Source organism: Defluviimonas sp. D31, from assembly GCF_033436765.1.
Classification (GTDB): domain Bacteria; phylum Pseudomonadota; class Alphaproteobacteria; order Rhodobacterales; family Rhodobacteraceae; genus Albidovulum.
The window spans coordinates 114195-225475 of the sequence record NZ_JAWQFN010000001.1 but is presented as its reverse complement, the minus strand read 5'-3'; the positions used below and the strand labels follow the sequence as shown (position 1 = coordinate 225475).

Here is a 111281-nt window from a genome sequence, read left to right as displayed (position 1 = left end):
CCCGGCTCAGGCGTTCCCGGTTGCGGACCGGTTCAGGCCTCGTCCTCGCCGGTGTCGATCAGCCAGCCGCCGGGGCCGGCGATGTGGTCGGGAAGCCCGACAATCATCAGTTCCCGCAGGATCAGGCACGCGAGGATGCTCGCGACGATCTCATCGAACGAAATCTGGCTCAGAAAACCCATGTCACTCTCTCCCTCCACATGGGATGACTGTCGCGGTCAATCCGGGCGCGAATTGGGCGGGCGAGAGGCATTTCGCCGCCATTGTCGGGGCCGGATCGCCGCTGTGGCCGGCGCGCGACGGTTACCGGGGCCGCCGCGGCGCGGGATCGGCGCCGCACTTGTCCTTTCGCCTCCGCGTCCCTATGTCGCCCCCGTCGACACTATTGCCGCCCGGGCCTCTCCCCGCGCCGCGGCCGGAGCGCATGATGACCACAGCCCTTCACTATTTCCGCTGGGCCTTTCTCGCCACGCTGGCGGGCCTCGCGGGAGCGTTCTGGCTTGGATGGGGCTACAGCCACAACCTCAGCGGCGCGATGAGCTTCCTGCTGATCGGCTCCGTTCTCGCGGTGCTGGAGATCTCGCTGTCGTTCGACAACGCGATCGTCAACGCCAACAAGCTCAAGGAAATGACGCCCGAATGGCAGCGCCGGTTCCTGACCTGGGGCATCCTGATCGCGGTGTTCGGGATGCGGATCGTCTTCCCGCTCCTGATCGTGGTCGTCGCGGCCGGAATCGGACCCTGGGAGGCGGTCCATCTCGCGGCCGCGCGCCCGGACGAATACGCCCGCATCATCGGCGGCGCGCATCTGTCGATCGCAGCCTTCGGCGGTACCTTTCTGATGATGGTCGCGCTCAACTACTTCATCGACGAGGGCAAGGAGGTCGACTGGATCCGCACGCTCGAATGCCAGCTCCGGCGCTGCGCCTCGATCCGGGGGCTGGAGATCGCGCTGGTTCTGGCGGTGGTGATGGTGTTCTCGGCGGTCATGCCGTCCGATGACCGCGCGCGGTTCCTATTTGCGGCGATCGGCGGACTGCTGGCCTTTCTCGGCGTCGAGGTGCTGGGCCATGTGCTCGATTCGCGGCAGCGGGCGCTGAGTGCCGCCGCGCATGGCGGGCTCGGGGCGTTCCTCTATCTCGAGGTGCTCGACGCATCGTTCAGCTTCGACGGCGTGATCGGTGCCTTCGCGCTGACCCAGAATCTGTTCCTGATCGCGATCGGCCTCGGCATCGGGGCCATGTACGTGCGCTCGATGACGATCATGCTGGTGGAGCGGCAGACGCTGGCGCAGTTCCGCTTCCTCGAGCATGGCGCGTTCTACTCGATCCTCGTGCTCAGCGTGATCATGTTCGGCCAGACGCTGTGGCATATCCCCGAGCTGGTGACCGGGGTGCTCGGCTCCAGTTTCATCGGCGTCGCGCTTGTGTCCTCGATCCTCTACAACCGCCGCCAAAACGAGGCCTGAGCCCCGTCGGGGTGCCGCCTCGGGGGGCATCGAGCCCCCGCTCGGCGGCCCGGCGCCCGGACCGGCAGGCGGTGCGTCAGGCGCGGAAGGCGCCGGCGAGCGCATCCGCGGCCCGAACCAGCAGGCGCATGTCGATCCCGGTGGCGACGAAGCGGGCGCCGCGGTCGAGGCAGATGCGCGTGAAGGCGGCGTCCTGCGACAGAAGCCCGGCTGGCACGCCGATCGCGCCGAGGCGGTCGATGGCGGCGAGGATCGCGTCCCTAACCTCGGGGTGGCCCGATTGGCCCGGATGGCCCATCGAGGCGGCGAGATCGGCAGGGCCGATGAAGACCGCATCCACCCCCTCGGTGCCGGCGATTGCCTCGAGCCGGTCGAGCGCGGCGGCGGTCTCCACCTGCAGGACCAGGCAGATCTCGGCATCGGCCCGCGCCGCGTAGTCGGGCACCCGGCCGTAGCGGGCGGCGCGAGTCGTCGTCGCGACCCCCCGCAGCCCGAGCGGCGGGTAGCGCACCGCGGCGACGGCAGCCTCGGCCTCCTCGCGGCTCTGGATGTAGGGCAGGAGCAGGGTCTGCGCGCCCTGGTCGAGATGGCGCTTGATCAGCGCGGTGTCGTTGACCACCGGGCGGACGATGCAGTCAGTTGGGTAGGGGGCCGCCGCCTGAAGAAGCGGCAGCACCTCGGCGACCTCGACCGAACTGTGCTCGGTGTCGATCACCATCCAGTCGAAGCCCGCCCCGGCGAGAGCCTCCACGGCCATCGGGTCGGGAATCGTCGACCAGATCCCGAAGAGCGGATCGCTCCCGCGCAGGCGGCGCTTGAAGCGATTCTGCGGCAGGTCCACCGGCTCAGCCCTTCGCCAGCCGCGCCGCGCGCTCGACGGCGAAGGCGTAGCCCTGGACGCCCGCGCCCACGATCACGGCGTCGGCGCGGCGCGATACATAGGAATGGTGGCGAAACGTCTCGCGGCGATGGATGTTGGAGATGTGGATCTCGATCACCGGCCCCGTATAGGCATTGAGCGCGTCGAGAATGGCGATCGAACTGTGCGTGAAGGCGCCGGGGTTGATCACGATGGCCGCGGCGGTCTCCCGGGCTTCGTGGATCCAGTCGATGATCTCGTATTCGCGGTTCGACTGGTGGCAGACGACCTCGATCCCGTATGGTTTCGCCGTCGCTGCGCAAAGCGCCTCGACATCGGCCAGCGTCTCGCGGCCATAGACCTCCGGCTCGCGGGTGCCGAGAAGGTTCAGGTTGGGTCCGTTCAGGACGAGGATGGGCTTCATCGGTCCGGGTCTTTCACTCAGGGCAAGTTTGCGGCGATGATGGGCGAAAGCCCGCCGGCCCGCAACCGGGAGCGCGCCGCGCCGGGAGCGGTGATACCGAACGGTTTCAGTGTGTCGGGAGCAGTATTCCAGGCCGCCCTTCCGGTGTGATCACGCGGCCGTGAGCGGTGTCACGAGATACTTGCGGCAATGAACGGGACAGGTCAAATAATCGCAAGCGGTTCTCGAACCGCCGATTCCAGGGCAACTGCCCTTATCTGGAGAACAGACATAATGAAGATGTTCGCTTTGGCTCTCGGTGCGATGACCGTTTTCGCCGCGGCCGCCAACGCCCAGACCGTCGTGACGGATACCGACGGCAATGGCTCGTTCTCGATCGAAGAACTGACCGCTGCCTATCCGGACATGACCGCCGAAGTCTTCGCCTCGATCGACGCCAACGGCGACGGCGCGGTCGACGCGGACGAACTGGCCGCCGCCCGGGAATCGGGAATCATCGCCCCGTAACGCGCCGAGACTCTCATGTTCGGGACTGGCCCCGGGTTTTCCCGGGGTCTTTGCGTTTTCGGGTAGCGGATGCGCCGCCGGTAGCGCGCATATCGCGGCGAGAGGCGGCTGTCCGTCAGCGCGTCGCGGTGACCGCGACTCCTGTTTCGGCCAAAGCTCCGCCCGCGAAGCTGGTCATGTGCCGTCGGATCCGCGGTCTGGCGCACATCCAGCCGGCGCTTCCGGCCAACAACAGAGCCCCGCGATCCCCATCCCGGCGACGGTGGTGTAGAGCCGCGGCGATCTCTGCGGGCGCTGCTCCGGGCCCGCGCCCCGGTCAAGCCGCGTCCTCTCCCGGCAGCAGCGCCGCCGCCGCCGGTCCGCGCTTCGGCAAGCCGCAGTCAGCCCTGAGCCGCGCCCGGCCGCGGGCGAGCCGCGACATTACCGTGCCGATTGGCAGCGCCTCGGCCGCAGCGATCTCGGCGTAGCTTTCCCCAGCCGTCGCGTGGCGCAGGATCAGCCGGAGCTCCGCTTGCGGCAGGCGCGACAGGGCCGCCGCGACCTCGCGCAGGGCGAGCCGGCGCGGCGCCTCGGGAGGTGCGGAGGGCTCGGGCGCCTCGGTCAGCGCCACGGGCGGCGGCCGCATGCGCCGCGCGAGATTGCGGGCCGCGGTCATCAGGTAGGGTTTCAACTCCTCGATCCCGTCGCCCGAGGCCATCCGGCTCCAGACCCGGAGCAGTGCTTCCTGGGCGAGATCCTCCGCCCCGGCCGGATCGCGGACCAGGCGGCGCGTAAGACGGCGAAGTTCCGGGATGAGCGCCTCAAGCGCCGGGGCAGGCCCGCGCTCCGGGTGTCGGGAGTGTGACATGACGATCTCCTTTCCCCATCGAGATTGGCGTCGCCCGCGACCTCTGCAAGCCGGGGGATTCCGCCGAACCGGGCCGCGCCGCCGGTTCGGCGGATGTTCAGGCGGCTTCCCGCGCGTGCGGACGATCCGGATGGGCGGTCCTCCGCGCGTTTCCGATTGCAGGCGCCCGCAGCGGGAATAAACGCGCCGCTCCGGCGTCCTGTTATACGAGGGCGGCGAAATGCCCCTCTCGCAACGGACGAGCAAGGAGATGATCCGATGAAGAAACTGGCTTTCACCCTCGCGCTGGGTCTGGCTTCCACCGGAATGGCGCTGGCGCAGGGCCTGACCGACATGGACGCCGACGGCAGTGGCATGCTGTCGCTCGAGGAACTCCAGTCTGCTTATCCGGACCTGACCGAAGAGGGGTTCGCCGGGATCGACGCGAATGCCGACGGCTCCGTCGATGAGGCAGAACTGACCGCCGCAACAGAGGCGGGCACGCTCATGTCTGGAGGCTAAGCCGTCCGGTACGGGGTCCTGGCCGATCCCTATCCCCAGCCGCTCGTGCCGGGGCCCCGTTTGCCGCCGATCCCGTCTCAGACACCGCGCGCCAATGCCGCCACTCCGGTCCGCGCCACGTCGACCAGCCCGAGCGGGCGCATCAGTTCGGCGAAGGCGTCGATCTTCTCCGGCGTTCCGGTGATCTCGAAGACGAAGCTCTCAAGTGTCGAATCGACGACATTCGCGCGGAAGATGTCAGCGAGGCGCAGCGCCTCGACCCGCTTCTCGCCCGAGCCCGAGACCTTGAAGAGCGCCAGCTCGCGCTCCACGCTCGGCCCCTCCACGGTCAGGTCATGGACATCGTGGACTGGCACGAGCCGGCCGAGCTGCGCCTTGATCTGATCGATCACGGGCGCCGTCCCTGTGGTCACGACGGTGATCCGGCTGCGGTGACCCTCGTGGTCGACCTCGGCCACGGTGAGGCTCTCGATGTTGTAGCCGCGGCCCGAAAAGAGCCCGATCACCCGCGCCAGAACGCCGGCCTCGTTGTCCACGAGCACCGCGAGCGTGTGGGTCTCCAGCACCTCGGCGAAGGGATCGCGCAGGTCGTAGGCGGAATGGCTCGACGAGCCTTTCTTGATCTTCAGTGCGGACATGCTGCCCTCTGCTTCTTCATTGTCCAAATACCCTGGGGGTCCGGGGGCAAGGCCCCCGGCCTCCCGTCACACCAGAACGGCGCCGCCGGCCTGGATCGCGCCTTCGGTCGAGGCGTCGCCCAGGAGCATCTCGTTGTGCGGCTTGCCCGACGGGATCATCGGGAAGCAGTTCTCGTGCTTCTCGACAAGGCAGTCGAAGAGAACCGGCCCATCGTACTCGATCATCGCCATGATCGCGTCGTCGAGATCCTTGGGATCCTTGCACTGGATGCCCTTCCAGCCGAAAGCCTCGGCGAGCTTGACGAAGTCGGGCAGGCTCTCCGACCACGAATGCGAATAGCGCTCGCCGTGCAGAAGCTGCTGCCACTGGCGCACCATGCCAAGCCGCTCGTTGTTCAGGATGAACTGCTTCACCGGGGTGCGGAACTGGGTCGCGGTGCCCATCTCCTGCATGTTCATCAGCCACGAGGCCTCGCCGGCGACGTTGATCACCAGCGCATCCGGATGCGCGATCTGCACCCCGATCGAGGCCGGGAAGCCGTAGCCCATCGTGCCAAGACCGCCGGAGGTCATCCAGCGGTTCGGCGCCTCGAAGCCGAGGTATTGCGCCGCCCACATCTGGTGCTGGCCGACCTCGGTCGTGATGTAGCGGTCACGCCCCTTGGTCAGCGCCTCGAGCCGCTCGAGCGCGTATTGCGGTTTTATGACCTTGTCGGAGTTCTTGTAGGTCAGGCATCGCTTCAGCTTCCACTGCTCGATCTGCCCCCACCACTTCGCGAGGCCCTCCTTGTTGACCTTGCGCCCGCGCGATTTCCAGACCTTGAGCAGGTCCTCCAGCACATGGCCGACATCGCCGGTGATCGCCAGATCGACATGGATCACCTTGTTGATCGAGGAGGGGTCGATATCGACATGCGCTTTCTTCGACTTGGGCGAGAAGTCCGCGATGCGCCCGGTGATCCGGTCGTCGAACCGGGCGCCGAGGTTGATCATCAGGTCGCAGTCATGCATCGCGAGGTTAGCCTCGTAGAGCCCGTGCATCCCGAGCATCCCGATCCAGCCCTTGCCGGAGGCCGGGTAGGCGCCAAGTCCCATCAGCGTCGAGGTGACCGGGAAGCCGGTGGCATCGGCAAGCTCGCGCAGGAGCTGGCTCGCGCCGGGGCCGGAGTTGACCACGCCGCCGCCGGTATAGAATATCGGCCGCTCGGCGGTCTCGATCAGCTCGACGAGTTCGGTGATCTTCGCCAGATCCCCTTTCACCTTGGGCTGGTAGTGGCTGGCCACGGCCTCGCGCGGCCCGCGATAGGTGCCGGTCGCGAACTGGACGTCCTTCGGGATGTCGATCAGCACCGGGCCGGGCCGGCCCCTGGTGGCGACATGGAAGGCCTGGTGGATCGTGTCGGCGAGCTTGTCGGTATCCTTCACCAGCCAGTTGTGCTTGGTGCAGGGACGGGTGATGCCGACCGTGTCGGCCTCCTGGAAGCCGTCGGTGCCTATCATGAAGGTGGGCACCTGGCCCGTGAGCACGACGAGCGGGATCGAGTCCAGAAGCGCGTCCGTCATCCCGGTGACCGCGTTCGTGGCACCGGGGCCCGAGGTCACCAGAACAACGCCCGGCTTGCCGGTCGAGCGGGCATAGCCCTCGGCCATGTGGACCGCGCCCTGTTCGTGGCGCACAAGGATGTGGCGAATGTCGTTCTGCTGGAAGATCTCGTCATAGATCGGTAGCACCGCGCCACCGGGATAGCCGAAGACCACATCGACGCCCTGGTCCTTGAGCGCCTGAACCACCATCTTCGCACCGGTCATCTGCCGAGCCATCGTCCGCATCTCCATCATCATCATCAACGTCGTCCGCGCGTCCCCCGGGCGCGGAACCGGTTCCCACTTCCGCTGGGGACGCGTCGGCAACAAAAAGCCCCCGAGTGTCTTCGGGGGCGCATGGGAACCGTTATGGTCAACCGTTACCGGCCCATGCACCCTGTCCTGATAAGTACGAGGATCGACATCATGTCCCCCGAGGCCCCATGCTGCTGCGCGGCGGACATTAGGCAGGCTTCATCGGGCCGTCAACCGGCAAAATTGGCAATAAAGTGTCGCAACGTGACATTGTTTGCTTATTTTATTTCGCGTAAAGCCCTTCGAGGCGAAAGAAACGCGAATCCTTCGGGCTAGCCCAGGCCGAGGAACCCGACATATCCCGCATATCCCGCCAGAAGCGCCCCGCCGCCGAGCCGCCCAACCCGTCCCGGGAGCGCGGCGAAGCCGAGCATCGCCAGCGCCGCGGCGAGCGCAAGCGCCATGTCGAGCCCGGCGAACCGCGCCGCGACCGGGATCGGCGTGACCACGGCCGTCACGCCGAGAATGCCGAGGATGTTGAAGACGTTCGAGCCGAGAATATTGCCGACCGCGATCTCTGGATGGCGCCGGATCGCGGCGATGATCGCGGTCGCGAGCTCGGGCAGCGAGGTGCCGATCGCGACGATGGTGAGGCCGATCACCGCCTCGCTGACGCCGAAGGTTCGCGCGATCTCGGTCGAGCTGTCGACGAGGAACCGCGCGCCGATCATCAGTACGATCAACCCGCCAAGCGCGAAGGCGAGGCTCTTCCACAGCGGCCGCACGATGATCCCGTCCGCGGGTGCGGAGGTTCCCGCGGCCCCGTTCAGGCACGCCCACAGGTAGCCGGCCAGTGCCGCCACCAGAACGAGTCCCTCCCAGCGCGCGACCGTGTCCCCGGCCAGCATCAGCCACAGCACCAGCGTCGCCCCGATCATCACCGCGAAGTCGCGCCGCATCTCCGAAAGCCGCATCGGCACCGCGGTGATCATCGCCGAGAGGCCGAGGATCAGGAGGACGTTGGCGATGTTCGAGCCGATGACATTGCCGAGCGCCAGCGACGGCGCACCCGAGAGCGCAGCCTGAAGCGAGACCAGGAGCTCGGGCGTCGAGGTGCCGAAGCCGACGATCGTGAGGCCGATGACCAGGGGCGGGATGTGCAGCCGTTGCGCGACGCCGACAGCCCCACGGACCAGGAACTCGCCGCCAACGAAAAGGCCAACGAGACCTGCAACGAACATCAGATAGGTCAAGATCTTCCCCCGTTCCGGTTCCGCTCTAGATCGGATCGACCGGGGAAATTGCAAGGGGGCGGCTCCGATCCCGGCGAGCGCGTCGCACCGGTTGCGCGCCGTTTCCGGTGGCCGGCGGCCAGCCCGCCGCCGGCGCCCGCCCGGCCCTGAGGATCAGCCGGGCACCGCCACATGCGATCGCGCGAAGTTCGGTCCCGGAGAAGGACGCTGTGCGGGGCAACTTGCGCGGCAAGCTCAAATGGCCCAAGGAGCGGCTTTCCGATGGGCGTGATCTTCAATCCGGAGCCGTGGGCGCGATTTCGGTTGCCAATGCGTTGGTGGTGACGAACCGGACCGTTCTTCCCGGCATTGCACATGATCGCTGGTCGAACCTGAAGGCGTTCTCCGCCTGCGTGGCCAGGCGTCCTCCGCGGGACGCGGCGATGCGGGCGGAAGCTCTGTCCTGACCCTGCTCCGTGCCCGCGCCTCGGGGGGCTCAGGCGCGGGCCTACGACAGTGGACAACAAAGGCGGCCCCACTCAGTATCGGCCGCGACCAGCAGCGGAAAGGACGGCGGCGATGATTGTGGAGACCCTGCGCTACGCGGCGATCATGCTTCTGGCCGGGATCGGGATCCCGGTCCTCGCGGCGCTCAACGCGCAACTCGGCACCCGTATCGGCTCGCCCGCGGCGGCAGCGACGGTGCTCTTCGCCGTGGCCTTTGCCGGCACCCTGGTCGTGCTGGCGGCGACCTCCGGCGTGGCGGCGCTGGCGGTGGCTCCGGCCCAGCCGAAGCATCTCTTCCTCGCCGGGCTCCTCGTGGCCTTCTACGTCCTGTCGATCACCTGGGTCGCCCCGCGCTTCGGGCTCGGCAACGCGATCACCTGCGTGCTTCTCGGCCAGCTTGCGGCGGCCGCGGTCATCGACCAGTTCGGACTGATGGGGGCAATCGTGCGCGAGGTGACACCGATGCGGGCGGCGGGCCTGTGCCTCATGGCGGCGGGTGTCTTCCTGACCCAGCGCGGGTGAGGCCGCTTGTGGGGAAAGGGGGCTTTCTGCCCCCACTTGGCCTCGCGGCCAATTCACCTCCGAGGATACTTGGAAAAAGGTGACATGGCAGGTTTCCACCTGGTCTGAACAGTTCCGCCAGAACCCTGGCCGCGGAACGCGGCCCCCGTCCGAGGGGGGCTCGATGCCCCCCGAGGCGGGGCCGGTCAGAACCCCTTGCCGGTGCCCTGAAGCACGCCATGCTCCATCGCGTAGCGGGTGAGGCCCGCGGTCGTCGCTATGCCGAGCTTGCGCTTGATGTTCTTGCGATGGGTCTCGACCGTGCGGACCGAGATCTCGAGTTCGGCCGCGACATCGCGGTTCGACTTGCCCTGTGCCAGTTCGAGAAGGATCGTCTGCTCGCGGTGGGTGAGCGGCTCGCGCCCGTCGGCGGTGCCAGGCTCCAGGCTCGCGCTGGCGCCGGTGCAGAGGTAACGCGTCCCCGCCATCAGCCGGTCGATCGCGGTCTTGATCTCCTCGACCGGCACGTCCTTCAGGAGATAGCCCATCGCTCCGTGGCGGAGCGCGGTGGAGATGTATTCGGGGCTGTCGTGCATCGACAGGATCAGGATCCGCGTGTCCGGATCGCGTTCGAGGAGGATCTCGGTTGCCGAGAGGCCGTTCACCTGCGGCATGTTGAGGTCGAGAAGGATCACGTCCGGCGCGAGCTCCGCGGCGCGGTCGATCACCTCCTGTCCGTTGCCGAGCGTGCCGACGACCACGATATCCTCGTAGGTCTCGAGGATCGCGCGGATGCCCTCGGCCACCATCGGGTGGTCGTCGACGATGAGAACGCGGATCGCTTCGGTCATGCGCTGTCCTTCCGTTTGGCCGCCTGCCCGGCAGGCGGCAGCATGTGAGAGAGCGGCACCTGGGCCTCGATCACGGTGCCGCCGCGCGAGGACAGGATGCGCAGCGTGCCGTCGAGCTGCTCCATCCGCTCGGCCATGTTGCGCAGGCCGAGCCCTCCGGCCTCGTCCTCGCGCACGGAGGCCATGCCGCGCCCGTTGTCCTCGATCCGCATCATCGCGCCGCGCTTGTGGCCGCGCACGACGAGCTTCACCTTCGTCGCGCCGGCATGTTTCTCGACATTGGTCAGCGCCTCCTGGGCGATCCGGTAGAGCGCGATCTTCGCGTCCTGGTCGAGGCGGTTGCGGAACACCACCGTCTCGAACTCGGTCGCGATCCCGGTGCGCTTGCCGAACTCTTCCATGAGTACCTGCAGCGCCGGGCCGAGGCCCAGATCGTCGAGCACGCCGGGGCGCAGGTCGCGGCTGATCCGCCGGACCTCGGCGATCGCGCCGCTGAGGTGCTCGATCCCAGTCGAGAGGCTCTCGGCGGCGCGGGCGTCGCCGAGGCTGAGCCGCCGCCGCGCGAGTTCCAGCGCGTAGCGCACGCCGACAAGGAGCTGGGAGATCGAATCGTGCAGCTCGCGCGCGACCCGGCCGCGTTCCTCCTCCTGAGTGTCGACGATGCGCTGGGTGAGCCGCTTGAGTTTCACGTCGGCCAGCCGGCGCTCGCGCACCGTGATCGCGGTGCCCGAGGCGAAGACGAAGAGCACCGCGCCGAGCGCGATGGCTGCGATCCAGCCGAACGTGCGGGATATCCGCGCCTCGGTCTCGGCCCGTGCGGCGGCGACCGATTCCAGGACGTCATCGAGAAAGACCCCGGTGCCGATCGCCCAGCGCCAGTCCTGCAGCCCGACGACATAGGAAACCATCTGCGCCTCCTCGCCGGTCGAGGGCTTGGGCCAGACATAGTCGTGATAGCCGCCGCCCTGGCGGGCAATGCGGATCAGCTCGTCGACGACCGGCTTGCCCTCGGCGTCGCCGAGCCCGGCCCAGTTGCGGTTGATGAGCCAGGTCTGGCGGGGTGCCACGAGGTTGGTGCCGTCGTAGTCGTAGACGAAGAAATAGCCGTCCTGGCCGTAGAGCATCGCTGCGAGGATCTGCGCGACCTCGGTCTTGGCGGCCTCGTCGTCGGGCAGAGCGTTGCCGTAGATGACGCCGAAGGCGGTGCGGGCGATGCTGATGTAGTTCCTGAGTTCTTCCTTCTTGGCGGCGATGAGCTGGTTTTCCAGAACCGCGATCTCGCGTTCGGCGAGCGCGCGGGACTGGTTGGCGACGAGGAACGCGATGGCGGTGGCCGCGACCACAAGGGGCAGGGTGGCCAGAAGGTAGACCTTCTGGCCGTAGTTGAGGCTCAACGCCCGCCGTATCGCGGTCCATCCGCCGCGCATCAGTTCTCGCCCCTTCGGTGTCTCGTCCGAATCTGGCGGCAGGATGGGCCGCGTAGGGTCGGGGCGTCAATTCACTGTGCCAAAGGCCGCCGACGGACCGTTGAAACTTTCTGTCACAATGTGTCTGTTTCTACGCAGTAATCGGTATTCCCATAACGAAAAGCGCGATCTAGTCTCCCCTCAGTTTCAATGATCCGCCCGGTTCCAGGGCGGACGCCAGACAGAGAGGATTGACCCCGCATGGATCGTCGTTCGTTCCTGACAAAGGCCGCTGTCGGAGGTACTGCCGCCGCTGCCGCAACCACCCTTGCCGCGCCGCTTTACGCGCAGGGCAACCGCACGCTGACGCTGGTCACGACCTGGCCGCGCGGCTTCGCGGGCGTGCATGACGCGGCCCAGCGCTGCGCCGACACCATCACAGCGATGACCGACGGCCAGCTCACCGTCGACCTCAAGGCCGCGGGCGAGCTCGTCGGTGCCTTCGAGGTCTTCGACGCGGTGACCTCGGGCCAGGCCGACATGTACCATGGCGCAGACTACTACTTCGTGGGCCAGCATCCGGGCTATGCCTATTTCACGGGCGTGCCGATGGGGATGGTCTCGCAGGAACTGGCGAACTGGTACTACCACGGCGGCGGCCAGGAACTGCATGACGAACTCGGCCAGATCTTCGGCCTGAAGTCGTTCCTCGCCGGCAACACCGGCGCCCAGTGCGGCGGTTGGTTCAGGCAGGAGATCAAGGGGCCGGAGGACTTCAACGGGCTCAAGTTCCGCATGCCGGGCCTCGGCGGCGAGGCGCTCGGCAAGCTCGGCGCGAGCGTCCAGAACCTGCCGGGCGGCGAGATCTACCAGGCGCTCGCCTCGGGCGCGCTCGACGGCACCGAGTGGATCGGGCCCTGGGCCGACGAGAAGGCGGGCTTCCAGGAAATCACCAAGTTCTACTACACCGCGGGCTTCCACGAGCCGACCGCCGGGCTTTCGCTCGCGATGAACCGAGAGGTCTTCGACAGCCTCACGCCGGGCCAGCAGAAGATCTACGAGATCGCCTGCGGCGAGGCGCATCAGTGGAACCTGGCGCAGTTCCTCGCCAACAACTCGGCCGCGCTCGCGCGTCTCCAGGCGGCCGGGGTGAAGGCGCTGACCTTCCCGGATTCGGTCTGGGACGCCTTCGGCAAGGCCTCGAACGAGGTTCTGACCGATCCGACCCGGATGAGCGACGAGCTCTACAAGAAGATCTACGACAGCTACATGGCCTCGATGCGGGCGTCCTCGGCATGGGACAAGCTGTCGGACGGCGCCTATACCGCGCAGCGTGACCGCGTGCTCGGCTGACGCCGGCCCGGTTCACCGCCTGAAAACGTCTCCCGGCCGCGCGGCCGGGGGATTCGCCCCGTGAAGGCGCGAGAACGCGCGCGGGGGGTCCATCGAGGGGGGAGGGGATGGTCGACGCCATCATTTGGGTCTTCGCCAGCATCCTGGGCGCGTTTCGGGATGTCGCCTACGCGGTCAGCCACCCTCAGGAATGGCTGGCCTGGCTGCCCTACATCAACCAGCAGATGCCGACGCCGGAGGTGAAGGAATCGCTGATGCGCTTCATCTATTACGGCGCGTCCAGAGAGTTCTTCTTCGTCCTTCTCACGCTATTCCTGATCCTGACCGCGGTCGGGCTCTGGCGGCGGCCGGTGATGTGGGCGTATGTCCGCGGGCTAGAGTTCTTCGCCAACGGTATTGGCCGGATCACCGCCTGGGTCGGGCTGGTCATGGTGGTCCAGCAGATCGTGATCGTCTTTCTCCAGCGCATCTTCCGGGTCGCCTCGATCGAGTTCGGCGCCTTCGGTATCGGCTTCGAGAGGGACCTGTCCTGGTGGTCCGAGGAGCTGAAGCTCTACAACGCGATGATCGTGGCGCTCTGCGTCACCTATACCTTCGTGCAGGGCGGCCATGTCCGGGTCGACCTGATCTATTCCGGGGTGTCGTACCGAACCAAGAAGGCGATCGACATGTTCGGCTCGCTGTTCTTCATGATCCCGGTCGCGTCGCTCACCTGGCTCTTCGCCTGGTTCTTCTTCTGGCGGGTCATGGTCGTGCCAAACACCTCGGCGTCGGACAGTCTCGACAAGCTCCTCCTGAAGGCGCGCGCGGTACGCTGGAACATCGAGACGATCGGCTTCAGCCCAAACGGGTTCGACGCCTACTTCCTCTTCAAGATCCTGATCCTCAGTTTCGTTGCGCTGACTTTCCTGCACGCCATGGCCTTCTTCTGGCGGTCGCTGCTTGAATTCATCGAAGGACCGGAGGCGGAAGGCCGCCATCTCGACAGGGACACGCTCGGGCAGGGCGAAGAAGCCTATGAAGGCACGCATTAAGGGGCAGGTGACTATCCATGTTTCTCGGATTTGACGGCGTCGAGATCGGCCTGATCATCGTCTTTCTCTGCCTGTTCGCGGGGATCCTCTCGGGCTTTCCGGTGGCCTTCGCGCTCGGCGGGTCGGGGGTCATCGCCTTCGGCATCCTCGCGGCGCTCGACAGTTCGGGCCTTCTCGTCCACGAATTCGTCGACCGCGGTTCGGACGGCTACCGGGCGCTGCTGGCGCAGGGCGTGGCCGAGATCGAGATATCGAAATTCTCCCATCCCGACCTGCCAAGACTGACGGAGCCCCTCTTCGTCGGAGGCTGGGAACTGGCGATGGACCGCAACATCGCCTTCATCGTCAACCGCATGAACGAACGCGTCTTCGCCGGACAGTCGATCGAGACGCTGCTCGCGGTCCTCATGTTCGTGATGATGGGCATCACGCTCGAACGCTCGAAGATCGCCAACGAGCTCCTGACCACGATGGCACGGGTCTTCGGCCCCCTGCCGGGCGGGCTTGCCGTCTCGGTGGTCGTCGTCGGCGCATTCCTCGCCGCATCGACCGGGATCGTCGGCGCGACCGTGGTCACGATGGGGCTCCTGTCGCTTCCGACGATGCTTCGCAACAAGTATTCCCCCGAACTGGCGACCGGCGTCATCGCCGCCTCGGGCACACTGGGCCAGATCATCCCGCCCTCGATCGTCATCGTGCTTCTCGGCACGCTCGCGGGAGATCTCTACGCCGCCGGGCAGGAGATCCGCGCCCGCGCGGTCGGCTGTTCGGATGCGCTGACCTATCTCGGCGAGGCGGCGGTGCTGTCGGTCGGCACGCTCTTTCAGGCGGCACTTCTGCCCGGGATCCTGCTCGCCGTGCTCTACGGGCTCTATGCCTTCGGCTACGCACTCCTCAATCCCGAGAAGGCGCCGCCGGTGTCGCTCGAACCGGTCGGCGGGGAGATCGTCACCCGCTCCGACGCGCTGCGCTGGTTCGTCCTGGCGCCAACCGCGCTGATCGGCGGCGCACTTCTCGCCGCGCAGATCGGGCTCGTCGGCAACCAGAGCCTGATCGTGGACTCCTTTACCGATGCCGGTCAGGCGGCGTCGCTGCGCACCAACGTCTCCGAACAGTGCAAGGCGGGCATGATCGCACTGCACGGCCAGGAGAAATGGGACGCCGCCATCGCCCAGCAATCCGAGATCGACGCCGCGGGCGGCGTCGCGGGAAGCCACCGCCGCTCTGCCGAGGAACTCGAGACGGCGCTCGCCGCGAAGATCGAGGGCGCGGCGCCGATCGGCACCGGGGTGGCGACGCTCTTCGTGCTTCTCGGGCTGGTTCTGGCCATCGCCCGCGGCGTCTCTCCCACGGCCGATCCGCGGCCGCTCCTCATCGGGGCGGGCGGGATCGCGCTCGGGCTTCTCGCCGATATCGTCCTCATCCCGGTGACGATGGGGCCGGGGCCGACCTTCCTGATCCTCGCGCTGCCGTTCGCACTGGCGATCTTCGGCTGCGCGGCCGCGGCCAGAAGCATGGCGCACAACGACCTGATCCGGGTCGTCTTCCCGCCGCTGGTGCTGATCGTCGCGGTGCTCGGCTCGATCCTCGGCGGCATCACCAACCCGACGCCGGCGGCGGCACTTGGCGCGGGCGGGGCGCTCCTGCTCGCGGCCTACCGCAAGCTCCATGACCAGCAAAAGAGCGGCGCGATCATCCTCGGCGCCGCCTTCTCGGTCATCATCATGATCCTGATCGGCGTCAACTTCGACCTGCGCATCAACCGCGCGGTCGTGCCGACGGCCGACTTCATCGCCTTCTATGCCGCCCGCGCGACCTACTTCTTCGCACTCTTCGGCATCCTCTATGCCTGCTGGGTGCTATTGCGCAGTTCGGTCCTCGGCCCGGTGGTGCGCGAGACGGCGAAGGTGACCTCGATGGTCTTCACCATCCTGATCGGCTCGCAGATACTCAACCTCGTGCTGATCTCCTTCGGCGGCGAGCACTACATCCAATCGTTCCTGCGCTCGTTCGAACAGGAATGGACCGCGTTCCTGATCGTGATGCTCGTGCTCTTCATCCTCGGGTTCGTGCTCGACTTCCTAGAGATCATCTACATCGTCGTGCCGATCGTCGGTCCGGTGATCTACGGCGGCACCTATGATCCGAGCTGGGTCACGATCATGATCACGGTGAACCTGCAGACCTCGTTCCTGACCCCGCCCTTCGGCTTCGCGCTCTTCTATCTGCGCGGGGTGGCGCCGGCGAGTGTCACGACCGGCATGATCTATCGCGGCATCATACCCTTCGTGCTGATCCAGGTCGTCGGGCTCGCCATTCTCTGGGCGTTCCCGGGCATCGTCACGATCGTGCCGGACCTCCTGCCGAACAACTGACAGGGGCGCGAACGCAGCCAGCGGTGAGGAAACGGAGCCGGTGCCGCCACCCGTGCGCCTCGGGCGAATTGATCGGGAACATTGCGCGCGCGCCACGACATGAGAAGACTTCCGGCAGGCCGGACGAGGATGGCGCCCTGAACTCGGCGCCGGTGCCGGCGGGTGGATCCTTGGCATGACCGTCGAAATTCTTGTCGTCCTCGCAATTCTCGCCGCCGCGATGCTGCTCCTCGCGACCGAGTGGCTTTCGGTCGATGTCGTCACGCTCGGCATCGTCGCGACGCTGACCATTACCGGCATCCTCAGCCCGGCCGAGGCTTTCGCGGGCTTCGGAAGCGAAGTCATCGTCATCCTCGCCTCGATCATGGTGCTTGCCGGGGCGGTCGTGAAGGCGGGGGCGATGGACCGGCTCGCGGAGGCGGTGCACGGCCTCGCGCGCGGGCGCAAGACGCCGACGCTTCTGACGCTCCTTTCCGCCTCGGCGGCCAGTTCGGCCTTTCTCAGCAACACCAACGTCACCGCGATCATGACGCCCGTCGCGCTCGGCGCCGCGAAGCGGGCCGGGCTCGGCCCGGGCCGTGTGCTCATGCCGGTGGCCTATGCGTCGATCCTCGGCGGAACCTGCACGATCATCGGCACGTCGACGAACCTCGCCGGCAGCGCCATGGCCGAGCGGCTGGGGTTGGCGCCGTTCACGCTGTTCGAGTTCTTCGGCATCGGCGCGATCATCGCCGTTGTGGGCATACTCTGGCTGGCCTTCGGCGCCAGGTGGCTTCTGCCGGCACAGGCCGCGGCGGCGGTCGAGGACCGGCCCGAGCCGCGCCGCTTCTTCACGACGCTCTGCCTGACCGAGGGCTCGCCCTCGGTCGGACGGCCCCTGCGCGATGTAAAGCTCGATGACTTCGACACGGACGTGCTGGCGATCGCGCGGGGCGGAGAGCGGCTTGGGCCCCATCATTCGCGCAAGCTCAAGGCGGGCGACGAACTGATCGTGCGGGCATCGCGGGAGGGGCTTTTGAAGCTCAAGAAATCGCCGCACTTCACCCTGGAGCCCGACGAGCACTTTTCCGAACGCTATCTCGAGAAGACAGAGTTCGCGCTGGTCGAGGCGCTGATCGCGCCGCAGTCCCGGCTCGTGGGCCGGACGTTGAAGCAGCTCGGTTTCTTCGATGCGTTCCGGGGCATCGTCCTGGCGATCTACCGCCGCAACCTGAGCCGCCCCGCCCGGATCGAGAACATGCGTCTGAGGGCCGGTGACGTTCTGCTCCTGCAGGGGCCCGAGGAGGCGCTCGGCCAGCTTCGCGGCGGCAAGGATCTCCGGGTCCTGATGGAGGTCGACCAGACCGCCATGACCCCGCGCGAAGGGCTTCTGACGCTCGGCGCCATGACCCTTGCGGTCGGTGCGGGCGCGCTCGGCCTCGTCCCGTTTTCGGTCGCGATCCTGCTCGCCGTGCTTGCGGTTGTCCTGTCGGGCGGGATCACGATGGAGCAGGCTTACCGCTCCATCGACTGGCGCCTGCTGATCCTGATCGGCGGCATGACAAGCCTCGGGGTCGCGATGGAGAAAAGCGGCGCCGCGCTCTACCTGGCCCAGCATATCGTGGGCGTCGGTCGCATCTTCGGCCCCTGGGCCGCGATGGCTGCCTTCGCCTTTTTGGCCATCGTCCTGACCCAGCCGATGTCCAACGCCGCCGCCGCGCTGACGGTGATGCCGGTGGCCGTCGCCGCCGCCCCGGGGCTGGGGGTGGATCCGCGCACGCTTGCCATCCTTGTGACGCTGTCGGCATCGCTGTCGTTCATCTCGCCGCTCGAGCCGTCCTGCCTTCTGGTCTACGATCTCGGCCGCTACAGGTTCATGGACTATGTCCGCGCGGGCACGCCGCTGACGCTTATCTCGGTGACGCTGCTGCTGCTTCTTGTACCCGTCTTCTGGCCGTGACCGATCCGGGCGGTCATCTGCGTCGATCCCGGCCATCGGGTGGCGGACCGCGCCTTCGGGCGGGCGATTGACCGCCGTCAGGGCGCGCGCCGCGCGGAAACCTAGCATCGGCAAGGGAAACACCGGCTTCAACCGGCCCGCTGGACGGGCGTGAAGGGAAGGTCCGCCTTGGCTGACGGCACGCGCATCGGCCATATCGCCGCGATCGAGGGCAGCATCGTCGACGTGCGCTACGAGGCGGCGTTGCCGGCGATCGGGACCCGGCTGGTGACGCTTTCCGATCCCGCCATGACGATCGAGGTCGCGAGCCTGCCGGACCGCGAGACCGCGCGCGGGCTGGTGCTGAACCCGAGTTCCGAGCTTCGGCTCGGACTGCCGGTCCGAGACACCGGCCAGGGCCTGAGCGTTCCGGTGGGCGAGGCGCTTCTCGGTCGCATGGTCAACCTTTTCGGCGAGGCGATTGACGGCAAGCCGCCGCCCGGGGACATGCCGCGCCGGCCGATCCGGGGGCGGCCGGTGCCGCTCGCCCGGCGGCGCGCCGAGGGCGAGATCTTCGAGACCGGTATCAAGGCCATCGACCTCCTCAGCCCCCTGGAGCGTGGCGGCAAGGCCGGACTGTTCGGCGGCGCGGGGGTCGGCAAGACCGTGCTCGTGACCGAGATGATCCATAATATGGTCGCCGAATACCATGGGGTCAGCCTGTTCTGCGGCATCGGGGAGCGTTGCCGCGAGGCTGAGGAACTCTACCGAGAGATGCAGGACGCTGGCGTTCTCGACCGCACCGTGATGGTCTTCGGGCAGATGAACGAGACGCCGGGCGTCCGGTTTCGCGTCGGGCACGCGGCGCTCACCATCGCCGAGTATTTCCGCGATGACCTGCGGCGTGACGTGCTGGTTCTCATCGACAACATCTATCGCTTCGTGCAGGCGGGGGCCGAGGTGTCGGGCCTGCTCGGCCGTATTCCGTCGCGCGTGGGCTACCAGCCGACGCTGGGGACGGAACTGGCGGAACTGGAGGAGCGGATCTGTTCGACGGACCGGGGGGGCATGACCTCGATCCAAGCGGTCTATGTGCCCGCCGACGATTTCACCGATCCGGCGGCGACCCACACCTTTGCTCATCTTTCCGCCTCGGTCGTGCTGTCGCGCAAGAAGGCGTCGGAGGGGCTCTACCCGGCGATCGACCCTTTGAAGTCCTTCTCGAAGATGCTGACGCCGGGCGCGGTCAGCGCGCGGCACTACCGGATCGCGCGCGCCGTCCGCAACACGCTCGCCGAATACGAGGACCTCAAGGACATCATTGCCATGCTCGGGCTGGAAGAACTGTCGGAGAAGGATCGCGCAACCGTCCGGCGGGCGCGGCAGATCGAGCGGTTCCTCACCCAGCCCTTCTTCTCGACCGAAAGGATGACCGGCATGAAGGGAAGGTTCGTGCCCCTCGAAGACACGCTCGGGTCCTGTGAGCGGATCCTCGGGGACGCCTTCCGGGACCGGCCGGAGAGCGCGTTCTACATGATCGGCACGGTGGACGAACTGGCCGGAAGGAAAGCGGAGGGCGATGCGGCTTAGGATCATCCTGCCCGACCGGCTCCGCCTCGATACGGAGGTGCGCCGGATCGTCGCCGAGGCTCCCGACGGCGCCTTCGGGATGCTGCCCAATCACATCGACTTCGTCTCCCAGCTCGTTCCCGGCATCCTCGTCTACGACGATGCCGAGGGCCGCGAGCACTATGCCGGCATCCATGCCGGAACTCTCGTCAAGGTCGGTGCCGAGGTGCTGGTCTCCACCTCGGATGCCGTGCTCGGCGACGATCTGGAAACCGTGCGCCGCCGCGCGGGCGAGGTTTTCCGCAAGGCCGAGGAAAGCGAGCGCGCCGCACGCTCCGCCCTTGCCCGGCTCGAGGCGGAGATGGTCCGGCGCTTCCTCGAACTGGAGCAGAGGCCATGACCGGCAACGACAGCCGCCGCGAGGCGGACGAGATCGCGCGCAAGGCCCGGCTGAAGCAGGAGGCGCAGGATCGGCCGCAGCGCAGCGCATGGTACGGGCTCGGGCTTTTCGGGCTCGTCGGCTGGGCGGTGGCTGTGCCGACGATCGCGGGCGTCGCGCTTGGTCTGTGGATCGACGCGCGGACGACGTCCGGGCCGTCCTGGACGCTCGTTCTTCTTCTGGCGGGCGCGGCGCTCGGTTGCCTCAACGCCTGGTACTGGATCCAGCGCGAGGGGCGCGACGAATGAAGTGGAGGGGATACGGATGACGGCGACACTTGCCCTTGCCGCGGTCGCGGGCGCGGCGCTCGGCGCGCTCTATTTCGCGCTGTTGTGGCGCGCGACGCGAAGGCTCGTCGCGACGGGCGGAGGCCGCGACTTCGCGCTTGCGGCCCTCGCCCGGATGGGTTTGGTCCTTGGCGGGGTCGTGCTCTTCTTCTCGCTTGGCGGCGCGCCATCCGGGCTTGCCGCCGCAGCCCTCGGCTTTCTCGCGGCGCGTGAAGCCCTCGCGCGCAGGATATCGCCGGGCAGACCGGAGGGGTACGAATGCAGATAAGTCCCGACCAATGGACACTGGCGGAATGGCGGGGCGTTGCGCTCAACGCGACGATCGCCTTCACCTGGCTCGTAATGCTCATCCTCGCCTTCGGCTCCTGGCTCATAACCTCGCGGCTGTCGACGGGCGAGACGGTGTCGCGCTGGCAGGTGATGCTGGAGGTTATCGTCACCGGCATCCGCGACCAGATCGCCGAGATCGGCGCGGAGGAGGGCGACCGCTACCTGCCGTTCATCGGCACACTCTTCCTGTTCATTGCTACCTCGAACCTCCTGTCGGTCGTTCCGGGCTACCAGCCGCCTACCGGATCCCTGTCCACGACGGCGGCGCTCGCGGTCGCCGTCCTGATCGCGGTGCCCGCCTTCTCCATCGCGCGGCGGGGGATCGGCGGCTACCTGCGGACCTATATCCGCCCCACACCCCTGATGCTGCCGTTCAACCTAGTGGCCGAGGTCTCGCGCAGCGTGGCGCTCGCGGTCCGGCTCTACGGCAACGTGATGAGCGGCACGGTCATCGTCGGCATCATCATCAGCGTGGCACCCTTCTTCTTCCCTGTGATGATGCAGGTGCTTGGCCTGCTGACCGGCTTCATCCAGGCCTACATCTTCGCGGTTCTCGCGATGGTCTACATCGCCTCGGCCGCCCGGACACAGCCGCATTCCATGAATGACCCAACTCGAAAGGAACCCTGATCATGGACGCCTCAGTCTGGATCGCCATCGCCTCCATCGTCACGGCGGGGCTGACCATCACGATCGGCGCCATCGCGCCCGCGCTCGCCGAGGGGCGCGCCGCCGCGCAGGCGCTGATGGCGATCGCCCAGCAACCGGACGCCGCGAACACGATCACGCGGACGCTGTTCGTCAGTCTCGCAATGATCGAATCCACCGCCATCTACTGTTTCGTGGTCGCGATGATCCTCCTTTTCGCCAATCCGTTCGTCGATGCCGCGGCCAGGTCCGCCGGAGGATAGGGCCGTGCAGATCGACTGGCTGACCGTCGCGGCCCAACTCGTCAATTTCCTGGTCCTGATTTGGCTCTTACGGCGCTTCCTTTATGGCCCGATCACTGCCGCGATGGCGCGGCGCGAACAGAGGATCGCGGACCGTCTGGCGGATGCGCGGCACGCCCACGACGATGCGGAAGCCGAAGCCAGGGCGCTGCGCGAAAGGCAGCGCGCGCTTGAAGAGAGCCGCGAGGCTGTCCTCGCGCAGGCGCGGGCGGATGCTGACGCGCTTCGCGCCAGGCTGGAACGGGATCTGCGCGAGGAGGCCGAGCAGAAGCGCGCCGCCTGGCTCGATCACCTCCGGGCGGACCGGGCCGAGATCGTCCTGCTGATGCAAAAGCGCATGGCGGGCCATGTCCGCGAGGTCGTGCGCCGGATCCTTGCGGATTTCGCCGACACCGACCTTGCCGCGCAGATCGCGACGGAATTCGCGCTTCGGATCGAGACGCTGGAGGAAGAGGATCGCCAGCGTCTCTTGGCGGCCGCGCTGAAGGCGCGTGAGCCCGCGCTCGTCGAGAGCGGCGTCGCGCTGCCATCGGCCGCGCGTGCGCGTATCACGCGGGCGATCCACGACCACATCGCCGACCGGATCGAGGTCGAGTACCGAACCGGCGCGGACCTGCTGCTCGGCATCCGCCTGACGCTTGGGCATCAGGTGCTGGAATGGTCGGCGGGCCGGTATCTCGACCGGATTGAGACGCTGTTCGGAGAAAGCCTCGATTCCGCGGCAAGCGAGGCGGCCGATGCGGCCTGACAGCCCCAGCTTGCCTGAAAGGCTCTGCCGCAGCCTCTTCGACCGGATGGACCGGATCCTCGCGGAAACCGAGCCGTCGGTGGAGATCGCCGATGTTGCCCGCGTGCTGTCGGTCGGCAACGGCATTGCCCGGATCGCGGGCTTTCCCGATCTCTACGCCGATGAGTTGGTCACCTTCTCGGGCGGCCAGACCGGCATCGCCTCCAGTCTCGCCGCGGACCGGATCGGCGTGATCGTCCTTGGTGACACCGGGGGCATCCGGCCCGGGGACAGCGTGCGCCGCACCCGGCGCGTCGCCGATGTGCCTGTGGGCGAGGGATTGCTCGGCCGCGTTGTCGATGCGCTCGGCCGGCCGCTCGACGGCGCGGGGCCGCTTCGCACGAGCGAACGGGCGCCCGTCGAACGGCCCGCGCCGCCGATCATGCACCGCGCGCCGGTCAGCGTGCCGCTCCAGACCGGCATCAAGGCCATCGACGCCGCGATTCCGATCGGCCGCGGCCAACGCGAGCTGATCATCGGCGACCGGCAGTCCGGCAAGACCGCCATCGCCGTCGATGCGATCCTGAACCAGAGGGATAGCGGCGTGATTTCGGTCTACTGCGCCATCGGCCAGCGCGCCTCCGCCGTCGCCCGCGTGATCGACATCCTGCGCAAGGAGGGCGCGCTCGCCCGCACCATCGTCGTTGTCGCGGGCGGCGAGGACGCGGCGGGGTTGCAGTTCATCGCGCCCTATGCCGCCACAGCGATGGCCGAACACGTCATGGCCGATGGGCGCGACGTCCTGATCGTGTACGACGACCTCACCCGCCACGCCCGGGCCTACCGCGAGCTGTCGCTACTGCTCCGCCGTCCGCCGGGGCGCGAAGCCTATCCGGGCGACATTTTCTACATCCACTCCCGGCTACTGGAACGCTCCACGCGGCTGCGCGAGGAATATGGCGGCGGCTCGCTGACGGCGTTGCCGGTGATCGAGACGCAAGGCCAGAACATCTCCGCCTTCATTCCGACCAACCTCATCTCCATCACCGACGGTCAGATCTACCTTTCGCCCAAACTGTTCGAGAAGGGCCAGCTTCCCGCGATCGACATTGGCACATCGGTCAGCCGCGTCGGCGGCAAGGCACAGCTTCCCGCATTCCGGGCGGTTGCGGGCGATCTCCGGCTCTACTATGCGCAGTTCGAGGAACTGGAGACCTTCGCCCGCTTCGGAACCCAGATCGACGCCGAGACCCGGGCCCGGCTCGACCGCGGGCTCAGGGTGCGCGTAGTGCTCAAGCAGCTGGAGCACGAGCTTCTCGATGTGCCGGCCCAGATCGCGGAGCTTCTGGCCGCGACCGAGGGGCTGTTCGACGCGATCGACCCCGACCGAGTGCTCGAGGCGGGCCGCCGAGCGGCGCGGGCGGCGCGCGACGCATGTCCGGCTCTCTGCGCCGAAATCGCAAGCGGGTCCAAGCTCGACCAAAACGGGCGCGCGGCATTGATCGACGCCATGGATGCCGCCCTTGCGGGCATGCGTGTGGACACGGAGACCGGTCATGCAGTCGCTTGAGGCCCTCTCGGCGCGGCTCGAGACGACCGCCGAGATTCAGTCCATCGTCCGAACGATGAAATCGCTCTCCTCGGCGAGCATCCGGCAGTACGAACGCGCCGTGGCGGCGATGGCAGACTATGAACGCACCGTCACGCTCGGCCTGCGGATCGTCCTGCGCGACGGGGGCGTGGCGTCCCGGCCGGGCTTGGCGGGCGACGTGCCGCGCGGTTCCGGACTGATCGTCATCGGCTCCGACCGGGGCCTGTGCGGACGGTTCAACGACCGGATCGGCCAGGTCGCGCGCGACCGGCTGGACGCGGGCAGCGGGAGCGACTGCGACCACCTGTGCGTGCTCGGCCAGCGCGTCGCGGCGGGGCTGGAGGCGGCCGGCCATCCGGCCCGCAGGCTCTTTTCTCTGCCGGGCTCGGTCGGCGGGCTGAGCGCCACGGTCCATGCCGTGGCGGTCGAGATAGACCGCTGGACCTCTGCCGGCGTCGGTACGGTGTCGATCCTTTTCAACCGCCGCGTTGGCGCGGCGCTGGCCGAGCCCACATGCTGGCCGCTCTTGCCGCTGCCGCAAGCCTTTCTCGACGACCTCGCCCGCGCGCCCTGGCCGTCGCGGTGCCTGCCGATCCACCGGATGGAACGCCCCCCGCTGCTTTCATGGCTCGTCGGCCAGCGGATCTTCGTCCTGCTCTACCGCGCGCTCGCGGAATCCCTGGCAAGCGAACACGCTGCGCGCCTTGCCGCCATGCAGCGGGCCGAGCGCAATATCGCCGAGCATCGCGAGACCCTCGCGGGGGCGTTCCGGCAGAAGCGTCAGGAGGCGATCACGCGCGAACTGCTCGACATCCTCGCGGGCTTCGAAGCCGTCCGCGAGGACCACGCGGACTGACGGGCCGTGAAGGGGTGCCCTCACAGGCGGAGGGCGCAAGACCGCGGCTCGGCTTGCAGGGTGTGAAGCCGTCGATCTCATCCGGCACGCCGCCCGGTCGGCGTTTCGATCCGGTCGGCCAGAAGGATCGCCAGCGGCCGGGTCGCATCGAACCCGGCAAGGACGATGGTCAGGATCGAGGTCATCGGCACGGCGAGAATAGCTCCGGGGATTCCCCAGAGCGCGGCCCAGATCGACAGGGATACAAGGACAACGAACGGGCTGAGGTTCAGCTGGCGCCCGATCAGGCGCGGCTCGAGGAAGTTACCCACATAGACCTGCACCGCGACCAGCAGGACCGTCAGCAGGGCCGTCCGTCCGATATCGCCGTACTGCGCCATCGACAGAAGGACGGGGAAGGTTACGGCGATGTAGGAGCCGACATAAGGAACGTAGTTCAAGATTCCGATGAGCATGGCCCAGAACAGGGCGAAGTCGATTCCGAGCGCCCAGAGAATGACATAGGAGACCATGGCGAGGACGATGTTGATGAGCGTCTTGACCGTGATGTAGTCGCGGATCTGTTCGTTGATCCGCGAAACCAGCCTGCGGATGCTCTCGGTCCGGGCGTCGCCGGGAAAGGCCGCGGCGATCTTGCGGTCGAAGCCGCCGCGTTCGCCAAGAAGGAAGGCGGCGTAGACGACAGCGAGAAAGAACGCCGCTCCGAGCGAGGTGAAGCCGCCGAGCATTCCGAGCGCCAGTTTCTGAACGTCGATCTGCCCGATCGTCACGGCCTCGATCTGCTCCCAGAGCACATGGGATTCGAGATTGAAGCGATCGGCCAGCCGGTTCAGCAAGGTGTCGACATTGGCTTCGTAGAGAGGGGCGACGACCAGGATCTCGCGGACCGTGGCGCTGAAAACCACCGCGATCGCGAGGACCACCGCCGTGAACCCGGCCAGAACGGCGAAGCGCAATGCCACCAGGGGAAGCCTGCCCACGACCGGCAGTCGGCGCAGGGCCTCGGTCGCCGAGACCATCACATAGACCGAGATCACCGCCGCGACGATCGGAAGCAGGATCGCCCGTCCCACCACCAGGAGCCAACCGACCATGATGACGAGCAGGACCGCCAAAACGAGGTTCAGAAGCGGGGCGTTTTTCATCACTCGTTCTCCGGTCCGCGTTTCTGGTTCGGGCATGAACCCCGGCACATGCAGCAGATGCCGGATCCGGACCGGAAGCGAAGGGCTGCTGCCCGGCTCGGTCGCCTGCGCGCCGATTGCTCTGTGCCTTTCCCTTGCCGGGCGTTCCTGTCGAATGGCGCCAGCTTCATGCCCCGTCGGTCGCGGTTTCAGCGATCTTCGGGAACTGTTAGCATGGTTTATCAAGATCATGAAACTCGCATGCATGTCCCCGGGTTGTGTAGCGGCAGATGGGGGATCAGGGAATGGCCAGGGAAACCTGTGGATGCGCCTGCTGTGGCGGAGCGTTCGGGCAATTGTTCGCGCACAATCGATCGGTTACAAGGCTGGCCCAGACGGACCCGGCGAAGTCTCCGCTTTCGGTTCCCGGCAGTGTGAGCCGGCGGGGCATTCTGAAGGGCGGCATCGCCGCCGTCGGCGCGGCGCATCTCCTGCCCGCGGCCGCGCAGGCGCAGGACACCGCCGCCACGGTTTTCACCGGCGGGACCATCCTGACGGTCGATGCGGATTTCTCCGAAGCCGAGGCGATTGCGATCCGCGGCAACACGATCCTTGCGGTGGGCTCCGACGCTGATGCGCGCAATGCGGCCGGAGAGGATGCCCGGATCATCGATCTCGCCGGCAGGACGATGCTGCCGGGCTTTATCGACCCGCATACGCATGTCATCTCGGGTGCCATGATCGACGCCATCGCGGAATACGTCGGCATGGCGCGCTTCGGCACTGTCGCCGAGGTTCTCGACCGGATCGCCGAGAGGGCGACCGAGACCCCGGCGGGCGAGTGGCTCGTCTTTCGCAACTTCGACCCTGCCGTGCAGGAGGGACCCGATGCGCTCACCTTTGCGGAGCTCGATGCCGTCTCGACCGATCATCCGGTGTTTCTCCTGAACGCCTCGGGGCACGTCGCCTACGCCAATTCCAAGGCCTTCGAGGCGGCCGGGATCGGCGAGGACGTCGAAAACCCGCCGGGAGCCGAGTTCGTGCGCGACGCGGACGGCAACCTGACCGGTGTCATGAAGAACAACGTGGCCTTCCTCAAGGTGTTGAGCGCCTATCCCCTGCTGACCTCGACCGAGCCCGTCGAGGCGCTGATCGGGCATCTGTCGGGATGGAGCCGGTTCGGCCTTACTACAGTCAGCGAGTTGAGTCTTGGCGGCGTGACACAGTCGCCCGCCGACCTGCAAATCATGTCCGCCGCGTCGGGGTCCGGACGCCTGAACGCGCGCCTCCGCGCCTATCCGTTCTACACGATCGGCGCGGAGGCCTGGGACGCCGCGGGTGTGAAGCAGGGAGACGGCGACGCATTGGCACGCGTTGCCGGTTACAAGCTGATCGCCGACGGATCGAACCAGGGCTTCACCGGCCTGCAGCGCGAGCCCTATCTCAATTCCGACGACCGGGGGCTCGCCTACATGTCGCCTGAGGAGTTAAAGAGCGTGGCGCTCGACCGGGCCGGCAAGGGCTGGCATCTCGCGATCCACGGCAACGGCGATGCGGCGATCGACAACATCCTCGATGCCTGCGAGGCGCTGCGGGACGCGGGCATCGACATGTCGATGATCCGCGCGCGGATCGAGCACTGCTCGATCCTGCATGACGAGCAGATCGCGCGCATGAAGGAACTCGGCGTCTCGGCCAGCTTCCTCATCGGCCACGTCCACTACTGGGGCGTGGCGATGCGGGACGAGGTGTTCGGCGAGGACAAGGCGCGGCTCCTCGACCGCTGCAAGAGCTGCGAGGAGGCGGGAGTGAGGTTCACACTCCAATCCGATTTTTTCGTCACCGACCCGGATCCCTTGCACATGATCGAGATGGCCGTGACCCGGAAGACCTGGAAGGAGCCGGACTACGTTCTGGCGCCGGAGGAGCGGATCTCGGTCGAATCCGCGATCCGGGCGCTGACGTCCGAGGCGGCCTGGCAGCTTTATTCCGAACACGAGATCGGCAGCCTCGAGCCCGGCAAATTCGCCGATATGGTGATCCTCGATCAGGACCCGCGCCAGGTCGACCCGGACAGGATCAAGGACATTGAGGTGCTGGAGACCTGGATGGACGGCCGGCAGGTGTTCAAGGCCTAGTCCCGGAGTGGCGACCGCGAAGGATCGGGCGGCAGGTGACCTTTTCTGGAAAAATTGCCTCGGGCCGTTCTAGTTGCTACATCGTGCGGCAGTTCGCCGGAGTTCGAGCCCGGACAGGACGAAGCCAGCTAGAGTGCAAACCGGACCCATGATGGAAGGCCACGCAAAATCAACGATTTCCGAGGTGCGCCGCGCGGCTCGGTTGAGCGTTGCGCCGATGATGGACTGGACCGACCGGCATTGCCGGCACTTTCACCGCCAGATCAGCGCCCAGGCGCTGCTCTATACCGAGATGGTCACGGCGCCGGCGGTGATCCATGGCGACCGCGAGCGGCTCCTCGGCTTCGACGAGACCGAGCGGCCGGTGGCGTTGCAGCTGGGGGGCTCCGAGCCGGAGGAGCTGGCCGAGGCCACCCGGATCGCCGCCGATTTCGGTTATGACGAGATCAACCTCAACGTCGGATGCCCGTCGGACCGGGTGCAGTCGGGCTGTTTCGGCGCGGTGCTGATGGAGCGGCCGGGGCTCGTGGCCGACTGCGTCGCCGCGATGATCGCGGCAAGCCCGGTGGAGGTCACGGTAAAATGCCGGATCGGCGTTGACGAACAGGTGCCGGAGGAGGTGCTTCCCGCCTTTCTCGAAACCGTGTCGGCAGCCGGCGTCGGCCGCTTCGCGATCCATGCCCGCAAGGCCTGGCTGAAGGGGCTGAGCCCGAAGGAGAACCGCGACATCCCGCCGCTCGACTATCCGCTCGTCGCCGAGATGAAGCGCGCGTTCCCGCATCTTCATGTATCGGTCAACGGCGGCATCACCTCGCTGGATCAGGCAGAGGCATTCCTGGCCGAGGGGCTCGACGGGGTGATGATCGGGCGAGCGGCCTATCAAGAACCTTACGAGGTGCTCGGCGCAGCCGATGCGCGGATCTTCGGCGCGGGTCCCGGCCCCGAGCGCCGGGAGGTGGTCGAGCGGATGCGGCCCTATATCGCGCGCCATCTGGAAGGCGGAGGCCGGATGCACCAGATCACCCGGCACATGCTCGGGCTCTTTCACGGCCAGCCAGGGGCGAGGGCCTGGCGCAGGATCCTTTCGGAGCGCGCCAATGCACCCGGAGCGGGGCTCGAGGTTCTTGACGCGGCGCTGGCGCCGATGATTGATCTCGCGGCATGAAGCCGGCGCTTTCCACCGGCGGCTGACGCTGGCTTTCGCGGTTGTCCCGCGCTATCCCGCTAAGTGTGTGATGGGGAAGGGTAGCCGATGCCGCTCATGTCAGATCTCATGCCGATGCTGGCGCTACTGCTGGCGATCGGTGCCTTTGCCGGTGTGATCGCCGGGCTTCTCGGCGTCGGTGGCGGCATCGTGCTGGTGCCGGCGTTCTACTACGCCTTCACCGGGCTCGGCTATGGCGGGCCGGACGTGATGCAGGTCTGCCTTGCGACTTCGCTCGCGACGATCATCGTGACCTCGATCCGCTCGGTGCTGGCGCATAACCGCAAGGGCGCCGTCGACTGGGCGATCCTGAAGGGCTGGGCGCCCGGGATCGCCATTGGCGCGGTGGTTGGCATGCTTGCCGTGGCCCAGCTCAGGACGCCGACTTTGCAGGCGATCTTCGGAGCGCTGGCGCTCCTGGTCGCCTTCTATCTCGGTTTCGGTCGGACGGACTGGCGACTCGCGCCGGAGATGCCGAAGGGCGGGCGTCGCGCGGTCTTGTCGCCTTCGGTCGGCTTCCTGTCCGTGCTGATGGGGATCGGCGGCGGGTCGTTCGGAGTGCCGCTGATGAGCCTGCACGGGGTGCCGATTCATCGCGCCGTGGCGACGGCGGCGGGTTTCGGCGTGGTGATCGCCGTGCCCTCCGTGGCCGGGTTCCTGCTGACCGAAGTTACCGGCGCGCCACCCTACACGGTGGGCGCGGTCAATCTGCCGGCCTTCGTCGTGATCATCGCGATGACGCTGATCACGACGCCCTGGGGCGTGAAGCTCGCCCATGCGATGGACCCGAAGCCCCTGCGGCGCGTCTTTGCGGTCTTTCTCGCGCTCGTCGCGCTCAACATGCTGCGGAAGGCGGCAGGATGGTAGCGGTCTTCGCGGCACGCGGCTGGGCGCGGTTTCCGGCCGATCCCGCACTGGCCCGCTGGACCGCCGCAGCCCTGCCGGCAGCGCTCCTGGCCCTCGCCGCGGGCGCGGAGCCATTGAGATGCGGCGGCACCTGGGACGTTGGGCTGGATGCGCTGCCGAACGACGCGGCAGGCGCGGTCGGGGGCGTGCCGCTGGCGGGCGCCGCCATCGACGCGGTCGAGACCCTGACGGGACGGCTACCACTTCACCGCGCGCAGCTCTCGACGGTCTATCCGGGCTATCCGCGTCCCTGGGCCGAGGAAAGCGACGCCGCGTTCCGGTACCGGCTGACGCGAGACTCCGCGCATGTGGACGGACTGCTGCCGGTCGGGCCGGACCGGCGCCGGATGATCCGCGAGCCGCATGCCTGGATTCTCGGCCTGCCGTTGACCCGAACCGGGCCGGGTGCGAGTCCCCCGGCCGTCTGGGAGGGCAGTCACCGGATCATGGCGCGGGCCTTCTCGGAGGCGCTCGCCGGGCATCCGACAGCCTGCTGGGCCGAGGTCGACGTCACCGACGCCTACCACGCCGCCCGGCGCGAGGCCTTCGCCACGTGCGAGCGGGTTGTCCTTGATGCCGGACCGGGCGAGGCGGTGCTGATCCATCGCCTGGCGTTGCATGGCATCAGCCCCTGGGCCGAGGGCGCCGAAGCCCCTCCGGAGGGCCGCATCATCGCCTATTTCCGCCCCGAACTGCCCGGCGGCATCGCCGACTGGCTGAAGGTCTGACCGAGGCCGCGCGGGCTCAGTCCCTGCCGCCCGTCCGCGCCGCCCGGCCGCCGCGTCTTTGCCGCAGCCGCGGTTGGCGCGCAGGCAGATCGGCCATGACCGCGCGCCGTTCCTCGGGGGTCATCCGCCCCCACCGCCCGATCTCGTCGATCGAGCGCAGGCAGCCGACGCAGAGCCGTTCCACGGGGTGGATCGTGCAGATCTTCACGCAGGGGCTGTCGATCTCCTGCCGCTTCCAGACCTCGTCCGTCATCCCTGCCGCCTCATATGCCCGATCCTGTCCAACGCTCCTTGCAGGATATACCCCGCCGCGACGTGGTCGATCACCTCCGAGCGACGCTTGCGCGTCGTATCTGCCTCAAGAAGCGCCCGCTCCGCAGCCACAGTCGACAGCCGCTCGTCCCAAAAGCCGATCGCGAGGTCGGTGAGACGGCTGAGGTTGCGCGCGAAGGCGCGGGTCGACTGGCAGCGCGGACCCTCGCTGCCGTCCATGTTGAAGGGCAGGCCAAGCACGATCCCGCCGATCTCGCGCTTCTCGCAGATCGCCAGCAGTGCTGCCGCGTCGAGCGTGAACTTCTTGCGCCGGATCGTCTCCAGCGGCGTCGCGACCGAAAGCCGCCGGTCCGAGACGGCGACGCCGATGGTCTTCTCGCCGAGGTCGAGGCCCGCGAGCGCGCGATCGCGCGGAAGGGCCGCGACGAAGCTGTCCAAAGCGTCGTGGATCACTTTGCCGCCCCCGCCTGACGTGCGGCGGCCCGCACGGTTTCCAGATCCGCCTCGTGGCCGGCAAAGACCGCCTGCGCCTCGGTCCAGACCGCCTTCGCGCGCTCGGTTTCTCCCAGGACCCCGAGCGAGGTGATGAGCCGCGCCCAGTCCTCGGCCGGTCCGCCCTCGCCGGAGAGCCGCTCGGCAAGGCCGTCGACCATGCCGCGGATCATGCCGAGGCGCTCCTCCTGGCTCATCTCGGCCGCTGCCGCGATGTCGCCGGCGTCCGGACCGGACGCTGCCGGGGCAGGGGGCGTGTAGCGGACACCCGCCGCGGCGGCCAGCATCTCAATCTGCGCCCGGATCGGCGCGATCCAGGGCGCGTCCTCTGGACCCTCTTCGAGCAGGGCCTTCCAGACCTGGAAGGCCCGGTCGGGACGCCCTGTCTGCGCCCACATCAGCCCGGTATAGAACCGGGCGGTCGGGTTTCCCGGATCGAGTCGCAACGCCTCGGTCAGCGCGGCCTCCGCCTCGGGCGACACATAGCCGCCGGCCGCGAGCACGTAGCTGTCGGCCAGCGTCGCGTGATCGTTGGCCGTCGCCGCGTCGCCCGCAAGCGCAATGACGCGCGCCTGCGCCTCGGCGGCGGCCATGTGGTTGCCGAGCGCGGCCTCGTTGCGGGCGAGCAGCCGCTGACCGGTGATGTCGTCCGGATTCTCCGCCACCGCGGTCCTGAGCCGCTCCATCAATCCGGCATAGGCCACATCGGGTGCGGGCGGGGCAGGGAGCTTCGCGGAGGCGACCGCCTCGGCCTGCGAGGGACGTTCGTCATGGAGGACCGCCGCCCGCTCGATCCTTTGGCCGATCGGCAGGTCAGGATACCCGGGAGCGCCGATCGTGAGGTAGAGCGCGAAGGCGCCCGCCAGCGCGACAACGATGCCGGCGACCGGCATCGTGACCGATCCGCGCGCCGTGCCCGCCGGGCCGCCGGTCCGGTCGGCATCCAGAAGCCGCCGCGACACCTCGAGTCGGGTGCGTTCCGCCTCGGCCGGTTCAATGACGCCGCGGGCGAGATCGCGGTCCACCTCGGCCAGCTGGTCGCGGTAGACACCGATGTCGGCATTGGCGGCGACCTGCCGGCCACCTTGGGCCAGCGAGCGCAGAAGCGCCGCGCCGGCGGCGGCGGCTAGGGCGAGCGACACGATCCAGAAGAGCATTTTGCCTCCGAAGTTCCGCCATCATCTAAGCGTTTCGGGACGGTCCCGAAAGGGCAAAGCCCGGTTCAGGGGCGGTGAGATTGTCGCATATGGCGGCTCATGTCGCATTTTTCCCAATAGCGACGCTTGCCAGCCTGTCGCAAATCACCCTGCGTTTAAGTAGGCGCCGTGGGTGGATACGCTGCCCGAAGGGGGATTCGACATGGCCATGAAACGCTACTCGGCTTTTGCAGTCGCTCGCCACGCGATGAGCTATCATCTCGGCTGGGAGCGTGCATGGGGTTCGCCCGCGCCGAAAAAGAAATACGACGCGATCATCATCGGCGCCGGCGGCCACGGCCTCGCCTCTGCCTATTATCTCGGCAAGAACTACGGGATCACGAACGTCGCGATCATCGAGAAGGGCTGGCTCGGCGGCGGCAACACCGGCCGCAACACCACGATCATCCGCTCGAACTACCTGCAGGATCCTTCTGCCGCGATCTACGAAAAGGCCCGCTCGCTCTACGAGACGATGAGCCAGGACCTGAACTACAACGTCATGTTCTCCCCCCGCGGCCTTCTCATGCTCGGCCAGACCGAGCACGAGGTCCGCGGCTACAAGCGCACCGTCTATGCCAACAACCTGCAGGGCGTCGCGACCGAGTGGATCTCGCCGCAGCGGGTGAAGGAACTGGTGCCGATCATGAATATCGACGGCCCCCGCTACCCGGTCCTCGGCGCGCTCTACCAGGCGCGCGGCGGCACCGCGCGGCACGACGCGGTGGCCTGGGGCTACGCCCGCGCCTGCTCTGCGATGGGCATGGACGTGATCCAGCAATGCGAAGTGACCGGCATCCGCACCGAAGGCGGCAAGGTCGTCGGCATCGACACTTCCAAGGGCGCGATCGACTGCGACAAGCTCGGCATGGTTGTCGCGGGTCACTCCTCGGTGCTCGCGGAAATGGCGGGCTTCCGGCTGCCGATTGAATCGCTGGCGCTCCAGGCGCTCGTCTCCGAACCGATCAAGCCCTGCATGGACGTGGTCGTGATGGCCAACACCGTGCACGGCTACATGAGCCAGTCCGACAAGGGCGAGATGGTGATCGGCGGCGGCACCGACGGGTTCAACAACTACACCCAGCGCGGCTCCTTCCATCACATCGAGGAAACCGTCCGCGCACTGGTCGAAACCTTCCCGATGATCTCGCGCCTGAAGATGCTGCGCCAGTGGGGCGGCATCGTCGACATGACCGGCGACCGTTCGCCGCTGATCTCGAAGACGCCCGTCGACAACATCTTCGTCAACTGCGGCTGGGGCACCGGCGGATTCAAGGCGATCCCTGGCTCGGGTTGGGCGATGGCGGAACTCATGGCGCGCGGCCACTCGCCGCTGGCCGAGGAGTTTTCCATGTACCGTTTCCGCGAAGGCAAGTTCATCGACGAAAGCGTCGCCGCCGGGGTCGCGCACTGATGGCCCTTCATCTTGCCAGAAATATCCCGGGGGCGCCGGCCGGTTCGCCACTGGTTCAAGTACCAGCCGGCGCGGGGCAACGCTCCCGGCCGGCTTCCGAAAGGACAACGACATGCTGACCCTTGAATGCCCCTACTGCGGCGTGAAAGCCGAGGAAACCGAGCTCCAGGCCGGCGGCGAGGCGCATCTGAAGCGCTACGGGCCGGGCTCGACCGACGAAGAGTTCGACAGCTACATGTTCAGCCGCAAGAACCCCAAGGGCGTTCATTTCGAACGCTGGCGGCATGCCTATGGCTGCGGCAAGTGGTTCCTGGCCGCGCGCTGCACCGCGACTCTCGAGGTGTTCGGCACCTACAGCGCGCAGACCAAGGAACCGCCTGCGGACATGCAAGCGAAGATCAAGGCGAAACGCCCGAACTGGGAGGGCTACAAATGAGCACGCGTCTTCAGAAAGGCGGCCGCCTGATCGACCGCTCGAAGGCTCTGTCCTTCACCTTCAATGGCAAGCCCATGAAGGGCTTCGCCGGCGATACGCTCGCCTCGGCTATGCTCGGCGCGGACCAGATGATGGTTGGCCGTTCTTTCAAGTATCACCGCCCGCGCGGTGTCGTGGCCTCGGGTGCGGAAGAGCCGAACGCGCTCGTCGGTCTCGGTGAGGGCGGCCGGTTCGAGCCGAACCAGCGCACCACGACCACCGAGCTTTTCGAAGGCGCGGTGACGGCGAGCCAGAACCACTGGCCGAGCCTCGAGTTCGACGTCGGCGCACTGAACGACAAGTTCTACAGGTTCCTGCCGGCGGGCTTCTACTACAAGACCTTCATGTTCCCGCGCTTCGCGTGGAAACATGTGTTCGAGCCGATCATTCGCCAGTCCGCAGGTCTCGGCAAGGTGCCGCAGAGCCGTGACGAGGACCGTTACGAGTATGCCTATGCCTTCGCCGATCTCGTGATCGTCGGCGGCGGCATCGCCGGCCTTGCCGCGGCGCTCGCCGCTGGCAAGCAGGGCAAGCGCGTCTGGCTTGTCGAGCAGACCGCGAACTGGGGTGGCCGCGCCGTCGTCGACGGAGTCCAGATCGAGGGCGCTGACGCCGACAGCTGGGTGAAGGAAACCGTCCAGGCGCTTGAGAAGATGGAGAATGTCACGCTCCGCACCCGGACGATGGCCTCGGGTCTTTATGACCACGGCTATCTCCTGGCCTATGAGCGCATCGCCGACCATACGCCGGGCGACGGACGCCCGCGTCACCGGCTCTGGCGCATGCGTGCCGGACATGTCGTCACCGCGACCGGCGCGATCGAGCGGCCGCTTTCCTTCGCCGGCAACGACATACCCGGCGTCATGCTGGCCTCGGCGGTGCGCGACTACGTCGTCAACTGGGCGGTCAGCCCCGGCGACCGCACCGTGATCGTGACTAACAATGACGACGCCTACCGCACCGCGCTGGCGCTGCTCGACGCGGGCCTCGTGGTTCCGGCCGTGATCGACGCGCGCCCCGAAGCCAAGGGCGAACTCCCGCAGGCAGTGCGCGCCCGTGGCGTGCGCGTGCTCGAAGGCCACGGCATTGCCAAGGTCAAGGGCGGCAAGCGCGTCACCGGGGTCGCGACCTGCATCCAGGCCGGCGAGGGCGCCGAACTGGAGCAGATCGCTTGCGACGCCGTCGCGATGTCCGGCGGCTGGTCGCCGGTCGTCCATCTCTGGTCCCATTGCGGCGGCAAGCTCAACTGGGACGACAATCTGGCGATGTTCCGTCCCGACCCGAAGCGTCCGGCGACGGGCGAGGACGGCGCGGCGATGGTGACCGCCGTTGGCTCGGCCAACGGCATCCTCTCCGCCCAGGACGTGCTGGCCGATGCCCATCAGGCGGTCGGCGGCAAGGGCACGGCGCCCGGCGCCGTCTCCGAGGCGGAAGAACCGCTGATGCCGGTCTGGATCATGCCGCAGGGCGCAGGCCCGGCGCTGCGGTTCAAGATGTGGCTCGACCCGCAGAACGACGTGAAGGTGTCGGACGTCCAGCTCGCCGCCCGCGAGGGTTACGAGTCGGTCGAGCACACCAAGCGCTACACCACGCTCGGCATGGCGACCGACCAGGGCAAGATCTCCAACATCAACGGTCTGGCGATCCTCTCGGACTCGCTCAACCGCGCGATCCCGGAGACCGGCACCACGACCTTCCGCCCGCCCTACACGCCGATCTCGATGGGCGCGATCGCGGGCGAGGCGCGCGGCGAGATCTTCCAGCCGCTGCGCAAGACGCCGATGCACGAATGGCACGAGACCCACGGCGCCCATTGGGAGCCGGTCGGTCTCTGGCGCCGTCCGTACTGCTTCCTGCGCTCGGGCGAGGGCGTCCACGACGCGGTCAACCGCGAGATCCGGCAGGTCCGGAACTCGGTGGGCCTGCTCGACGCCTCGACGCTCGGCAAGATCCTCGTGAAGGGGCCGGAAGCGGGCAAGTTCCTCGACATGCTCTACACCAACATGATGTCGACGCTGCCGGTCGGCAAATGTCGCTACGGTCTGATGTGCAACGAGAACGGATTCCTCTCGGACGACGGCGTCGTCGTGCGCCTGACCGAGGACACCTGGCTCTGCCACACCACGACCGGGGGTGCGGACCGCATCCACGGCTGGATGGAAGACTGGCTCCAGTGCGAGTGGTGGGACTGGAAGGTCTATACCGCGAACGTCACCGAACAGTATGCGCAGGTGGCAATTGCGGGCCCGAACGCCCGGAAACTGCTCGATAAACTCGGCGGCATGGATCTCTCGAAAGAGGCGCTGCCGTTCATGGAATGGCGTGAGGGCACGCTCGGCGGGTTCCGCGCGCGGGTGCACCGGATCTCGTTCTCGGGCGAGCTTTCCTTCGAAGTCGCGGTTCCGGCGTCGGAAGGTCGCGCCTTCTGGGACGCGCTGATCGCGGCCGGCGAGGAGTTCGGCGTGATGCCCTACGGCACCGAGGCCATGCACATCATGCGGGCCGAGAAGGGCTTCATAATGATCGGCGACGAGACCGACGGCACCGTGATCCCGCAGGATCTTAACCTGCAGTGGGCGATCTCGAAGAAGAAGGAAGACTACCTCGGCAAGCGCGCCCAGGAACGCTCCTTCATGGCGAGCCCGGACCGGTGGAAGCTCGTTGGCCTCGAGACGCTCGACGGAGCGGTCATTCCGGACGGCGCCTACGCTGTCGCCGAGGGCTACAACGCCAACGGCCAGCGCAACATGCAGGGCCGGGTGACCTCGACCTACCATTCGCCGACCCTCAACAAGGGGATCGCGATGGGGCTCGTGAAGCACGGTCCCGACCGGATGGGCGAGGTGATCGACTTCCCGGTGGACAATGGAAAGGTGGTCAAGGCGCGGATCGTCGATCCCGTCTTCTACGACAAGGATGGAGAAAAGCAAAATGTCTAAGGCAGTCAGCGCCTTGGGGGGCGTTTCTCACAAGGGTTTCGTAGAGGTGTCCGAAGCGGGCTTGCAGGGCATGATCACCGTTCGCGGTGACCTGGCCTCGGCCAAGATGAAGAAGGCTGTGAAGGCAGCGACCGGCACCGCCGTTCCGGAGGCACGCCGGATCGTCATCGCCGGCGACAAGGCTGCCGCCTGGATGTCGCCGGACGAGCTTCTCATCATGGTGCCCTACACCGAAGCGCTGGCCACGGTGGCGGCGCTGGAAGAGGCGCTTGCCGGTGAGCACCACATCGTCGCGGACGTCTCCGACGCCCGCGCGATGTTCCGCATCAAGGGCGCGAAGGCGAGCCAGGCGCTCTTGAAGCTCTGCCCGGTCGACTTCGAGACCCTCGCGGAGGGCGAGATCCGCCGCACGCGCGCGGCCCAGGTCGCCGCGGCGCTCTGGAAGTCGGCGGAGGACGAGTTCAGCCTTGTCTCGTTCCGCTCCGCCGCGGGCTATGTCTTCGGCGCGTTGGAAGTGTCGGCCCGCACCGGTTCGGAACCGTTCCCGGCGTAATTCGGAAGTCCCCGGTCCTCCAGGGGGCGGGGGCTGGTCGGTTGTCCGGCGAGTAGCTCCAGACAGTGCAAAACGCCCCCCGGTTGTCCGGGGGGCGTTTTGTTCAGCGGCAGGCCCCGACTGGACGCCTTCTGAGAGGCGATGCCAGTCGGTCTAGAACTCGAGCGTTGCGCGAAGGCCCAGCCGGTTCTCCTCTTCGCCGTCGGCGGTGTCCAGGAATGCCAGTCCGGCGTCGAGGATCCAGCTGGCACCGGTTCCGAAAGCCGATTCGGCCGGCCGAAAGATCACGCCAAGGGCGATAAGTTCGTCCGTCGCGTCTGGCTCCCCGAAGACCTCTGTCTTCCGGTTGGTAAAGGTCGCGGTGTAGGTCAGCGGTCCGGATTCGATGGCCGCGGTTGCCGTGCTGAAGAGTGCATCTTCGGGCGCGCTCTCGAAGTTGCGGAAATAGGCAACTTCTCCGAGCAGGATCAGGTCGGCGCTGTCCGAAAGCGAGAAGCGCTTGGTGACCGCGCCGAGATAGCCGATCTCGTCCGCGGGCACGATCTCCTCGTCGATCTGCTCCTCAGTCTGGGCGCCGGCCTTCTGGTAGCGCAGCCCGAACCGGCCACCGGCATCGCCCTCCTCGAAGCAGTTCGCGGCCTCGGCGCCCGAGCAGAAGTCGTAGAAGATGCCGGCCGAACCGATCCCCTCGACATTGCCGGCCCCGCCGTCGGCGAGCGTCAGCCGCGGCCGCTGCGAGCCGATCGAGCGGTTCAGGACCGTGCGGTCGGTCGTGAAAAGGTTGACGGTCACGGCATGCGACACCGACGCCGCCTCGAAGGGCACGGAGGCCTGGACGCCCCAGCGCTCCTCGGCGTCGTAATCGCCCACGATGTCGGTGCCATAGAGGTCGCTGAGCGCCGCGCTGGCGAGGCTGAAATCGGGATCGAACTTGCCGACACGGAAGCTGAACGGGTCAGTTTCGTACTGGCCAAAAACCTCGCCGATATAGGCGCCGGGGCCATCCGAGACGAACCCGGCCGCATTGGGGCTTTCGCTGATGTTCTCCGCGGTGATGGAGCCGACGAAGCTGAACGCCTCGGTGGCCCTGAACAGGAGGTCGAGGGTCAGCGTCGGTTCAAGGCTGGTCGACTTGGAAGGTGGTGGCGTGGCGTCGAAGATCCAGTCAGCCTGCAACTCCAGCGTGAAAGCGGTGTCCAGGCACGGTGCTGTGCACTCCTCGGCTGTCGCCGCCATCGTGGAGAAGGCCATGCCGACTCCGGCGAGGCAGAAGCTGCGGAACACGCGAAAGTCCGGTGCGCGGTCGTATTGAATTGTCATTGTTACCTTGATCGCGTCTTAGCTGCTCAACGGGTCCAATCTGACACATGTCAGGCGAAATTGTGAACCATATTATGATCGTCACATGGCTGTGCGCCCTATTCGCCACAAGAAGGCAAGCGAGCTGGGAACGTTCGGAATCGAGACGCCGCCGGGCGTTTTCGTCGGCGCCGGATGGGCGCGAGGGTGCTTGAAAATATCGCAGTAAGATATTGAATTATAATAGAAAGACCTGATCGCCGCGGGCAGGAGGCGCGCATTGATTTCGGCGTTGTTTCAGCGGCGGCATTTCGGCATGCTCACTAAATCCTTTGGGTAATTGCTGGCTGAAACGACCTATGTGACAATGGTATCTCATCGATTTTCATCCGCTAGTCATACATGTGTCAGGCATTATTGACTGGCCGCATGGGGTTCGGGGGAGGTTATGGGTGTTCGGGGCGGACTTGTTGCAGGATTGGCGTTTCTATTCGTGACACCGGCAGTGGCGGAAGTGGAACTGCTCGAGATTGACGCAAACAATTTCAGTGACCGTTCTCATGTCATCGACAACGTCTGGACGCCGCTAAGACCGGGCGAACAGATGGCCTATGAAGGGTGGACCGTCGACGACGCCGGCGAAAAGGTAAAGCACCTCTATGTCGCCACCGTTACCGACCTGACGAAGATGGTCGCGGGAATCCGTGTGCTTGTCCTTCTGGAGGAGGATTTCCAGGACGATACCCTGATCGAGCAGGAGATTGCTTTCAGGGCGCAGGACAATGACGGGAATGTCTGGCATGTGGGCGAGCTGACCGAGGCATTCGATGGCGAAGAGCTGATCGGTGCGAAGCTCTGGTATGCTGGCGTGCCCGAGGGTGCCAGGGCGGGCATCAAGTTGGTGGCCGATCCCAAGGTCGGCGACCCCGAGCTTTCGCAAGGTTACGCGCCTCCGCCGGTGAACTGGACCGACAGCGGTCAGGTGACAGAGGCGGGGCTGACGGTGACGGTGCCCGCGGGCGAATTTGCGGATGTGATAGCGATCGACGAGCATGATCAGGAGACCGAGGAGGGCGTGTTCCAGACCAAGTACTACGCGCCGAACGTCGGGCTCGTGAAGATCGGCTTCAAGGGCGACGATCCGAACAAGGAAGAGCTTTTTCTCACTGAAGTCATTGAACTGGACGAAACAGGAATGGAGCGCGCCAGAGAGCTTGCGCTCGAAATAGACGGTCGCGGCTTTGGTTATGCCGCGACGACACCAGCACAAAGAACCGAGGACTGAATCGGCGGCGTCGAAAGAGCGCCAATCAGTCGGAGAATGAGGAGGCTTTCGGAGCAGGTCTGTAGCGACTGCTAATAGGAGGTTTTGACATGACCAGGATCTACGAGGCTGCCGTCCGATACCGGCTATTGATTCTCGTGGTCAGTGTCGTGGTCATGGTGGTCGGCGCGATCGAGTTCCGGCGGATGCCCGTCAACCTGCTTCCGGACCTCTCGCCGACCATCGTCGAGGTGCAGACCGAGGCGCTCGGGCTGGCTGCCCAGGAAGTCGAGGCGATGATCACGGTTCCGCTAGAGGCGGACATGCTCAATGGCCTGCCATGGGTCCAGCGGATCGACTCGCGCTCGATCACGGGACTGTCCTCGATCGAAATGGTGTTCGAGCCCGGCACCGACCTGATGATCGCGCGCCAGATGGTGCAGGAGCGGCTGACGGCCGCTCATGCGCTTCCCAACGTCTCCAAGCCTCCGATCATGCGCCAGCCCGTCGCGACCGACGCGCGGGTCGTGCAGATCGGCCTGAGCTCCGAAACGCTGTCGCAGATCGACCTCTCCGTGCTCGCGCGCTGGACCATCCGGCCGCGGCTTTCGGGCGTTCCGGGCGTCGCGAACATCTCGATCTGGGGCGAACGTCAGCGCCAGATGCAGGTGATCGCCGATCCCGATGTTCTGTCGCAAAACAGCGTCCGGCTTGAGGACATCATCCGGACATCGGGTAACTCGATGTGGGTATCGCCGCTTTCGTATCTGAACGCATCGACGCCCGGAACCGGCGGATTCATCGACACGCCGAACCAGCGACTCGGCATCCAGCACGTCTTCCCGATCGTGTCCCCGACGGACATGATGGGGCTGCCGCTGTCGAGCAACCCCGAAATGGCGATCGGCGACGTCGCTGAGGTCGTCGAGGGGCACCAGCCGCTCATTGGCGATGCCTTGATCAACGGCAAGCCGGGCCTTCTCATGGTTATCGAGAAGTTCCCCTGGGCCAGCACGGCCGAGGTCGTGCGCGACATCGAACGCGCTATGGCCGGCATGAAGCCGGGTCTGCCCGGCGTTGACGTGAACATGGATATCTATACCGCCGGTGCGATCGCCGAGCGCGCAGCAGACCGGATCCGGCTCGTGGCGGCGCTCGGTGCGGCGGCGGCGCTGGCCGTGATCGCGCTCGCGTCGCGCGACTGGCGCTTCACCGCCGTCTCCGGCTTCACCGCCGGTGCCGCGGCGCTCATGTCGGTCGGATTGCTCACCAACATGAACGGGGTGGTCAGCGGTGCGCTGCTCGCCGGGTTGTTCGCTGCGACCGGGATGATCCTTCACGATGCGCTTCAGGCGGCGGCTCCGGCCGGCGCGGAGGCAAACGATCGAAAGCGGACGCTTCTGGTCGTCACCACGTTTGCGGCACTTCTCGCCGCGGCGCCGCTCATGTTCCTTGACGGCGTCAGCGGTGCAGTCGCGGCGGCCTCGGTCTGGCCCTATATGGTCGCGATCGCACTGTCGCTCGTGGCGGCGCTGCTGGTGGCGCCGGCTCTTGGCACGCTGATCGGTGACCAGAGGCACGTTGCCGCGCCGGCCTTCGCGGCCGCCGGGGCGGGCGTCTCGCGGATGCCAGGTCTTGCGCTGGTTGGTCTTCTGGTGGCCGGCGGGGCGGGTGTCGTCGCGATGGTCAACATGGCCGCGGCGCCGGAATTCCGCAACGAGAACGTGCTTGTCGAGTGGAACTCGGCACCCGGCACGTCGCTCGAGGTCGTGATGGCTGAAGGACAGGCGCTGTCCGATACGCTGCTCGCAAGCGACTCTGTCGCGCATGCGGCGCTGCAGGTCGGCCGGGCCGAGATTTCGGACGAGGTTCTGAACGCGAACGCCGGTTCGATATGGTTGACGCTCGCCGATGGTGTGAGCCCGGCCGCAGCCGAGCCCGAGATCGCCCGGATCGTTGAACAGGCCGGTCTTGCGGCTTCGGTCACGAGCTATCAGAACCGCCAGATCGCGCGTGCCGCGCCGCCGACGGCGAGCGCGGACATGCTGGTCAGGGTCTATGGCCATGATTTCAACGAGTTGAATGCCAAGGCTCAGGAAGTCGCGGATAGACTGGTCGCCATCGGAGGCATCAGCGGCGCCGAGTTGCGTCAGACCGAGCTTGAGCCGGTGGTCGAAGTCGAAGTCGATCTGGACAAGGCCGCGCAATACGGTGCCAAGCCGGGCGATGTTCGTCGCGCGCTCTCGGCGCTGGTCGCGGGGATTCAGGTTGGCCAGTTCTTCGAGAACCAGAAGGTGTTCGACGTGGTCGTTTGGGGCGATGGAACCCATCGTGGTTCGGTCGAGGCTATCCAGACCGCGCTGATCGACGCGCCTGCAGGCAAGGTGGCGCTGTCAGAGCTGGCCGATGTGCGGATCTCGTCGATGCCGGCCTTCATCAACCGCTCGGCCGTGTCGCGCTTCGTCGAGATCGCGGTCACGGCGCCTTCGGTCGATATGGCGCTGGTACGCGAGGTCGAGGCTGCGCTCGCGGCGATCGATTATCCGCTCGAATACCATGCGGAGGTGGTCGGTGGAGCCGCGCTCGCCTCGACTGGCGGCGGCATTCCGATCTGGCAGGTCGCGATCGCGGCCGCGATCGGGATCGTGCTCCTGATGCAGGTCGCGCTCGACAGCTGGTCGCGTGCGGTGCTGGCGACGGTCTATGCGGCGTCGATCGGCTCGATCGCGGCGCTTGCGGCCTTCGCTTTGGGCGTGTGGTCGGTGGCCGCGGCAATCGGCGCGGTGGCTGCCTTCGGCATCGGGTTGAAGGATGCGGCGACCTCGATGCGGTTCGATGCCCGCGACCCGGCGATGGCGGCGCTCTTCACGGCCAAGATGGCGACAATCCTGGCGCTCGTTCCGGCAATCGCGCTGTTCGCGCCGGGGCTGGAGTTCATCTGGCCGGCGTCCGTGGCGCTGGTCGCGGGCCTGGTGGGCGCAGCCGTGATGTCGCGCTTCGTCCTGCCGGCGCTCGCTGATCCCGAGTCGGACGCGGCTCTCGCAAGGGGAGGACAAGTCAATGCGTGATATCAGACACATGCCGATGCTGTGCCTCGCCTTCGGTCTGACCTGTCCCGCGCCGCTTCTGGCGGCCGGGGGGGGCGGGGGCGGATATGTCTCCGACGCGCCGATCCCCTGGCACATGACCGTGGACGACGAAGGGCGCAATGTTATCGAGCTGATCCCGAATGCGGTGACGCGGCTCGGGTTGGAAATGGCGGAAGTCTCCGAATGGATGCCGCCGGAACCGCCCGCCGAGGAGCTCGTGGTCTCCTCGGTCGAGGAGCTCCAGCCTGTCGCCGCATCCGAGGATCCGACGGAGATCGTCAAGGTGCCGGTCCAGCCGCAGCTCACTGTGCCCTATGGATCGTTGATCTACTGGGCCGACGGCACAACCTGGGTCTACGGCGAGAACGAGATCGAACGGCATTACGTCCGTTTGCCGGTACGTGTCGATCGGATCGAGGATCAGACGGTCTATCTGAAGTCGGGCCCGCCCGTGGGAACCGTGATCGTGTCGGTTGGTGCCGCCGAACTCTTTGGTGCCGAGACCGGCACCGGCCATTGAACGGAGGCGCGTTATGTTCAGGTTTCTGATCGAAGCAAGCATGCGCTTTCGCTATATCGTGATCGCGCTCGCCGCCATGCTGGTCATATTCGGGGCGCAGCGGACCAACGATCTGAGGGTCGACGTGTTCCCCGAATTCGCGCCGCCTCTGGTCGAGATTCAGACGCCCTCGCTCGGGCTTACGTCGATCGAGGTCGAGGAATACATCACGATCCCGCTCGAACAGGGTCTGGCCGGGATTGCCGGGCTCGACATCATCCGGTCGAAATCGGCGCCGCAACTGTCGTCCATCGTGATGATCTTCACGCGCGACACCGATCTTCTGCGTGCGCGTCAACTGGTGCAGGAGCGGGTCAACGAGATCTCGGCGACGCTGCCGACCTGGTCGAGCCCGCCGGTGATCCTGCCGCCGCTTTCGGCGACGAGCCGGATCATGAAGATCGGCCTGTCGTCGGAGAAATACTCGCTGATCGACATGTCGATGACGACCTACTGGAAGATCCGCGAGCGGCTCTTGCGGGTGCCCGGCGTGGCAAACGTTGCGATCTGGGGCGAGCGTCTGGAGATGATGCAGGTGCAGGTCGATCCCGCGCGCCTAGCCGAAAACGGGGTGACGCTGGACACGGTGATGGAAAGCACCGCCGATGCGCTCGATGTCGGTCTTCTGCGCTACTCCGACGGCGCGCGAGTCGGCACCGGCGGCTTCATCGACACCGACACGAACCGTTATCCGATCCACCATGTGTTGCCGATCCACACGATCGACGATCTGAAGAAGGTCAGCGTCACCGGCACCGACAAGACGCTGGCCGACGTGGCCGATGTCAAGATCGACCACCAGCCGCTGATCGGCGACGCGGTGATCAATGACGGTCCGGGGCTCCTTCTCATCGTCGAGAAGTTTCCCTGGGCCAATACACTCGACGTGTCACTGAACGTCGAGGAGGCGATCGACAAGATGCGTCCGGGACTTCAGGATATCGAGATCGATACAGAGATTTTCCGCCCAGCGACGTTCATCGAGACTTCGATCGACAACCTTTCCAAGGCGCTTCTCGTGGCCGCGGTGCTGGTCACGCTGGTGCTCTGGGTCTTCCTGTTCGACTGGCGCATCGCGCTTATCTCTATCGTCGCCGTGCCGGTGTCGCTGCTCGGGGCGCTCCTGGTGCTCGACTGGCAGGGAATGACGATCAATACGATGGTACTCGCGGGCTTCGCGATCGCGCTCGGCGCGGTGGTGGACGACGCGATCATCGACGTCGAGAACATCGTCCGACGATTGCGCGAAAACCGCGCGAAGAATCTCGGCCGCTCGACCTTCCGGGTGATCCTCGAAGCCTCGCTCGAGATCCGGGCCGCGATCGTCTTCGCGACCGCGATCATCGTGCTGGCGGTCGTGCCGGTCTTCTTCCTCGAAGGCCTCTCGGGATCGTTCTTCCGGCCGCTCGCCTGGTCCTACGCGGTGGCCTTGATGGCTTCGCTCGTCGTGGCGGTGACCATCACGCCCGCGTTGAGCTATGTGTTGCTCGGCAATCGCGACATCGGCGACAAGCCGGCGCCGCTGGCCCGGTTCCTTGTCGCCGGCTACCGCCGGATGCTGGACGCGATCTTCGCCGTTCCGCGCCTGACCGTGACGACTTGCGTGGTTCTGCTCGGCGCCTGCTTCACGCTCTTGCCCTTCATGGGCCAGCAACTCCTGCCCTCGTTCAAGGAGCGTGACTTCCTGATGCACTGGGTCACGGCCCCCGGCGTCTCGCAGCCCGAGATGTACCGGATCACGGTCCAGGGCAGCAAGGAGTTGCGAGATATCGAGGGGGTGCGCAACTTCGGCGCCCATATCGGCCAGGCTCTCTACATGGACGAGGTCGTAGGCATGCATTTCGGCGAGAACTGGGTCTCGGTCGATCCCGCGGCGGACTATGACGCCACGCTCGACCGCATCCAGGAAGTGGTCGACGGCTATCCGGGGCTTTACCGGGACGTTCTGACCTATCTCAAGGAGCGCATCCGCGAGGTTCTGACCGGCGAGAGCGAGCCGATCGTCATACGCATCTTCGGTCCCGACTTCGAGGGGATCCGCGAACAGGCTGACCGCGTGGCTGAAGCGATCGGCGGCGTGGAGGGGCTCGTGGGCCTGCATGTCGGGCTGCAGAAGAACGTGCCGCAGATCGACATCCGAACCGACGTCGCCAAGGCCGCAAGCTATGGCCTGAAGCCGGGAGACGTGCGGCGCGCGGTCTCGACGATCATCTCGGGGATCGAGGCCGGCGACATCCATACCCATGCGCGCACCTATGACGTCCAGGTCTGGGGCACGCCGGAGGTGCGGGCGTCGCTGACCGATATCGAGAACATCCTGATCGACGCGCCGATCGGCGGGCAGGTGGCCCTGAAGGAAGTGGCAGATATCGCCGTCACGCCGACGCCCAACATCATCCAGCACGAGGATCTCTCGCGCTCGATCGAGGTCGGTGCCCATGTCTCGGGCCGCGATCTTGGTTCGGTCGCCTCCGAGGTGGAGGATATCGTCGAAGAGATGGAGTTCCCGCTCGGGTACCACTTCGAGATGCTGGGTGAGTTCGCGGAGCTGCAGGCCTCGCAAACCCGGCTCATCGCGGTGGAGATCGCGGTCGCGCTCGGGATTTTCGCGCTTCTGCATGCCTCGTTCCGCTCGGTCCGCTACGCCGCGGTCGCCTTTGCGGCGATGCCGGCGGCTCTGGCCGGCGGGGTCGTTGCCGCCTGGCTCGGCGGCGGGATCTTCTCGCTTGGTTCGCTGGTGGGGTTCATCACCGTGCTCGGCATCGCCGCGCGGAACAATATCCTGATGATCAGCCATTGCCAGCGGCTCGGCGAGGAGGGAATGCCCTTCGGCCCCGAACGGGTCAGCCAGGCCGCCTGCGAACGGCTGGCACCGATCCTGATGACCGCGATCACGACGGGTGCGGCGCTTCTGCCGCTCGTGGTGGCGGGCGAGATCCCCGGACACGAGATCGAGTTCCCGATGGCGGTGGTGATCCTCGGAGGGCTGGTCAGCTCGACGCTGGTCAACCTGCTGATCATGCCGGTCCTGATCCTGTGGTTCGGTGCCGCAGCCGAACGCGAGGCTCTCGCGGCCACTGGCGAGGCGTCTGCCGGAGGGTGGGCCGGCGCTCACTGACGCATTTGCCAAACCGCGAAAAGAACGCCCCGGCGCACGCGCCGGGGCGTTTTTTTGCCGTGTCCAGTGGGCTTTCCGGGAGGTGCCTATGCGAGGCCCGCTGCCGACCCGACGCCCGTTACTCCATCTCGATCGTGCCGGGGGGCTTCGAGGTGATGTCGTACATCACCCGGTTGATGCCCTTGACTTCGTTGATGATCCGGGTCGCGGTCTCGCCGAGGAAATCATGGGTGAACGGGTAGTAATCCGCGGTCATGCCGTCGACCGAGGTCACCGCGCGAAGCGAGCAGGCGAAATCATAGGTCCGCCCGTCGCCCATCACGCCGACGGTCTTTACCGGCAGGATCGCGACGAAGGCCTGCCAGATCTCGTCGTAAAGCCCGTGCTTGCGGATCTGGTCGATGTAGACCGCATCGGCCTGGCGCAGGATCTCCAGCTTCTCGCGGGTGATCTCGCCGGGACAACGGATCGCGAGGCCGGGGCCGGGGAAGGGATGGCGGCCGATGAAGCGGTCCGGCAGGCCGAGCTCGCGCCCGAGCGCGCGAACCTCGTCCTTGAAGAGCTCGCGGAGCGGCTCGACGAGTTTCAGGCCCATCTTTTCCGGCAGGCCGCCCACGTTGTGGTGCGACTTGATCGTGACCGAGGGGCCGCCCGAGAAGCTGACCGACTCGATGACGTCCGGATAGAGCGTTCCTTGCGCGAGGAAGGTGGCGCCGCCGACCTCGCCCGCGTGTTTCTGGAAGACGTCGATGAAGAGCTTGCCGATGGTCTTGCGCTTCACCTCGGGGTCCGAGACACCCTCGAGCGCGCCGAGGAAGAGGTCGGCCTCGTCCGCGTGGATCAGGGGAATGTTATAGGTGTCGCGGAACATTGACACCACTTCCTCGGCCTCGTTGAGGCGGAGAAGGCCGTGGTCCACGAAGACGCAGGTAAGCTGGTCGCCGATCGCCTCGTGGATGAGGATCGCGGCGACCGAGCTGTCGACGCCGCCCGAAAGTCCGCAGATCACCTTCTGGTCGCCGACCTGGGCCCGGATCTTCTCGATCGCGTCCTCGCGGTAGGCGCGCATCGTCCAGTCGCCGCTGAAGCCGGCGAGGCGGACGAAGTTCTCGTAGAGCTTCGCGCCCTTCGGCGTGTGGTGCACCTCGGGGTGGAACTGCACGGCGAAGAAGCGGCGCTCGGGGTCGGCGGTGATCGCGAAGGGGGCGTTGGGCGAGGTGCCGTAGACCTGGAAGCCGGGCGCGATCGCGGAGACGTGGTCGCCGTGGCTCATCCAGACCTGTTCGCGGCCTCCCGCGAACCAGCCGTCGAGGAGCGGAAGCCTGTCGTCGGTCGGCGTGACATAGGCGCGGCCGAACTCCGCGGTCTTGTGGCCGCGCTCGACGCGGCCGCCGAGGCAATGCATCATCACCTGCTGCCCGTAGCAGATGCCGAGGATCGGCACGCCAAGATCGAACACGCCCGCGGGCGGCATCGGTGCGCCGTCGGAAAAGACCGAGGCAGGGCCACCGGAGAAGATCACCGCCTTCGGGGCGAAATCCTTCAGGAAGGCATCGTCCACCCGGTTGTAGGGGTGGATCTCGCAGTAGACGTTCAGCTCGCGCAGGCGCCGCGCAATCAGCTGCGTGACCTGGCTGCCGAAGTCGATGATGAGGAGGCGGTCATGGGCGTGTGTCATGGCCGGGGAATATTGCCTTGTCCGGTTCGGCGCAAGGGTATTTGGCGGGGGAGGCGGGGGCTGTCCGCCCCCGCGCACCCGAGGATATATCGGGCAAGATGAAAGGAGATCAGGCTGCCTTTGCCTTGGCGCGCAGGAGCATGCCGTAAAGGTCGCGCGGATCGTCGGGATCGGCGATCATGTCGAGCGGCTCGCTGTAAGGCAGGGCCTTCAGCTGGTCATGGACGTAGCGCAGCGCCGAGAAGTCCTCGATCGCGAAGCCGACCGAGTCGAAGAGCGTGATCTGGCGCGGATCGGAGCGGCCGGTCGCGGCGCCGGTGATCACCTGCCAGAGCTCGGTGACCGCGTGGTCGGGGTCGAGCTGCTGGATCTCGCCCTCGATGCGGGTCTGCGGCGGGTATTCGACGAAGATCGAGGAACGCAGGAGTATGTCCTTGTGCAGCTCGGTCTTGCCGGGGCAGTCGCCGCCGACCGCGTTGATATGGACGCCGGCGCCGACCATGTTGTCGGTCAGGATCGTCGCGCATTGCTTGTCGGCGGTGCAGGTGGTGATGATGCCGGCACCTTCCATCGCCTCCTCGGCGGTCTTGCAGGCGGTCAGCGCAAGGCCGGACCCCGCGAGGTTCCGGACGCATTTGGCCGTCGCGGCGGGGTCGATGTCGTAGAGCCGGACCTCGCTCACGCCGCAGATCGCCTTGAAGGCCAGCGCCTGGAACTCGGCCTGGGCGCCGTTGCCGATCATCGCCATCGTGGTCGCTCCCTTCGGCGCGAGGTGCCGGGCGGCGAGCGCCGACATCGCGGCGGTGCGCAGCGCGGTGAGGATCGTCATCTCTGTCAGGAGGATCGGGTAGCCGGTATTCACCTCCGCCAGCAGGCCGAAGGCGGTGACGGTCTGGAGCCCTTCCTTGGTGTTCTTCGGGTGGCCGTTGACGTATTTGAAGCCGTACATGGCGCCATCCGAAGTCGGCATCAGCTCGATCACCCCGACTTCGGAATGCGAAGCCACGCGCGGAGTCTTGTCGAAGCTTTCCCAGCGGCGGAAATCGGCCTCGATATAGGAGGCGAGGTCGGTCATCACGCGCTCGGGGCCGAGGTGAAGCACGAGCTTCATCATGTTGTCGACGCTGACGAAGGGGACGATTGAAAGATTTGAAGGCTGGGTCATTTCGGGGTCTTGTCCTGATGGGGGGTCGGGCGGGCCGACAAGTGGATACCGGCGATCATGCAGCGCACGGAGCCTCCGGCGAGTTCGATTGTAGGGACGTCGAGAGGCACGAGCCGCGCCGAGCGTTCGATCTCGGCCCGCTGTGCGGCGTCGAGGGCTGCGGCGGCGCGCGTCGACAGGGCGAGGATGCGCCCCTGCGCTCCGGTCAGCTCGATCGCGTTGCCGGCGAATTCGCCGATCTGCGCCGCCATCAGCGGGATCACCGTGCGCCCGGCCTCGGCCAGTCGCTGGGCGACCGTTTCGCGGCGCTCCGGATTCGTGATCATGTCGAGCCCGACGAGAGCGTAGTCGGTGGCCACGCACATCAGAACATTGGTGTGATAGACGGCGCGGCCCTCGGCGTCGACAGCGTCAAAGGCAATCGGTTCGTAGGCAAAATGGGTGCAGAAGCGTTCGAGAACGATTGGATCTGCGCGGTTCGAACGCACCGTGTAAGCGATGCGGCCGACATGGTCGAGCACCATCGCCCCGGTGCCTTCGAGCGCCAGCCCGTCCTCTTCGAGGCCCGACATGTCGATGACCTCCTGCAGCCGGTAGCGCGACTTAAGCATCTCGGTCACGTCGGGGCGGCGTTCGCGGCGGCGATTGCTTGCGAACATCGGATAGACTGCGACCTGGCCGCCGGAATGGGTCGAGAACCAGTTGTTCGGAAAGACGCTGTCCGGCGTCTCGTTCTGGCCATGATCGTCGAAGACATGAACCGTCACGCCCTCGGCGCGCAGGCGTGCGACGGCGGCATCGTGTTCGGCGAGCGCGGCCTTGGACAAGGCGGCGGTCTCGGCATTCGCGTCCTTCTGGAACGCGTTGTCGGCCCTGGTCTCGGGGTTCGGCACGAAGGCGTGCGGTCGGATCATCACAACCGCGTCGGGTGCCTGAAGAAGGTTGCGCGGGGGCAGGTAGGTCATCAGGCGCTCCGCGTCGGGCGATCGAAGACCTTGCGGCCCATCAGGGAGCCGACGAGTTCCACCATCAGCCGCGCGGTCTTGCCGCGCTCATCGAGGAAGGGGTTCAGCTCGACGAGGTCGAGCGAGCTGACGAGACCGGACTCGTGCAGATGCTCCATCACAAGATGTGCCTCGCGGAAAGTAGTGCCGCCCGGGACCGTGGTGCCGACGGCGGGCGCGATACCGGGGTCGAGGAAGTCGACGTCCAGCGAGACATGGAGGAGACCGTTCTCGGCCCGCACAATGTCGAGGAATTCGCGCAAGGGCGCGACGATGCCGCGCTCGTCCAGAACGCGCATGTCGCAGACGGTCATGTCGGTTTCCAGAAGCCCGGAGTGCTCGGCCTGATCGACCGAGCGGATGCCGTAAAGGCAGATGCGTTCGGCCGGAACCGGCGCGGGAAAGGGCGGGAAGGCGTCGAAGCCGGGGCGGCCGGCGATATAGGCGACGGGCGTGCCGTGCAGGTTGCCGGACTGGGTCGTCAGCGGCGTGTGGTAATCCGAATGCGCGTCGAGCCAGAGCACGAAAAGAGGCCGGCCGGCCTTCGCGGCATGGGCCGCGACCCCGGCGACGGAGCCGAGCGACAGCGAATGGTCGCCGCCCATGAAGATCGGCAGGCCCTTGGCCATCGCTTCCTCGCCGGCTTCGGCGAGCGCCTCGGTCCAGGCGACGGTCTCGGCGAGGTGGTGGACGGCCGGATTTGCGCAGTCGGTCTCGCGCAGCGGCGCCGGGGTCACGTCGCCATGGTCGATCACGGACTGGCCAAGGGTCTCGAGGCTCTGGGCGAGGCCGGCGACCCGGTAGGCGGCCGGCCCCATGAGGCAGCCTTCGCGTTTCTGGCCGGTGTCGATCGGCGCGCCGATCAGGATGCAGGTCGGTTTCATGAGCGTCTCCGGTGTAACGGGGGGCGAAGAGCAGTCTCTTGCCGGATTGCGTCGGTTTGAAGTAAATCTATGATCAATATGTTCATGCGATTGTCCAAAACGGCGGAGAATATGAACGAACTGGACGAAACAGATCAGGCCCTGATCGCCGCGCTCCGGCGCGACGGGCGCGCGTCTCTGTCGGAACTCGCCGCTCGGCTCGGGCTGGCGCGGGCCACCGTGCGGGCGCGGATGGAGCGGCTCATGGCGCGCGGCGAGATCCAGGGCTTCACCGTGGTCACGCGCGGCGATCTCACGGCGATGCCGGTGCGCGGGCTGATGATGATCGGTATCGAGGGCCGCGGCGCGGATCGGGTCGTGGCGCGCCTCTCCGGGCTTCCGGAGGTGCAGGCGGTGCATTCGACGAATGGCCGCTGGGATCTCATCGCCGAGATCGGAACCCGGACGCTCGAGGAGTTCGACCGGGTTCTTGCGATGATCCGCAAGCTCGACGGGGTGACGGCGAGCGAGACGAGCCTGATGCTTGCGACAAGACGCGCCGGACGCCGATGAAGCCCGCTCAGGTCCGGCGGGCGGCGGCGATCCAGAGCGCGGCCAGCGCGAAGGAAAGGATCGCGTTCCAGGCCGCCATGGAGAGGCCGGCGAACATCCAGGCGACCTCGTCGCAGCGCACGAGCGGCGCCGCCATGATCTGGTTCAGGAGATCCTCGGCCGACCCGGCGAGGTCGCCGGACGAAGTGCAGGTGTCGGGCCCCGGCCACCAGCGCAGCTCGACGCCGGCATGGAACACGCCGATACCGGCCGTGGTCAGGGCCGCCAGCGCGCCGACCCACGGCAGCCATCCGAGCGACTTGACGAGCGCGATCCCGCCGATCGCGATCGCGATCCCGTGCGGCCAGCGCTGCCAGATGCAGAGCTTGCAAGGCGCGTAGCCGAGCGCCTGGAAGACGAAGGCGCCGGCGAGCAGGGCGAGCGAGCCGCCCGCGGCCAGGAGGATCAGGCGGGTGCGCGTCAAAGGTACCTCACCGCCGCGAAGCCTCCGATCAGGAGCGCCATGGCGATACTGAAGACGATCCCGAGGCGACGCTCGATGAAGTCGCGGATCGGCTCGCCGAACTGCCACAGAAGTCCGGCAACGATGAAGAAGCGCAGCCCCCGCGCGGCGATCGCCGAGATAACGAAGACCGGCAGAGACAGGCCGGTCCAGCCCGAAACGATGGTGATGACCTTGAAGGGGAAGGGCGTCACGCCGGCGATGAGTACCGCCCAGGCGCCGTATTCGTTGAAATGCTGCGCGAAGGACGCGCCCGCTTCGGTCTTTCCGTAGAATTCAAGGATCGGCTGGCCGACGCTTTCGAAGAGCACCGCGCCGATGAAATAGCCGAAGAGCCCGCCGAGAACCGAGGTGACGAGGGCGATCGTGGCGATCAGCCAGGCCCGCGACGGCCGCGCGATGATCATCGGGATCATCAGGATGTCGGGCGGGATCGGGAAGAACGAGCTTTCTATAAAAGAAACGACCCCGAGCGCCGACAAAGAGCGCGGATGCTCCGCGAGCCGGATCGTCCAGTCATACAAAGCGCGGATCATCAGTATTGCCCAAAAATGCCTCGCCGCCGTTAGGCCACGTGCGGGCCTTGGCGTCAAGCGGGACAATCTTTGTCTTCCGGCGCGAGCGGGGTTAGTCTGGAATGCGTGGGCATTCTTGGTTTTCCGAGGGGGGCAAAATGAAATGGCAGGGACGTCGCGGCAGTCGCAACATAGAGGACCGGCGCCGCATGAGCGGCGGGCGGGCCGGAGGGATCGGTATCGGCGGTCTTCTGGCGATCCTTGCGATCGGGTATTTCCTCGGAGTTGATGTCACGCCGATGCTGTCCGGTGGGCCGGGTACCGGCACGAGCGGCGGCGGCGGCGAGCTGACCGATGCCGACCGGCGCGCCGGCGAATTCGTCTCGGTCACGCTGGCCGACACCGAGGAAATCTGGGCCGAGATTTTTTCGCGCGAACTCGGCCAGCGGTATGAGCCGCCGACGCTGGTCCTGTTCAAGGCCGTGACGCAATCGCCCTGCGGCGGCGCGTCTGGTGCGACCGGCCCGTTCTACTGCCCGCTCGACCGCAAGGCCTATCTCGACACCCAGTTCTTCACGACCCTCGCGCAGCGCCTCGGGGCGAAGGGCGATTTCGCCGCCGCCTATGTCGTGGCCCACGAGATCGCCCATCACGTCCAGAACGAGCTCGGGATCCTCGGAGAGGCCAACAAGATCCGCCAGCGTTCCAGCGAGGCCCAGTCGAACGCGATCTCGGTCCGTATCGAGCTGCAGGCCGATTGCTTCTCCGGCGTCTGGGCGCGCCATGCCGGCGAGCGGTTCGGCAGTCTCGATCCAGGAGACGTTGGCGAGGCGATGAATGCCGCCCGCCAGATCGGCGACGACACGTTGCAGCGCAATGCCGGCCAACGGCCGATGCCGCATACGTTCACCCATGGCACGTCCGAACAGCGGCAGCGTTGGTTCGCGCAAGGGTACGAAAGCGGCTCCGTCGCCGCCTGCGACACGTTCAGCACGAACGCGCTCTGAGCGCCTCCAAACAGCTTGTCTTCGGCGCGGCGGGCGGCTAGACCGCTTCTCGCGTTGCCCGAGTGGCGGAATGGTAGACGCAGCGGATTCAAAATCCGTCGCCGCAAGGCGTGCGAGTTCGAGTCTCGCCTCGGGCACCATCCGGAATGAATCGAGCCGATTCCCGCGCCGCGCGGACGAATCAAAACATGCAGGCGCATGTGAGAAAGCGAACAAACCGGGTTCATGGAGGGGAATTGGTGGTGGTTCGCGAACGATTGTCGGCCACAATATCGCCACAAAGCCCGCGCTGCGATGTTCGCGGGATTTTTTATCGTATCCAAAATGGAAACTCTTGGTTGCCGGAGCGGGGGGTGTTGGCGCCGCCGGCTGCGATCCTCTGGCAGGGGTGGCGGGTAATTTGTGTGGCTCCGGGATTCGGGCCCTGCATCTAGTTGCGGCGGCCTGGCGGGCCATCCTTTTTTCGAACTTCGCAAGATCAATTTTCTCAACAATTGGCAACATTCTTTGAACTTACGCTGCCTTCTTGTCGCCATTTTTCAGTTGGCGTCGCAGGGCACCAAAGGTATCCTGATAGACGTCCTTCGGAGAGTTTTATCTGGGGGCTGGGGGGTTTGGTTCTCGATCGGCGGCAAGTGAATCGTCGCGCCGGTGAGAGCCAAATATCCAGAATGACCGATGGGGATTTAGCCCCATTACGAGTAGCGCGGAAACAATCGGTTCCGCGGTAAGTTATAAGTTCGGCCATCCCACGACCCGAAATAGCGGGAGTTTTGTGAGTTTATTGAGTGGGTGCGAGGCGTGGGTAAACGGTGGATGGCAATTTCTGAGTGCGGCATTATTGGCGGCCTGGGGTTTATTTTCAAAGACGGATTCCCGGCCGCCGAATTTTCCCGGAACTCGAAGTCCGCTCCGGCTGATTTGGCCGGACTTTTTCATGGAACAGAATCCGACGGCGTTCTCCAGCATGGTAAGGGTTTCATACCGAGCTGCTGCCTGGGCGTCGCGGCCAAGGGCGGCGCTCAGATCGCGGCGACGACAGAATAGTCTTCGTCGCCATTGATGCGATCGGCGCCGCCCTGACGACGGGCCCAGGATCGTGCCGTATCTCCCACCCGATGAAATCGCCTGCAGTGCCGATTGCTTCGGCCGGACCATGTCCGGAGCGTGAATTCATGATGCGAGTCGACCGCGCTGGACCAGTAGCGCGGTGGCAGCGTGTCTCGTGCAAGCTTGCGGCGCGAACCGTTTTCAGGGCAGACAACCGTGGAGTGCGGCCGGCGCAAGTTTCGCAGCGTCGCGACCGAAATGTCGCAAGCTCGCCCAAATGCGACCGCATTCGGCACTTAGCCACAAGATCGAGTGTTTGATTGTGCTATGTGGTCATGGTGTTGGAACGAGTCGCTATGAATGTCGATACGGAAACGAAGGTTGTGGCAAACCGATCCCTTGAGATTGATGTGAAAGAGATGCTGGCGACGGCGGACGCGAGGACGCCCGAAACATGCCCTCGCACGCCCTGTTTTATCTCAGGGGCCAGTATCGCGACGGCTCGCGGCGAAACAGCAATCGAGAGCCTTCGGCCCGGCGATCGTATTCTGACGCGCGACAACGGTTATCGTCCCCTGCGCTGGATCGGCGCACGTCATTTCGACGCCGCCGCGCTGACGCGGTTCGCCGAGCTTCGGCCCGTTACGATCCGGCGCGGCAGCCTAGGCCCCGACATGCCGTCACGCGACCTGACCGTCAGTCCGCAGCACCGGATACTGGTGAGTGGCGAGGCGGCGCGCCTCCTTGGCGCCGAGAGCGAGGTTCTGGTGGCGGCCTGCGACCTCGACCCGGTGCAGATCGTACCGGGGGTCCACGCCGAGGTGACCTATTTCCATCTCATGTTCGACGCCCACGAGGTGATCCTCGCCGACGGCGCCTGGAGCGAGAGCTTCCGGCCGGATCGCGCGGCGCTCGATGGGTTGCACACGGCGCAGCTGCGGGAAATCCTGACGATCTTCCCCGAGCTCGCGACCGAGGCCGGTCTGACCGCCTACGCGCCCGCACGGGCCGGGTGGAGTCGTCCCGGCGTGAAGCGTGTCGCGCTGGCCGCCTGAACGATCCGCATCGTCAGCTCTCGCGACGGCGGCGCCACGCGTCCCAGTCCTCCGGCGTGTCGAGATCGAGGATGGCCCGGTCTCCGGGCAGGACAAGGGTGCGGACGGATTCGCCTTCAAGGACGACGCGAGCGCCGCGGTCCCCGGTCAGAACCCTCAGCTCCTGCAAGAGCCTGCGGGGGAAGATCACCGGATGGCCTTCGGCACCGGTTTCCGTAGCGGCGCGCAGCGGGTGGGTCGGGTCCTCGGCGAATGCCGCGATCAGACGCGTCAGGTCTTCCCGCTCGATATCGGGCATGTCCGGCATAAGCACCATCAGGCCTTCGACCGGCCCGGCGTGATCCGCGCCGGCGCGCAGGCTTGCCGAGAACCCGTCATGGGCGTCCGCGACCGGCACGATCTCCAGCCGGAGCCCCGTCAGCGCGGCGCGGCGCCCCGGCGCGGACGGGCCGCTCGCGGGCAGTGTCACCAGCACCCGCTCGCCGGTCCGCGCCGCCATCGCCGCGACCCGGCGCAGCAGAGGCTCGCCGTCGATATCGGCGAGAAGCTTGTCCGATCCGCGCATGCGCCGGGATGCGCCCGCGGCCGGAATCAGGATTGCAAGCCCGGCCATCCCTGGCGCTCCTGCATTGCGGCGTAGAACCCCGCCATTCGTCCTGCCCCAGTATTCCAACCGGAACCTTCAGGTGCAACCCGGCAGAAAGTGCGTACCGCGCCGCGCCCCTGACGGGCCGCGGCGCGGGCGGTTCAGCCGCGCATCCGGGCGCCGTCGGCGTCCCAGAGCGGGCCGGCCACCAGCCGTGCCTTGCGGCGCTGGCCGAGGATCTCGATCTCGGCCTCGAGCCCGTCGCGGATCATGTCGACCGGGACGAAGCCCTGCGCCACCGACTGGCCGGTCCAGTGCGAATAGCCGCCCGAAGTGCAGAAACCCACGACCGCGTCGCCGATCCAGATCGGCTCATAGGCCACGACGTCGGCATCGGCCGCATCGACGATGAAGGCGCAGAGCCGGCGCTTCGGACCTTCTGCCTTCTCCTTCATCGCGGGTGCTTTGCCGATCCAGTCGGCCTCCTTGTTCCAGCGGATGAAGCGGTCGATGCCGGTCTCGCCGGGGAAGTAGTCGGGCGAGAACTCCCGCGCCCAGGAGCCGAAGAGCTTGTCGAGCCGCAAGGACATCATCGCTCGCATCCCGAAGGGCTTCAGCCCAAGCTCCTGGCCTGCGGCCCAGAGCGTGTGCCAGAGCGTGCGCTGGCTCATGAAGTCGGTGAAGATCTCGTAGCCGAGATCGCCGGTGTAGCTCACGCGCTGGACGAGGCAGTCGGCCATGCCGATGGTCATGCGTTTCGCATCCATGAACCGGAACGCCTCGCCCGAGACGTCCGACCGGGTGACGCGGCTCAGAAGCTCGCGCGCGTTCGGCCCGGCGATCTGGAAACCGGTGACGCGGTCAGAGACATTCTCGACCGTCACGCCGGCGTCGAGATTGCTTTCGAACCAGCGCAGGTGCTGGTCCTGCGCGCCGTAGGAGCCGGTGATGCGGAACTCGGTTTCCGAGATGCAGGTGACGGTGAAGTCGCCGATGATCTTGCCCTTGGGCGAGAGCATCGGGGTCAGCGTGAGCCGCCCCGGCTTCGGGACCGCGCCCGCCATGATCCGGTCGAGCCAGGCGCGCGCGTTCGGCCCCGTGACGCGGAACTTGCCGAAGTTCTGGACCTCGTTGATGCCGACGGCTTCGCGCACCGCGCGGACCTCGGCGGCCGTGGCCTCCCAGGCGTTGGAGCGCTTGAAGGACGGCGTCTCATAGCGCGGCTCGCCGGGAAGGGCGAAGTAGTTCACGACTTCAAGTCCGTACTGCTGGCCCCAGACCGCGCCCATCCCGTCGAAGATGTCGTACATCGGCGTGGTGCGGAAGGGCCGCGCGGCGGGGCGTTCCTCGTTCGGGTAGGAAACCGAGAAGCGCATCTGGTAGTTCTCGATCACCTTCGGGACGGTGTAGCCCGGCGTCGTCCACTTGCCGAAGCGGGCCACGTCGAAGCCGCGCGGGTCGCATTCGGTCTCGCCGTGGATCATCCATTCGGCGAGCGACTTGCCCATGCCGCCGCCCTGGCTGAACCCGGCCATGACGGCGCAGGCGGACCAGTAGTTGCGCAAGCCCGGCACCGGGCCGATCAGGGGGTTGCCATCCGGCGCGAAGGTGAAGGGGCCGTGGATCACGCTCTTGACGCCGGCCTTCTCCAGAACCGGGAAGCGCTTGTAGGCGAAGGCGACGGACTCCTCGATCTTGTCTAGATTGTCGGGAAGGAGTTCATGACCGAAGGTCCAGGGCGTGCCGTCGATCGACCAGCCTTCGCAGGGCTTCTCGTAGAAACCGATGCAGAGGCCGCGACCCTCCTGGCGCAGGTAGCTTTCGCCGCCGGGATCCATGACGTGGGGGAACTCGTGGCCGGATTTCAGGATCTCCATGATCTCGGGGATGTCGTCGGTGACGAGATACTGGTGCGCCATCGGCAGCAGCGGCAGGTAGACGCCCGCCATCGCCGCCACCTCGCGCGCCCAGAGGCCGCCCGCGTTGACGATGTGCTCGGCGTGGATCGTGCCCTTTTCGGTCACCACGTCCCAGCCGCCGTCGGGGCGGGGATTGGTCTCCAGCACCCGGTTGTGCTCGACGATCTCGGCCCCGCCCATCTTTGCGGCGCGGGCATAGGCATGGGTGGTGCCGGAGGGGTCGAGGTGGCCGTCCAGGGGATCGTAGAGGCCGCCGATAATGCCCTTGGTGTTGACGAGACCGTCGGTAAGCGTCTCGATCTCCGCCGGGCTAAGGATCTCGGTATGAAGCCCCATGTAGCGGTGCTTGGCGCGTTCGGCGACGAGCATCTCGTAGCGCGCCTGGTTGTCGGCGAGCGTGACGCCGCCGACATGGTGGAGCCCGCAGGACATGCCGGTGATCGCTTCCAGCTCCTTGTAGAGCTGGATCGTGTAACCCTGAAGGGCAGCCATGTTGGTGTCGCCGTTCAGCGTGTGGAACCCTCCCGCCGCGTGCCAGGTGGAGCCCGACGTAAGCGTCGAGCGCTCGATCAGCATCACGTCCTTCCAGCCGTATTTCGTCAGGTGATAGAGCACCGAACAGCCGACGACGCCGCCGCCGATGACCGCGACCTGGACATGAGACTTCATGGATGGATACCCCCGTATTGCGGCCCGGTCGGGCCGGTTTGGCGCGAGAATGTCAAATCGCTGGCAGCGGAGAGAGCGCATCCGCGACAATCTTTGTCGCATTCCTTGCGTGAGCGGTCGAATTCGACCGCTCCGCCCGCAGGCCGGATTTGCACTTCGTGGGCGCTGCGCTAAGGAGGGGATAACGCCGGGCAGCCAATGGAGCCGCGCTTGATTGGTCCGCAATCCGCTGTCTGGGCGCTTGTCCTTCTCGTCATCCTCGTCACCCTAGCCAGCCTCAGGCCGCTCCTGCCGATCGACGAGACGCGCTATCTCGATGTCGCCTGGGAGATGCGGCTTTCGGGCGATGTCTTCCACCTGACGCGGAACTTCGAACTCTACACCCAAAAGCCGCCGCTCCTGTTCTGGCTGATCAACCTTGTCTGGCAGTTTGCCGGTGTGAGCGAATTCGCCGCGCGGCTGGTGGCGCCCGCTTTTGGCGTGGCTTCGGCCATCGCGATGGCTGGGCTCGCCCGGCGGCTCTGGCCGGAGGATGAGGGCGTGGGCGCGAGGTCTATCCTTGTGCTCACGGGTTTCACGGTCTTCCTGATCTATGCGAGCCTGACGCTTTTCGACACGATGCTGACCTTCGCCACGATCCTCGGCGTGGGGCTCCTGTGGCGGATCGGGCAGGGCGAGCGCGGCCGCTGGCTCTGGATAGCGTTCGGGCTCGTCCTCGCGCTCGGGGTCTATGCCAAGGGGCCGGTGATCTTCGTCCACCTGATGCCGGTCCTTCTGACCATGCCGTTCTGGGCGCCGTCGCCGCCGCGTCTGGTCGAGGCTGGCAAGGGCTTCGGAATCGCTCTTGGCGCGGGGCTCTTTCTCGTCGCGGTCTGGCTTGTGCCGGCGCTGATCGGCGGTACCGCGGCCTATCGCGAGGAACTGCTCTGGACCCAGTCGGCGGCGCGGGTGGCCGGCGGCCTTGCCCATGACCGGCCGGTCTGGTTCCTCGCGTCTTTGCTGCCGGTCCTCTTGTTTCCCTGGGCCTGGTCCTGGCGGCTCTGGCCCGCGGTCGTGCGGGCGGTGCGGGGCGATGCAGGCGGACGGATGCTGGCAATCTGGGCCGGGTCGGGGCTGGTCCTCTTCTCGCTGATCTCCGGAAAGCAGATCCACTACCTCATCCCGGAATTTCCCGCCGTGGCGATGCTCATGGCGCGGGCGCTTGGAAGCGTCGAGCGGACCGGACGCGGCGGCTCGGCGGCGGCGGCCATTCCGGTCGTCATCGGTCTCGCCGCGCTCGCGCTTGCGTTGGGGCTGATCTCGACCACAGGCGACCTTGAGCCCTTGAAGCCCGGCTGGGTCGTCGCGCTCTTTGGCCTTGTCTGCATTGCGCTCGGCGTCTTTGGCTGGCGGCTGACCTTCACCCGGGCCCATGCCGTGTTCGGCATCGGGATTGCTGCCGCGCTGCATATCCTGATCGAGACGACCGGGTTTCACACCGCCGACGACCACCACGAAATCAGCGCGAAACTGGCGGCGGCGGAGAACGGCGGGCTCGCGGTGGCCGAGATGATCTACAATGCCGAGTTCAACTTCGGCGCGCGCCTGACCACGCCGGTCGCGGTACTGTCGGGGCCGGACGCCCTGCGCAGCTGGAGCGCCGCGTATCCCGAAGGGCTGCTCTTCGGCCCCGTGGACCGCGTTCCGCTCACCTCCGAACCCGAATCGGAAACCTTCTATAACGGGACCCGTTACGGCTTCTGGTCCGCCGCGACCGTCGCCGCCAGCATTCGCGGCTGAGGCGCGGGTAGCAACCGCCCCGAAAACGATCGCAGCGCGCCCCGGGTTCAGGGACGCGCTGCGATTTGCCGGTCACGTTGGCCGTTGCGTCAGCGTTCCGGGATCAGTCCCCTCGGGCTGAACCTCAGCACCAGGAGAAGCACCAGCCCCATCGTCAGGAGCCGCATATGCGCGGCGCTGTCCTGAAGGTGCGATTTCAGCGCGCCTTCGGCCATGCCCGAGGTGATGAGGCCCATGAGCGCATGGCCCCAGGGTTCGACCTTGATCCAGAGGAACCAGATCAGGAACCCGCCGAGGACCGAGCCCCAGTTGTTGCCCGAGCCACCAACGATCACCATGACCCAGATGAGGAAGGTGAAGCGCAAGGGGTTGTAGGTGCCGGGCGTGAGCTGGCTGTCGAGCGTCACGATCATCGCGCCGGCGAGGCCGCAGACCGCCGAGCCGAGGATGAAGATCTGCAGGTGCCTGCGGGTGACATCCTTGCCCATCGCCTCGGCCGCCGTCTCGTTGTCGCGGATTGCCCGCATCATCCGGCCCCAGGGCGAATTGAGCGCCTTCTCCGACGCCCAGATGAGCGCGAGAAGGATCACCACGAAGAGCCCAGCATAGAGGAGCTTCACAGCGACCGTCGAGGCCGTGACCGGGTCGGAGCCGAAGTTCGCGGCCCAGTCGACGAAACCGGGGTCACGCTGCAGGTCGACCTCGTAGGGCACGGGGCGCGGGATCGAGATCACGTTCTTCACGCCGCGCGCCAGCCAGTCCTCGTTCTTCATCACCGCGATGATGATCTCGCCGATGCCGAGCGTGGCGATGGCGAGGTAGTCGGAGCGCAGGCCAAGCGCGGTCTTGCCGATCACCCAGGCGGCGCCGGCGGCGAAGAGCGCACCGACCGGCCATGCCAGGAGCACCGGCAGGCCGAGCCCGCCAAGATTGGAATGCGTCGCGGGCTGGAAGGATTCGACGACGTTGACCGCCGGGTCGAAGACCGCGCGGAAAAGGAAGAAGCCGCCGATCAGCAACGCGAGGATCGCCAGCGTCCGGCTGCTGCCCCGGAGGCGTCCGTACAGCACGATCGCAAGCGCGATGATCGCGAGCCCGATGAGGAGCGCGAGGATCAGCCGGAAGCCACCCTGTGCGGTCCAGACCTCGGTCACAGGCGCAGTCGAGACCAGCACCGGGGCGAGCCCGCCGAGCGCCACGAAACCGACGATGCCGACGTTGAAGAGCCCGGCATAGCCCCATTGCATGTTCACGCCCAAGGCGAGGATCGCCGAGATAAGCCCCATGTTGAGGATGCCGAGCGCGGTGTTCCAGCTGCCGCCGAAGAGCCCGAAAGCCGTGGTCGTGCCCTCGAGCACGATCAGGAGCGCGACGAAGCCGAAAAGGAGGAGGTTGCGCAGGTTCATACCGCTTTCCCCTTGAAAAGCCCGGTGGGCTTGAAGAGCAGGACGGTCACCAGGATCGCGAAGGAGACCGCGAACTTGTAATCGGTCGACAGAAGCTGGGCGAGCCCGTCGGGCGCCAGAGACTCCGGCAGGACGTAGGTCGCGACCTTTTTCCAGGCATAGGTGAAGCCGACCTCGGAGAACGCGATCAGGAAGCCGCCCGCGATCGCGCCAAGGGGATTGCCCAAGCCGCCGACGATGGCGGAGGCGAAGATCGGCAGCAGGAGCTGGAAGTAGTTGAAGGCCTTGAACGACTTGTCGAGCCCGTAGAGCGTGCCCGCGATCACCGCGAGCCCCGCGGCGATGACCCAGGTGACCGCGACGACGCGCTCGGGGTTGATGCCGGAGAGAAGCGCCAGGTCCTCGTTGTCGGAATAGGCCCGCATCGACTTGCCGGTGCGGGTCCGGTTGAGGAACCAGAACAGCGCGGCCACGACGATCACCGCGGTGAGGATGGTCAGGCCCTGCGTCGAGCGGAAGGCAAGGCCCTCTGCCAGCCCTGTGGCTTTCTTGAACTCGTTCGCGTTGACGATGAACCGGCCGCCGTCGTCGAAGCGGATCTCGCCGACGCCGATGATGAAGCGGGTGACGCCGTTCATGATGAACATCACGCCCATCGAGACGATGACCAGGATCACGGGCGCCGCCTTCTGGCGCCTGTAGAAGCGGTAGACCGCCTTGTCGGTGAAAAGTACCAGCGCCGCGGTGATCGCGATGCCGAAGGGCAGGGCGAGGAGCGCGGTCGGCAGCGGGCCGAAATGGATGCCAACGGACTGGAACGCCCAGGTGACCAGGATCACCATCGCGGTGCCGAAGGCCATCGTGTCGCCGTGGGCGAAGTTGGAAAAGCGCAGGATCCCGTAGATCAGCGTGACCCCGAGGGCCCCCAGCGCCAGCTGCGCGCCGTAGGAGGTGGCGGGGATCACGACGAAGTTCAGAAGTGCCACGATCGCGTTGAGGAATTCCATGTCTCAGCCCCCGAGGAAGGTGCGGCGGACGTCCGGGTCGGCGAGAAGCGCCGCTCCGGTATCCGTGTAACGATTGGCGCCCTGGACGAGGACATAGCCCCGGTCGGCGATCTCCAGTGCCTGGCGGGCGTTCTGTTCGACCATCAGGATCGAGATCCCGGTGCGGGCAACCTCGATGATGCGGTCGAAAAGCTCGTCCATGACGATGGGCGAGACGCCGGCCGTCGGTTCGTCGAGCATAAGGAGCTTCGGCTTGGTCATCAGCGCCCGGCCCACCGCGACCTGCTGGCGCTGGCCGCCCGAAAGCTCTCCGGCCGGCTGACGGCGCTTTTCCTTCAGGATCGGGAAGAGGTCGTAAACCTGCTCCATCGTGCGGCGGAAATCGTCCTGACGGATGAAGGCGCCCATCTCGAGGTTCTCCTCGACGCTCATCGAGGGGAAGACGTTGTTGGTCTGCGGCACGAAGCCCATGCCCTTTGCCACCCGGTCCTGCGGCGTGAGCGCGGTGATGTCCTCGCCGTCGAGCTTCACATGGCCGCCACGCAGGTTCAGCATGCCGAAGACCGCCTTCATCGCGGTCGACTTGCCGGCGCCGTTCGGCCCGACGATGACTGCGATCTGGCCTTTCTCGACCGTCAGCGTGCAGTCGTGGAGGATGTCGGCCGCGCCGTAGCCGCCGGTCATGTTCTCGGCTGCGAGGAACGGTCCGCCGGGAGCGGGATGGGCCTTCCCGCCCTTGGCCGGGTATTCAAGCTCGCCGCCGCCCGCCTTGGTGATCGACCGGTCCTTGTTGCCGCGGTCGTCCTTGTAGGGGTTTCCTGAACTGCTCATGCCCCGGCCTCCGCCTTGACCTTGTTCTTCAGGCCGCGGCCGAGATAGGCCTCGATCACTGCCTCGTTCTGCATGATGCTGTCGGCCGAACCCTTGGCAAGCACCTTGCCCTCGGCCATGACGATCACCGGGTTGCAAAGGCGGCCGATGAAATCCATGTCGTGCTCGATGACGCAGAACGTGTAGCCGCGTTCCTTGTTCAGCCGCACGATCGCGTCACCGATCGTGTTGAGAAGGGTGCGGTTCACGCCCGCGCCGACCTCGTCTAGAAAGACGATCTTGGCGTCGACCATCATGGTGCGGCCAAGCTCCAGAAGCTTCTTCTGACCGCCAGAGAGATTGCCGGCACGCTCGTCTGCAAGATGTGAAATCGTAAGGAAATCAAGAACTTCGTCGGCTTTCTTCGCGAGATCGGCCTCTTCGCGCGCGATCCGGCGCCGGTGGAACCAGGTGTTCCACAGCGTCTCTCCCGACTGGCCGGCGGGGACCATCATCAGGTTCTCGCGCACGGTCATGGAGGAGAATTCATGCGCGATCTGGAAGGTGCGCAGAAGCCCCTTGTGAAAGAGGTCATGCGGCGGCAGGCCGGTAATGTCTTCGCCGTCCATGATCACCCGGCCAGAGGTCGGCTGGTAGACCCCGGCGATGACGTTGAAGAGCGTGGACTTGCCGGCTCCGTTTGGCCCGACCAGCCCGGTGATCGAGCCCTTGGCGATCTCGATCGACGCGCCGTCGACGGCCCTGAAGCCGCCGAAATGCTTGTGCAGATCCTCGACGACGATCATGCATCCCCCTTGCTTACCTGACGCGAGATTCGCGCCGAAAGCTGTTGTTGTAAAACGAAAAGTCAGCCCGGATAAACCGGACTGACCCGATGTCGCGCTGAGGCTCCCTCAGTGGAACTTCGTCGTGGTGATCTTGCCGTCCTTGAACTCGTACTCGCGGTACGCGCCGGCGGCTTCGCCCGGCCCGATCAGTTCGACCGCCGAGGCGCCGACATAGTCGATGTCGGTCCCGGCCGCGATAAGCTCGAGCCCCTTGGCCAGCTCACCCGGATAGATCGGCTCGCCCGGAGCGTTGGCGACGTCCATCACCTTGCCCATCAGGTCCGCGGACTTCGACGAGCCGGCCGCCTGCATGGCGAGCATGATCAGCGCCGCGGCGTCGTAGCTCTCGCCGGCATAGGAGGACGTACCGTCGAAGCCGGCGGCCGTTGCCATCTCCTGGAAGGTCGCGCCGCCGGGGCTGTCGGTGCCCGGAACGGTGCCGAACGAGCCATCGAGGGAGGTGCCGAACTTTTCTTCCAGAACCGTGCCATACATGCCGTCGGGCAGCACGAAGGTCGAGAAGGCGCCGGTGTCGAGCGAGCCCTGGATGATGCCCGAGCCGCCCTGGTCGACATAGCCCGCGACGATCAGCGCATCACCGCCGGCGGAGGCCAGCGCGCCGACCTCGGCCGAGTAGTCGGCCTTGCCGTCCTCGTGCGCGGCCGAGATCGTGACCGTGCCGCCCGAGGCTTCGATCGCCGACTGGATGCTGTCGGCCAGGCCCTTGCCGTAGTCGTTGTTGGTGTAGGAGATCGCAACCGAACCGATGCCGCGCTCCTTCAGAACGTCGGCGATGATGACGCCCTGGCGCGCGTCCGACGGCGCGGTGCGGAAGAAGAGGCCATTGTCCTCGGCCGAGGTCAGGCCGGGCGAGGTCGCCGAGGGCGACACCATCACGATGCCGTTAGGCACCGCGACGTTGGCGAGGATCGCGCCGGTGACGCCCGAGCAGTCCGCGCCCATGATCGCGCTAACGCCGTCGGTGGTCACGAGGCGCTCGGCCGCAGCCTGCGCGGCGGCGGCGTCGACGCAGGTCGAGTCGCCGCGGACCGAGGTCACGGTGGAACCGTCGAGCAGCTTGCCCGAGTCAGACACTTCCTTCATTGCCAGCTCGGCGCCCGAGCCCATCATCGGAGTGATCGATTCCAGCGGTCCGGTGAAGCCCAGGATCACGCCGATCTTGATGTCCTCCGCGCCGGCCGCGCCGGTCATGAGGGCTGCAGCCGCGGTGGCGGCCAGAAGTCTTTTCATCGTTCACTCCCATGTTGGAACGTTGTCCTGTCGGCAAACTAGAGCGCCTGAATCGAAAAGAAAAGCCACAGAGCAGCTAGCAATTCGCCGGTGTCTGTCGGCAAAGTGACTGGACCGACCGCCGAACGGCCCTATTTTCGGATAAGCAATCCGAAAGGGGCTACCATGCTCGTTGTCGTGGCTCTCGTGAGGCAGTGTCTCCTTGCGCTCATACTGATGTCGGGCGCAGTTTATGCGGGGCCACTTGAGACGTCGGTCGGCCGTCTGGATATAGAACGGGTGGCAGAGGGGCTGCGCGAACCGTGGTCGCTGGCGTTCCTCCCGGATGGCGGATTTCTGGTCACCGAGCGCGACGGTCGCCTGACGCGGTTTCGCTCCGATGGGGCTGCCATCGAGATCGGAGGCGTTCCCGAGGTCTGGGCCGGAGGGCAGGGCGGTCTGTTCGACATCCTCGTGCCGCGCGATTTCGCTACGAGCGGCGAGGTGCTTCTGAGTTTCGCCCGGCCCCAGGGTCGCGGAGCAGGAACCGCGGTGGCGGCGGCGCGGCTCGGGCCGGACCGGCTCGACGGGCTGAGGATAATATGGGAAATGCCGGCGGGCTCTTCCGGAAGGCGGCATTTTGGCGGGCGGCTGGTCGAGGCGCCGGACGGCGCGATCTTCCTCACCATCGGCGAGCGGGGTGCATTCGATCCGGCGCAGGATCTGGACATGCTGCACGGCAAGATCGTCCGCATAACCCGCGACGGACGCGCCGCCCCCGGCAACCCGTTTCCCGACCGCGCGGGCGGCGTTATCTGGAGCTATGGCCACCGCAATCCCCAGGGCCTTGCCTTCGACGAGGGGGGGAGGCTCTGGGCCTCGGAACATGGCGCGCGGGGCGGCGACGAGGTCAACCTGATCGAGAAGGGCGCGAACTACGGCTGGCCGGAGATCGCCTATGGTCGCCACTACAGCGGATTGAAGATCGGTCGCGGCACGTCGGCGCCCGAAATGGAGCAGCCGAAGCATTACTGGGATCCCTCGATCGCGCCCTCGGGGCACATGATCTATTCCGGCAAGCTCTGGCCCGGCTGGCGCGGCAATCATTTTGTCGGAAGTCTCAAATTCGACTACATCGCCAGGCTCGACCCCGAAGCGGGCTGGGCGGAGGAGGCGCTGAAAGCCGACGAGACCGCCCGCGTCCGCGATATCCGCGAGGCGCCGGACGGCACGATCTGGTTCCTCTCCGTCGACCGCGGCGCCGTCTACCGGATCCGACCGGAATGACGCGGGTCAGATCGACAGGCGCGGCGTGGCCACGTTCGGCGCGCCATGCGAGCCGCGCTCGCGGTAGGGCGTGGTCTTGTAGTGCGCCCGGTAACATTTGGAGAAATGCGAGGGACTCGCGAAGCCGCAGGCCAGCGCGACGTTGATCACGCTCATGTCGGTCTGCATCAGGAGGTTGCGCGCCTTTTGCAACCTCAATTCCATGTAATACCGCTTGGGCGAGCGGTTGAGATAGCGCCGGAACAGCCGCTCGAGCTGGCGGGTCGACATGCCGACATCCTCGGCCAGATCGGCCGGGCTGATCGGATCCTCGATGTTCTGCTCCATCATCTGGATGACCTGGGAGAGCTTCGGATGCCGGACCCCGATCCGGGTCGGGATCGACAGCCGCTGGGTATCCTGGTCGGTGCGGATCGAGGAATAGATGAGCTGGTCGGCCACGGTGTTGGCGACATCCTCGCCGTGGTCCTGGGCGACGATCTTCAGCATCATGTCGATCGAGGCGGTGCCGCCCGCCGTCGACATCCGGTTGCCATCGACGACGAAGACCGATTTCGTCAGCTTCACTTCCTCGAACTCCTCGAGGAAACTGTCCTGGTTCTCCCAGTGGATCGTCGCGCGTTTGCCATCCAGAAGCCCGGCCTTGGCGACGGTATAGGCGCCCGTGCAGAGTCCGCCGATCGGTACGCCGCGCCGCGCCTCGCGCCTCAACCAGTTCAGGATCGGCTTGGTCGTCGCGGACTGCACGTCGATGCCGCCGCAGACGAGGACGGTGTCCTCGCGGTCGATCTCCTCGAGCCCCATGTCGAGCTTGAAGGCCGCGCCGTTCGAGCAGGTGCTGAGATCGCCGCCCTCGCCGGCCAGGATCCAGGTATAAGCCTCGCGCCCGAGCACGCGGTTGGCGATGCGCAGCGGTTCGATCGCGCCGGCGAAGGACAGCATCGTGAAGCGGTTGAGCAAAAGGAACACGAAGCGCCGTTGCCGGAGCGTGCTGTCCGCCTCTTTCTTGCCCTTGGCAGGACCGACCGGCATAATGCGACCCATCATTGTCGTTTTGCGCATAAGAAACACTATTGGCGGTCTCCCGCAAGCGGCATTTGCGACCAAAACGGTTTGCAGGGGCGCGGCCGCTTGAGTATAAGCCGCCCGTTGACGGCACTGCTTTCAGGAGAGTTGAGATGACCAAGGGCTGGACCAAATCCGACTGGCGCGCCAAGCCGCGGGTGCAGATGCCCGACTATCCCGATCAGGCCGCCTTGAATGCTGTCGAGGCGCAGATCGCGGCCTATCCGCCGCTCGTCTTCGCCGGCGAGGCGCGCAAGCTCAAGCGCGCGCTCGGCGAGGTGAGCCAGGGCCGCGCATTCCTGCTTCAGGGCGGCGACTGCGCCGAGAGCTTCGCCGAATTCTCCGCCGACAATATTCGCGACACGTTCAAGGTGCTGTTGCAGATGGCGATAGTGCTGACCTGGGGCGCCAAGCTCCCCGTGGTCAAGATCGGACGCGTCGCCGGCCAGTTCGCCAAGCCGCGCTCGGCCGCGACCGAGACGCTGGAGGGGGTGGAACTTCCCTCCTACCGCGGCGACATCATCAACGGCTTCGACTTCACCGAAGCCGCGCGGGTGCCCGACCCGGCGCGGATTCTTCAGGCCTATACCCAGGCCGCGGCCTCGCTGAATCTCCTGCGCGCCTTCTCGACGGGCGGATTCGCCGACATGCACCGGGTCCAGAGCTGGATCTCTGGCTTCACGGATGAGGACGAGGCCAAGCGCTACCGTGAAGTGGCGACGCGGATCCAGGACGCGATGGACTTCATGGCGGCCGCCGGCGTCACCTCGGACACCGTCCACGCGATGGCGGCGGTGGATTTCTACACCAGCCATGAGGCGCTGCTTCTTGAATACGAAGAGGCGCTCTGCCGGATCGATTCGACCTCCGGCCTGCCAGTCGCGGGCTCGGGCCACATGATCTGGATCGGTGATCGTACCCGGCAGCCGGACGGCGCCCATGTCGAGTTCTGCCGCGGCGTGCAGAACCCGATCGGACTCAAGTGCGGCCCGTCGCTTTCGTCGGACGACCTCAAGGTGCTTCTGAAGAAGCTCAATCCGGAGAACGAGGCCGGCCGGCTGACCCTCATCGCGCGCTTCGGAGCGGGCAAGGTCGGCGACCACCTGCCGCGGCTGATACGGGCGGTCGAGGAGGAGGGCGCCAAGGTTGTCTGGACCTGCGATCCGATGCACGGCAACACGATCAAGGCCGCCTCGGGCTACAAGACCCGGCCCTTCGACAGCGTTCTGCGCGAAGTGCGGGAGTTCTTCGCCGTTCACAAGGCCGAGGGCACCATTCCCGGCGGCGTGCATTTCGAGATGACCGGCAAGGACGTGACCGAATGCACCGGCGGCGTGCGCGCGGTGACGGACGAGGATCTTTCGGACCGCTACCACACCGCCTGCGACCCGCGGCTCAACGCCTCGCAGTCGCTGGAACTGGCCTTCCTCGTCGCAGAGGAACTGCAGGGCCGGCGCGCGATGCAGAAAGCGGCCGGGATGTAACCGGCGAGACCATCTGAGGTTACCTGGAACGGCCCTTCGGGGCCGTTTTCATTCGTCGGAGACGACGAGACGGAGATGGCTGCGGCCGCGACCCGCCTCCGGTGCGGAGTGGCGGAACGGGATCATTGGCTCGGCGAAACCGGGCGTGGTCACGGTGCCGCTGCGGCGCGACGGCAGGCCGGGCGGGATCGGGCGGACGGTCCGGGTGCCGATCTCGAACCGGCGCGGGACGCGGCCGAGGGTTCCTTCCGCCACCAGGCATCCGAGCGCCCTGCTGACATCGCCGAGATCGCTCTTTAAGGGCAGGATGATAAGCCGGGCCTCCATCGACGGCCGGCCGAGGCCGGTCTCGGCCAGAAGCGTCATCTCGGCGGTGGCGGGTGCCGAGAACACCTGGTCGAGGGTCGACGACACCTCGGTGCGCGATTTAGGTGTGAATAAGGCGGTCAGCGGCATGCCGCGCACCTCCATCCCCATGAGGTCGTTCAGATGCATCCCTGCAAGGCGAAACCGCGCCACACCCGGAGCGATCCGTTCCAGCACAAAGGTGTATTCGAGCGCGCGTTCGATCCCGCGGGGATCGACCTCTGAACGGCAGGGAATCTGGCGACCTTCGCGCAGGGCCTCCCAATAGGCCTGAACCTCAGAAATGCACGGAAATCTCATGTCCCTGCGATATCCCGATATCGGGACGATCTTGTCCCGAGGATGCCCCGTCCTGTCCACGTCAAACCCTTCCGCACCTATACTTGCAAACACTCCGGCGCGCGCCGCGTTGTGGCGGCGGTCAGGTTTTGTTAACCCTAGGTCCGGAATGCTTACCCAAGTCTTAAGATAGCGGGTTAAACGGTGGTCGGGGGGACAAAAGTCTTAAATGGTTAATGCGCAACTGGTGTCTATGACCGGCTTTTCCGCCCGCCGTGGCGAGGGCTTCGGCTATGGTTGGGCCTGGGAGATCCGCTCGGTCAACGGCAAGGGGTTAGACCTGAGACTCCGGCTGCCGGACTGGGTCGAGGGGCTGGAGCCGGCGGTGCGGGCGGCCGTTGCGCGGGTGGCGAGCCGCGGCAACATCACGCTGTCCCTGAAACTCGCGCGCGACGGTGGCGGCGAGGCGCTGCGGGTCAATCCCGCGGGGCTCGACGCGGCGCTCGCCGCTCTGGCACTGGTGCGGGCGAAGTCCGAGGCGGCGGGGCTTCCCGTGGCCGATCCGACCGCCGTCGAGATCCTCGCCCTGCGCGGCGTGACCGACTTGGGCGGCGAGGCGGACGATACCGGACCGCTCCGCGACGCGCTTCTCGCGGATCTCCCGCCGCTTCTGGATGATTTCGCGGCGGTGCGCGCCGCCGAGGGTGCAGCGCTGGCCGGGGTTATCGAGAGCCGCATCGACAGGATCGAGGCGCTGACCGACGAGGCGGCTACTGCCGCCGAAGCCCGGCGGCCCGAGATGGAGCGGGCGTTGTCCGACAACCTCGCGCGGGTGATGGCCGGCGCGGCCGAGGCCGATCCCGCGCGGGTGGCGCAGGAGTTGGCGCTTCTGGTCGTCAAGGCCGACGTCAGCGAGGAGATTGACCGGCTCATCGCTCATGTCGCGGCGGCGCGGGCGCTTCTCACCGAGCCGGGCGCCGTCGGCCGGAAACTCGACTTTCTGATGCAGGAGTTCATGCGCGAGGCCAACACGCTCTGCTCGAAATCCGGAAATGCCGGGCTGACCCGGATCGGGCTTGACCTCAAGACCGTCATCGACCAGATGCGCGAACAGGTTCAGAACGTGGAATGACCATGAAGCGCAAGGGTTTGCTCATTATTCTCTCGTCGCCCTCCGGCGCCGGGAAATCGACGCTGGCGCGGCGGCTGATGGCGTGGGACCAATCCCTGCGCTTCTCGGTCTCCGCCACGACCCGCGCGCCGCGCCCCGGCGAGGAGGACGGGCGGGAGTACTATTTCCGTACGCGGCCTGAGTTCGAGGCGATGGTCGAGGCCGGAGAGATGCTCGAACATGCCGAGGTCTTCGGCAATCTCTACGGCTCGCCCAGGGCGCCCGTCGAGGCGGCGATGGCCGAGGGGCGCGACACGATCTTCGACATCGACTGGCAGGGCGGCCAGCAGATCCGCAACTCGGCACTTGGACGCGACGTCGTCTCGATCTTCGTGCTGCCGCCGTCGATCGCCGAGCTGGAGCACCGGCTCAGGTCTCGGGCGCAGGACAGCGACGAGGTGATCGCGGGCCGCATGGCCAAGTCCGAGGCCGAGATCAGCCATTGGGCGGAATACGACTACGTCCTGATCAACGAGGACATCGACCGCGCCGAGTCCGAGCTCAAGACGATCCTCACGGCCGAGCGGATGCGCCGTGACCGCCAGCCGGATCTGGCGGAGTTCGTCCGCGGCCTCAACCGGGAGTTTGCTGCAAGATGATCTACGAACTCGATGGAATCGCTCCTGAAATCGGCGCGGACGCCTGGGTCGCTCCGGACGCGAACCTGATCGGCAAGGTGGTGCTGGAGGCGGGCGCGAATGTCTGGTTCGGCTCGACCCTGCGCGGCGACAACGAGGAGATCCGCGTCGGGCGCGGCTCCAACATCCAGGAGAACTGCGTCCTGCACACCGACATGGGCTTTCCCCTGGTGATCGGCGCGGACTGCACCATCGGTCACAAGGCGATGCTGCACGGCTGCATCATCGGCGAGGGCTCGCTGATCGGGATGGGCGCGACCGTGCTGAACGGCGCGAAGATCGGCAAGGGCTGCCTGATCGGTGCCGGCGCGCTCATCACCGAGGGCAAGGAGATCCCCGACGGCAGCCTGGTGATGGGGGCTCCGGGCAAGATCGTCCGCGAACTCGACGCGGCGGCGCGGGCGAAGCTCATCGCCTCGGCGGCGCATTACCGCGCCAACGCGGCGCGCTATCGCGCGGGCCTGCGCGCAACCTGAATCCGGGTCAGAGCCGGGCCGGCTCCGCGACCACCAGGAGGTCGAAGTCGATTCCCGAGCAGGCGCCCCGTACCTCGGCCCTAACCTCGGCCGGGCAGGGGATGGGCCCCGTCACGGCGCGGAGCGCGCCGCCGTAGCCGAAGGCCGCGAGCCGACGCGCCAGATCAAGGATATCGATGCCAGGCCCTATGAGCGGCGTGATCACCACGTCCGGCATCACCTGCGCGAGCGCGCGGAGATCGAAGGTCTCGGAGCCGATGCTGACCGCGCGGAGCCGGCCGAGGCCCGGTACGCAGGCGGCGAGATCCTGCGGCAGATCGACCAGCAGGGCGCGGATCGCGCCTGCTCCGGTCTCCGCCTGTTCGTCCTTTCTCGTCGACCCCATGACTTCCTGACTGCCCGGTTCGCCTGTGGCCGCCCGGATCGGCGACGCTGCGAACGATTCTCATTTCCCCTCTATCCTGTCCTGGCGACCGAGGAAACCTCCGCGGCGATTTACAACGGATGCGCACTGGCTCAGGGTGCGGCTCCGGTTCGGGCAAGGAGGGCGAAGGCGATGCGCAAGGAAGAAATCGGAATGGTCCTCGACGGGGTGCCGATGGCGTTGGTGCTGGCGGGACCGGACCAGCGGGTCGTGGCCGCCAACGAGGCGGCAACCGCGCTGTTCGGCGCCGCGATGGTCGGCCGGCCCTGCAGCGCTTTCCTGCGGCACCCGGATTTCCTCGGCGGGCTCGAGGCAAGCCTCGGCGCGCGGCGTCGGTCCTCCGCCCGCATACTCCATGCCGGGTCGGGCCGCGAGACCCATCTGGAGGTGACGTTCAGCCCGATGCCGGTCGACAACCGCTCCGGCACGCTGATCGCCTTCGAGGATCTCACCGCCTTCGAGCAGGCCGGCGCGATGCGCCGCGATTTCGTCGCCAACGTCAGCCACGAGCTTCGCACGCCCCTGACCGCGCTTGTCGGCTTCATCGAGACCCTGCGCGGCGCGGCGCGCGATGACGCGGGCGCACGCGAGAGGTTCCTCACGATCATGGAGCGCGAGGCCGGCCGCATGATCCGACTCGTCAACGACCTCCTGTCTCTCAGCCGGGTCGAGGCCGAGGAGCGGCGCCGGCCCTCCGACGAGGTCGAGATCATCGGCCTTCTCGGCAGCGCGCTGGCCAGCCACAGGGACGCAGCGGCGGCGGCCGGCGTGACCCTGCGACTCGAACCCAGTCCGGGTCCGGTGAAGCTCAGGGCCGATGCCGACCAGCTGACCCAAGTCTTCCACAACCTCATCGAGAACGCGCTGAAATATGGTGCATCCGGCAAGGAGGTCACGGTGCGCGTGTCGCGGATCGAGCACGAGCCGGTGCTGCGCGGCCCCGCTGTGCAGGTTGAGGTCATCGACCGCGGCGAGGGAATCGACCCCCTGCACCTGCCGCGCCTGACCGAGCGGTTTTACCGGGTCGATACCCACCGCAGTCGCGAAAAGGGCGGAACCGGGCTTGGTCTCGCGATTGTAAAACACATCGTTAACCGTCACCGCGGTCGGCTGCGGATCGAGAGCGATCTCGGAAAAGGCAGCAGATTCATGGTGATACTGCCGTCCGGCTAGAGTTTTCCGGTGCCCGGAGCTGTCGCGGCCGTCATAAAACTGTTACTGAAGCGTCACAAAAGCATAGCGGCACGCTTCTACACGGGCGGCGAGGTCGTCATGAGGCGACCGCAAGTGACTTGCAGGAGAATGCAATGACATCCGTGAAATTTACCGTCTCGGCCCTCGCGCTGGCTGCCGCCGCGACCGCGGCCGACGCCCGCGACCAGCTCCAGATCGCCGGCTCCTCGACGGTTCTGCCGTATGCGACCATCGTCGCCGAGCTCTTCGGCGAGAACTTCGACTTCCCGACCCCGGTCGTCGAGGGCGGCGGTTCGGGTGCCGGCCGCAAGAAGCTCTGCGAAGGCGTGGGCGAGACCACGATCGACATCGCCAACTCCTCGAGCCGCATCAAGCAGTCGGACATCGACCTGTGCAACGCCAACGGCGTGACCGAGATCATGGAAGTCCGCATCGGCTATGACGGCATCGTGTTCGCCTCGGACATCAACGGCCCGGAATTCGCCTTCACGCCCGCCGACTGGTTCAGCGCGCTCGCGGCCGAGGTCGTGGTCGACGGCGCCTTAGTCGCCAACCCGAACAAGAGCTGGGCTGACATCCGCGCAGACCTGCCGGCGCAGGACATCCTCGCCTTCGTTCCCGGCACCAAGCACGGCACCCGCGAAGTCTTCGACGAGAAGGTGATCCTCGCCGGTTGCGAAGCGACCGGTGCTTTCGAGGCGTTCAAGACCGCCGCGGGCGGCGACGAGGACGCGGCCGAGGAGAAGTGCATGGCGCTGCGGACCGACGGCGTGTCGGTCGACATCGACGGCGACTACACCGAGACTCTGGCCCGCGTGGATGCCAACAAGAACGGCATCGGCGTGTTCGGTCTCTCGTTCTACCAGAACAACACCGACAAGCTCGTCGTCGCGACGATGGACGGCGTTGTCCCGACCGTCGAGGCGATCGCGGCCGGCGACTACCCGGTCTCGCGCCCGCTCTACTTCTACGTCAAGACTGCGCATCTCGGCGTGATCCCGGGCCTGCAGGAGTTCATCGACTTCTTCGTCTCGGATGACATCGCCGGCCCGGACGGCCCGCTCGCCGAATACGGCCTCGTGTCGGATCCGGAACTGGCCGCGACCCAGGAAATGGTCGCCGCCGGCACGCCGATGGCGCCGCTGAACTGATCCCAAGCCCTGCGGGCGGCGCCATCGGCGCCGCCCGTCCCTTCACTCGGAAGCATCCATGAACATCGCCGTCCTCGTCCTGATCGTGCTGGCCATCTCCGCGACGGGCTATGTGCTGGGTCGCCACCGTGCGCTGTCCGGCGCGCAAGGTGACCGCCGCAACCTCCACTCGCTCATCGGCTATTACGGGCAGACGGTGTTTCTCTTCGCCTCGGTCCCGGCGCTCCTTCTGCTCGCGGTCTGGCTGTTCCTTCAGCCACTGATGATCGAGGCGCGGGTGGGCGCGATGATCCAGCCCTCCGACATCCCTGAGGGCGGATCCGCCACCCTGGTGATGAGCGACGTGCGCCGTCTCGCCGAGGGGCTCGATAACGCGATCGCGTCAGGTGCGGTTACTGAAGAAGCGCTCGCCGGTTTACAGGCTGGAGACGCCGAGCTCGGCAGCCTCCTGAGTGACGCGGGCGTCGCGCTCGGCGCCGAATTGCGGCCGAACGTGCTTGAGGCGGCGAAGGCCTACCGGTCAGACAGCCATGGCGCGCGGCTGGCGCTGACCGCGGCGGTGATCGCGGTGTCGCTCGTGGGGGCGCTTCTGTCGTTGCGCCGCGTCTCGCCGGAGTACCGCGCGCGGAACGTCTTCGAACGCTTCGTCCTCGCCGCGCTGATCGCCTCGTCGCTGGTCGCGGTGCTGACCACCGCGGGCATCATCGCTTCGCTCCTCTTCGAGTCGATCCATTTCTTCCAGCTCTACCCGGCCAAGGACTTCTTCCTGAGCCTGACCTGGAACCCGCAGTTCCGAGGCGGCTCCGATCTCGGCATCTGGCCGCTCCTCTGGGGGACGCTCTATGTCTCCTTCGTGGCGCTGATCTTCGCGGTGCCGGTCGGGCTGTTGATCGCGATCTACCTGTCGGAATACGCCTCCAAGCGGCTCCGCACCTTCGCCAAGCCCGCGATCGAGATCCTCGCCGGCATCCCGACCATCGTATACGGTCTCTTCGCGCTGATCACGGTCGGCCCGCTCCTGCGGGATTACTTCGCCCAGCCGCTCGGGCTCGGCACGTCCTCGGCCTCGGTGATGACGGCGGGCCTCGTGATGGGGATCATGCTCATTCCGTTCGTGTCCTCGCTGTCGGATGACATCATCAACGCGGTGCCGCAATCGCTGCGCGACGGCTCCTACGCGATCGGCGCGACGCAGTCCGAAACCGTGCGCCAGGTGATCCTGCCGGCCGCATTGCCAGGCATCGTCGGCGCGATCCTTCTCGCCGCGAGCCGGGCGATTGGCGAGACTATGATCGTCGTCATGGGGGCAGGGGCCGCGGCCAAGCTTGACCTCAACCCGTTCCAGGCGATGACCACGATCACCGTCAAGATCGTCAGCCAGCTTACCGGTGACACCGAGTTCGCCTCGCCCGAGACGCTTGTCGCCTTCGCGCTCGGGATGATGCTCTTCCTATTCACGCTGGTGCTGAACGTGCTCGCACTTGTTGTCGTGCGCAAATACCGGGAACAGTACGAATGACCGACGCCATTCTTCCGACCACGCCGCAGCGCGGCTCGCTGATCGAGGTCGACGCCCGCACCCGCCGCCGTAACGCGGCCGAGAAGCGGTTCAGGCTCTATGGTTTGGTGGCGCTCATGATCGGCCTCGCGGCACTGGCGATCCTGCTCACTTCGGTCTTCGCCAACGGAGCCAGCGCCTTCCGCCAGTCCTCGCTTCTGCTTGACATGCATCTCGACGCGGCGGTGCTCGACAAGAAGGGCAACCGCGATCCCGAGGAGATGAAGAAGGTCACCACGATCGGCTATGGCAAGCTCATCGACAAGGCGCTGAAAGAGGCCGTCGCCGCGAAGGGTATCGCGGTCGAGGGGCTGACCGACAAGGAGGTCGCCAACATGATCTCCAAGGAGGCGGCGGCACAGGTGCGCGAGCGGGTGCTCTCCAATCCGGATCTCGTCGGCGAGACGGTGAAGGTCAAGGTGCTCGCCAACGGCCGGATCGACGGCTACCTCAAGGGCCGCGTGACGATGCAGAGCGCCGAGCGCGACAGCAACGTGACGCCGAACCAGCTTCGGCTTGCCGACGCGCTCGTGGCCGAGGGGCTGCTCGTCAAGGCCTTCAACTGGGACTTCATCACCGGCCCGGACGCCTCGGAGTTGAGGCCCGAAGCCTCGGGTCTCGGCGTCGCGATCCTCGGCTCGGCCTACATGATGATCATCGTGCTGGTCCTGTCGCTGCCGATCGGCGTCGCGGCCTCGATCTACCTGGAAGAATTCGCGCCGAAGAACCGCTGGACCGACCTCATCGAGGTCAACATCTCGAACCTCGCGGCGGTGCCGTCGATCGTATTCGGGATCCTCGGCCTCGCGATCTTCATCAACTTCGCGGGCCTGCCGCAATCGGCGCCCATCGTCGGCGGGCTGGTGCTGACGCTGATGACGCTGCCCCGGATCATCATCCCGACCCGTGCCGCACTTGGCGCGGTGCCGCCCTCGATCCGCGAGGCGGCCCTCGGGGTCGGCGCCTCGAAGATGCAGACGATCTTTCACCACGTGCTGCCCTTGGCGATGCCCGGCATCCTGACCGGCATGATCATCGGCCTTGCCCAGGCGCTCGGCGAGACTGCGCCGCTTCTCCTGATTGGCATGGTCGCCTTCGTGCGCGACTTCCCGGCCGCGCCGCCCGAGGGCTTTTTCGATCCTGCGTCGGCTCTGCCCGTGCAGGTCTACAATTTCACCCAGCGCTCAGATCCAGCTTTCGTAGAACGGGCCTCGGGTGCGATCATCGTTCTGCTGGTATTCCTGCTGGTGATGAACGCGGTTGCGATCCTGCTGCGCAACCGATTTGAGCGGCGGTGGTAAGAATGGCGGAGATAGAAACCATGGAAGACATGCGACTGGCCGAACGCACCGCGTCGGCGCGCGAGAACAAGATCACCGCCCGTGGCGTGCAGGTCTTTTACGGCACCAACCACGCGATCAAGGACGTCGATGTCGACATCGCCGACCGCACGGTCACGGCCTTCATCGGCCCCTCGGGCTGCGGCAAGTCGACCTTCCTGCGTTGCCTCAACCGGATGAACGACACGATACCGGTCTGCCGCGTCGAGGGCCGGATCGAGCTCGACGGCGAGGACATCTACGACAAGCGCGTCGATCCGGTGCAGCTCCGGGCGCGCGTCGGCATGGTGTTCCAGAAGCCGAACCCGTTCCCGAAGTCGATCTACGACAACGTCGCCTACGGTCCGCGCATCCACGGCCTGACCCGAAACCGGGCTGAACTTGACGAGGTCGTCGAGACGTCGCTGCGCCGCGCCGCCCTTTGGAACGAGGTCAAGGACCGGCTGACCTCGCCCGGCACCGGGCTTTCGGGCGGTCAGCAGCAGCGGCTCTGCATCGCCCGCGCGGTGGCGACCTCGCCCGAGGTGCTCCTGATGGACGAGCCCTGCTCGGCGCTCGACCCTATCGCCACGGCGCAGGTCGAGGAGCTGATCGACGAGTTGCGCGAGAACTTCTCGGTGGTGATCGTGACCCACTCGATGCAGCAGGCCGCGCGGGTGAGCCAGCGCACCGCCTTCTTCCATCTCGGCAATCTCGTCGAGTTCGGGGAGACCGGCCAGATCTTCACCAACCCGCGCGATCCGCGCACCGAAAGCTACATTACCGGCCGGATCGGCTGAGGGAGACCGACATGAGCGAACAGCACATCCTGCGCGCCTTCGACCGCGATCTGGAGGCCGTTCAGGGCCTCGTCATGCGCATGGGCGGCATGGTCGAGACCGCGATCCTCGACGCCGCCGAGGCGCTCGCCGCGCGCGACGAGGACATGGCCGAAAAGGTACGGGCTGGCGACAAGGCAATCGACGCGCTCGAGGAGAGGATCAACGAGGAGACGGCGCGCCTGATCGCGCTGCGCGCCCCGGCGGCGTCGGACCTGCGGACCGCGCTCTCGGTGCTCAAGATCGCCTCCAGCCTCGAGCGGGTAGGGGACTTCGCCAAGAACATGGCGAAGCGCACCGCGGTGCTGAGCCAGATGCACGACATTCCCGGCGCCGGCGGCGCGCTCAAGCGGATGTCGAAGGCGGTGGTGCAGATGCTGTCGGACGCGCTCGACGCCTACAATTCGCGCGACGTGGCGCTGGCCGAAGACGTGCGCGCGCGCGACCGCGAGGTCGACCAGATGTACACCGCGCTCTTCCGCGAGTTCCTCACCCACATGATGGAGGACCCGCGCAACATCACGCCCTGCATGCACCTGCATTTCATCGCCAAGAACATCGAGCGTATGGGCGACCACGCCACGACGATCTCCGAGCAGGTGATCTACCTCGTCACCGGCGCCATGCCGGAAGAGAGCCGGCCGAAGGCCGACAGCGTGACCACGGTCGGTATCGAAGGGCAATGAGATGCAGGCGCCGAGCGTATTGGTGGTCGAGGACGAACCCGCCCAGCGCGAGGTTCTGATCTACAATCTCGAAGCCGAAGGCTTTCGCGTCGCCCAGGCCGACAACGGCGAGGAGGCGCTGCTTCTCGTGGCCGAGGAGACGCCCGACCTGATCGTGCTCGACTGGATGCTGCCGAATGTCTCGGGGATCGAGGTCTGCCGCCGGCTGAAGTCGCGGCCCGAGACGCGCGGGGTGCCGATCATCATGCTCTCGGCGCGGTCCGAAGAGGTCGATCTCGTGCGCGGGCTCGAGACCGGGGCGGACGACTACATGGTCAAGCCGTATTCCGTGGTCGAGCTGATGGCGCGGGTGCGCACCCAGCTGCGCCGCACGCGGCCCGCGGTCCTGGGCGAGACGCTGGAATACGAGGACATCACGCTCGACGCCGAGACCCACCGGGTCCACCGGGACGGCAAGGCGCTGAAGCTTGGCCCGACCGAGTTCCGGCTGCTCGCGACCTTCATGGAGAAGCCCGGCCGGGTCTGGAGCCGCGACCAGCTTCTCGACCGGGTCTGGGGGCGCGAGATCTACGTCGACACCCGTACCGTTGACGTCCATGTCGGGCGGCTGAGGAAGGCGCTTTGCGCCCAGGGCGGCGATGATCCGATCCGCACCGTGCGCGGCGCGGGCTACGCGCTCGGCTGAGGCACGGCCTCAGCGATCCGAGCCATCGTCGCCGAAGCGCGCATCGTCGTCGGACTCGTCCTCGCCTTCCGGAAGGTACTTGCCCGAAAGCCGGATCGAGTGGTCGTCGTGGCGCGGATCCATCACGACGTCGGAGGGCAGCTCCCCCGCCAGCCACTCGCGGATCTCGTCGCGCGCGTCGGAGGGTTCCTGGCCGGTCAATTCGGCGACATAGGCGATGAACGCGCGCTGATCGCCGTCGATCTCTTCCAGTTCAGCCTCGTCGGCGTCGGACCATTTGTCGAGAATCGCGTCAAAGAACGCGGACCAGTTTTCCTGAACATGATGCCATTTCATCGCGGATGCTCCGCAGGGAATTGAGGTTTTTCCCAGTCTGCACCCGATCGCTCAGTCAGAAAAGAGCCTCGGCAGAGAAAACGCGGCAAGCGTGGCACCGGCCGCCTGGGCCAGGACGAAGGCGAGGATATGGGCGGGGTCGATGCCCGCGAAGGTGTCGGTTAGCCCGCGCGCGATGGTCACCGCCGGGTTGGCGAAACTCGTCGAGGCGGTGAACCAGTAGGCACCGGTGATGTAGGTGCCGACCAGCGCCGGCACCTGGGCCGGGGCATGGCGCAGCCCGCCGAGGATCGCGAAGAGCAGGCCGAAGGTGGCGATCACCTCGGCCAGCCATTGCGCGCCGCCGGTGCGCGCGGTCGTGGAAAGCTGCAGGATATCGAGGTCGAACATCGCGTGGGCGAGCCAGACCCCGGCGATGCCGCCGGCGATCTGCACGGCGACATAGGCTGCGGCCTCGGCTGGCGCGATCCGGCGCATCAGCGCGAAGGCGAGCGTGACGGCGGGGTTGAAATGCGCCCCCGAAACAGGGCCGAGCACCGTGATCAGCACATAGAGCGCGCAGCCGGTCGGGATCGCGTTGGCAAGGAGCGCGAGGCCGGTATTTCCGCCCGAAAGCGTCTCGGCCATGATCCCCGAGCCGACGACGGCGATAAGCAGGAAGGCGGTGCCGAGCGCCTCGGCGGCAAGGCGGCGCGTCATCAGAGCGTTCCGATCCGGGCAAGCTCGGCCGAGAGCGCGGCGCGGTCCATCGTCTCGAACGGCAGAGCGAGCAGAAGATGGGCCCGAGCCGAGAGGATGCTCCAGGCCTCGGCGAAGGCGGCTGGTTGGTCGTCCTCGGACGCCGCGGCGGGATCCTCGACGCCCCAATGGGCGCGGAGCGGCGCGCCCGGCCACATCGGACAGGTCTCGCCCGCGGCCGAGCCGCAGACCGTCACCACCATGTCCATGACTGGCGCCTCGGGTCCGGAGAATTCGTCCCAGCTTTTCGAGCGGAGCCCGGAGATATCGATCCCTTTGGCGTCAAGGAGCCGCAGCGATTGCGGATGGACCCGGCCCGCGGGGCGCGAGCCGGCAGAGAAGGCGCGGACACGGCCCGCGCCATCATGGATCAGGATCGCTTCGAGGAGGATCGAGCGGGCCGAGTTGCCGGTGCAGAGGACGAGTATGTTCATGCCCGCCCTCTAGCGCGCGATTGTAACGGCTCTGCGACGCGGCGCCGTCTCAGAACCAGCTCTGCACGGTGCGGGCGCCGCCCGAGACGTCCTCGCCGACGCCGGCCACGGTGTTGCAGGCCGCCAACGCCAGGAGGACGGTGAGCAGGGCAATCTTCTTCATCGGGTCATTCCTCATACCACCAGGTTTCGGGCTGGAAGCCCGGCCAGTCGCCGTATAGCGGAATTCGCTCGGGGTAGTGAAGATGCGCCGAATGGGCGATGCGTGAGACCTTGGAGAACCAGACCGGAATCACGTAGCGCCCCGCCGTCAGCACCCGGTCGAGCGCCCGTGTCGCCGCGATGAAGTCCTCCTGGCTGCGGCTTTCCACCATCGACTCGATCATCGCTTCGGCGGCAGGCGCGTTCATGCCCATCCAGTTGCGGCTGCCGGGCTCCGTCACGCCCGCCGCCCCCCAGTAGAGATACTGCTCGTTGCCGGGGCTGAGCGACAGCGCGCGCGTGTACCAGGTCATGCCGAACTCGTAATTGTTCGTGCGCTCCTTGTACTGGGCGCTGTCGACCACGGTCACGCGAGGGAAGATGCCGAGGTTCTTCAGCGCCTCGACATAGATGTCGACCACTGTCTGAGTCTCGGTCGCGCCAGCAGCGAGAAGGATCTCGAACTCGAAGGGCGCGCCTTCGGCGTTCTTCAGGACACCGTCCTTTACGGTCCAGCCCGCCTCCTCCAGAAGTGCCACGGCCTTCCTGTGCGACTTGCGGTCGAGCGCGCGGTCGGCGCTTCCCTCGGGAAGCGCGTAGCCCTCGATCGTGCCGGGCGGCAGCTCGGCGGCGAAAGGGGCGAGCAGGTCGGCCACCTTGCCCTCGGCCGGGCCGGCACCCATGCCGAGCACCGAGTTCGAGTAGTACGAGGTGATGCGCGGTTCGGTGCCGCCGTTCATGGTCTGGTTGATGAACTCGAAGTTGAAGGCGAGGGTCATCGCCTCGCGCACCCGCCAGTCGGCAAAGACCGGCAGGCGGGTGTTCATGACGAGGCCGGTGATGCCCGAGGGTCGCTGGTTCGGTATCTCGGACTTCACGACCTCGCCGGATTGCACGGCCGCGAAGTTGTATTGGCTCGCCCATTTGGCGGCGTTGTATTCGCGCTGGCTCGTGGTCTCGCCGGCGGTGAAGGCCTGAAGCACGATATCGCCATCACCGAAATAGTCGTAGCGGATCTCGTCGAAGTTGTTCTGGCCCTTGTTGAAGGCGAGATCCTTGCCCCAGTAGTCGGGATTGCGCTTGAAGCTGATGAAACGGCCCGGTTCGAACCTGTCGACCACGTAAGGCCCCGAGCCCATAGGTACATCGAGCGAGCTCGCGGCGAAATCCTTGCCCTCCCACTGCGCCTTCTTCAGGATCGGCCGCATCCCCATCAGGAGCGCAAGCTCGCGGTCGGCGGTGTTGAAGGTGAACCGCACCGAACGCTCGCCGGTCTGTTCCATCTTCGCGATCTTCGCCCAGGCGGTCTGGTAACGGGGGTGGCCGATCGTGCCGAGCGTCTCGTGGCTCCACATCACGTCCTCGACCGTGACCGGGCTGCCGTCGGAGAAGCGCGCCTCGGGGCGCAGCGTGAACTCGACCCAGGTCCGGTCCTCGTCGGTCTCGACCGATTCGGCCAGGAGGCCGTAGAGCGTGAAGGGTTCGTCTATCGAGCGGCCCATCAACGTCTCGACCGTGTGGAGACCGAGACCCCAGGGCGCGGTGCCTTTGAGGATGTAGGGATTAAGCGAGTCGAACCCGCCCGGTTCGCCGAAGAGGATTCTTCCCCCTTTCGGCGCGTCCGGGTTCACATAGGGAAGCGACACAAAATCAGGTGGCAGGGCCGGACGGCCATACATAGCTATGCCGTGCTGCGGCTCGGCAGCGGCGCTCGTCGCGGCGATTGGCGACGCGGCCAGAAGCGCGGCAAGGCACGCAGCCTGTCCAAGCCGGATAAAGAAATAGGCTCTCATTTGGTCGACAATCCCAACTGCTCTTGTTCGTTATGCGCAGACGCTAGCCGTGCTTTCCTGCCTTTTCAAACTTTTAGCTTGGCCGTTGGCGAAGGACCGCGTATAAAGAATGCACTGCTCGATAGGTTTCTTGCCTGTATGAAACCTGCCTCAACAACTTAACGCCCGCCTCGTGCGGGCGTTTTTTTATTGGCTCTGGGGCCGCTCTGCAAAGTGTAGGAGCAAGGGCGCCCGGCGTTGAGAATCGGTGCGGCCGGCGGGCAGGAAATTCGGCTCGAACCCCTGTTCTTTGCGCGCGCAGCATGTAGTCTTGCCGCACCGCAATGAAAACGAGGCGCATCATGAACCTTTCGGGAAAGACCGCGATCGTCACCGGATCGAACTCCGGCATCGGGCTTGGCGTCGCGCGCGAACTGGCGCGGGCCGGCGCCGATGTGGTGCTGAATTCCTTCACCGACAGCGATGAGGACCACGCGCTCGCCGCCGATCTCGGCAAGGAGTTCGGTGTCCGGGCGCGCTACATCAAGGCCGACATGTCGAAGGGCGGCGAATGCCGCGCGCTTGTAAAACAAGCCGGTGATTGTGACATCCTCGTCAACAATGCCGGGATCCAGCATGTCGCGCCGGTCGACGAGTTCCCGGTGGAGAAATGGGACGCCATCCTCGCGATCAATCTTTCGTCCGCGTTCCACACGACTGCGGCTGCCTTGCCGGGGATGCGCGAGAAAGGCTGGGGCAGGGTGGTCAACATCGCCTCGGCGCACGGGCTGACCGCCTCGCCGTTCAAGTCGGCCTACATCGCCGCGAAGCACGGCGTGGTCGGCCTGTCGAAGACCGTGGCGCTTGAGACCGCGGGGCAGGGGATCACCTGCAACGCGATCTGCCCCGGCTATGTGCTCACCCCGCTCGTCGAAGCGCAGATCCCCGACCAGATGAAGGTCCACAACATGGACCGCGAGACCGTGATCCGCGAGGTCATGCTGCTGCGCCAGCCCTCGCGCCAGTTCGCGACCGTCGAGGAGATCGGCGGCACCACGGTCTTCCTGTGCTCGGACGCCGCCGCGCAGATCACCGGCACGACGATCTCGGTGGACGGCGGCTGGACCGCACTCTGATCGATAACCGACCCGGGGAACGCGGCGGCGGGCCCCGAAGCGCGACGTTCATGTCGAACGGAAAGGGCGGGCGATGACGGTCCGGCGGATCAATCTCGCGCTGCAGGGGGGCGGCGCGCATGGCGCCTTCACCTGGGGTGTGCTCGACAGGCTCCTCGAGGAGGAGACGATCGAGATCGCCGGGATATCGGGCACCTCGGCCGGGGCGCTGAACGGTGCCGCACTGAAGGCTGGGCTGGCGATGGGCGGACGCGAGGGCGCCCGCACCAACCTCGACTGGCTCTGGACCCAGGTCGGCGCGGTCGGCGACATGCGGCTTTCGGGATGGTTCCGTGCCTTCCTGCCGGTCTCGAACCTCTGGGAGGACGTGGCCGAACGCTTTGCCCCGTTCTCGCCGGCCGAGACGTTCACGCGCCTTTTCAGCCCCTATGACTTCGGCCCGTTCTACGTCAATCCGCTGGCGCGGGTGGTCGAGCGGTTCCGCTACGATCTGGTCTGTGCCGCCGCCGGGCCGGCGCTTTTCGTCGCCGCGACCAATGTCCGAACCGGCAAAATCGCGGTCTTCTCGGGGGAAGCGATCTCGACCGAGGCGATACTCGCGTCGGCGGCCCTGCCGACGCTGTTCCGGGCGGTCGAGGTGGCCGATCCGGAGACCGGCGAGGTCGAGGCCTACTGGGACGGCGGCTACACCGGCAATCCGGCGCTTTTTCCGCTCTTCGATCCCGAGCTTCCCGACGACATCGTGGTCGTGAGCATCAATCCCCTGCGCCGCGAGGCGATTCCGCGGTCGTCGCAGGACATTCTCGATCGCATCAACGAGATCAGCTTCAACTCATCGCTTCTCAGGGAGTTCCGGGCGATCAATTTCGTGAAGGAACTGATCGCGGCGGGAAAGGTCGAACCGGGCGCGATGAAGGACGTGCTGGTGCACATGATCGCCGACGACACGTTGATGAACCGACTGAACGCGCGCTCCAAGCTCGCCCCGACGCCCGGACTTCTGTGGGAACTGAAGGCGGCCGGGCGCGCGGCGGCGGCGGCGTTCCTCGAGCGCGACGGGGCGCGCCTCAACGGCGAGAGCAGCGTCGACCTCGCGAGCTTCATCGCCTGAGCGCGACCGCGTGTCCGGACCATCTCCCCACGGCACCGCTCACTGGGCGGCGATCTGGGGCTTTTCCTTGTCCTTGTCCTTGCCGTTGGGATAGACGAGCCCGGCCGAGATCACCAGCTTCGCGGCATCCTCGACCGACATGTCGAGGAAGGACACGTCGCGTTTCGGCACGTAGAGCAGGAATCCAGACGTCGGGTTCGGCGTCGTCGGCAGGAACACCGTCATCACCTCGTCGTCGGGCAGCCGCGCGAGGATCTCACCCTTGGCCGCGGTCGAGACGAAGCCGATCGCCCAGATGCCAGGACGCGGGTACTCAATCAGGCAGGCCTTGTCGAACTTCGACTCGGTCTGGGAAAAGACCGTCTCGGCGACCTGCTTGACGCCGCTGTAGACCGACCGCACGACCGGCATCCGGTCGACCAGCCCCTCGCCCCAGGCGATCAGTGACCGGCCGATCAGCCCCTTGGCGATCCAGCCAACGAAGACGGTGAAGAGCAGGAAGACGACGACGCCGACGCCACGGACGTTGATCGCGGTGTCCTCGCCGAAGATGTCCTTGATGAAACGGTCGGGCTGGTACTGGTCGGGCACGAAGGGCAGCACCCAGCTGTCGATCCAGCCGGTCACCGTCCAGATCAGCCAGAGCGTCAGCCCCACCGGCGCCACGACCACCAGGCCGGTGAGGAAGTTGGCGCGCAGCCGGGCGAGAATACCCCGCCGCCGCGGCGGTTGGATGATGCCGTGTTCGTGGCCGTCGTGTTCTGGCTTCATCGTCTGCGTTTCCCGTTCCCGTGGGGAATGTAAGAGGTCCGCAGGCGCCCCACAATGGGCAGAAAGTCAGGATTGCCGGATGATTTCGCAGGAAATGGCCGCCCCGAGCCGGGCATTGTTCAGAACGAGCGCGATATTCGCCTCCAGCGAGCGTCCGCCGGTCAGATCGAAGATCCGCGCGAGCAGGAACGGCGTGACCGCCTTCGCGGCGATGCCCTGCGCCTCGGCCTCGGCGAGCGCGGTCTCTATCACCGGCATGATCTCGGCGCGCGGGATCTCGGCGGGCTCGGGGATCGGGTTTGCGACCAGCTGGCCGCCTTCGAGCCCGAGGCGCGCGCGCATCAGATGCGCGGCGGCGATGTCCCGGGCTCCGTCCATCCGCAGCGGCGCGGGCAGGCCGGACCGGCGTGACCAGAAGGCGGGAAACTCGTCCTGCCCATAGGCGATGACCGGGACGCCGAGCGTCTCGAGCACCTCGAGCGTCTTCGGCAAGTCGAGGATCGCCTTGGCTCCCGCGGCGACGACGGTGACCGGGGTGCGGGCGAGTTCGTGGAGATCGGCGGAAATGTCGAAGGAGGTCTCGGCCCCCCGATGGACGCCGCCGATGCCGCCTGTGGCGAAGACGGCGATCCCGGCGAGGCGGGCGGCGATCATCGTCGCGGCCACGGTCGTGGCGCCGGTGCGGCCGGCGGCGAGGCAGGCGGCGATGTCGGCGCGCGAGAGCTTCATCACCGACTCGGCCTGTGCCAGCCGCTCCAGCTCGGCCGCGGTCAGCCCGACATGCAGCCTGCCGCCCATCACGGCGATGGTCGCAGGCACGGCACCATGCGCGCGGATCTCGGCCTCCACCCGGCTGGCCGTTTCCAGGTTTTGCGGGAATGGCATGCCGTGCGTTATGATCGTCGATTCCAGCGCAACAATGGGCCCGCTATTCAGGCGCGCTTCGGCGACCTCGGGCGAGAAGGCGAGGGGCAAGTCGGTCACGATCCGATATCTCCCGATACATATTGCGCGGCGGCATCGAGCGCCGAACGGAGTGCCGTCGCGCGGTCTTCGCCCCGCGTCTCGGCGACGATATGGGCCGCCATGAAGGTGTCGCCCGCACCGGTGACGCGGGTGACCAGAACCGCCGGCGGATCGGCGGTGACGATGCCCTCGCGCGAGCCATCTGCCGTGGTGCGGTCGCCATCGGTGACGAGCACGCGCGCGGCGCCGCGGTCGACCAGGGCCGCCGCCGCCTCCGGGGCGGTGGTGAAGCGGCAGTGACCGAGGAGCCCCGCCTCTTCAAGATTCACATATAGCGTGGCATTGGCGACGGGCAGGAGCGGCAGCAGCCTTTCGGCCTTGCCGGGCGAGGCCGGGGCGATGCGCAGGTCGGCCGCGGCGAAGAGCGGCGAACGGGCGATGTCGGCGAGAAGTCCAACAGTCAGATTGCCGTCGAGCGCGATCGGCCCGGCCCAGGGCGCTTCCTCCCGTCCGAGCGCGCCGTCGGTAAGCGGGCGCAGGATTTTGTCGCCGGCGGCTTCCAGAGAATGGGCGTCCGCGATCGCCGCGATGAGGCCGTTCGCCCCCTCCACCGCCATGTAGCGGTCGGTCGGCAGGTCGTCGGACCGGTAGATATGGCGGGTGACGAGCCCCATCCGGGCGCAGGCGGCGACAAGCTCGTCACCCTCCGGGTCGCGTCCCACGGCGGTCAGGAGGGCAGGGCGGACTCCAAAGCGCGCGAGCGTCATCGCGATGTTCATGGCCACGCCGCCGGGCAGGCGGGTGATGCGGCCGGGCACGTCGGCGCCCGCGCCCATATGTGCGGGCGTGCGGCCGATGATGTCCCAAAGAACGGAGCCGATGCAGAGAATGTCGGGCTGCGCTGTCATCGCGCTGGTTTGCCGGGAAACGCTGCCAACTACAAGCGCGGTTCAAATGTCTGGCGGATAAACTGCCGCAGGAGCAGGATCTGGCCGACGATCATGTGGGGCTCGCCGAGCGCCTTGCCCATGACGATCCCGCCCTCGATCACGGTGCCGATCATGTCCGCCAGGGCCTCGGTGTCGACGTCGTCCCGGGGGGGATAGGTCGCGCACAACTCTTCGAACACATCCTGGAAGCGCCGCCGCCACGCCAGGACGGCGCGCCGGTTGGCTTGACGCACTTCTTGATCAAACAGGCGGTCCTGATAGGCGGCCGTCGCCACGATGCAGCCGGGGTGCCCGTTGGGCATGTCCTCCAGCAGCTCGGCCAGAAGCCGCAGGCCGATCAGGGTCGTGTGCAAGGGATCGTCGCTCAACTCTCTCGCCCGGGACCAGAGACCGTCGAAGATCTCGTTCTCGACCTCTATGTGACGCTCGATCAGCGCATGAGCGAGCGCATTCTTGTCCGGGAAGTGGTAGAAGAAGCCCCCCTTGGTGATTTCCGCCCCGGCCACGATCTCCTCGATCGAGGTCGCGTCGAAGCCCTTGGAGAGCACCGCCGCCTCGGCGATGTCCATGATCCGGGTCTTGGTGTCGGTCTGCTTTGCCATCTCGCTCCCTTGCGTTTACTGGACCGCCGGTCCAGTTCCCCGAGGGCGAAGCTGCGGCAGGCTTCACGCTGTCTGGCGCAAGCTCCTGAATTAAAAGGGCAAAAAATGTTACCCCGCAGTATACCGCAAGCAAACTAGGTCTCAAAGCCGGATTTCGTCATTCCTTTCTTATGGACAAAGGAGGAGTGAAATGACCTTGCATACGGACGTCACGCGCCAATTTCTCGACGACCCTCGGATCTACCTGACCGACGGAGGGTTCGAGACTTCGATGGTGTTCCACGAGGGGCTGGACCTCCCCGCCTTTTCCGCCGTCGTGCTTCTTGATGACGCGGGGACGCGAGCGGCCGTGACCCGCTATTTCGAGCGGTTCCTCGCCATCGCCGAGGCGGCCGGGACCGGATTCGTGCTCGACACCGCCACCTGGAGGGCGGCCGACCACTGGGCCGCGGCCATCGGGCGGCCGAAGGCTGAACTGCGGCAGCTCGCGCGCGCGTCGGTGGCCTTCGCACAGGCCCTGAGGGCGCGGTGGGAGAAGCGGGTCGACCCGATCCTGATCGAGGGCGTCGTCGGGCCGGCCGGAGACGGCTATGCGCCAGAGAACCTGCTGGCGCCGGACGAGGCCGAGGCGCTGCATGCCGGGCAGGTCCGTCTCCTCGCCGAGGAGGGCGTGGATTTCATCGGCGCCATCACGATGACCCATCCCGGCGAGGCGATCGGGATCGTCCGGGCCGCGCAGGCGGCGGGCGTTCCGGCGGTGGTCAGCTTCACCGTGGAGACCGACGGGCGCCTGCCGAACGGCCAGACGATCGGCACGGCGATTGCCGAGACCGATGCCGCGACCGGGGCCAGGCCGCTTTACTACATGATCAACTGCGCCCATCCCGATCACTTCGCGGCCGAACTTGGACAGGGTGACTGGCGCGCCCGGATCGGCGGAATCCGCGCCAATGCCTCGCGTCTCAGCCATGCCGAACTCGACAGGGCGGAGGAGCTCGATGACGGCGATCCGGAGGAGTTCGGCCGGCTTCATGCCGCCTTCGCCGGGCTCATGCCGGGGCTCAAGGTCACCGGCGGCTGCTGCGGGACCGATCACCGTCACGTCGGCTGCGTCGCCCGGCATGTCGTGGAACCCGTCGTTGCCGTTGCGTGAATGTCAGACAAAAAAAGGAGAAGACCAATGAAGTTCCTTACCATCACCGCCTTCGCCACCGGCCTCGCGCTGCCGGTCGCCGCAGCTCCCCTCAGCGGCTTTGACGTGGCCGAGGATCTGTCGCGGTTCGTCCATGCGGCCGCCCCGGCCTTCGATGACGGATCCCCGGCCTATGGCACGCCCTTCATCACGCAAGGCTATTTCTATCCGGCCGGCACGCTCGACGGCGGCGTCGAGGGAACCCTGCCAGACGGAGGCCCGGCCTTTCCCGAAAAGGTCATCGGCACCTGGACCTGCGACGGCTATTTTGTCGGCGAGGGCCTGCGTACGCTCACCGGCGACATCGTCGTGACCCGGCAGGTCTACCAGTTCGCCAACGGCGACGTTCTCATCAGCCAGGGCACCGAACTCGCCGACATTGGCGTGCCGGTGACACGGGCGGTCACCGGGGGAACCGGCGACTATGCCAGTGCCGGCGCTGCGCTCGAACAGGTGCGACTTGGCATGACCGACGGCTACGGCGTACGCCTGCAGGTCGTGCTCGAACCGGCCCGCCAGCGCGCGGCACTCGACTGAGATGGCCCGTACCATGCGCCCGGCCGCGATCTTCGGCCGGGCGGACGACCCGACAGACAGGAGCGTTTCCATGACCAGACCCGATCTGACCATCCGCAAGGCCCGCGCCGCAGATGCCGGCTCCATCGTCGAGATGGTCAACCAGGCCAGCGAGGGCATCGCCCTGCATTTCTGGTCAATGACGGCTCCTGTCGGCAGTGACCCGATAAAGGTTGGCGTTGCCCGCGCCGCCGCTCTCGCCGAGTGGTGCGGCCCCTGTGCGGGAAAGGAGAGAACCATCCTGCCCTTGGTGAAACTCTTTCGAATTGGTCTGTCAGCACCAATGAACCCATTGTTCGCGGATCAAACCCACGGAGCCGTCGTCGCGTGGCCAAGGGTGCAAAAGATCTTTGACAGTACCGTCCGGCGCCCGCTTGCACCTCAACCAAAGTTCCTTTGACAGTGCCGACAGGCCTTCTGTCTCGGCGGAGACCGGATCGAATCCGTGTGACAGTTTCTATCGAACTGGCCGGCTACCGTGAAGCGTCGCTCTGTAGCATCTCGATGATCTCTGGTCTTTCATCATGTACGAGAAGCAATGCGAGATCGTCGACTTTCACGCGCTTCAGGATCTTATGGGCACCATCCAAAGGGCTGTCAGCCATCACGATCCTGTCCTCCGGAAGACCGAGGTCGAGGCTTGCCTGACGAATGATCTCCGAAACCTCCCCAGGCCGTCGGCCCCGCAGGTATTTCGGATTTTCCGCTGCCACGACATAGTCCGGATTGAAAGCCAGGGCACCCGCCGTCAACGCGCGGATATCCGAGTCGGACCGGTCGCCCGCGTGAGACAGAAGAACGAATCTCCGCCGCGCTGGCAGCACGGCCATCGCCGATGCCACGGCGGCAATAGAGTGAGGATTGTGCGCGAAGTCGACGAAGATCCGCGCGCCGCGCACCGCAAATTCGTTGGCGCGGCCGGGATTGTCCGTGGGATCGCTTCTGAACCGCGACAAGGTCGCGGAAATCGCTCTTTCGGGAATGCCGAGGGCGCGCGCAGCAAGTGCCGCGGCAAGCACGTTCTCGATGTTGTAGCGCGCCGCGCCGCCGAGCGTCAGGGGGACGTCCTCGACGGCAATCAACGTCGCTTCCGTATGACCGTCCGACAGCATGATCAGGCCGTTCTCGAGCCATCCGCAAGGGCGCTTCGCGCGTCGTGCGGTCACGATCTCGGCTGCCTGGGCACTGAGGGAAAACCAGACCTGCTCCCCCGTTGCGTCTTTGGCTGCGGCGACGACAAGTGGATCGTCCGCATTCAGGACCAGAACGCCGTGCGGCGCGAGTGCCCGGTGCACGGCCAGCTTCACTTGGGCGAGTTCGGGCACCGTGTTGATGCCGTACTGCCCGAGGTGATCGGCGGCGACATTCGTCACGACAGCCGCCCGGGCCCGCGTCACCGGCACGCCCCGACGCAGGATGCCACCCCGCGCGACCTCCAGCACGCCAAGCTCCAGTCGCGTGTCGCGCAACAGAAGTCTCGCGCCCGCGGGGCCGGAATAGTCACCCTTGTCCAGGATATCGTCGCCGACCTTCACGAATTCGGTGGAGGACAGGCCTGACACCAGCCCGGCCGCCTTGCCCATGGCCGCTATGAGCCGCGTCGTCGTCGTCTTGCCATTCGTTCCGGTGACAAGCGCGATCGGAATGTCGTGAAGATGCGACCAGTCGGGAGATTCCGGAAGATTGCCGCTTTTCCATGTCGCCGATCCCGCGCCATGCCCGAGCGTCAGGGCGTCGTCGTCAAGCAGCCGGTCGATCTCGCGCCGGGAGGCTTCCGCGACGAGGGCAACCAGTGCGGGGTTCTCCTCGGCTTTGCTGACGCGGCGCAGATCCGCGATCATGCGGTCGATTGGGATCTGATCGATCTGCAAAAGTTCGGTCGCCGTGTAGTACCACGCCGCCTCGACGATAAAGGCGGCGGTAAAGAGCTGGTCCACTGCGGCGGGAAAGAAGAGGCTGGCACCGCCATCAAAGGGCCGCGTGAGGATATGCGTTGAAGTCCAGCCAAGCCCGTCGAGCAGGCCGCGAGCGTGATGGACCCAGGCTTGCAGCATCACATGCGGATCGAACCCGGAGGCCAGACCATCGCCGACAGCGCCCGGTTCCGGCCCGTAGAGGTTCGGTCCAAGCAGCCTGCGGCAGCCATCCAGAACCAGCGCCGGATGGTCGGGCACCGGGATTTCCAGGAGGTCCTGCAACGCGTCGGACTGCATCACCCTTGGCCTCGTTCAGTCCGACTCCTCAGTCTCGACACGCGCGAGTCGCACGCCGCGTTCGTCGCGGATCAGTTGATCCGCCCCGGACATCAGTTCCTCGAATTCGGGGGCGGGGCGCTCCACGCGGATCGGCTTTGCGGTGACGATGGCCTCGCGCTCCGCCTTCTTGAAGTAGATGATCTGCTTCCACGAACGCGCCAGTTCGTCGGCGAACACTACGAGAAGATCGCCCGGCTGCGCCGCCTGCAAGGCCAAATCGACGGCTTTAGTCTCGCTTTCGACGAGCGTGATGCGATTATCTTCGACACCCGCCTTCAAAAGCTCGTCGCGGATCATCTCGGGCACTTCCATCGGCCCGCGTCCCCGGCGGTCATCGTCCGGCTTCAGGAAGTAGTGGTCGAAATGCCCGGCAAGCGCCTGTGCCGCCGCCACGATATCCTCGTCGCGGCGATCACCCGGCATGGCCGAAACGACAAGCCTGCGCCCCTTGACGTCGAGCCGGTCGGCGAGGCCAGCCATGGCGGCAATGGCGGCGGGATTGTGACCATAGTCGAGGATGACCTTGAACGGGTGTTCGTCGAAGACGTTCGTCCTTCCCGGCACCTGGAAGAACGAGGTATCGAAGGTCCTGAGCCCGTGGCGGATATTGTCGAGGTCGAGCCCGAAGGCGTGCGCCATCGCGCAGGCGAACATGGCGTTCTGCACGTTGTAGAGCGCCTTGCCCTCCAGAGTCGCCGGGATCAGGTGCGACCAGAGGACCGGCAGGTGAACACCGTTGGCATAGATCGTGATCATGTCGCCGTTCATGGCCTTTTCCAGAACCACGGCACGACCGCCGGCCTTTATGTGCTCCTTCACCAGCGGATGGTCGGAATTCGTCGTCACGTAGCAGATATGCGTGGCCTTGCAGAAATCGGCCATGCGCAGGCAATGCAAGTCGTCCGCGTTCAAGACCACGGTGTCGGTCGCGGTTTCGACGACGACGCGCTTGACTACGGCAAGCTGTTCGAGCGTATCGATCCCGCCCATCCCGAGATGGTCTGCGGCGACGTTCAGACAGGCCGAGACGTCACAACGCTGATACCCGAGGCCGGACCGCACGAGGCCGCCGCGCGCGGTCTCCATCACGGCGAAATCGACCGAGGGGTCACGCAACACCATCTGCGCCGAGGCGGGGCCCGTCATGTCTCCCTTCACGGTGAGCTTGCCGTCGACATAGACGCCATCGGTCGAGGTCATGCCGACGATCTTGCCCGAGGATTTCATGATATGGGCAAGCATCCGGGAGGTGGTCGTCTTGCCGTTCGTGCCCGTGATGGCGCCGATCGGGATCCGCGTCCGCCTGCCTTTCGGGAAGAGCATGTCGATGACCTTGCCGGCCACGTCGCGCGGCTTGCCCTCGGACGGCGCGACATGCATCCGGAAGCCCGGCGCCGCGTTCACCTCGACGATCGCGCCGCCGATATCCTTGTAGCTCTTGGTGATGTCCTGCGTGAGAAAATCGACGCCGCCCACGTCGAGCCCCACCGACTTGATCGTGCGTTCCGCCATGTCCTTGTTGTCGGGGTGACAGACATCGGTCATGTCGATCGCGGTCCCGCCGGTCGAAAGGTTCGCGGTAGAGCGCAGGAAGAACGTCTCGCCCGCCGGAAGGACGGTTTCAGCGGTATGCCCGGCATCAGCCATCAGCCGTTCTGCCTGGGTGTCGAGTTCGAGATTGGTCAATACCTTCTCGTGCCCGATGCCCCGGCGCGGGTCGGAGTTCACGATCTCGACAAGCTCCGCGATCGTGTGCTTGCCGTCGCCGATGACGTGGCCGGGTACGCGTTTGGCCACCGCCACCAACTCGCCGTTGACCACCAGCATCCGGTGATCCATGCCGGTGACAAAACTTTCGACGAGGATGCCGCGGCTCTTGGAGTGCGCCCTGGCCTCGTCGAAGGCGGTTTCCACCTGCGCCTCCTCGGTCAGGTTGATCGAAACTCCGCGCCCGTGGTTGCCGTCCAGCGGCTTGACCACGACCGGAAAGCCGATGCGCCGTGCCGCCCGGACGGCCTGGGTCGGCGAATAGACCAGCCGTTGCTGCGGCACCGGCAGGCCGAGGTCGTTCAGCATGTTGTGGGTGTCTTCCTTGTCACAGGAAATCTCGACCGCAATATGCTTGGTCTCGCTCGTGATGGTCGCCTGAATGCGCTGCTGGAACTTGCCGTGGCCGAATTGGACGAGCGAGTTGTCGTTGAGCCGGATCCACGGGATGTCACGTTCCTCGGCCGCCTTGACAAGCGATCCCGTAGACGGTCCGAATTCCTTGCGCTGCGCCATGAGGACGAAGCTTTTCAATTCGTCCGGGAAGTTGAACTCGGGATCGAATTCATACTCGACCTGCGCCTTCAGTTCATCGGGCAGGAGATGCATCAGGAGCCGGATTGCCAACTGTCCGGCTTCCAACCCGACATCGCGCTGGTGGTATTGGTAGACGAGATTGTACTGTCCCGGCACGCCGGTCGAGCGGGTGCGGCCGAAGGTGACCTCGGATCCCGCGACGCCCTGGATCTCAAGAGCGACATGTTCGGCGATATGGCCGAGCCAGGTGCCTTCGCCTTCTCGCAAGCGTCGGATGAAGCCACCCGGTTCGCGGTAGGAACAGCCATGCTCCTGCAGTCCCGGCAGCGCCGCGACGAGCGCGTTGATCCAGTCCTCGCCGATCCTTGCCGAAGGCCAGTCCTCCAGGATTCCGAGGTCGACGACGTAGCGAATGACGGGAAATCCCGCCCACACGTTCGGGCCGACAAACACGTTCGTCGAAACGATCTTCATTGCGGATCTCCTCCCCTTTATCGCGCAGTCAGTTGGTCGTGACCTTCTGGTTTGGCAGCGCGCAGAACGCTGCGTGTTCATCCGGTGGATAGGCGTGCCGTCCCACCAGGTCGTAGCGGCAACCTTCCCCCATCACATGTACCTTCAGGTCGAGCAGCGTCAGCGCCTGACCGCGCGAGGCGTCCCACATCGACGAATGAGAAAGGCTCGAAGCATCGACAACGGTGACCGTACCTGAGCCGACTACTTCCAGGACGCCATCGGGTCCGATGAAGGCAGCTGTATCCTCGTCGATGCCGAGGCCGATCAGGAACGGATTGTAGGATGAAGCGGCCAGCAGTCGGCCGAGCCGGTTCCGCTCGGTGAAGTGCTGGTCGATGATCACCGCGTTCGTCAGCCCGAGGCCCGGCGCGAGGTTCACTGCGCCTTCGGTGGGGGCCGAATTGCTGGCGCCCCCCGCTATCATATGTTCCGACATGATCGAAGCGCCGGCCGACGTGCCCGCGACGACGACGCCAGCGGCGTTGCGGCGCCGGATCTTCTGGGCAATTCCGGTGCCGCCGAGGATGGTCGAGAGGCGCAACTGGTTGCCACCTGTCAGAAAGATACCAGATGCCTTGTCAAGCATGTCGAGATAGCGCGGGTTTTCGCAATCAGCGCGTCGGCTGATCGGCAGGAAGTCAACCTCGGCGGCGCCGAGATCACAGAAAATCCGGTTGTAATCCGCTCCCGTCGTCTCGAGTTCCGATGCCGTCGGGATGACAACGATATTGGCATCCTTGCCGCCCGAAAGGTCAACGAAGCGGCGGTGGATGTGCAATTCCTTCACGCGATCCTCGCCGCCTCCGATCGGGATGATGAAGCCGCGGGGTAGGTTTTTACTCACAGGAGCTGGACACATGCCGCGGCTGTTCCCTGGATATGCCCAAAAGGCTGGTTGCGTTCCCCCCAATGCGGCCGACCCGCCCCCCCAAACAATCTTCAGTCTGGCGAAGCTAAATTATAGCTGCAAGCGTTTTGCCCGCTCCGAATGACGAAAACTGGCTGGATCCCTTCTGCGAAAGCCGTTTCACCGAGGATCAGATCGTCGGGATGATCAAGGAACAGGAAGCCGGCATGCCTGCGACAGAGGTGTGCCGCAAGCATGGGCTCAGCCCGGCGACGTTCTACAAGCTGAAGGCCCGGTATGGCGGGATGGAGCTGTCGGGCGCGCGGCGGCTGAAGGCGCTGGAAGACGAGAATGCCAGGCTGAAGCGGCTGCTGGCCGATACGATGCTGGATAGAGCCGTTCTGAATGACCTCCTGGGAAAACATCGACGACACCGACAGCGCTGCCATTGGTCCGAGTTCAATGGCGAGGCCGGACATCCGTGAGGAAATGTGCCAGATCGCCCAGAAGCGGCGCCGTTTCGGCTATCGGCGCATGGGCATGAACGGAAGAAGCTCTGCCGGATTTATCGCGAAGAAGGCCTGTCTGTGCGCCGTCGTCGTGGCCGCAAGCGGGCGCGTGGCAGTCGCGCGCCGATGCCTGTGCCGCTGCGGCCGAACCAGCGTTGGTCCCTGGACTTTCTGTCCGACACCTTCGGGGCCTGTCGCCGCTTCCGCATACTGGCGGTCAACGACGACTGCTGCCGCGAAAATCTCTGCCCGCTCGCCGATACCAGCATCTCAGGGGCCCGGGTTGCGCGGGAGCTGGATGCGCTGGTCCGGATCTATGGGAAACTCGCTTGCATCGTATCGGACAACGGCACCTGGTTCACAAGCAAGGCGATCCTCAAGTGGGCGAACGATAACGGCGTCTAGTGGCATTACACCGAGCCCGGCAAACCGCGGCAGAACGGCTACATCGCGTCCTTCAAAGGCAGTCTGCGCGACGAATGCCTCAACGACGAGATCTTCGATAGCCTGGCCGATGCACGGCGCGAGATGGTCCTCTGGCGATACGATCACAACACCGTCAGGCCGCACTCGTCGCCTGGCAACAAGAACCCCGCAGAAGCGCGCCGGGCGCTGGAGCAATCTCAGGGATCCGCGCCCGGAGCGCTTGCCCAATCCGAAACGGACTACTCTCAATCCCAAGGACTCTCGTTGCGAACGAGCGACGACCGGGGGTCCGGTCGACCCCGATATCCCCGGCCGCTAGCCATATTCATCAACTGTCGCGCCTGCGGATGGCCGACATCAACCGGCTTTGGTGATTTCGACGCTGTGGGGATAGGGAATCGAGATTCCGGCCTTGTCAAAGGCCAGCTTCACCTCCTTGGTGAGGGCGAATTTCAGCTCCCAGTAATCGTCTGCCTTGCACCATATGCGCGCTGTGAGATCGACGGAACTCTCGCCCAGATTTGTCACGCGCACCCACGGTTCAGGATCATTGATTACGCGTTTGTCGGCGCGAGCCACGTCGAGGATAACCTGAATCGCCTTGTCGGGGTCGTCCTCGTAGTCGATTCCGAAAACGAGATCGACACGCCGCAGGTCCGATGCCGTTGCGTTCGTTATGATGTCGCCCCAGACCTTCGAATTGGGAATGACGATCACCTGGTTGTCGGGCGTCATGACCTTCGTGGAGACAATGGAAACGGACTTGACCGTCCCCGAGGTTCCTCCGGCAGTGACGTAGTCGCCTTCGTCAAACGGGCGGTTGACCATGATCATCAGTCCGGCCGCGAGGTTGCCAAGCGTATCCTGCATGGCAAAGGCGAGGACAAAAGACGCGCCGCCCACGAGAGCGAACAGAGGCGAGACGTCGACGCCGATCGCGGACAGCACCACCATCAGGCCGATCGCCATCGTGATCCAGTATGCCACCATTGCGAGGAAACTCTGCAACAGCTTGGAAAGGTCGGGGATGCGCTGGAAAAGGCGCCGCGCGTAGCCCCTTACGATTCGCGCCAGGATGAAAAGCCCGGTTAGCGATGCGACGATCACGCCCAGGTTGAACACAACCCTGAGTCCGCCGTCAGGTGATTTCGACCAATTCAGGGCCTGCATCAGCAAGGTCTGCCAGCCAGCCTGCTGCTTCTCATCCACAATGATTGCACTGCGGTAAGCGCGGAGCATCGCCACCTCAGCTTCGTCGCCGCCCTTTTTCTCAAGGTTGCCCACGACGGCTGCAAACCGGTCAAATCCGTGTCCGCGCACTTCCGTCAATTCCACGATGCGGTTCAGATCTTCCTGCGTCTGCCCGCCTTCTTTGTTCTGAGACGCGACTGTGGCGTGAACGACCGCTTCGGTCTGGCCGCGGACGATCTCCTGCCAGCGCAGCGCGAGAGCGGAAAGCTCTTCCAGGGTCAAGGGAATGAGCCTGAGCTTGAACTCTTCCAACTCCATTCCCGGATCGTCGAGGCCGACGGGCAAGGTCGGGACCGATCCGCCTTCTGCCTCGGCCGAAACCTCCTCGCTTGGCGCACCCTCCTGAGCTAGCGCCGGAGAGAAAAGCTGCGTAGCCAATACAAGCAGGATCGCCCCCAAGAAGCTAACCAGCCGAAATGGCATCAACGATGAACCCAGAAGCTGCATGCCTTCTCCTTTTTGTAGTTCACTCCGTATACGGTATGTTTCTGATCACAGATCAGTCGGCATACTAAGAACAAGCCCCGGGAATGACCACCGCGCCCGAAATCGACGGCACCACCTGTGATCAGGCAGTGCCGTGTCAAGGAAACTTGGCTTGAGGCAAGTCCGGGCGCTGGTTAGCGTTCAGCCATGATCATGCCAGTCCCTTCAAGTGATCCAGGACGGATCCCGAAATCATTCGCCGCACGGTGGTGCCGAATGTGCGTTTCTCGCTGGCGGTTCGAAAAGTTGAACATATGCATCAGGATCGGGGCGTCGACGTGAGCCGCGAGAGGGTGCGGATTTGGTGGCATAGGATAGGTTCGATGTTCGCGGCCAAGGTTCGAAGGCGACGTATCGAGAGCATGAACTCGAGCCGACGGCAGTGGCATCTTCACGGCGTACGAACCGAAGCTTGCGCGCCGTGGCATGGTCGAACGGAGCGCGTCGAGGGCGATTGCCAGGCTGACGCGGCGGACCAGAGAAAACCGCGGCGTGACTGTCGACGATTTCTCGGAGGAGGGCGTTCAGCAATGAGAGTAGTTTCCGTTGCGGCCGTGCTCATGATGGCTCTTCCGCTTTCGGCACAGGAAACACCATCGGCCTTGCAGCGATCGCTCGAACTTCCGGCGCATCGTTCACTCATGGCGAAGGCTCGGGGCGTGGATCCGGTGCCATTCGAATCCGACGGGTGCAGTGGAGGTCTCTCGACGTCATGGCGGGTGGTCGCGGACCTGTTTCCGGATTTCGCGGAGGTGCATCAGGACACTCCTCCATGGGAAGACTGCTGCGTCATTCACGACCGTGTCTATCATGATGCCGGCGGCGCGACCGATGCCGAGGCAAGTTTCGAGGCACGCCTAGGCGCCGACGCGGCCCTGCGCGCCTGCGTGATCGCCAAGGGGCAAACACGGCGCGACGAGCTGGCGCAACGGTACGGTGTCGCGCGTGAGGCGATCGACCGCGCTTACCTCGCGGTCGCGGACGCGATGTACAATGCGGTTCGCTTCGGCGGCGGGCCTTGTCTCAAGCTGCCTTGGCGCTGGGGGTTTGGCTACCCGAATTGCGTGGCTGGATTCTGACCTGTCAAGCCGGGTCGAGCGGCGGGCAGGGGGGCGGTCACCAGGTATTCTTGCCCTCTTCATGTCTACGGAACTCGACGGTGCGACAGCACCGAAGTCGCGACTTGGGAGCACGTCACGAGCGGCAAACACCGAATTGACACGCGGGGCGTTCCCGCCGCTACCCGGGATCCGGTTTGGCTATGCTCGTCCGACGCCCGCCGGTCCTGTCTATCTTGCCACGATCACCCGCAGGCCCCACTCGCGGCACCGATCCTCCAGGGTTTTCGGCAGCGGTTGATCGGTGAACACGGCGTCGACTTCAGAAATCGAGGCGATCCGTGCCGGTGCCGTGCGCCGGAACTTCGAATGATCCGCCACGAGGAAGACCTTGCGCGACTGGCGCAGCAGGGCCTGGCTGACGCCTACCTCCTGGATATCGAAATCCAGCATGTCGCCGTCCTCGTCGAGCGCGGAGCAGCCGATCACGGCAAGGTCGAACTTGAACTGGCTGATCGCCTCGGTCGTGAGCTTGCCGACGAGACCGCCATCGGCGCGGCGAAGCTGGCCGCCGGTGACGACGATCTGGCAGTCGGGGTTGCCGACCAGGATGCCCGGGACGTTCATGTTGTTGGTCACGACCAGGAGATTGCGGTGGCGAAGCAACTCATGCGCGACCGCCTCGGTGCTGGTCCCTATGTTGAGAAACACCGATGAGTCTTCCGGAACCTCCAGCGCGCAGGCCTTGGCGATGCGTTGCTTGGCCTCCTTGAAGAGGCCGCGCCGCTCTTCGTAGCCGATGTTCGTGACCCCGGACGGCAAGACCGCGCCGCCATGGACGCGCTCGAGCTTTCCGGCCTCCGCGAGATCGGTCAGGTCGCGTCTTATGGTCTGGAGGGTCACGTCGAAATGCTCGGCAAGCCCCTCGACGGTCACCTTTCCTTCTCGTCGGGCGATGTCGAGGATCTCGGAGTGACGAAAAGACAGCGACAAACCGTTCCCCTTTTCTCTCAGTCGCGCCAGCCGCGAATCCGCGTCGCACCGAAGATACGGGGATCGGATTCAGGTGTCAAAAATGTTCCAATATGCGCGATACGGCCTTCGTCTCGCTCGATGATCGCAGGGTTTGCCCTGAAGTATCACGATTTCTCATCGAAATCCGATGGTGGAGACGTAAGTAAGTGATTGAATTCATGTGGTAACGTAAAAACATGCGCAAATCGAAAATTTTGTGTTTCGTTTTTCTACTGTTTTGAGGGGGATGGTCCAGCCAGGTGCGACCAGCGGAGAGAGCTGAACATCGGGGTATCCAAGACCTGGTCGTCATCGACCGCCGGGCCAACCGTTGTGGCATTGCCCGTGATGCCGCGGCACGCTTCGCGAGGCACTGAAGCGAGCCAAGGGTGCGGCGGCGAGACAGGGGTATGGACACCGGGAGCTCGCGGACGGGCAGGGCAACCGCAAGTCCCGTGCTCAGACGTTTGAAGCGTTCATGGCCATATATGCCCTGGGGCCGATCATGCTGGTGTGCGCTGCATCACGTCTTGACGAGGTTGTCGATGAACCGGGCGAACAACTCACCTTGGGAACTGATGCCGAGTTTGGCGTAGATATTGCGCCTGTGAGCGCGCACAGTACCCGAAGAGATGCCGAGAACCTGTCGGATTGCCTCTGCCGAATAGCCCTTGAGCGTATACTCGACCACCTCGCGCTCCCGCGGTGTCAGTTGTCCGTCCGCGAACCGTTGGAAGGAGCGTTCGATCTGTCCGTCGGGCGCATCCGCATCGGTGCCTCGCTGCGCCTTGAACCGGTCGGCGACATCCGCCCAGTGACGCGCGCAGGCGGCTTCGACTATCGGCCAGGCGCTCTGGATCGCGGCGAACTCCTTGGCCGAGAACACTTTCCGCGCCCGCATGAGCGACACGACGACGACTGCGCCGCGCCCGGTGTCGATGAAGAAACCGATCTCTTCGGCGAGTCCGGTCTGGACGTAATAGCTGCGGAAATATTCGCCTTGATAGAAGCGGTCTGGCGCGAGATCGCGCATCCGGTAAAGCCCCGGAGCGACGGGTTTCGTCGCTGCCAGGAAGAACGGATCGAGCATATACGGACCCGCCTGATAGTCGGTGACGAAGACCGCCCGTTTCTCGCGCGGGAAGTCGTCGAAGAGATCGAGCGGCCGCGCCGCGCCGCCGTAGCTGAATATCACGGTGAAGTCGTAGGGCGCGACCGTCCGCAGAAAATCAGCGAGGCAGCCGGGAAAGTCTGGCGTCCCTTCGGCGGCGATCATGCGGCCGATCCGTTCGAACTTAAGCTCTATGCTCATCTGGCAGTCTTTTCGTCAAGCTATGCGCTTTGTGGTATATACAAGGCTTCGCCCATTTTCTAGATTTTATACCATTCCGAGGCATATGCGTGAGTGCTGAAGTTTGACCGGAGACGATGAATCCTCCATCGCGGAACTGCGCGGCGCCACCAAGCGCTTCGGCGACGTCGTTGCGGCGCGGGACCTCAACCTCACCATAAGGCGCGGGGAATTCCTGTCCTTTCTTGGACCTTCGGGCTGCGGCAAGACCACGGCTCTGAGGATGCTCGCGGGGTTCGAGACGCCGACCGAGGGGGATATCTACCTCGACGGGCAGCAGGTGAATGCCATACCGGCCCACCAGCGTCCCGTGAACATGGTGTTTCAGCACTATGCGCTCTTTCCGCATCTGACCGTGGCCGAGAACATTTCATACGGTCTTCGTCAGCGCCGTCCCAGGCCGCCTGCGGCGGAGGTCGGGGCCGCGGTCGCCCGCGCCCTCGACACGGTGCGGCTTCCCGATTTCGGACCGCGCCGCATCTGGGAAATGTCGGGCGGGCAGCAACAGCGCGTGGCGCTCGCCCGCGCGATCATCAACGAGCCGAAGCTGCTTCTCCTCGACGAACCGATGGCCGCGCTCGACAAGAAGCTGCGCCACGACATGCAGATCGAGCTTCAGACCTTGCAGCGCCAACTCGGCATCACCTTCATCCTCGTCACTCACGACCAGGAAGAGGCTTTGTCGATGTCCGATCGCATCTGTATCATGCGCGACGGGCAGATCGTGCAGACTGGCAGCCCGCGCGACCTCTATGACCGGCCGAAAAACCGCTATGTCGCAGATTTCGTTGGAAAATCAAACTTCTTTGAAGGGTGCGTGGAAAGCGTCGAAGGCGAGACGGCCAAGATGACGTGCCCCGGCGGCATCGGATTCATCGGCTATGCGGGCGACGGTGTCCGCGCCGGGCAATCCGGTATCGCGAGCCTCAGGCCCGAACAGATCAGCCTCACCCGCGGCAACGGCGGTGTGCCGGTCACCGTCGTCAACCGCATCTTTCTGGGCGAACACACCGAATATCTGGTCCGGAACCCGGATCTGGGCCAGTTCCTCATCCTCGCGTCCCGACAGGCCGAAGCGGGAGAGGGCAACTTCGAACCGGGGGAAACGGGAAGCGTCCGCTGGCGGGATGGCGCGGCGCTGATCCTGAAGAACGAATGACAGCAACTGGGAGAATGAACATGACGGACCGTAATGGCTTCATCTCACGCGAGAAATTCATGGCGGAGCTTTTCCGCTACAAGAAGGGATCGGTCACGCGGCGGCACTTTCTTGGCGTGACCGGGCTTGGAGCGGCGACCGCGGTGCTGGGGTCGGCTGTACCCGGACTCAGGTCGGCCGCCTGGGCGCAAGCAAACATCGGCGACCGCGTGGTGCTGGCCACCTGGCCCAACTACCACGATCCGGCGAATTTCGAAGCCTTCACGGCGGCGACGGGCGCGGCCGTCGACATGAACGTCTTCGGCTCGAACGAAGAGATGCTGGCGAAGCTTCAGGCCGGGGGCTCGGGCTGGGACGTCTTCGTGCCCACGAATTACACGATCACGACCTATGTCGGCGAGGACCTCATCGAACCGCTCGACCTGTCGAAGATCCCGAACTACGACGCGGGGGCCTTTAATGAGCGCTTTGCGGGTCCGGGCACCGTCGACGGCACCGTCTATGCCGTGCCCAAGAACTGGGGCACGACGGGCTTCGCGGTGAATACCGCGCAGCTTGGCAGCCTGCCGAAGCCCACCACGTGGAAGGAATTCTGGGACATGACCATGGCCGATTTCTCGGGCCGCACGATGGTCCATGACTACCAGCTAACCACCATCGGCAACGCACTGAAATACTTCGGCTATTCTTTCAACTCGGTGGAACCTTCCGAACTCGCCGAGGCCGAGAAACTCCTGCTGGACGCGAAGCCCCATCTGTTCGCGATTTCGTCGGACTACCAGCCCTCGATGCGGTCGGGCGACGCCTGGATGACGATCTGCTGGACCGGCGACGGCAAGCAGATGAACCGCGACATGCCGGAGATCGAATATGTGCTTGGCAAGGAAGGCGGCGAGCTCTGGTCGGATTTCTACGCGATTCCCAAGGGGGCGCCTCACATGGACGCCGCCTATGCGCTGATCAACTACCTGCTCGACCCGGCGGTGAACGCGAAGGAGTCGCTCTTCCACGGCTATCCGACCGCCGACGCCCGCGTCGACGCCCTGATGCCGCCGGAGGTGCTGAACGACCCGATCCTCTATCCTGCGGCCGAACTGCTCGACGCGCTCGAATTCGGCGCGGCGGTGACGTTGACCGACCCAAACCGCGCCGAGCTGATGGCGCGCTTCAAGTCGGCCTGAGCGCATGACGCCGAGGCTGAGGACAACACTTCTGCTCGCGCCGGCGACGCTGTGGCTTCTGGCTATGCTCGTCCTGCCGCTTGTCGTCGTGGTGGTCTTCAGCTTCGGCGAGCGAGCGGCGGCGGGAGGATACTCCGCCGCCTTCAGCCTCGAGAACTTCGCCAATCTCGGCACCCGCTGGACCGCGTTCAAAAACACGCTGATGCTGGCGCCGATTGGCACGATCCTCTGCCTTCTGATCGCCTATCCTCTGGCCTATTACCTTGCCGTCCGGGCCGATCCGAAGTGGCGGACGCTTCTCTTGATCCTCGTTATCGTGCCCTTCTGGACCTCGATCCTGATCCGGTCCTATGCGTGGATCTACCTGCTGGGCGGGCAGGGGATTCCGAAACTTGTCAGCATGATCGGCCTCGGGAGCCCCCGTCTCATCAACACGCCCTTCGCGGTCCTGACGGGGATTGTCTACGGCTACCTGCCGCTGATGATCTTCCCGATCTATGTCAGCCTGGAACGGCTCGACAAACGGCTGCTGGAAGCCTCCTCCGATCTTGGAAGCCCGCCATGGCGTAGCTTCCTCCAGGTGACGCTGCCGCTCTCAATGCCCGGCGTCGCCACCGGCTGCATGCTCGTCTTCATCCTGCTGATGGGAGAGTTCCTGATCCCCGCCATGCTCGGCGGCGGCAAGGTCTTCTTCGTCGGCAATGCGCTCGTCGACCTCTTCCTGCAATCGCGCAACTGGCCCTTCGGTGCAGCGGTCGCGGTCGCGCTCGTCGTCATCATGCTCGTCACCGTCACCGCCTACATGCGCCTAACGCGCCGCTGGGCAGGCGGGCGCGACGACGTCTCGCTGATGTGAGGGCGCAATGAGGTTATATGCGTTAAGCGTCTATCTCTTCCTCTACATCCCGATCGGGGTGATCGCCGTCTTTTCCTTCAACGCGGGCCGCTACGCCGCGCAGTTGCAGGGATTTTCGACCCAGTGGTACGGCAAGGCACTGTCGAACCCCTTCGTGATGGAGGCGTTGCAGACCAGCGCCACGGTCGCGGCCGTATCGGCGGTGCTGGCGACCATGGCGGGGACGCTCGCGGCGCTGGCGCTGCAGGGCGTCGGCGGCAAGCCGCGGATGGTCTTCGACGCTCTTCTCTATATCGCGGTCATGGTGCCGGGCATCGTGATCGGGATTTCGACGCTCATCGCGCTCGTGACCTTGTTCGACTGGATCAACCCGCTGATTGCCTCGCTCTGGCCGGTCGCCGAGGCGGCCCCCCGGTTTCACCTCGGCATGGGATCGTTGATCGCCGCGCACGGGCTTTTCGCCATGGCGCTTGTCGTGATCATCGTGCGCGCCCGCATCGCGGGCATGGACCGGAGCCTGATCGAGGCCTCGGCCGATCTCGGCGCGACGCCTTTCGGCACCTTCCGGCAGGTGACGCTGCCACAGATATTCCCGGCGATCCTCGCCGGTTTCCTCCTCTCCTTCACCTTCAGCTTCGACGATTTCATCATCGCCTTTTTCGTCGCGGGGTCGGAGACGACGCTGCCGATCTACGTCTTCTCCTCGATCCGGCGCGGTGTGACGCCCGAGATCAACGCCATTGGCACGATGGTCCTCGCTGTCTCTCTCATCATCCTGATCGTCGCCCAGACGATCCTCCAGCGCGGTCGCCGCGCGCAATCGGTCTGAACGATGGTGGATGCGCTGCTTCAGGACCGCGTGGCCTTCCTGACCGGTGCCGGGTCCGGCATAGGCCGGGCCGGGGCGCTGGCGCTCGCCCGGCACGGGGCGACGGTCGTCGTGAGCGATCTCGATCCCGACCGGGCCAGGGATGTCGTCGCGGCGATTGTGGCAAGCGGCGGCAAGGCCCACGCGCTCGGTCTCGACGTGACCGAAGATGCGGCGCTGGAAGCCGCGATCGCCGGCACCCACGAGAGGTTCGGGCGGCTCGATATTCTTCATTCCCACGCGGGCATCCAGATTCCGGGGCGTCTGGAAGAGGTCAGCGCGAGCGACATGGACGCGTCCTGGCGGCTCAACGTCAGGGCGCATTTCGTTGCCGCGCGCGCCGCGATGGCGGTGATGAAACCGAGAGGGGCGGGGTCGATCATCGTCACCTCGTCGAATTCCGGCGTGCAATACGACCGGGAGATGATCGCCTATTGCACCACAAAGCACGCGGTCATCGCGATGGTGCGCCAGATCGCGGTCGACTACGCCCGCTTCGGGGTGCGCTGCAACGCGCTGTGTCCGGGCTTCGTCGACACCGTGTTCAACGCAGGCTTCGAGACCCAGATGGGCGGCCGCGACGCGCTTGAGGATTACGTCTCAAAGAACATTCCGATGGGGCGGTGGGGAACGCCCGATGAGGTCGCTGAAAGCATCGTGTACCTGGCCTCCGACCGGTCGTCCTTCATGACGGGCCATGCGCTTGTACTCGATGGTGCAGAGTCGCTGTGATACCAAGTACCCGGGATTGGGTCTGACCGACACTCCGATCCGGATAACTTGACCTCATTGGCTGCTGCGCCCACCGACGGCGGCGCGACTTTTCAGATATTGCTGTCGCTTCGCTCGCTCGATGAGGGCACTGGCTGAGCCAGCAACCAGTCCCGAACCTCCAGAGTCGCGCGGGACAGGGTCATATCGCGAGGCCAGATGACGTGGAAATCCATGCCCGTGGTCAGGACATGCTCCGTAAGCCGGACAAGAACGCCCTTTTCCACCAACCCCTCCACCAGGTGCCGCCAGCCAAGCGCTACCCCTTGCCCGGCGATGACAGACTGGACGACCAGGACGTAATCGTTGATCTGCAAGCCTTTCGGAATCCTCCGCCCGTCGATGCCGACCGAGGTGAACCAGTCGCGCCAGGTCGCCGCCGACCGGAAAGGCTCTTCAAGGTGGATCAGCTGATGCTCGAGCAGGTCCGCCGCTTGCTGCGGCCGATCTCTCTTGGCGAGATAGCCTGCGCCGCAGACGGGGTAGATTTCCTCTGGCGCAAGCGGTTCGGCATGGTATTTCGACCACTCGCCGGGATCGCCGCCGCGCACGGCCAGAGGGATGCCTTCGCCGACGAGATCGAGGTCGCGGTCCGCTGTCTGGATGCGCAGGTCGATATGCGGAAGATCCTCACGCAGCTGCGCCATGCGCGGAACCATCCAGAAGGCCGCGAACGCGGTCGAACAGGACAGGGTCACATGGCCGCCCGTCGCCACCGAGCGCAGATCCTGGGCCGACCGCTGGATGTGGGAAAGCCCGATCGACACATCTGCGTGAAACCGTTCGCCCGCCTCGCTCAGCCGGACCCGGCGGTATTCGCGCAGGAAAAGCGCGGTGCCCAGATGATCCTCGAGCCGGGCAATTGCATAGGACACCGCAGCCTGCGTCATGCGCAACTCTCGCGCCGCAGCGGTAAAGCTCGACAATCTGCCCGCCGCTTCGAAGACGACGAGGCCGTTGATGGATGGCAAAAGGCTGCGCAGCGTTTCCATAATTTTTACTTATCAAAATTATGAAAACTTTCCAGCGTTACTGGAACAAATCGTCAAACTAGTCTGCGCCTGACTTATGAAAGGGGTAGATCATGGCAGACAGCGGGTATCTAGAGCCAGAGGCAAAGCGCCAGCGGGCCGGCCGGTCGCAGCGACGCGATACGCGCCTGCAAGGCGGGCAGGCCGCGAAACGGCCCTATATCGTGCGCAATCTGCCGACCTATGACATCCTGTCGGATGAAAGCCTGTCGCGGATCGAGGCGACCGCAGACCGCATTCTTGCAGAGATCGGGATCGAACTGCGCGAAGATACCGAGGCGCTGCGGCTTTACCGCGAGGCCGGAGCAGAGGTCACGGATATCTCTGCCGACGTCTGGAACCTGAAATTCCCGCCCGGAATGCTGCGCGAGATCTTGAAGGCCGCGCCTGCAGAATTCACCCAGCACGCCCGCAACCCCGCAAACAACGTGCGGATCGGCGGCAAAAACGTGGTCTTCGCCCCTTCCTACGGCTCGCCCTTCGTCATGGATCTCGACCGGGGCCGGCGCTACGGTACGATCGAGGATTTCCGGAACTTCGTGAAA

Annotated in this window: 105 protein-coding genes, 1 tRNA gene and 1 pseudogene (1 of these 107 only partly in view); 61 read left to right on the top strand and 46 right to left on the bottom strand. The window is 65.9% G+C overall.

The annotated features are described in order from the left end of the window. Window positions 1-32 precede the first annotated feature (32 nt). Window positions 33-182, bottom strand: coding sequence for a hypothetical protein (locus R5H32_RS01080; protein WP_318336838.1), 150 nt, complete (start codon window positions 180-182; stop codon window positions 33-35). 245 nt (window positions 183-427) lie between these two features. On the opposite strand from R5H32_RS01080, the gene R5H32_RS01075 reads away from it, so the two are divergent. Further along, window positions 428-1468, top strand: a complete 1041-nt coding sequence (locus tag R5H32_RS01075) for a DUF475 domain-containing protein (RefSeq protein ID WP_318336837.1) — start codon at window positions 428-430, stop codon at window positions 1466-1468. Between the two features lie 76 nt (window positions 1469-1544). Here the strand turns inward: R5H32_RS01075 and R5H32_RS01070 are convergent, their stop codons facing one another. Continuing rightward, a complete protein-coding gene (locus tag R5H32_RS01070; protein ID WP_318336836.1) occupies window positions 1545-2309 on the bottom strand; it encodes an HpcH/HpaI aldolase family protein in 765 nt (254 codons plus the stop codon). 4 nt (window positions 2310-2313) lie between these two features. Then, window positions 2314-2751: a type II 3-dehydroquinate dehydratase gene (gene aroQ / locus R5H32_RS01065; protein WP_318336835.1), complete on the bottom strand. Its 438-nt coding sequence runs from the start codon at window positions 2749-2751 to the stop codon at window positions 2314-2316. 273 nt (window positions 2752-3024) lie between these two features. Here aroQ and R5H32_RS01060 point away from each other — a divergent pair, with 273 nt between their 5' ends. Beyond that, on the top strand, window positions 3025-3258 hold the full coding sequence (locus tag R5H32_RS01060; protein ID WP_318336834.1) for an EF-hand domain-containing protein: 234 nt from the start codon (window positions 3025-3027) through the stop codon (window positions 3256-3258). Between the two features lie 316 nt (window positions 3259-3574). Here R5H32_RS01060 and R5H32_RS01055 read toward each other — a convergent pair whose 3' ends face one another. Then, window positions 3575-4105: a sigma-70 family RNA polymerase sigma factor gene (locus R5H32_RS01055; RefSeq protein WP_318336833.1), complete on the bottom strand. Its 531-nt coding sequence runs from the start codon at window positions 4103-4105 to the stop codon at window positions 3575-3577. A 258-nt stretch (window positions 4106-4363) separates the two neighbouring features. On the opposite strand from R5H32_RS01055, the gene R5H32_RS01050 reads away from it, so the two are divergent. Further along, window positions 4364-4606 carry an EF-hand domain-containing protein gene (locus tag R5H32_RS01050; protein ID WP_318336832.1) on the top strand — a complete coding sequence of 81 codons (243 nt, stop codon included), beginning with the start codon at window positions 4364-4366 and terminating at the stop codon, window positions 4604-4606. A 77-nt stretch (window positions 4607-4683) separates the two neighbouring features. On the opposite strand, the gene ilvN is transcribed toward R5H32_RS01050, so the two are convergent. From ilvN to R5H32_RS01035, 3 genes are all read right to left on the bottom strand, one after another. Beyond that, the gene (ilvN, locus tag R5H32_RS01045; protein WP_318336831.1) at window positions 4684-5244 is read right to left on the bottom strand and encodes an acetolactate synthase small subunit; all 561 of its coding nucleotides are present in this window, start codon (window positions 5242-5244) and stop codon (window positions 4684-4686) included. 66 nt (window positions 5245-5310) lie between these two features. Continuing rightward, a complete protein-coding gene (locus tag R5H32_RS01040) occupies window positions 5311-7065 on the bottom strand; it encodes an acetolactate synthase 3 large subunit (RefSeq protein WP_318337326.1) in 1755 nt (584 codons plus the stop codon). A 350-nt stretch (window positions 7066-7415) separates the two neighbouring features. Next, entirely contained in the window at window positions 7416-8336 is a 921-nt protein-coding gene (locus tag R5H32_RS01035) for a calcium/sodium antiporter (protein ID WP_318336830.1), read from the bottom strand. Window positions 8337-8557: 221 nt separating this feature from the next. Between R5H32_RS01035 and R5H32_RS01030 the strand changes: the two genes are divergently transcribed. Together R5H32_RS01030 and R5H32_RS01025 are read left to right on the top strand one after the other, a co-directional pair. Further along, the gene (locus R5H32_RS01030; RefSeq protein ID WP_318336829.1) at window positions 8558-8782 is read left to right on the top strand and encodes a hypothetical protein; all 225 of its coding nucleotides are present in this window, start codon (window positions 8558-8560) and stop codon (window positions 8780-8782) included. A 112-nt stretch (window positions 8783-8894) separates the two neighbouring features. After that, on the top strand, window positions 8895-9344 hold the full coding sequence (locus R5H32_RS01025; protein WP_318336828.1) for a DMT family transporter: 450 nt from the start codon (window positions 8895-8897) through the stop codon (window positions 9342-9344). A gap of 185 nt (window positions 9345-9529) precedes the next feature. Here R5H32_RS01025 and R5H32_RS01020 read toward each other — a convergent pair whose 3' ends face one another. Together R5H32_RS01020 and R5H32_RS01015 are read right to left on the bottom strand one after the other, a co-directional pair. Beyond that, a complete protein-coding gene (locus R5H32_RS01020) occupies window positions 9530-10174 on the bottom strand; it encodes a response regulator transcription factor (RefSeq protein ID WP_318336827.1) in 645 nt (214 codons plus the stop codon). After that, entirely contained in the window at window positions 10171-11601 is a 1431-nt protein-coding gene (locus R5H32_RS01015; RefSeq protein WP_318336826.1) for a cache domain-containing protein, read from the bottom strand. Before R5H32_RS01015 ends, R5H32_RS01020 begins: the two co-directional genes overlap by 4 nt. 240 nt (window positions 11602-11841) lie before the next feature. Here R5H32_RS01015 and R5H32_RS01010 point away from each other — a divergent pair, with 240 nt between their 5' ends. From R5H32_RS01010 to R5H32_RS00950, 13 genes are all read left to right on the top strand, one after another. Then, on the top strand, window positions 11842-12933 hold the full coding sequence (locus tag R5H32_RS01010) for a TRAP transporter substrate-binding protein (protein WP_318336825.1): 1092 nt from the start codon (window positions 11842-11844) through the stop codon (window positions 12931-12933). A gap of 107 nt (window positions 12934-13040) precedes the next feature. Then, window positions 13041-13967, top strand: coding sequence for a C4-dicarboxylate ABC transporter permease (locus R5H32_RS01005; RefSeq protein ID WP_318336824.1), 927 nt, complete (start codon window positions 13041-13043; stop codon window positions 13965-13967). A 17-nt stretch (window positions 13968-13984) separates the two neighbouring features. Then, window positions 13985-16342, top strand: a complete 2358-nt coding sequence (locus tag R5H32_RS01000; protein WP_318336823.1) for a TRAP transporter large permease — start codon at window positions 13985-13987, stop codon at window positions 16340-16342. Window positions 16343-16517: 175 nt separating this feature from the next. Beyond that, entirely contained in the window at window positions 16518-18281 is a 1764-nt protein-coding gene (locus tag R5H32_RS00995; RefSeq protein ID WP_318336822.1) for an SLC13 family permease, read from the top strand. Window positions 18282-18449: 168 nt separating this feature from the next. After that, window positions 18450-19850: a F0F1 ATP synthase subunit beta gene (atpD, locus tag R5H32_RS00990; RefSeq protein WP_318336821.1), complete on the top strand. Its 1401-nt coding sequence runs from the start codon at window positions 18450-18452 to the stop codon at window positions 19848-19850. Further along, a complete protein-coding gene (locus tag R5H32_RS00985) occupies window positions 19840-20229 on the top strand; it encodes a F0F1 ATP synthase subunit epsilon (protein WP_318336820.1) in 390 nt (129 codons plus the stop codon). Before atpD ends, R5H32_RS00985 begins: the two co-directional genes overlap by 11 nt. After that, on the top strand, window positions 20226-20516 hold the full coding sequence (locus R5H32_RS00980; protein WP_318336819.1) for an AtpZ/AtpI family protein: 291 nt from the start codon (window positions 20226-20228) through the stop codon (window positions 20514-20516). Before R5H32_RS00985 ends, R5H32_RS00980 begins: the two co-directional genes overlap by 4 nt. A 16-nt stretch (window positions 20517-20532) precedes the next feature. Next, window positions 20533-20823 carry an ATP synthase subunit I gene (locus R5H32_RS00975; protein WP_318336818.1) on the top strand — a complete coding sequence of 97 codons (291 nt, stop codon included), beginning with the start codon at window positions 20533-20535 and terminating at the stop codon, window positions 20821-20823. After that, the gene (locus tag R5H32_RS00970) at window positions 20814-21515 is read left to right on the top strand and encodes a F0F1 ATP synthase subunit A (protein ID WP_318336817.1); all 702 of its coding nucleotides are present in this window, start codon (window positions 20814-20816) and stop codon (window positions 21513-21515) included. The genes R5H32_RS00975 and R5H32_RS00970 overlap by 10 nt, the downstream gene beginning before the upstream one ends. A 2-nt stretch (window positions 21516-21517) precedes the next feature. Next, on the top strand, window positions 21518-21796 hold the full coding sequence (locus tag R5H32_RS00965; RefSeq protein ID WP_318336816.1) for a F0F1 ATP synthase subunit C: 279 nt from the start codon (window positions 21518-21520) through the stop codon (window positions 21794-21796). Between the two features lie 4 nt (window positions 21797-21800). Next, complete coding sequence (locus R5H32_RS00960; protein ID WP_318336815.1) at window positions 21801-22583, top strand: hypothetical protein; 783 nt, start codon at window positions 21801-21803, stop codon at window positions 22581-22583. Further along, on the top strand, window positions 22573-24132 hold the full coding sequence (locus tag R5H32_RS00955) for an alternate F1F0 ATPase, F1 subunit alpha (protein WP_318336814.1): 1560 nt from the start codon (window positions 22573-22575) through the stop codon (window positions 24130-24132). Before R5H32_RS00960 ends, R5H32_RS00955 begins: the two co-directional genes overlap by 11 nt. Then, a complete protein-coding gene (locus R5H32_RS00950) occupies window positions 24119-25009 on the top strand; it encodes a F0F1 ATP synthase subunit gamma (RefSeq protein ID WP_318336813.1) in 891 nt (296 codons plus the stop codon). Before R5H32_RS00955 ends, R5H32_RS00950 begins: the two co-directional genes overlap by 14 nt. Before the next feature lie 77 nt (window positions 25010-25086). Here the strand turns inward: R5H32_RS00950 and R5H32_RS00945 are convergent, their stop codons facing one another. Continuing rightward, window positions 25087-26154, bottom strand: a complete 1068-nt coding sequence (locus tag R5H32_RS00945) for an AI-2E family transporter (RefSeq protein ID WP_318336812.1) — start codon at window positions 26152-26154, stop codon at window positions 25087-25089. Window positions 26155-26567: 413 nt separating this feature from the next. Here R5H32_RS00945 and R5H32_RS00940 point away from each other — a divergent pair, with 413 nt between their 5' ends. From R5H32_RS00940 to R5H32_RS00925, 4 genes are all read left to right on the top strand, one after another. Continuing rightward, entirely contained in the window at window positions 26568-28271 is a 1704-nt protein-coding gene (locus tag R5H32_RS00940) for an amidohydrolase (RefSeq protein ID WP_318336811.1), read from the top strand. 151 nt (window positions 28272-28422) lie between these two features. After that, window positions 28423-29436 carry a tRNA dihydrouridine(20/20a) synthase DusA gene (gene dusA, locus R5H32_RS00935; RefSeq protein WP_318336810.1) on the top strand — a complete coding sequence of 338 codons (1014 nt, stop codon included), beginning with the start codon at window positions 28423-28425 and terminating at the stop codon, window positions 29434-29436. 87 nt (window positions 29437-29523) lie between these two features. Continuing rightward, on the top strand, window positions 29524-30342 hold the full coding sequence (locus R5H32_RS00930) for a sulfite exporter TauE/SafE family protein (protein WP_318336809.1): 819 nt from the start codon (window positions 29524-29526) through the stop codon (window positions 30340-30342). Then, window positions 30336-31109: a hypothetical protein gene (locus tag R5H32_RS00925; RefSeq protein ID WP_318336808.1), complete on the top strand. Its 774-nt coding sequence runs from the start codon at window positions 30336-30338 to the stop codon at window positions 31107-31109. The genes R5H32_RS00930 and R5H32_RS00925 overlap by 7 nt, the downstream gene beginning before the upstream one ends. Before the next feature lie 16 nt (window positions 31110-31125). Here R5H32_RS00925 and R5H32_RS00920 read toward each other — a convergent pair whose 3' ends face one another. Genes R5H32_RS00920 through ccmI form a run of 3 tightly spaced genes read right to left on the bottom strand, consistent with a single transcriptional unit; the run spans window position 31126 to window position 33031 of the window. Beyond that, window positions 31126-31362: a DUF1289 domain-containing protein gene (locus tag R5H32_RS00920; protein ID WP_318336807.1), complete on the bottom strand. Its 237-nt coding sequence runs from the start codon at window positions 31360-31362 to the stop codon at window positions 31126-31128. Then, on the bottom strand, window positions 31359-31835 hold the full coding sequence (gene ruvX / locus R5H32_RS00915) for a Holliday junction resolvase RuvX (RefSeq protein WP_263332757.1): 477 nt from the start codon (window positions 31833-31835) through the stop codon (window positions 31359-31361). Before ruvX ends, R5H32_RS00920 begins: the two co-directional genes overlap by 4 nt. Then, complete coding sequence (gene ccmI, locus R5H32_RS00910; RefSeq protein WP_318336806.1) at window positions 31832-33031, bottom strand: c-type cytochrome biogenesis protein CcmI; 1200 nt, start codon at window positions 33029-33031, stop codon at window positions 31832-31834. The genes ruvX and ccmI overlap by 4 nt, the downstream gene beginning before the upstream one ends. A gap of 208 nt (window positions 33032-33239) precedes the next feature. On the opposite strand from ccmI, the gene R5H32_RS00905 reads away from it, so the two are divergent. The 4 genes from R5H32_RS00905 to R5H32_RS00890 all read left to right on the top strand — a co-directional run bounded on the left by R5H32_RS00905 (window position 33240) and on the right by R5H32_RS00890 (window position 38451). Continuing rightward, window positions 33240-34484 carry a sarcosine oxidase subunit beta family protein gene (locus R5H32_RS00905; RefSeq protein ID WP_318337325.1) on the top strand — a complete coding sequence of 415 codons (1245 nt, stop codon included), beginning with the start codon at window positions 33240-33242 and terminating at the stop codon, window positions 34482-34484. Window positions 34485-34596: 112 nt separating this feature from the next. Then, window positions 34597-34920, top strand: a complete 324-nt coding sequence (locus R5H32_RS00900; protein ID WP_318336805.1) for a sarcosine oxidase subunit delta — start codon at window positions 34597-34599, stop codon at window positions 34918-34920. Next, window positions 34917-37898 (top strand): sarcosine oxidase subunit alpha family protein, encoded by a 2982-nt coding sequence (locus R5H32_RS00895; RefSeq protein WP_318336804.1) that lies wholly within the window; start codon window positions 34917-34919, stop codon window positions 37896-37898. Before R5H32_RS00900 ends, R5H32_RS00895 begins: the two co-directional genes overlap by 4 nt. Beyond that, window positions 37891-38451 carry a sarcosine oxidase subunit gamma gene (locus R5H32_RS00890; RefSeq protein ID WP_318336803.1) on the top strand — a complete coding sequence of 187 codons (561 nt, stop codon included), beginning with the start codon at window positions 37891-37893 and terminating at the stop codon, window positions 38449-38451. The genes R5H32_RS00895 and R5H32_RS00890 overlap by 8 nt, the downstream gene beginning before the upstream one ends. A 153-nt stretch (window positions 38452-38604) precedes the next feature. Here the strand turns inward: R5H32_RS00890 and R5H32_RS00885 are convergent, their stop codons facing one another. After that, window positions 38605-39771 carry a hypothetical protein gene (locus R5H32_RS00885; RefSeq protein WP_318336802.1) on the bottom strand — a complete coding sequence of 389 codons (1167 nt, stop codon included), beginning with the start codon at window positions 39769-39771 and terminating at the stop codon, window positions 38605-38607. 493 nt (window positions 39772-40264) lie between these two features. Between R5H32_RS00885 and R5H32_RS00880 the strand changes: the two genes are divergently transcribed. From R5H32_RS00880 to R5H32_RS00865, 4 genes are all read left to right on the top strand, one after another. Then, window positions 40265-41035, top strand: a complete 771-nt coding sequence (locus tag R5H32_RS00880; RefSeq protein ID WP_318336801.1) for a hypothetical protein — start codon at window positions 40265-40267, stop codon at window positions 41033-41035. Window positions 41036-41124: 89 nt separating this feature from the next. Further along, window positions 41125-44082: an efflux RND transporter permease subunit gene (locus R5H32_RS00875; RefSeq protein ID WP_318336800.1), complete on the top strand. Its 2958-nt coding sequence runs from the start codon at window positions 41125-41127 to the stop codon at window positions 44080-44082. After that, entirely contained in the window at window positions 44075-44623 is a 549-nt protein-coding gene (locus tag R5H32_RS00870; protein WP_318336799.1) for a hypothetical protein, read from the top strand. The genes R5H32_RS00875 and R5H32_RS00870 overlap by 8 nt, the downstream gene beginning before the upstream one ends. Window positions 44624-44663: 40 nt before the next feature. After that, on the top strand, window positions 44664-47780 hold the full coding sequence (locus R5H32_RS00865; protein WP_318336798.1) for an efflux RND transporter permease subunit: 3117 nt from the start codon (window positions 44664-44666) through the stop codon (window positions 47778-47780). Window positions 47781-47898: 118 nt separating this feature from the next. On the opposite strand, the gene guaA is transcribed toward R5H32_RS00865, so the two are convergent. From guaA to rocF, 4 genes are all read right to left on the bottom strand, one after another. Beyond that, window positions 47899-49458, bottom strand: a complete 1560-nt coding sequence (gene guaA / locus R5H32_RS00860) for a glutamine-hydrolyzing GMP synthase (protein ID WP_318336797.1) — start codon at window positions 49456-49458, stop codon at window positions 47899-47901. A 109-nt stretch (window positions 49459-49567) separates the two neighbouring features. Beyond that, window positions 49568-50623, bottom strand: coding sequence for an ornithine cyclodeaminase (locus R5H32_RS00855; RefSeq protein WP_318336796.1), 1056 nt, complete (start codon window positions 50621-50623; stop codon window positions 49568-49570). Beyond that, window positions 50620-51588 (bottom strand): citrulline utilization hydrolase CtlX, encoded by a 969-nt coding sequence (gene ctlX, locus R5H32_RS00850; protein ID WP_318336795.1) that lies wholly within the window; start codon window positions 51586-51588, stop codon window positions 50620-50622. Before ctlX ends, R5H32_RS00855 begins: the two co-directional genes overlap by 4 nt. Continuing rightward, entirely contained in the window at window positions 51588-52511 is a 924-nt protein-coding gene (rocF, locus tag R5H32_RS00845) for an arginase (protein ID WP_318336794.1), read from the bottom strand. Before rocF ends, ctlX begins: the two co-directional genes overlap by 1 nt. A 120-nt stretch (window positions 52512-52631) precedes the next feature. Between rocF and R5H32_RS00840 the strand changes: the two genes are divergently transcribed. Further along, the gene (locus R5H32_RS00840; protein WP_318337324.1) at window positions 52632-53063 is read left to right on the top strand and encodes an Lrp/AsnC family transcriptional regulator; all 432 of its coding nucleotides are present in this window, start codon (window positions 52632-52634) and stop codon (window positions 53061-53063) included. A 7-nt stretch (window positions 53064-53070) separates the two neighbouring features. On the opposite strand, the gene R5H32_RS00835 is transcribed toward R5H32_RS00840, so the two are convergent. Both R5H32_RS00835 and R5H32_RS00830 read right to left on the bottom strand, forming a co-directional pair. After that, entirely contained in the window at window positions 53071-53526 is a 456-nt protein-coding gene (locus R5H32_RS00835) for a disulfide bond formation protein B (RefSeq protein ID WP_318336793.1), read from the bottom strand. Then, the gene (locus R5H32_RS00830; RefSeq protein ID WP_318336792.1) at window positions 53523-54101 is read right to left on the bottom strand and encodes a YqaA family protein; all 579 of its coding nucleotides are present in this window, start codon (window positions 54099-54101) and stop codon (window positions 53523-53525) included. The genes R5H32_RS00835 and R5H32_RS00830 overlap by 4 nt, the downstream gene beginning before the upstream one ends. A gap of 137 nt (window positions 54102-54238) precedes the next feature. On the opposite strand from R5H32_RS00830, the gene R5H32_RS00825 reads away from it, so the two are divergent. The 4 genes from R5H32_RS00825 to R5H32_RS00810 all read left to right on the top strand — a co-directional run bounded on the left by R5H32_RS00825 (window position 54239) and on the right by R5H32_RS00810 (window position 57192). After that, window positions 54239-55087, top strand: a complete 849-nt coding sequence (locus R5H32_RS00825; RefSeq protein WP_318336791.1) for a neutral zinc metallopeptidase — start codon at window positions 54239-54241, stop codon at window positions 55085-55087. 56 nt (window positions 55088-55143) lie between these two features. Next, window positions 55144-55227, top strand: a tRNA-Leu gene (locus R5H32_RS00820). Between the two features lie 676 nt (window positions 55228-55903). Beyond that, window positions 55904-56134 (top strand): hypothetical protein, encoded by a 231-nt coding sequence (locus R5H32_RS00815; protein ID WP_318336790.1) that lies wholly within the window; start codon window positions 55904-55906, stop codon window positions 56132-56134. Between the two features lie 359 nt (window positions 56135-56493). Continuing rightward, complete coding sequence (locus R5H32_RS00810; protein WP_318336789.1) at window positions 56494-57192, top strand: Hint domain-containing protein; 699 nt, start codon at window positions 56494-56496, stop codon at window positions 57190-57192. 13 nt (window positions 57193-57205) lie between these two features. Here the strand turns inward: R5H32_RS00810 and R5H32_RS00805 are convergent, their stop codons facing one another. Next, window positions 57206-57805, bottom strand: coding sequence for a nucleotidyltransferase family protein (locus R5H32_RS00805; protein WP_318336788.1), 600 nt, complete (start codon window positions 57803-57805; stop codon window positions 57206-57208). A 134-nt stretch (window positions 57806-57939) separates the two neighbouring features. Further along, window positions 57940-60366: an FAD-dependent oxidoreductase gene (locus R5H32_RS00800; protein ID WP_318336787.1), complete on the bottom strand. Its 2427-nt coding sequence runs from the start codon at window positions 60364-60366 to the stop codon at window positions 57940-57942. Window positions 60367-60576: 210 nt separating this feature from the next. Here R5H32_RS00800 and R5H32_RS00795 point away from each other — a divergent pair, with 210 nt between their 5' ends. Further along, complete coding sequence (locus R5H32_RS00795) at window positions 60577-62145, top strand: ArnT family glycosyltransferase (protein ID WP_318336786.1); 1569 nt, start codon at window positions 60577-60579, stop codon at window positions 62143-62145. A gap of 89 nt (window positions 62146-62234) precedes the next feature. Here the strand turns inward: R5H32_RS00795 and R5H32_RS00790 are convergent, their stop codons facing one another. From R5H32_RS00790 to R5H32_RS00770, 5 genes are all read right to left on the bottom strand, one after another. After that, window positions 62235-63551 carry a branched-chain amino acid ABC transporter permease gene (locus tag R5H32_RS00790; RefSeq protein ID WP_318336785.1) on the bottom strand — a complete coding sequence of 439 codons (1317 nt, stop codon included), beginning with the start codon at window positions 63549-63551 and terminating at the stop codon, window positions 62235-62237. Beyond that, window positions 63548-64558 (bottom strand): branched-chain amino acid ABC transporter permease, encoded by a 1011-nt coding sequence (locus tag R5H32_RS00785; protein WP_318336784.1) that lies wholly within the window; start codon window positions 64556-64558, stop codon window positions 63548-63550. The genes R5H32_RS00790 and R5H32_RS00785 overlap by 4 nt, the downstream gene beginning before the upstream one ends. 3 nt (window positions 64559-64561) lie before the next feature. Continuing rightward, the gene (locus R5H32_RS00780) at window positions 64562-65389 is read right to left on the bottom strand and encodes an ABC transporter ATP-binding protein (protein WP_318336783.1); all 828 of its coding nucleotides are present in this window, start codon (window positions 65387-65389) and stop codon (window positions 64562-64564) included. Continuing rightward, a complete protein-coding gene (locus R5H32_RS00775; protein WP_318336782.1) occupies window positions 65386-66174 on the bottom strand; it encodes an ABC transporter ATP-binding protein in 789 nt (262 codons plus the stop codon). The genes R5H32_RS00780 and R5H32_RS00775 overlap by 4 nt, the downstream gene beginning before the upstream one ends. Before the next feature lie 108 nt (window positions 66175-66282). Further along, on the bottom strand, window positions 66283-67467 hold the full coding sequence (locus R5H32_RS00770; RefSeq protein ID WP_318336781.1) for an ABC transporter substrate-binding protein: 1185 nt from the start codon (window positions 67465-67467) through the stop codon (window positions 66283-66285). 216 nt (window positions 67468-67683) lie between these two features. Here R5H32_RS00770 and R5H32_RS00765 point away from each other — a divergent pair, with 216 nt between their 5' ends. After that, the gene (locus R5H32_RS00765; protein ID WP_318336780.1) at window positions 67684-68733 is read left to right on the top strand and encodes a PQQ-dependent sugar dehydrogenase; all 1050 of its coding nucleotides are present in this window, start codon (window positions 67684-67686) and stop codon (window positions 68731-68733) included. A 6-nt stretch (window positions 68734-68739) separates the two neighbouring features. Here the strand turns inward: R5H32_RS00765 and R5H32_RS00760 are convergent, their stop codons facing one another. After that, a complete protein-coding gene (locus R5H32_RS00760) occupies window positions 68740-69765 on the bottom strand; it encodes a GlxA family transcriptional regulator (protein ID WP_318337323.1) in 1026 nt (341 codons plus the stop codon). Window positions 69766-69911: 146 nt separating this feature from the next. On the opposite strand from R5H32_RS00760, the gene R5H32_RS00755 reads away from it, so the two are divergent. After that, window positions 69912-71282, top strand: coding sequence for a class II 3-deoxy-7-phosphoheptulonate synthase (locus R5H32_RS00755; protein ID WP_318336779.1), 1371 nt, complete (start codon window positions 69912-69914; stop codon window positions 71280-71282). A 48-nt stretch (window positions 71283-71330) separates the two neighbouring features. Here the strand turns inward: R5H32_RS00755 and R5H32_RS00750 are convergent, their stop codons facing one another. Beyond that, entirely contained in the window at window positions 71331-71948 is a 618-nt protein-coding gene (locus R5H32_RS00750; RefSeq protein ID WP_318336778.1) for a PAS domain-containing protein, read from the bottom strand. A 232-nt stretch (window positions 71949-72180) separates the two neighbouring features. Here R5H32_RS00750 and R5H32_RS00745 point away from each other — a divergent pair, with 232 nt between their 5' ends. The 3 genes from R5H32_RS00745 to R5H32_RS00735 are packed head-to-tail and all read left to right on the top strand — an operon-like array spanning window position 72181 to window position 74212. Further along, window positions 72181-73059 (top strand): YicC/YloC family endoribonuclease, encoded by an 879-nt coding sequence (locus R5H32_RS00745; protein WP_318336777.1) that lies wholly within the window; start codon window positions 72181-72183, stop codon window positions 73057-73059. A gap of 2 nt (window positions 73060-73061) precedes the next feature. Beyond that, window positions 73062-73697 (top strand): guanylate kinase, encoded by a 636-nt coding sequence (gmk, locus tag R5H32_RS00740; RefSeq protein ID WP_318337322.1) that lies wholly within the window; start codon window positions 73062-73064, stop codon window positions 73695-73697. After that, on the top strand, window positions 73694-74212 hold the full coding sequence (locus R5H32_RS00735) for a gamma carbonic anhydrase family protein (protein WP_318336776.1): 519 nt from the start codon (window positions 73694-73696) through the stop codon (window positions 74210-74212). The genes gmk and R5H32_RS00735 overlap by 4 nt, the downstream gene beginning before the upstream one ends. Window positions 74213-74219: 7 nt before the next feature. Here R5H32_RS00735 and R5H32_RS00730 read toward each other — a convergent pair whose 3' ends face one another. After that, the gene (locus tag R5H32_RS00730) at window positions 74220-74597 is read right to left on the bottom strand and encodes a hypothetical protein (RefSeq protein ID WP_318336775.1); all 378 of its coding nucleotides are present in this window, start codon (window positions 74595-74597) and stop codon (window positions 74220-74222) included. A 171-nt stretch (window positions 74598-74768) separates the two neighbouring features. On the opposite strand from R5H32_RS00730, the gene R5H32_RS00725 reads away from it, so the two are divergent. The 7 genes from R5H32_RS00725 (at window position 74769) to phoB (ending at window position 82068) form a co-directional block, all read left to right on the top strand. After that, a complete protein-coding gene (locus R5H32_RS00725) occupies window positions 74769-75809 on the top strand; it encodes an ATP-binding protein (protein ID WP_318336774.1) in 1041 nt (346 codons plus the stop codon). Window positions 75810-75943: 134 nt separating this feature from the next. After that, entirely contained in the window at window positions 75944-76981 is a 1038-nt protein-coding gene (locus tag R5H32_RS00720) for a substrate-binding domain-containing protein (RefSeq protein WP_318336773.1), read from the top strand. A gap of 58 nt (window positions 76982-77039) precedes the next feature. Beyond that, on the top strand, window positions 77040-78500 hold the full coding sequence (pstC, locus tag R5H32_RS00715) for a phosphate ABC transporter permease subunit PstC (RefSeq protein ID WP_318336772.1): 1461 nt from the start codon (window positions 77040-77042) through the stop codon (window positions 78498-78500). Next, window positions 78497-79840, top strand: a complete 1344-nt coding sequence (gene pstA, locus R5H32_RS00710; protein WP_318336771.1) for a phosphate ABC transporter permease PstA — start codon at window positions 78497-78499, stop codon at window positions 79838-79840. Before pstC ends, pstA begins: the two co-directional genes overlap by 4 nt. Window positions 79841-79860: 20 nt before the next feature. After that, on the top strand, window positions 79861-80658 hold the full coding sequence (gene pstB / locus R5H32_RS00705; protein ID WP_318336770.1) for a phosphate ABC transporter ATP-binding protein PstB: 798 nt from the start codon (window positions 79861-79863) through the stop codon (window positions 80656-80658). A gap of 11 nt (window positions 80659-80669) precedes the next feature. Next, window positions 80670-81383, top strand: coding sequence for a phosphate signaling complex protein PhoU (gene phoU / locus R5H32_RS00700; protein WP_318336769.1), 714 nt, complete (start codon window positions 80670-80672; stop codon window positions 81381-81383). A gap of 1 nt (window position 81384) precedes the next feature. After that, the gene (gene phoB / locus R5H32_RS00695; RefSeq protein ID WP_318336768.1) at window positions 81385-82068 is read left to right on the top strand and encodes a phosphate regulon transcriptional regulator PhoB; all 684 of its coding nucleotides are present in this window, start codon (window positions 81385-81387) and stop codon (window positions 82066-82068) included. Window positions 82069-82077: 9 nt separating this feature from the next. On the opposite strand, the gene R5H32_RS00690 is transcribed toward phoB, so the two are convergent. From R5H32_RS00690 to R5H32_RS00670, 5 genes are read right to left on the bottom strand one after another with little or no spacing between them, the layout of a single operon-like run. Then, window positions 82078-82404, bottom strand: a complete 327-nt coding sequence (locus tag R5H32_RS00690; RefSeq protein ID WP_318336767.1) for a hypothetical protein — start codon at window positions 82402-82404, stop codon at window positions 82078-82080. A gap of 51 nt (window positions 82405-82455) precedes the next feature. Beyond that, entirely contained in the window at window positions 82456-83106 is a 651-nt protein-coding gene (locus R5H32_RS00685) for an MIP/aquaporin family protein (protein ID WP_318337321.1), read from the bottom strand. After that, on the bottom strand, window positions 83103-83576 hold the full coding sequence (locus tag R5H32_RS00680) for an arsenate reductase ArsC (protein WP_318336766.1): 474 nt from the start codon (window positions 83574-83576) through the stop codon (window positions 83103-83105). The genes R5H32_RS00685 and R5H32_RS00680 overlap by 4 nt, the downstream gene beginning before the upstream one ends. Before the next feature lie 49 nt (window positions 83577-83625). Continuing rightward, window positions 83626-83739 carry an entericidin EcnA/B family protein gene (locus tag R5H32_RS00675; RefSeq protein ID WP_263332845.1) on the bottom strand — a complete coding sequence of 38 codons (114 nt, stop codon included), beginning with the start codon at window positions 83737-83739 and terminating at the stop codon, window positions 83626-83628. Between the two features lie 4 nt (window positions 83740-83743). Next, a complete protein-coding gene (locus tag R5H32_RS00670; RefSeq protein WP_318336765.1) occupies window positions 83744-85570 on the bottom strand; it encodes an extracellular solute-binding protein in 1827 nt (608 codons plus the stop codon). A gap of 341 nt (window positions 85571-85911) precedes the next feature. Here R5H32_RS00670 and R5H32_RS00665 point away from each other — a divergent pair, with 341 nt between their 5' ends. Together R5H32_RS00665 and R5H32_RS00660 are read left to right on the top strand one after the other, a co-directional pair. After that, window positions 85912-86685, top strand: a complete 774-nt coding sequence (locus tag R5H32_RS00665; RefSeq protein WP_318336764.1) for a 3-hydroxybutyrate dehydrogenase — start codon at window positions 85912-85914, stop codon at window positions 86683-86685. Between the two features lie 73 nt (window positions 86686-86758). Then, window positions 86759-87796, top strand: coding sequence for a patatin-like phospholipase family protein (locus R5H32_RS00660; RefSeq protein WP_318336763.1), 1038 nt, complete (start codon window positions 86759-86761; stop codon window positions 87794-87796). A gap of 39 nt (window positions 87797-87835) precedes the next feature. Here the strand turns inward: R5H32_RS00660 and R5H32_RS00655 are convergent, their stop codons facing one another. The 4 genes from R5H32_RS00655 to R5H32_RS00640 form a co-directional block, all read right to left on the bottom strand. After that, window positions 87836-88567 carry a DUF502 domain-containing protein gene (locus R5H32_RS00655; RefSeq protein ID WP_318336762.1) on the bottom strand — a complete coding sequence of 244 codons (732 nt, stop codon included), beginning with the start codon at window positions 88565-88567 and terminating at the stop codon, window positions 87836-87838. 66 nt (window positions 88568-88633) lie between these two features. Then, window positions 88634-89551, bottom strand: a complete 918-nt coding sequence (locus R5H32_RS00650; RefSeq protein WP_318336761.1) for a pseudouridine-5'-phosphate glycosidase — start codon at window positions 89549-89551, stop codon at window positions 88634-88636. Beyond that, on the bottom strand, window positions 89548-90441 hold the full coding sequence (locus tag R5H32_RS00645) for a PfkB family carbohydrate kinase (protein ID WP_318336760.1): 894 nt from the start codon (window positions 90439-90441) through the stop codon (window positions 89548-89550). Before R5H32_RS00645 ends, R5H32_RS00650 begins: the two co-directional genes overlap by 4 nt. Window positions 90442-90470: 29 nt before the next feature. Further along, window positions 90471-91052 carry a TetR/AcrR family transcriptional regulator gene (locus R5H32_RS00640; RefSeq protein WP_318336759.1) on the bottom strand — a complete coding sequence of 194 codons (582 nt, stop codon included), beginning with the start codon at window positions 91050-91052 and terminating at the stop codon, window positions 90471-90473. 223 nt (window positions 91053-91275) lie between these two features. Here R5H32_RS00640 and R5H32_RS00635 point away from each other — a divergent pair, with 223 nt between their 5' ends. The 3 genes from R5H32_RS00635 (at window position 91276) to R5H32_RS00625 (ending at window position 93253) form a co-directional block, all read left to right on the top strand. Then, the gene (locus R5H32_RS00635) at window positions 91276-92238 is read left to right on the top strand and encodes a homocysteine S-methyltransferase family protein (protein ID WP_318336758.1); all 963 of its coding nucleotides are present in this window, start codon (window positions 91276-91278) and stop codon (window positions 92236-92238) included. A gap of 27 nt (window positions 92239-92265) precedes the next feature. After that, window positions 92266-92814 carry a hypothetical protein gene (locus tag R5H32_RS00630; RefSeq protein WP_318336757.1) on the top strand — a complete coding sequence of 183 codons (549 nt, stop codon included), beginning with the start codon at window positions 92266-92268 and terminating at the stop codon, window positions 92812-92814. Between the two features lie 70 nt (window positions 92815-92884). Further along, window positions 92885-93253 carry a hypothetical protein gene (locus R5H32_RS00625; RefSeq protein WP_318336756.1) on the top strand — a complete coding sequence of 123 codons (369 nt, stop codon included), beginning with the start codon at window positions 92885-92887 and terminating at the stop codon, window positions 93251-93253. Window positions 93254-93326: 73 nt separating this feature from the next. Here the strand turns inward: R5H32_RS00625 and R5H32_RS00620 are convergent, their stop codons facing one another. The 3 genes from R5H32_RS00620 to R5H32_RS00610 are packed head-to-tail and all read right to left on the bottom strand — an operon-like array spanning window position 93327 to window position 98772. Beyond that, entirely contained in the window at window positions 93327-95066 is a 1740-nt protein-coding gene (locus R5H32_RS00620; RefSeq protein ID WP_318336755.1) for a Mur ligase family protein, read from the bottom strand. A gap of 15 nt (window positions 95067-95081) precedes the next feature. Next, window positions 95082-97886, bottom strand: coding sequence for a cyanophycin synthetase (gene cphA / locus R5H32_RS00615; RefSeq protein ID WP_318336754.1), 2805 nt, complete (start codon window positions 97884-97886; stop codon window positions 95082-95084). 28 nt (window positions 97887-97914) lie between these two features. Further along, complete coding sequence (locus R5H32_RS00610; protein ID WP_318336753.1) at window positions 97915-98772, bottom strand: cyanophycinase; 858 nt, start codon at window positions 98770-98772, stop codon at window positions 97915-97917. A 206-nt stretch (window positions 98773-98978) separates the two neighbouring features. Here R5H32_RS00610 and R5H32_RS00605 point away from each other — a divergent pair. Next, window positions 98979-99950: pseudogene (locus tag R5H32_RS00605) on the top strand (IS3 family transposase); the annotation flags it as partial. Window positions 99951-100067: 117 nt separating this feature from the next. On the opposite strand, the gene R5H32_RS00600 reads toward R5H32_RS00605, so the two are convergent. Then, complete coding sequence (locus R5H32_RS00600) at window positions 100068-101408, bottom strand: mechanosensitive ion channel family protein (protein WP_318336752.1); 1341 nt, start codon at window positions 101406-101408, stop codon at window positions 100068-100070. A 602-nt stretch (window positions 101409-102010) separates the two neighbouring features. On the opposite strand from R5H32_RS00600, the gene R5H32_RS00595 reads away from it, so the two are divergent. Next, window positions 102011-102526 carry a hypothetical protein gene (locus tag R5H32_RS00595; protein WP_318336751.1) on the top strand — a complete coding sequence of 172 codons (516 nt, stop codon included), beginning with the start codon at window positions 102011-102013 and terminating at the stop codon, window positions 102524-102526. A 210-nt stretch (window positions 102527-102736) separates the two neighbouring features. Here R5H32_RS00595 and R5H32_RS00590 read toward each other — a convergent pair whose 3' ends face one another. Further along, on the bottom strand, window positions 102737-103498 hold the full coding sequence (locus R5H32_RS00590) for a DeoR/GlpR family DNA-binding transcription regulator (protein WP_318336750.1): 762 nt from the start codon (window positions 103496-103498) through the stop codon (window positions 102737-102739). A 544-nt stretch (window positions 103499-104042) separates the two neighbouring features. Next, a complete protein-coding gene (locus R5H32_RS00585; RefSeq protein ID WP_318336749.1) occupies window positions 104043-104831 on the bottom strand; it encodes a helix-turn-helix transcriptional regulator in 789 nt (262 codons plus the stop codon). Window positions 104832-104934: 103 nt separating this feature from the next. On the opposite strand from R5H32_RS00585, the gene R5H32_RS00580 reads away from it, so the two are divergent. From R5H32_RS00580 to R5H32_RS00560, 5 genes are read left to right on the top strand one after another with little or no spacing between them, the layout of a single operon-like run. After that, window positions 104935-106029 carry an ABC transporter ATP-binding protein gene (locus tag R5H32_RS00580; RefSeq protein ID WP_318336748.1) on the top strand — a complete coding sequence of 365 codons (1095 nt, stop codon included), beginning with the start codon at window positions 104935-104937 and terminating at the stop codon, window positions 106027-106029. 20 nt (window positions 106030-106049) lie between these two features. Next, entirely contained in the window at window positions 106050-107210 is a 1161-nt protein-coding gene (locus tag R5H32_RS00575; RefSeq protein WP_318336747.1) for a spermidine/putrescine ABC transporter substrate-binding protein, read from the top strand. A 4-nt stretch (window positions 107211-107214) separates the two neighbouring features. Continuing rightward, window positions 107215-108066: an ABC transporter permease gene (locus R5H32_RS00570; protein ID WP_318336746.1), complete on the top strand. Its 852-nt coding sequence runs from the start codon at window positions 107215-107217 to the stop codon at window positions 108064-108066. A gap of 7 nt (window positions 108067-108073) precedes the next feature. Beyond that, window positions 108074-108895: an ABC transporter permease gene (locus R5H32_RS00565; RefSeq protein WP_318336745.1), complete on the top strand. Its 822-nt coding sequence runs from the start codon at window positions 108074-108076 to the stop codon at window positions 108893-108895. A 3-nt stretch (window positions 108896-108898) separates the two neighbouring features. After that, window positions 108899-109666 carry an SDR family NAD(P)-dependent oxidoreductase gene (locus tag R5H32_RS00560; protein WP_318336744.1) on the top strand — a complete coding sequence of 256 codons (768 nt, stop codon included), beginning with the start codon at window positions 108899-108901 and terminating at the stop codon, window positions 109664-109666. Between the two features lie 92 nt (window positions 109667-109758). Here the strand turns inward: R5H32_RS00560 and R5H32_RS00555 are convergent, their stop codons facing one another. Next, window positions 109759-110697, bottom strand: a complete 939-nt coding sequence (locus R5H32_RS00555) for a LysR substrate-binding domain-containing protein (protein WP_318336743.1) — start codon at window positions 110695-110697, stop codon at window positions 109759-109761. A gap of 92 nt (window positions 110698-110789) precedes the next feature. Between R5H32_RS00555 and R5H32_RS00550 the strand changes: the two genes are divergently transcribed. Further along, window positions 110790-111281 carry the start of a trimethylamine methyltransferase family protein gene (locus R5H32_RS00550; protein WP_318336742.1) on the top strand. 1080 nt of this gene lie beyond the right edge of the window, so only the first 492 of its 1572 coding nucleotides appear in the window; it begins with the start codon at window positions 110790-110792; the stop codon falls past the right edge of the window.

Excerpts from the sequence above, each read along its gene's own strand:
- R5H32_RS00900 (WP_318336805.1), top strand. The coding sequence starts at position 34,597 with ATGCTGACCCTTGAATGCCCCTACTGCGGCGTGAAAGCCGAGGAAACC.
- R5H32_RS01050 (WP_318336832.1), top strand. The coding sequence starts at position 4,364 with ATGAAGAAACTGGCTTTCACCCTCGCGCTGGGTCTGGCTTCCACCGGA.
- ilvN (WP_318336831.1), bottom strand. The coding sequence starts at position 5,244 with ATGTCCGCACTGAAGATCAAGAAAGGCTCGTCGAGCCATTCCGCCTAC.
- R5H32_RS00905 (WP_318337325.1), top strand. The coding sequence starts at position 33,240 with ATGAAACGCTACTCGGCTTTTGCAGTCGCTCGCCACGCGATGAGCTAT.
- R5H32_RS00870 (WP_318336799.1), top strand. The coding sequence starts at position 44,075 with ATGCGTGATATCAGACACATGCCGATGCTGTGCCTCGCCTTCGGTCTG.
- R5H32_RS00670 (WP_318336765.1), bottom strand. The coding sequence starts at position 85,570 with ATGAGAGCCTATTTCTTTATCCGGCTTGGACAGGCTGCGTGCCTTGCC.
- dusA (WP_318336810.1), top strand. The coding sequence starts at position 28,423 with ATGGAAGGCCACGCAAAATCAACGATTTCCGAGGTGCGCCGCGCGGCT.
- R5H32_RS01000 (WP_318336823.1), top strand. The coding sequence starts at position 13,985 with ATGTTTCTCGGATTTGACGGCGTCGAGATCGGCCTGATCATCGTCTTT.
- R5H32_RS00585 (WP_318336749.1), bottom strand. The coding sequence starts at position 104,831 with ATGAGCATAGAGCTTAAGTTCGAACGGATCGGCCGCATGATCGCCGCC.
- R5H32_RS00745 (WP_318336777.1), top strand. The coding sequence starts at position 72,181 with ATGACCGGCTTTTCCGCCCGCCGTGGCGAGGGCTTCGGCTATGGTTGG.
- R5H32_RS00875 (WP_318336800.1), top strand. The coding sequence starts at position 41,125 with ATGACCAGGATCTACGAGGCTGCCGTCCGATACCGGCTATTGATTCTC.
- R5H32_RS00735 (WP_318336776.1), top strand. The coding sequence starts at position 73,694 with ATGATCTACGAACTCGATGGAATCGCTCCTGAAATCGGCGCGGACGCC.
- cphA (WP_318336754.1), bottom strand. The coding sequence starts at position 97,886 with ATGAAGATCGTTTCGACGAACGTGTTTGTCGGCCCGAACGTGTGGGCG.
- aroQ (WP_318336835.1), bottom strand. The coding sequence starts at position 2,751 with ATGAAGCCCATCCTCGTCCTGAACGGACCCAACCTGAACCTTCTCGGC.
- R5H32_RS00595 (WP_318336751.1), top strand. The coding sequence starts at position 102,011 with ATGGCTCTTCCGCTTTCGGCACAGGAAACACCATCGGCCTTGCAGCGA.
- R5H32_RS00765 (WP_318336780.1), top strand. The coding sequence starts at position 67,684 with ATGTCGGGCGCAGTTTATGCGGGGCCACTTGAGACGTCGGTCGGCCGT.
- R5H32_RS00825 (WP_318336791.1), top strand. The coding sequence starts at position 54,239 with ATGAAATGGCAGGGACGTCGCGGCAGTCGCAACATAGAGGACCGGCGC.
- R5H32_RS00965 (WP_318336816.1), top strand. The coding sequence starts at position 21,518 with ATGGACGCCTCAGTCTGGATCGCCATCGCCTCCATCGTCACGGCGGGG.
- R5H32_RS00660 (WP_318336763.1), top strand. The coding sequence starts at position 86,759 with ATGACGGTCCGGCGGATCAATCTCGCGCTGCAGGGGGGCGGCGCGCAT.
- R5H32_RS00770 (WP_318336781.1), bottom strand. The coding sequence starts at position 67,467 with ATGAAAAGACTTCTGGCCGCCACCGCGGCTGCAGCCCTCATGACCGGC.
- R5H32_RS00890 (WP_318336803.1), top strand. The coding sequence starts at position 37,891 with ATGTCTAAGGCAGTCAGCGCCTTGGGGGGCGTTTCTCACAAGGGTTTC.
- R5H32_RS00995 (WP_318336822.1), top strand. The coding sequence starts at position 16,518 with ATGACCGTCGAAATTCTTGTCGTCCTCGCAATTCTCGCCGCCGCGATG.
- R5H32_RS00555 (WP_318336743.1), bottom strand. The coding sequence starts at position 110,697 with ATGGAAACGCTGCGCAGCCTTTTGCCATCCATCAACGGCCTCGTCGTC.
- R5H32_RS01015 (WP_318336826.1), bottom strand. The coding sequence starts at position 11,601 with ATGCGCGGCGGATGGACCGCGATACGGCGGGCGTTGAGCCTCAACTAC.
- pstC (WP_318336772.1), top strand. The coding sequence starts at position 77,040 with ATGAACATCGCCGTCCTCGTCCTGATCGTGCTGGCCATCTCCGCGACG.
- R5H32_RS00810 (WP_318336789.1), top strand. The coding sequence starts at position 56,494 with ATGAATGTCGATACGGAAACGAAGGTTGTGGCAAACCGATCCCTTGAG.
- R5H32_RS00980 (WP_318336819.1), top strand. The coding sequence starts at position 20,226 with ATGACCGGCAACGACAGCCGCCGCGAGGCGGACGAGATCGCGCGCAAG.
- R5H32_RS01040 (WP_318337326.1), bottom strand. The coding sequence starts at position 7,065 with ATGGCTCGGCAGATGACCGGTGCGAAGATGGTGGTTCAGGCGCTCAAG.
- R5H32_RS00720 (WP_318336773.1), top strand. The coding sequence starts at position 75,944 with ATGACATCCGTGAAATTTACCGTCTCGGCCCTCGCGCTGGCTGCCGCC.
- R5H32_RS01010 (WP_318336825.1), top strand. The coding sequence starts at position 11,842 with ATGGATCGTCGTTCGTTCCTGACAAAGGCCGCTGTCGGAGGTACTGCC.
- R5H32_RS00945 (WP_318336812.1), bottom strand. The coding sequence starts at position 26,154 with ATGAAAAACGCCCCGCTTCTGAACCTCGTTTTGGCGGTCCTGCTCGTC.
- ctlX (WP_318336795.1), bottom strand. The coding sequence starts at position 51,588 with ATGACCTACCTGCCCCCGCGCAACCTTCTTCAGGCACCCGACGCGGTT.
- gmk (WP_318337322.1), top strand. The coding sequence starts at position 73,062 with ATGAAGCGCAAGGGTTTGCTCATTATTCTCTCGTCGCCCTCCGGCGCC.
- R5H32_RS00730 (WP_318336775.1), bottom strand. The coding sequence starts at position 74,597 with ATGGGGTCGACGAGAAAGGACGAACAGGCGGAGACCGGAGCAGGCGCG.
- R5H32_RS00675 (WP_263332845.1), bottom strand. The coding sequence starts at position 83,739 with ATGAAGAAGATTGCCCTGCTCACCGTCCTCCTGGCGTTGGCGGCCTGC.
- R5H32_RS00760 (WP_318337323.1), bottom strand. The coding sequence starts at position 69,765 with ATGCCGGTCGGTCCTGCCAAGGGCAAGAAAGAGGCGGACAGCACGCTC.
- phoB (WP_318336768.1), top strand. The coding sequence starts at position 81,385 with ATGCAGGCGCCGAGCGTATTGGTGGTCGAGGACGAACCCGCCCAGCGC.
- R5H32_RS00895 (WP_318336804.1), top strand. The coding sequence starts at position 34,917 with ATGAGCACGCGTCTTCAGAAAGGCGGCCGCCTGATCGACCGCTCGAAG.
- R5H32_RS00630 (WP_318336757.1), top strand. The coding sequence starts at position 92,266 with ATGAAGTTCCTTACCATCACCGCCTTCGCCACCGGCCTCGCGCTGCCG.
- R5H32_RS00620 (WP_318336755.1), bottom strand. The coding sequence starts at position 95,066 with ATGCAGTCCGACGCGTTGCAGGACCTCCTGGAAATCCCGGTGCCCGAC.
- R5H32_RS01055 (WP_318336833.1), bottom strand. The coding sequence starts at position 4,105 with ATGTCACACTCCCGACACCCGGAGCGCGGGCCTGCCCCGGCGCTTGAG.
- R5H32_RS01005 (WP_318336824.1), top strand. The coding sequence starts at position 13,041 with ATGGTCGACGCCATCATTTGGGTCTTCGCCAGCATCCTGGGCGCGTTT.
- R5H32_RS00855 (WP_318336796.1), bottom strand. The coding sequence starts at position 50,623 with ATGACCCAGCCTTCAAATCTTTCAATCGTCCCCTTCGTCAGCGTCGAC.
- R5H32_RS00600 (WP_318336752.1), bottom strand. The coding sequence starts at position 101,408 with ATGCAGCTTCTGGGTTCATCGTTGATGCCATTTCGGCTGGTTAGCTTC.
- R5H32_RS00785 (WP_318336784.1), bottom strand. The coding sequence starts at position 64,558 with ATGGAATTCCTCAACGCGATCGTGGCACTTCTGAACTTCGTCGTGATC.
- R5H32_RS00950 (WP_318336813.1), top strand. The coding sequence starts at position 24,119 with ATGCAGTCGCTTGAGGCCCTCTCGGCGCGGCTCGAGACGACCGCCGAG.
- R5H32_RS00560 (WP_318336744.1), top strand. The coding sequence starts at position 108,899 with ATGGTGGATGCGCTGCTTCAGGACCGCGTGGCCTTCCTGACCGGTGCC.
- R5H32_RS00640 (WP_318336759.1), bottom strand. The coding sequence starts at position 91,052 with ATGGACATCGCCGAGGCGGCGGTGCTCTCCAAGGGCTTCGACGCGACC.
- R5H32_RS00800 (WP_318336787.1), bottom strand. The coding sequence starts at position 60,366 with ATGAAGTCTCATGTCCAGGTCGCGGTCATCGGCGGCGGCGTCGTCGGC.
- R5H32_RS00805 (WP_318336788.1), bottom strand. The coding sequence starts at position 57,805 with ATGGCCGGGCTTGCAATCCTGATTCCGGCCGCGGGCGCATCCCGGCGC.
- R5H32_RS00925 (WP_318336808.1), top strand. The coding sequence starts at position 30,336 with ATGGTAGCGGTCTTCGCGGCACGCGGCTGGGCGCGGTTTCCGGCCGAT.
- R5H32_RS00645 (WP_318336760.1), bottom strand. The coding sequence starts at position 90,441 with ATGACAGCGCAGCCCGACATTCTCTGCATCGGCTCCGTTCTTTGGGAC.
- rocF (WP_318336794.1), bottom strand. The coding sequence starts at position 52,511 with ATGAAACCGACCTGCATCCTGATCGGCGCGCCGATCGACACCGGCCAG.
- R5H32_RS01020 (WP_318336827.1), bottom strand. The coding sequence starts at position 10,174 with ATGACCGAAGCGATCCGCGTTCTCATCGTCGACGACCACCCGATGGTG.
- pstB (WP_318336770.1), top strand. The coding sequence starts at position 79,861 with ATGGAAGACATGCGACTGGCCGAACGCACCGCGTCGGCGCGCGAGAAC.
- R5H32_RS00955 (WP_318336814.1), top strand. The coding sequence starts at position 22,573 with ATGCGGCCTGACAGCCCCAGCTTGCCTGAAAGGCTCTGCCGCAGCCTC.
- R5H32_RS01060 (WP_318336834.1), top strand. The coding sequence starts at position 3,025 with ATGAAGATGTTCGCTTTGGCTCTCGGTGCGATGACCGTTTTCGCCGCG.
- R5H32_RS00975 (WP_318336818.1), top strand. The coding sequence starts at position 20,533 with ATGACGGCGACACTTGCCCTTGCCGCGGTCGCGGGCGCGGCGCTCGGC.
- R5H32_RS00665 (WP_318336764.1), top strand. The coding sequence starts at position 85,912 with ATGAACCTTTCGGGAAAGACCGCGATCGTCACCGGATCGAACTCCGGC.
- R5H32_RS00930 (WP_318336809.1), top strand. The coding sequence starts at position 29,524 with ATGCCGCTCATGTCAGATCTCATGCCGATGCTGGCGCTACTGCTGGCG.
- R5H32_RS00885 (WP_318336802.1), bottom strand. The coding sequence starts at position 39,771 with ATGACAATTCAATACGACCGCGCACCGGACTTTCGCGTGTTCCGCAGC.
- R5H32_RS00750 (WP_318336778.1), bottom strand. The coding sequence starts at position 71,948 with ATGAGATTTCCGTGCATTTCTGAGGTTCAGGCCTATTGGGAGGCCCTG.
- R5H32_RS00680 (WP_318336766.1), bottom strand. The coding sequence starts at position 83,576 with ATGAACATACTCGTCCTCTGCACCGGCAACTCGGCCCGCTCGATCCTC.
- guaA (WP_318336797.1), bottom strand. The coding sequence starts at position 49,458 with ATGACACACGCCCATGACCGCCTCCTCATCATCGACTTCGGCAGCCAG.
- R5H32_RS00565 (WP_318336745.1), top strand. The coding sequence starts at position 108,074 with ATGAGGTTATATGCGTTAAGCGTCTATCTCTTCCTCTACATCCCGATC.
- R5H32_RS00790 (WP_318336785.1), bottom strand. The coding sequence starts at position 63,551 with ATGAACCTGCGCAACCTCCTCCTTTTCGGCTTCGTCGCGCTCCTGATC.
- R5H32_RS00725 (WP_318336774.1), top strand. The coding sequence starts at position 74,769 with ATGCGCAAGGAAGAAATCGGAATGGTCCTCGACGGGGTGCCGATGGCG.
- R5H32_RS00570 (WP_318336746.1), top strand. The coding sequence starts at position 107,215 with ATGACGCCGAGGCTGAGGACAACACTTCTGCTCGCGCCGGCGACGCTG.
- R5H32_RS01080 (WP_318336838.1), bottom strand. The coding sequence starts at position 182 with ATGGGTTTTCTGAGCCAGATTTCGTTCGATGAGATCGTCGCGAGCATC.
- pstA (WP_318336771.1), top strand. The coding sequence starts at position 78,497 with ATGACCGACGCCATTCTTCCGACCACGCCGCAGCGCGGCTCGCTGATC.
- R5H32_RS01075 (WP_318336837.1), top strand. The coding sequence starts at position 428 with ATGACCACAGCCCTTCACTATTTCCGCTGGGCCTTTCTCGCCACGCTG.
- R5H32_RS00655 (WP_318336762.1), bottom strand. The coding sequence starts at position 88,567 with ATGAAGCCAGAACACGACGGCCACGAACACGGCATCATCCAACCGCCG.
- ccmI (WP_318336806.1), bottom strand. The coding sequence starts at position 33,031 with ATGCTCTTCTGGATCGTGTCGCTCGCCCTAGCCGCCGCCGCCGGCGCG.
- R5H32_RS00865 (WP_318336798.1), top strand. The coding sequence starts at position 44,664 with ATGCGCTTTCGCTATATCGTGATCGCGCTCGCCGCCATGCTGGTCATA.
- R5H32_RS00755 (WP_318336779.1), top strand. The coding sequence starts at position 69,912 with ATGACCAAGGGCTGGACCAAATCCGACTGGCGCGCCAAGCCGCGGGTG.
- R5H32_RS00830 (WP_318336792.1), bottom strand. The coding sequence starts at position 54,101 with ATGATCCGCGCTTTGTATGACTGGACGATCCGGCTCGCGGAGCATCCG.
- R5H32_RS00815 (WP_318336790.1), top strand. The coding sequence starts at position 55,904 with ATGGCAATTTCTGAGTGCGGCATTATTGGCGGCCTGGGGTTTATTTTC.
- phoU (WP_318336769.1), top strand. The coding sequence starts at position 80,670 with ATGAGCGAACAGCACATCCTGCGCGCCTTCGACCGCGATCTGGAGGCC.
- R5H32_RS00775 (WP_318336782.1), bottom strand. The coding sequence starts at position 66,174 with ATGATCGTCGTCGAGGATCTGCACAAGCATTTCGGCGGCTTCAGGGCC.
- R5H32_RS00985 (WP_318336820.1), top strand. The coding sequence starts at position 19,840 with ATGCGGCTTAGGATCATCCTGCCCGACCGGCTCCGCCTCGATACGGAG.
- R5H32_RS00970 (WP_318336817.1), top strand. The coding sequence starts at position 20,814 with ATGCAGATAAGTCCCGACCAATGGACACTGGCGGAATGGCGGGGCGTT.
- R5H32_RS00920 (WP_318336807.1), bottom strand. The coding sequence starts at position 31,362 with ATGACGGACGAGGTCTGGAAGCGGCAGGAGATCGACAGCCCCTGCGTG.
- R5H32_RS00780 (WP_318336783.1), bottom strand. The coding sequence starts at position 65,389 with ATGAGCAGTTCAGGAAACCCCTACAAGGACGACCGCGGCAACAAGGAC.
- R5H32_RS01025 (WP_318336828.1), top strand. The coding sequence starts at position 8,895 with ATGATTGTGGAGACCCTGCGCTACGCGGCGATCATGCTTCTGGCCGGG.
- R5H32_RS00690 (WP_318336767.1), bottom strand. The coding sequence starts at position 82,404 with ATGAAATGGCATCATGTTCAGGAAAACTGGTCCGCGTTCTTTGACGCG.
- R5H32_RS00635 (WP_318336758.1), top strand. The coding sequence starts at position 91,276 with ATGACCTTGCATACGGACGTCACGCGCCAATTTCTCGACGACCCTCGG.
- R5H32_RS00625 (WP_318336756.1), top strand. The coding sequence starts at position 92,885 with ATGACCAGACCCGATCTGACCATCCGCAAGGCCCGCGCCGCAGATGCC.
- R5H32_RS00575 (WP_318336747.1), top strand. The coding sequence starts at position 106,050 with ATGACGGACCGTAATGGCTTCATCTCACGCGAGAAATTCATGGCGGAG.